This window comes from Vibrio sp. 99K-1 (assembly GCF_013114585.1).
GTDB classification, from domain to species: domain Bacteria; phylum Pseudomonadota; class Gammaproteobacteria; order Enterobacterales; family Vibrionaceae; genus Vibrio; species Vibrio chagasii_B.
Window position 1 is genome coordinate 1 of the sequence record NZ_VTXF01000016.1, and the last position, 115343, is coordinate 115343.

Here is a 115343-nt window from a genome sequence, read left to right on the forward strand (position 1 = left end):
ATATCTTAGGGCATTTTATAATTTATTTTAATGTGTAAAATATATCAGCTTGCTTTAAGCGTGGGAACGGTTCTGTTTCTGCGGGCTATTTATATAAAAATTATAGGTTTCCTATGTTAAAGAAACTCTCACTTAAGAATAAGCTGGCGATCTCTGCCAGCCTTGCCATCATCCTGGGGGGGATTTTGGTTGAAGTACTTTCATTTCGTGCTTCATTGCAGCGATTGGATACAGAGGTTGAACAGCGCTTAGAAGGTGCATCGGCTTCTTACAATCAATATGTATCGGATTGGATCTTATCCAAAGAGCGTGCGCTTACTTCTCTGTCTCAAGAGTCCCGAAAGGAAAGTTTGGTTACTCACCTGAAACAGGTTCGCGATTCTGGCTCTTTTGATAATGTCTTCCTAGCGTATCCTGATGGCTCACAAGAGAATGCCAACGGGATAGTGCTACCACCGGGGAATGATGATCCTCGTTTGTGGGGCTGGTATACCAATGCGGTTGCCAATCCAAGTAAGGTTTTCATGGACAACCCTACGGTTGCAGCGGCAACAGGAGCTAATGTAGTGTCACTGGGCACCGCAATGCAATTGCATGGCCAACAGGTGGTATTGGGGGCGGATGTTGAAATTACCGACATTCTGAACAGCCTTGAGCAAGTAATTCTTCCAGGTGAAGGTTACATGTTTATCGCGACCAACAAGGGCACGGTTTACACGCACGCAGACACTAAGCTACTGAACAAAGATATCAGATCACTTGGTTTGAACTTTTCAGATGTGCAAAAGGCGTTGGTAAGCGGTAAGGACATTTCCATTGAGTTGAACGGGACTGATTATGTGCTGTACGCACGCACGATTGATGGAACCAATCTAATTACGATTAGCGTGGTGAATCATGACTCTTTGGTCGCGCCACTCTTTGATGCTGTTATCGGTCAGGTGTTGGTGACATTGCTGGTGGTTGTGGTTTGTACTGTACTATTTAACTTACTTTGCACCATTCTATTCCGTCCACTGAATCATGTGTCTCAAGCTCTGGCGCAAATTGCTAACGGCAGTGGTGACTTAACTCAACGCATTAATGTTGATAATCAAGATGAAGTGGGCGAGCTTGCTCAGAACTTCAATACGTTTGTCGGCAGCTTGCAGCAGCTAATCGGCCATATCCGTAGTCAATCTGAGCAGTTGAACAGCCAATCTGAACAGAGCGCACAACGTGCAAACCTTTCGGTGAATGAGCTAAACCATCAACAGCAAGAAATCACGATGGTCGCTACGGCCGTGACTGAAATGGCGAGTGCAACGCAAGAGATCGCATCGCATGCAGAGCAAACGGCAAAAGCCGCGCAAGACTCAGCGACGAGCACCAACAGCGGTCACGCATTAGTTGTCGACACTAAAGGTTCCATCAATAACCTAGCGAATGAAGTGAACGAAGCGGGTAGTGTGATCAGCGATCTGAATAAACACGCTCAAGAAATCTCAACTGTATTAGCCACCATTCAAGGCATTGCGGAGCAAACGAACTTGCTTGCTTTGAATGCCGCTATTGAAGCCGCTCGTGCCGGTGAGCAAGGTCGTGGTTTTGCCGTAGTAGCCGATGAAGTTCGTGTGCTTTCTCAGCGCACTCACTCTTCAACGGAAGAGATTAAGGCAACGATCGAGCTTCTCTCGCGCTAGAAGAGATAAACACGTCGGTTGCCTTGATTAGCGACATGGCGACTCAAATTGCGACTGCAGCAGAAGAGCAAACCCATGTGACGGGTGAGATCACTCAGAACATTACGACCATTAAAGATGTAACTGACCACTTGGTAGTAGGTGCTCAGGACAGTTTAACTGAGTCGAATGAACTTAAGAGCCAAGCCGCTGGTTTAAGTGACAAAGTGGCGACTTTTAAGCTTGCTTAAGCATTTAATGGACTGATGCCTGATCAGCCTGTTTGCGTTAAGCAATAAGCCAAAGCGACGTACATTGCGTCGCTTTTTTTGTGCTTGCTAGTTGCAGTCTTCTGATTCTCGAATGTCTGTTAGACAGGTCGTTGGTTTAACCTAGTAGGTGATGACACATTAGCTCAACAAACTCCTTGGGTGTTTCGAACATCGGAGTATGAGATACACCTTTAAGCGCCACTAGTTCAAGCGAGCCAAATGTCTCTTTTAAAGGCAACCACGTATCCAAAGGTGCGATGCTGAAATCAAGCTCACCAATGGCGACTGTAACATCCAGTTGGTTAGCATGGGGTAGCGTAGCGAGGTTTATTTTGCCAAAGGCATCACCCCAGAGCGAATCCAGTAGCGCCGTATTGGTTGTAACTTGCTCCCAAAGGGGGAGCTCATTAAAGCTAGGATCTGCCCAACGCATCGGGCCTAGTCTATGACACAAGTGCGCAAACTTCCTATGTGGTTCTCTGTTTATATCGTGTTCAAGCTTTCCAAGGCTTTGCTCCAAAAGGCGCTTTCGCTCGTGTGAGGCATTGTTCTCCCAGTAAAGAAATTGCTTAGCTTTCATCGCCTCCGACAGGTTTGGCGGAGCACCTACTACCATTACTTTATTAATCTGAATATCGGTCAAACTCGCGAAATGGAGTGCCATGTACGCGTGTCCGGAATGCCCCAGAATACTGGTTTTACGAATATTGAAATGATCGCAGGTAGCTTCAATATCCTTGGAAATAATGTCTAGAGTGATGGTGTTGTTATGCTTGTCGTTTAAGGTTTGAGCAAAGCCTCGATGATCTAGGTACAGACAAGTAAAGTGATCGTGAAGCCTTGTTGGAATCACTCTTTTGTAATAATCAACACTGCCAATAATCAATAATTTCGGTCCTTTACCATGCTGCTCTACTTTGAGTTGGTATCCATCGCGCTCAAAAATTTTCGATTTGATTGCTGTCATAATTTGTTCTCCTTAGCGAATTTTCTGTACCTTATCGTGATAAATAATCCTGAAAAATAGGCTAATATTAGATTCAGTATTAGCAGTTTTGGGATAATGAATTGGAAAGGATCGATAACGCTTGGTTGAACTCATTTATTTGTGTCTTTGAACAGAGTAGTTTTGTAAAGGCATCACAACGCTTGCTAATTCCTAGCTCAACGGTAAGTAGACATGTTCAACAGCTTGAAGCTGAGCTTGGCAATAAATTGTTCTACCGGACAACCAGAAAGGTGACGCCAACTTCGGCCGGTGAAATGCTTTACAACGAAATCCGAGAGCCTCTTCGTCAATTGAGCCAAACATTGCAAAACGTCAGCATTTCAACGGAGTCAATGAAAGGCAGTATTCGCGTGAGCTCACCAGACATCCCTTTCATTGGTGATGTGCTCGCTGATTTTGCTCTTAGCTACCCCAATGTTTCTCTGTTTTGCGAACACAGTACGTCGATAGAAAGCGCGTTAAACAGCGATCCTGATATCGTTATTAGTTTTGAGCGAGGCTCGCTTGATGATCGCGACTGGGTTTCACGGCCATTGTGTCAATGGGAGAGTTCGGTTTTAGCTTCGCCATCTTGTCTGGCGGAATATGGCTCACCGACCACAGTTGAGGAGCTGTCCGCAATGCCTTGTATTTCAAGTTACAAAGCTTTTGCTGGTAACCCCTGGATATTTAGTGGGCCAGAAGGCTTGAAGAGTGTGGCTATCAAGTCAGACATCAATGTTGATGGCGGGTTTATCGCTAAAGCTATAGCTGTCAAAGGGTTAGGTTTTGTAGCGTTACCAAGAGAATTCTGTCGAGATGAGTTGGACGGGGGCTCGTTAGTCGAACAACGGTTAGACCTTGAATTAGCCCCACTAACGATTTACATCCATTATCGGTCAATGAGCTATCACACGCATCTCACCAAGCTCTTGGTCAGCTTTATCCGTGAACAAGCGAACTCATCTACTTAGAGCGCTTATGTTACTAGTTCGCTTCTGCTAGTTTGCTTCTGAGAATTCTCGAAGTGCGCTCATGGCTTGATCAGCTTTGTGCTTTTGGACGAAGATATGATCGTGATAATAGCCTGCAATCACATTGGCACTGATGCCGTACGAGCCAAGTTTAGTCGCAAAGGCGGCTGTTAACCCGACGGCTTCTAGGCTCGAGTGTACCGATAAAGTGATCATGCTAAATACACCGTCGAAACTTAACTGCGCTTGAGTCGCCACTTCTTCTGTCAGCACCAAAGTTAACCCTTCTTTTTCTCGAAAGGTCGCCATCGGATTGAGGTGGACATAGTCGGCTAGTCCTCCATCTACCGTACAAAAAACATAATCACCTTCAATGAGCTCAGGTGACATGGACTTTAACAGAATGTCTAAATCGGTAATGGCGGTCATCGTTTTCCCTGTGTAATCGCGTTGGTTTATGGTGTTGGGTAATGTAGCCAAGATAGAGATAAGCTGCCTGCGAGTACAATTAATAATATTTATTCACTATAAGCAGGACTAATCACCTTTAATTTTGATGCTGTATTTTTGAGTTTTTGCGGGATTTTTGGTGTGTAATATGTCAATAGTAAAGATGATCCCTCTCACATACACCATTTTTAACCAACCATTCGACTTTTGTTAAAATTAGAGCTTTTGATCAAATTATATAAAATGTGATTGCATAAGCTTTTCAAAATAGTTTGCCCCCACTCGAAGTTCCTAGTGAGATGAATATAAATTAATAAGCAATCTCATTCGTATTGTCTTAGGTTGAATTTGTAACACTGTTGCTTCACGTATTGAGCGTATAACGCTAGCTGTCTGCATTTTCGTGTTTGTCGTAGGTAACAACCAATAAACCTAAAATATCAAGGAACAAGCTATGTTAAAGAAAGTATTAAGTTGTTGTATTGCAGCCACATTTGGTATCTATTCTGCATCAAGTTTGGCTCAAGGTTCGGCTTTAAATTCAACTGAAAACTTACAACAACCTATTGCTCCACTGATGTTGGCTTCATCAGATGATGCGATCACTGATCGTTATATTGTTGTATTGAAACAACCACAGATGCTAATGAATGACGCGGCTGGATTACAGCAGTTCACTCAACAAACGGTAGGCCAGATGGCCAATTCGTTTTCAATCAAAACAGACGATGTTTTTGATAGCTCCATTATTGGCTTTGTGGCAAATCTAGACGCACTTCAATTAAAGCAACTCAGACGTGATTCTCGCGTTGAATATATAGAACAAGACCAAATACTCAGTATCGATCCTGTTGTTTCAAATGAAGCCGTTCAAAGTAACGCGATTTGGGGGCTAGACCGAATTGATCAAAGAAGTCTTCCTTTGGACCGAAACTATAATGCCAATTTTGATGGCTCTGGCGTAACAGCATACGTGATTGATACGGGCGTTAATAATAATCATGAGGAATTCGGCGGGCGCTCGGTTTCTGGCTATGATTTCGTGGATAATGATGCTGATTCGAGTGACTGTAATGGGCATGGTACCCACGTTGCAGGAACGATTGGCGGTAGCCAGTACGGTGTGGCTAAAAATGTCGATATTGTTGGGGTAAGAGTACTTAGTTGTTCGGGTTCAGGAACCACATCTGGCGTAATATCTGGTGTGGACTGGGTTGCTCAAAATGCATCAGGGCCTTCAGTCGCCAACATGAGCTTAGGTGGCGGTCGTTCAACCGCATTGGATAGCGCGGTACAAGGCGCAATTCAATCCGGCGTGAGCTTTATGTTGGCAGCGGGTAACTCAAATGCCGATGCGTGTAATACATCACCAGCTCGTGTACCAAGTGGTGTGACGGTGGGCTCCACAACCAGCTCTGATTCGCGTTCAAGCTTCTCGAACTGGGGCAGCTGTGTTGATCTATTCGCACCGGGATCTCAAATTAAGTCTGCTTGGTATGATGGCGGCTATAAAACGATTAGCGGAACTTCCATGGCGACGCCACATGTTGCGGGCGTTGCAGCCTTGTACTTACAGGAAAACAATGGCTTAACACCGCTTCAACTCGCAGGGTTACTGAACTCAAGAGCCTCGGAGAATAAGGTTTCTGACACAAGAGGAACCACCAATAAACTGCTGTATAGTTTGACTGATAGTGGCTGTGAACCGGATTGCGGTGGTCCAACACCTGGACCAGATCCAGATGGAAAACTAGTCTCTGGCGTGCCGGTTAATGGACTGAGTGGCAGCCGAGGGCAAAAGGATTACTTCTACATGGACTTAGAGCAGGGTCAACAGCTGACAGTGGTCACCATTGGTGGCACAGGCGATGCGGATCTGTATCTACGTTTCGGGGATAAACCAACGCTTAGTACGTGGGACTGCCGACCTTACCGATCGGGCAACAGCGAGACTTGTACGGTGAATGTCACCCAAAGCGGCAGATATCACGTGATGTTGAATGCATACTCGGCGTACAGTGGTTTGACGCTTCAAGCAAACTTTTAACTTTTGGTTTGAACAATGGTTTCAAAAAGTTACTCACTAGTTTAGTCAGTTCAGAAGACTGATAACCAAAGCTCACCCTGTTGTGGGCTTTGTTTTTGGTTTGTAGGAGGCAAAAAAAGGATATGGCGTTGCTTGCTTTGGTTGATAAGCAGGAATTGGCGGTACTTCGACGAACTTTCGGTTACGTCTCAGAAAAGCTCGAAGTTTGTATGCTAGATTTAATAGTGATACACAACTGGAGATATCGATGATCTGGCTTTCGGTGAAAGTACTACAGATTGGACTTGTCTACGGATACAGGAAGTATCAACAAACAAAAAGAGCTCCAGTGTAGGGGCTCTTTTCTTTTGTTTTTCGAATAAACGCGTTTTATGTTGCGTGGTAAGGAAAGAAAAATCGGTTCTGTCCGGTTTAATAACGAGTAGCTAAATGACTTCCCCTTAATATCTCTTAACCGATAAGCGAAAGTATGTTGAAAATTGAACCCATTACACCTCACATTGGCGCTCGTATTCATGGATTAAGTCTTTCGGATTGCAGTGAGAGTGAACTCGATGATGTGTACAAAGCACTTGTTACTTATCAAGTCATTTTCTTGGATGAACAAAGCCTCTCTCCAGAACAACACTTAGCACTTGCAAAACGGTTTGGAGATCTCGAACCCGCTCATCCTTTCTTTCCGCGTGTAGAACAAGTTCCGCAAGTCAGTGTGATAGAAACTACTCGAGGTAATGCGCCAATGGAGAGTTATTGGCATACCGACTTAACTTGGCGGGAGCTGCCATCTAAAGCCTCTCTATTACATGCTCAACATGTACCGGATGTCGGTGGCGACACGATTTGGTGTTCAATGACCGCAGTGTTTGATTCATTAGATGAAAGCATGAAAGACAAGCTAAGGGGCTTATCGGCAACGCATTCGTTAGTCGCATTTGAGGGTATTGAATCGGACCAAATCGAGCTAGATTGGCATAAGTCGCTGCTGAAAACTGCGCAAGAAAACCCGCCTGTGGTACATCCCTTAGTGCAAGTTCATCCAGAAACGGGCAAAGAGACGTTATATATCAACGAGCAATTTACCCGTTACATCAATGAGCTTGAGCTTGAGCGTGAAGAAAGTGATTCATTACTTAGCCAGCTGTTTGAAATTGCACGACGACCAGAATATCAAGTGCGTTTTAAATGGAACAAGGGCTCAATGGCGATATGGGACAACAGGGTCACTCAGCATTATGCCGTTATTGATTATGGTGATACTCCACGAAAAATGCACCGGGTAACAGTCACCTAACGTTGTAAATCAAGCCCAAGACGAAGCGACTAAATATTTTGACTCATCGATTAATGTGATTTACTTTTAGCGCTAATGTTCAACTCAAGACAAATATAAGGAGGATTTTTATGAAAGTGTGTGAATTTAACTTCGCGCATATTTTTTGGTACGACCAAAACTCAAGTTTTAACACTATCGTGCTGCGATAACCAAAACTTGAGCGAAGCATTTCAATATAACCTTCAATAGAGTTTCTTCACTCTAGTTTACTTGGTTGTTGTCAGCGAATGACGACAGCGCTTTGTTGCGCTTGAAACTTGAGTAAACAAATGACTACATTAATATCTACATCATCCATTTCTTACGATCTAACATCATGCCGCCTATTTGATGGGCTTTCCTTTACCATTAAAAAAGGTGACCGCATTGGCCTTATAGGCAGTAATGGCTGTGGCAAAAGTACTTTATTACGTCTGTTAAACAAAGATTTACCAGACTTTGTGGGGAATGTTTCCTTTGCTTCGAATGCCGTAGTTGCTTTGATTGAGCAACACCTACCCAAGCGACTGTTGAGTCTCTCAATGCTTGATGCTGTGACCGATAACCTTCCTTTAAACATGCAGCAAACAGAACAATGGCGTGCGCAAATTACTCTTTCTAATTTAGGGTTTGATGAAAGCTATTGGAACCAGCCAATAGGCACTTTAAGTGGCGGTCAATACGCGCGAGTGTTAGTCGCGAGAGCATTGATTCTTGAGCCAGATGTCCTGTTGCTAGATGAACCAAGTAACCACTTAGATCTACCGACGTTACTTTGGTTAGAGCAGTTCCTGAAAGGTTGGAGAGGGACGTTTGTCATGGTTTCGCATGATCAACGATTACTCGACCACGTCACTGATTCTACTTGGGTGTTACGTGACAAAAGGATACTTAGCTTTAGCCAAAGGTGCACCGAAGCTCGAAAAGCATTGGAAGATAAAGATCGAACGGATGCTGAAAGGCAACAAGCAGAAAAGAAAGAGATCGATCGCATCGAAAAGAGCGCTCATCGTTTAGCGATTTGGGGGCGCGACTTTGACAATGAAGGTCTGTCACGAAAAGCAAAAAGCATGGAAAAGCGAGCCGAAGGGTTACGCTCGACCATGACTCGTTTAGACTCCGTTGAACCATGGACACTAAGTTTGTCCGGTGAATCCATGAAGGCCAATCGACTACTTGAATTGTCGGAGGTGCCAATTACCGCCGCTGACGACCAAGCGCCACTGTTTGAAGTGCTGTTCCAACAGATAAAGAGCGGTGACCGTGTTGCTGTGTTAGGCAAAAATGGGTCGGGTAAGTCATCGCTTCTGAAAGTACTGTGGGCGAATTATCAGGCGTCTCAACTTGGAGATAATGATTATTTTCACCTCAATGCCGAAGTCGGGTATTACGATCAAAGCTTGCACCAATTACGTGATGACCATTCACTACTGGATTCACTTTACTCATTTTATCCTGTGTCTCAGGAAGCTAGGAAAATGGCTTTGATTAGCGCGGGTTTTACCTACGAAAGGCACGAGCAAAAGATCGCTGAGCTGAGTGGTGGAGAGCGTTCACGACTGCTGTTCGTTGGGCTATCGCTAGCGAAGTATCACTTCCTGTTGTTGGATGAGCCCACTAACCACCTTGATATTGAAGGTAAGGAAGAGCTTGCGAATTGCTTAACTCAATTCGACGGGGGGCTACTGTTGGTCAGCCATGATCGAGAGTTGATCGAAAAATCATGCAATAGATTCTGGTACATCAATGACGGTCAACTTATGGAAATGACTTACTTAGATGCGGTGTATGAGGCGATGTCTGTCAGCCATCAAGGTCATAACGTGGAACCTTGCTCTGCGACGATTCAGTCTAACTCTAAAGCCTGTGTCGATTCAGGTTCTGAGCTGCTTAAAACAGATGATAAGCAGTCGCAAAATGATGAAGAGGGCCTTTTAGAAAGGCTATTCGAGCTCGAAGAATTACTCAGTAAGGACCAAGCTCGTAAAGCAAAGCATCAGAAGCCTGATCTGCAAGTGAAATGGCAGCAAGAAATAGTTCGGATTAATGCGATGTTGGAACTGAACTAGCCCAGTTTGTAATGCAGTAGGCATCACAATGCTCAATATCTATTGTTGAGTAGGATTAGGCTCTTTAGTGCTGTATTGGCTAAAGAGCCTTTTGTTATCACTTAATATAGAATTAAACACAACAGTTAAGTCAGTCTCGCAATCTCAATCAGGCGAACTTAACGCCTCGTCGGTATTATCTCTTCGAATTCTTTATTGGGTAACAAAAATGAATGTAGCGAAACATCATGAACGACGAATACGAAATGTGTGTGACTTCATTGATAGACATTTGGATGAGTCATTAACTTTGGAACAGCTGAGCTCAGTGGCGGCGAGTTCAAAGTACCACTTTCACCGGATCTTTAAGTCGTTTATGGGGATTAGCACTATTCAGTATGTGTTGTTTGCTCGGTTAAAGCGCGCTTCTTTTCGTTTAGCTTTTGAGCCCGAGTACAGTGTCACCGATATTGCATTGGAGGCCCACTTTGAGAGTCTTGAAGCCTTCTCTCGAGCATTTTCGAGGCACTTTGAGCAGACACCTTCTCAATTTAGAAAACAACCCAACTGGCCATATTGGCGTTCAAAGTATGAGTTTAACTCACCAAAGAGTGGAGAAAAGATAATGGATGTGAAAGTCGTCGATTTTTACGAAACAGAGGTTGCACTGATTGAGCATAAAGGAAGCCCAAAGCTGGTTTACAATACTGCTGCTAAATTTATTGATTGGAGGAAGTCGACGGGTTTTTCTCCGGTAAAAACCAGTGACACATTTGGTGTGGCTTATTCTGACCCTTCAGATACCCCTGAAGATGACTATCGTTTCGATATTTGCGGAAGTCATAACGGGGATGTGCCAGAAAATATGTTTGGTGTTAAGAAGGGGACTATTCCGGGTGGTCGCTGTGCGGTTGCTGTTCATAAGGGCAACCATGATTTAATTGCTGACACGGTCAGCTACTTATATCGTGAGTGGTTACCTAAGAGTGGCGAATCTTTGAGGGATTTTCCGTGCTTTTTCCAGTACGTGAATCTAGTCCATGAGGTGGATGAATGTGATTTGCTCACTAACATCTACCTGCCGATACGCTAGCTTTATGCGTGACAGATAACACGTAATGAAATCAATATTAGGCCTCGTATCAACGAGGTCTTCGTGTATTTGGCAACTGGGCTGAAACAGATTAAATGCAAAAGCGCGTATATATTTGATTCAAACCTCACTGCTCGGAGGTGATGTGTAATATAATCGTTCGGTTATAATAAAAACAAAAACTCAATTATAAAATGAGTAAACGTCTGGGCTTAGAGAATAAAGAATTTCGTATGAACGCTATTCGTAAAGTTTATCAATATGCTGAACCGAATCTAACCCTCGTAGGTTGGATGGGCTTTGTCGGTTTCCCTGTTTACTTTGTTGTGTGGGAGTATCTGTTCCCGCAGCCTTATGAAAATCTGACTCTCCGCCTATTATGCTCGGTGTTGTTCTTCGGTATCATTTTCCGTAAACACGTTCCCTTCGAATGGCGAAAGTATCTACCTGCGTATTATCAAGTCGCGATTACGCTCTGTCTGCCGTGTTTCTTCTTCTACATGTTGCTAATGAACAATTGGTCCAATGTTTGGGTCATGTCTTTCATGTCGGCAATATTCCTTCATATTCTTTTGGTTCACGTCACAAGAGTGATGTTTGCACAAACCTTTGCCGGAATAGGGATTGCGACGTTGTGTGCTTGGGTGGCACAAGGCTTCTATCTTGAGATAAACATGAACTGGACGCATGTGCCGATTTTCTTGTTTATCTATCTATTCGGTAACCTGTTCTATTTCCGCAATCAGGTGGAACACGAGAATAAGGTATCCCTGGCAAAATCTTTTGGTGCTGGTATTGCACACGAAATGAGAAACCCTCTTAGTGGCTTGTTAACTTCTATTGATGTTATTCAATCGATACTGCCAAACCCAAAGAGTGGGGACATCAAAGAGCCATATTCGCTAAGCGTCGAAGAGTTAAAACAGCTGCGTGACGTCGGTGATGAGGCGATGGAAATCATCCATTCAGGCAACGAAACTATTGATCTGCTTTTAACGTCAATTGATGAGAATCGTGTATCTCGTTCTACCTTCAAAAAGCACTCCGCGCAATCAGTGATTGAGGACTCAATCGACAGCTTTAACTACAAGCGCGCTGCAGACAAATCAGCCATATCTTTGGATGTGCAAAACGACTTTGACTTCTTAGGGAGTGATACCTTACTGAAGTACGTGATGTACAACCTATTCAAAAATGCTTTCCATCATCGTAGCCCTGAAGATTTTCATATCCATGTCACCATGAGCAGTGATGACGTGACCAATCAAATTGTAGTGACGGATAACGGATCTGGGATTTCGAGTGATGCTATCCGTCGCATCTTCCAAGATTTCTATACGACAGGTAAATCAGGCAACTACGGGTTAGGCCTACCATTTTGTCAGAAGGTGATGCGCTCGTTTGGTGGTGAGATCAAATGCCAATCAGAGGTGGAACAGTGGACTCAGTTCACGATGACATTCCCATCCTTGACGTCAAATTCCGTCAATGAAATTAAGAGTGAATTGAGGAAATTGAAGTCGGTACTGATGGTGAGTGATCAAACCGTCCTGAATAAGAAAATGACGGAAATGTCTCGATTTATGGGATTTGACCTCACGACTTTGGATGTGGCATCAGCACTTAAAAACAAAGAGTATCAGTTCGAATTTGATTTAGTATTCGTCGACATGGAGAGTTTGGATTTGAGGGCAAGCAGCCTTGATAAGCTCGAGTCTTTGTTGTCGTTTACAGAAGCGCGAATTGTTTACTTGTATGAACATCATCCTATTCAACGGGTGAGGAATATTTCATTTGAACCGATTTGGGTCGAAACTCAAGTATGGCTGCTGAATACCAAAGCAACGATTGACCGTTTATTGTTTGACTCGAATTACGTGATGCCTTCGGTGGCCGCTAAGCCGATTGAAAATGCAAATAAGCGTACCATTATGGTCGTGGACGATAACGAGTCTCTACGTCGTTTTACGGCGATGTTGTTGGAAAAACAAGGCTTTGATGTGGTACAGAAAGAGGACGGTCAACAGGCATTAGATGCTCTAGATTCAGAGGCCATTGATTTAGTTTTGATGGATATTGAAATGCCCATTATGGACGGCGTCGAAGCTTCTCGACTCATTAGAAGCGCGAATAAGCCTTATTCTTCGGTGCCGATTATTGCGCATACGGGGGACAGCTCGCCAGTTACGCTAGAGAAAATGGAGTCATCAGGCATGTCGGACTTTATTGTGAAACCGGCAGACAAGAACCGATTATTCGACAAGATTGCCCATTGGATATAGTGGGCTTGTACGCGACTGTGTTTGAGGTTTGAAGTAGACCAAGTTAATTTGATGAAGAGCTCAGCAATAGGCTGGGCTCTTTTAGTTTTTCGACATGATAGCGTCCATTCCGTCCTGCCGTTTAGTTGGTGATTAAATTAATGTGCCCCGAGTTAAACGAACTCTAGTTCTGGATGATGATATGCCTGGTGACAAACCGTGAGCACATGTTCGACATCACTTGGTGTCATATCTGCATTCACAGAGAAGCGGATGATGTTTTTGTTCTTGCCAGTTGCAGGACGGCAGAAAACCGCACCGAACACATCCCGTTCCTCTAAGAAATCACGCACACGTTCAGTATTTCTCTCACTACCACACTCTAAAGCGATTATCTGAGATTCACTGCGGATGTTAAAGCCAATCTGTTTAAGGCCTGTAGTGAGCGATTTGGCGCGCTTGAATAGGGCTTCTCGCTTTTCATCGGACTCTTTTATTACCGCTAAGGTTGTTTCTAAGCGAGCGACCTCATGTGGTAATACGGTTGAACTAAAAATCGCAGGGTACGCGACAAAGGGAAGTGTTTCCGATAGCTGCTTTGGCCCAAGGATTGCGCCAGCACGGTAAGCAAAGGTTTTGGCCAAGCTGACAGTAATAAAATCGACTTGGTTAGTCAGCCCAAGTGCTTCAACGAGGCCAGCACCTTTGGTGCCATGAGTCCCCAGAGAATGCGATTCATCAACCACGAGTGCACAATCAAACTCTTGCGCCATTTCGTAGATGTCGCGGAGTGGGGTAATTGTGCCAATGGTGCTATAGACCGAATCCACAACTATGACGCCAGAGCCGTACCGCTCAAGCTGCATGCGCAGGTGGCTCATATTATTGTGCATAAATGGATGCGCACTCGCGCCTGCGGATCGAATACCTTCCCATAAAGACATGTGGGCAAAGAAATCAATATACACAGGAGTTTGTGGTGGGCAGATGGTTTGCAGTAAGCCGATGTTCGCCGCCCAGCCAGACTGAGACAGCAAGCAGCTTTCCATACCTACGTAGCTCGCGAGCTCATTTTCAAAGGCGGGTTTTGAATCCTCGTCTTGTAAGAAAATCGCCGACATGACGATGTTGTCATCATGTTCAGCAATCGCGTGCTGGTGGGCTTGTTGAATCTGTTTGTTGTGCGATAGCGCAAGGTAATCATTGCTTTGCATCACAACTGAATTGCGCCTAGGACGTTGACCCAGAACTAAGTGTGTTTGGCTTTCGTTCTGGGTAATGAGATCTTCAATGTAATGGTTTAAGCGTTCTTCAATAAAGGAAGGTAGTGGTTTATTTTTGGTTTTATCACTCATAATTATTCTCTTCATATACAGGATAACGCCAGCGCTGACGGGTGTATATTGACGACAAAAAATGAGGTGTCATTAGCTAAGTTGCATAAATGGGCACACCCTTGCAAACTCAATATTTATGGGTTTTAAGGTGAGTGGATTTCCTTACGGTAACGAGCTTTAGCCCCGTTCAAATCAGAATAATAAATGCCTTTTTTATAATAAATAACGATGAAAAAACTAAAGTTCAAAGCTTGGGTGGAGGCTATTTGCTGACACATTGTCGGATAAGTTTAATCAAGTCATCTAGCTGTTGTTTGGCCGCTCCCTCTAGCGAATAACCAATGTTGATGCGTAAGCAGTTGCTATAGAGATCAAGAGTACTGAATAGGTGTCCAAGTCGAATATCAATCCTTTTCTCGGTAACGGCTTGAGCAAAAATTGGTTGATTCAGATTTGGAATCTGTAGCCAAAGTACCATGCCACCTTGTGGGTTACTGATCTTTACATCTGGAGGCAGGTGTTGGGTTAAATAGTTGAGGTATTGCTGGCGCAACGATAGGATTTGAGAGCATCTTCTTCGAACGTGTTTTGCGTATTGACCAGATTCAATAAAGTCAGCGACAGCGAGTTGAGTGGGTAGAGCAACGCCGTAGCTTGCAGCAGAAAACTGTGCCTTGTACTCATTGATATACCTTCCCGGTAAGCACCATCCTAAGCGGTAACTCGGTGATAAGCTCTTCGAGACAGAACCACACCATAAAACATAACCACCTTTGTCATAGTATTTGGCAGGCAGTGGAGTGTGCGAAGAATAAGAGAGTTCCAGGTAGACATCATCTTCAATGATCGGCACTCGATATTCATTCGCCAATGCTGCCAATTTCTGCTTTTGACTGGCAGACATATTGATCCCTTGAGGGTTCATATGCGAGGTACAGAAGATAGCGGCATCGACCCGCTTGCTTTTCAGATGTGTTTCTAACTGTTGTAGGTCTACACCGTCATCTAAAGAAGGGATCTCAATGATCTTTCGCGACATCTTGCCAAGTAATTCCAGTATACCGTTGAAGCATGGTGAACTGATGGCAATGGTGTCACCCTCTTTGGTGCATGATTCAAGAGCGGCCTTAATCGCCGACATACAGCCAGCGGTAATGACCATCTCGTCGGGCGTAAAGTGCACATCAAGCTTGGCAAAGTGAGTGGACAATGCTTGTCGTAATATCGGCTCGCCTTGAGTATCAGGGTAATGGTTGAGTCTGTTCCCCATGCGTTTTATAGATCGGCGGAAACTGCGCTCTAGCTCAACGACCGATTGCTCATCATTGGTGGTGCTAGAGACACCTAAAGGACCATTGATTGAGTTGTGAGTCGATGAAGTTTGCTTAACTCTGGAAACCTTACTCTCAAACTGTGCCCACTCAGGCGTTGAGTGAGCAGGCTTATGAGGAGAAACAAAATACCCAGCTTGTGGGCGAGAGTGAATCCAACCCTGTGATTCTAACTCTTGGTAACAGCTCACTACAGTCGACATGCTGACGGCTTGTTGCTTAGCCAATTGACGAAGCGAAGGCATGCGCCCACCTTCAGGTCTTTTCCCACTTTCAATCTCATTAATAAACTGATTGGCAAGTTTTCTGTAAATGCTCATGACTGAAGTTAACTGTACTGGTTTTTGTTGCAAAAATTGTATCTGTACCGCTTTTGTTGTTCAAGGGATACTCTTTCAAAACAAAGGAGGGGGACAGTATGAAAAGAAATGATTTGTTGCTAGCGGTATTGGTGATGGCAATTTGGGGATTCAATTTCTCGATGATTAAAATGGGTGTAACTAATGTTCATCCGTTGCTGGCAACGGCCGCGCGTTTCTCGCTAGCGGTGATTCCAGTGATATTTTTTGTGGCGAGACCGAATGTCGCTTGGCGCTATTTAGTGGGTTACGGCTTCGTGTTTGGTGTGGGTATTTGGGGCATGGCATCATGGTCGATCACAGCAGGCCTCTCATCTGGGCTTTCCTCAGTATTGCTTTCAAGCAACGTGCTTATTGGAATGGCAGTTGGGGTATGGGTTTTCAAAGAAAGTGCGTCGGTTCGTAAGTTAATTGGTGCGATGTTAGCCCTGTCTGCACTTGCAGTTTTAGTTTCAGCGGCGAAAGGGAATGTCACCGTTAATGGCGTTATCTTGATTATGATTGCAGCGTGCAGTTGGACCTTAATGGGCGTCATTGTTAAGGCTTCCAAAACTAAGCAGGCGTTTGCTTTTAATGTGTGGGGAATGTTGTTTGCACCAGCGCCGTTGGTGTTGTTTGCTGTGATGTTACACGGGGATCAAATCATTTGGCAGGGGATTGAACAATGGGATTGGAACACAACGATTGCGGTGCTTTTTCAGGCTTATCCAACCACGCTATTTGGCTATTGGGTGTGGAACAAGTTGTTAATCCAATATCCACTAAGCACAACTGCACCGTTAACCTTGCTGGTGCCAGTCTTCGCGTTGATCAGCGGATACTTTATGTACGACGAAGTGTTGTCACTCGCTCAAGTAGTGGCATCGGTGTTGTTCTTAATCGGGATTGGTTTGATCGTTAAACCTGCAAAAGCGGTGAGTAGCGGTACATCCGGTGACAGAGAAGTGGAAAGAAAACTCGCTAAGCAATCATGATGTCGTTTTCATTAACGAAGAGGGGGTTGAAGTAACCTTTATAGCTGTATACCCCGATGACCATGATGTTGAACTATGAATTAAAGCCTCGCAAGCGCGGGGCTTTCTTATGATGGGATGAGTACATGAAGTATGATCATTATCTAGGGTTCTCGATTTTCCTTCTAGTTATCAGGTGTTTTCTTGTTCTCTCTTTTAGAGAATGATTTGTCTTATTGTTATGTTATATTGTAACAATAACGCAGGGTGACTTGCATCTTCGATACTTGGAAATCAATTACATGGAAAACATCAAGCAAGTCCTACTGGTCGCCGGAACTCACGGTAACGAGCTTTCTGGAATCTACCTAAACAAACTGATCAAAGAGCGCATGTATGCCGCCGATCGTTCGACATTCTCTACGAATTCAGTTATCGCAAACCCTAAAGCGGTAGAGCAGAACATACGATACCTTGATACGGACCTAAACCGTCAGTTTTCTAATGCTAACCGAGACGACACTGCTGCTTTAGCTGAGCACACAGTGGCGCGACAGTTTATAGATAGACACGCAAGCAAAGAGCAACAACTGATTGTGGATTTACATAACACGACCAGCAATATGGGGGCGACATTAATCTTGCTTTCCAATGATGCTTTCTATCAAAAAATGGGCGCGTATGTGAAACAGCGAATGCCAGAAGCTAATATTCTGTTCGAAGATAGAAAGCCTTGGGATGAGCAGCCATACCTTTGTACTGCCGGGAAGTGCGGTGTGATGATTGAAGTGGGCGCTCAGGCACATGGTTCGCTTAAATTCGACACGCTTAAACTGATGAAGCAGATGCTGACCATGGTTCTTGATTACGTTGAGAAGCACAACCTCAACCAAGTACAAGCGTTAGAAGACTACGATGCTTTCTTCTATGTTGAAGAGGTGAATGTTCCGCTTGGCCCAGACGGTATGCGTGTTGCTACTGTGCATCCAGCGATCTGTGGTCGAGATTTCGAGGTAGTGAAGCAAGGGGAGCCGATACTGGCGACTTTCTTTGGATATGATATTTATTGGGAACGTGAACAAGACATATACCCGCACTTTATCAACGAGAGTGCCTACGCTAAAGCTAACATTGCGATGGCATTAGCAGAGAAACGCTTGGTGTCGGTGAACTAGTGTGTTGAACCTATAACGGATTGGTTAAAAAGCCCTATGAATGCAGTAATTCATAGGGCTTTGATTTTAGGTTGGGGTAAGGGTTAACCAGGTCCGGCTAAATCTGACACGCCAACAATTGGTTTTCTAGATCGTTGTCGGTGCTATAACCAATGACTTCTATTCTGGTTTCATTGCACTCATCTAACTCACACTCTGTTAGACCATCTTCCGTTAGGTTGTAACCAAAGATGCCGCTTTGAGTGATGAACACCGCTTTCATTCGTTCGGCTTTGAGTCCAACTAATACCTTAAGCAATTGCTGACGGTCGAACAGTTTGTCAGCCGCGAATCGCCAACCAATACTTTCAAACCCTTCACCTTGGTTACTTGCCTTTATCATACCGCTCTCTGGCATCGGTAATTCTGAAGCGAGTGGCTTGTCTTGTTTATGATGATGGTGGTGATGGTGCCCATGAGTTTGGTGATGGTAAAAGTTGGTGTCTCCATCAAACTCACCGAAAGGGATCTTACCGTGATGAGCAAAGATCAGCTTAGTGTCAGGGTGACAAATCTGAGCAACGTACTCGGCAAGTTTTTCGGCATCCCCCTTGTTATAAAGGTCTACTTTATTGCCGACGATCGTATCCGCAATGGTAATTTGTTGGTTGAAAGTATCGTGGTCAGAATAACGAGTATCAGACAGCTTGCGAGCATCTACCAAGGTGATGTTCTTTTGCAGTGATAGCACTTTACGATAATGTTCAGAAGATAATACTTCTAACACTTCTTTCGGGTGGCCAAGGCCAGTAGGCTCAATCAGTAAGCGGTCTGGCTTCGCCTCAGAAAGCAACTGATTGAGTGCTATCTGCATGGGTAATCCCGCTGCACAACACATACAGCCACCAGGCACTTCACGGATAAACACATGTTGTTTGTTGTCGTTTCCTTGGATCAAACTGCCATCAACGCCAATTTCTCCAAATTCGTTCACCAAAATAGCCCAGTTTTCATCTGCGGGTTTGTTCTTCATTAGGTTGAGAATCGCGGTAGTTTTACCAACGCCGAGAAACCCCGTAATAATGTTGGTTGGAATACCCAAGAGAGGCTTTTTATCAGAGCTCATTGGCAATTCTCCTATAACCTTGAACAAGGGTATGGTTTGCCGAAACAACGGATTCTGAAAACGCAGAATACTCAGGTGGTACCTTTGAGATATTGTTTAAATCAAACTCTGAGCCGATGTTGGTCATCGGTGGTACATGGAAGTTCTCAGGTAAGTCGTGTCCGTCTACTACACAGTTATGGCGAATTACACAACCTTTGCCAATCACCGCATTAAAGACGACAGAGTTGAAGCCAATAAATACGTCGTCACAGACCTGACAAGGACCATGAATGATCGATCGGTGAGCAATGGATGAGCGTTCACCAATAGTGACGGCAGCACCAGCTTTTGAATGAATAACCACACCATCTTGAATATTGGTGTCTCGCTTAATCACGATGGCTTCCATATCGCCGTGTTCATTAACCTCATCGGCACGTATCACGGCATAAGGACCAATGAACACGTTATCTTCAATGATCACCTTGCCACAAATAATGGCTGTTGGATCAATGAAGGAGGTTTCCGATACGTTTGGCATATGGCCGTTAGGGTTTCTTCTTAACATATTGATTTCTTTTGATTGATGGTAATAACTGCTGAACTAGCGCTCGAATGACAGCCTCATTGCTGGAGTGACCATGTCACCCGGTATGTCTTTTGATACAATAGCGGTAGGCGTATTTTGGTTATCAGGGGATTCTGGATTGCTATACACCTTGGCACCATTGACCCAGGTGTGCTTGATCTGAGCAGAGAATTCGTGCCCTGCGAAAGGTGACCACCCACATTGATATAAGCTGTTGTCATTACTAACTAAGGTTGTTGCTAGTGGATCGACTAACACTAAATCGGCGAAGTAGCCCTCACGGATATAGCCGCGTTCCTGTATCCCATAACGAATGGATGGGTTATGTGCTGTTTTCTCTACGACTTGTTCTACGGTCATGGTTCCGGCATGTACGTGGTCAAACAGAGTTAAGAGGGCGTGTTGTACAAGAGGTAAACCGGCAGGCGCTTGCTCATAAGGAACTTGTTTTTCTTCCCATGTGTGAGGAGCATGGTCTGTGGCGATGATGTCTATTTGATTGGTGCTAAGGGCGGCAAGTAGTGCTTCTCTATCGCTTGGAAATTTGATGGCTGGGTTGCATTTGATTTGGTTCCCTAACCTTGGGTAATCTTCATTACTGAACCAAAGGTGATGAACACACGCTTCAGCGGTTATGCGCTTACCTTCGATTGGCCCTTTATCAAATAGTGCTAACTCTTTCTCTGTAGTGATATGCAATACATGAAGCTGGCTATTGTGCTTTTTAGCGAGCTCAACGGCATAAGAAGAAGAGGCATAGCAGGCTCTGTCATCTCTCAGGATAGGGTGGTCTTCAATCGTGAAATCTGCTTTCTCTTTTCTTAATTGCTCTTGGTTTTTAGCGATAACAGGCCCGCTTTCACAATGGGTGACAATCAGGACGGGAGAATCACGGAATATAGCATCGAGTGCTTGAGGATCTTCAACCAACAGGTTACCCGTTGAAGCACCCATAAATACCTTTACGCCACAGTGCTTGGTCGGATCGAGCTGTTTGATTTGCTCTAGGTTGTCTTCAGTTGCACCTAGGTAAAAAGAGTAGTTAGCCAGTGAACTCTGTGCTGCGATATCAAATTTTTTCTCTAAGGCTTCAATGGTCGTAGTGGCAGGGTTTACGTTTGGCATTTCCATGTAGCTAGTAATGCCACCTGCGACAGCGGCACGAGACTCTGTAGCGATTGAGCCTTTGTGGGTTAACCCAGGCTCGCGAAAATGGACTTGATCGTCAATCATCCCCGGGATGAGGTAGCAACCTTTTGCTTCAATGACTTCACAATTTGAATTGGGCTGTATATTGCTTGCAACCTTTTCAATTCGTTGGTCGACAATTAATACATCTGTCTCGGTAATGGTACCTTCATTGACCACGTAGGCATTTTTAATGAGCGTTGCAGGCATAGCGTTTCACTTTCTCCTTGTTAATTAAGCTAATACGGTTGGAATCTAGTTATTAGATGTAGGTATTCTTAGCAGGACGCATTCACTTCGGGCTTAGCACACTCATCACAAACACAGCTGATCTCTAACTGAGGGCTTGTGACGGTGAATCCTTGTTGTTTCGCGTGAGATTTAAGATCGCGAATAATAGAAGGGTTGATGGTTTGTTCACTTATCTTGTCGCACTTAGAACAAATCAAAAACTGTGGGATGCCATGTTCGTGCTCACAAAGGATGTGATCACAAAGTATGTATTTATTTGATACCTTGATCTTGTGTGCTAGGTGATGTTGTTCTAAAAAATCCAAGACTCGGTAGACCGACATCGCTTGAACATGTTGATCAAAATGCTCTTTGCAATAGTCAACTAACTCGTAGGCAGACAGCGCTTTATCGGCATGGGCTAACGCGCGCAGTATCAGCAGCCTTTTGGCGGTAAACTGTTTTCCATTGTCTCTACATCCTTGCTTGACGTGCTTAATGATCGCTTCAATATCTTTCATTTTAAGTACTAAAATCCACCCTGTTTGATATGTTATAACATATCAATTGCGAGCTGTGAAATGTACTTTGTTAAGTGGCACCATTGAATTATAGGGTTGAACGCCCTCGGACTAGGGGGGAATTGCAATAAGAGTCAGCACGCAATCAGAGATTACATTGACCAACTCGAATTAAATGCTGAAATGATACAAATCTCATATTTAATACTGCTTATTAAGTAATCTTTGTTGACCTTGATATCAAATCAAGTGGCTGATTTTATTGGGTATAGGAGAAAAGTCTCAGAAATTAATATTTAGATAACTAAAGTTTTAAATTCTAATTTATCAATAGTAGTTGGAATATAGTTCTATTTGGAAACTGTTAAGCAGATGTTTTTTAGCCATATATATGAAATTAAGAGCGTGTTATGTTTCTGATTTGAAAGAATAATCTTACAGTTCAAATAAAAAAGTTGGCGAAAATCAGAAGCTTGGCATACACTTTCCTTGTAAATGACCTTATCTCATTGATTGAATAGGGTAAATGCTTTGGCGCTACTGGCGATAGTAGCAATGATTAACATAGCTTTGAGGAAAGTTTTATGGCACTCACGAAGGCCGATTTGGCTGAGAACCTGTTTGAGACACTCGGATACAGCAAGCGGGATGCCAAGGAAACGGTTGAAGTGTTTTTCGAAGAAGTTCGTAAAGCGCTTGAAAATGGCGAACAGGTAAAACTGTCTGGTTTTGGTAATTTTGATCTTCGCGAGAAAAACGAGCGACCTGGTCGTAACCCGAAAACTGGTGAAGACATTCCAATTTCTGCTCGACGTGTTGTTACTTTTAGACCGGGACAAAAACTAAAGGCCCGTGTCGAAAATATTAAAATCGAGAAGTAGCCAAGCAATTGACCACGCCTAGCGTGGTCTTTTTGTTTTTGTCACCGTATTTATTCTTGCCTTCCGTTTTCATTCTTTTATCTTCTCGTATCTCGTATCTCGTATCTCGTATCTCGTATCTCGTATCTCGTATCTCGTATCTCGTATCTCGTATCTCGTATCTCGTATCTCGTACAATTTCTAATCAGCGTTCAGTTCTCCTTAACGGTAGTTAATTCTAATTGAATTTAAATACACCGCTCTATTTGCTGTAATGCGTCCACTTTATGACCGATCAAACTGATTTTTTGATCCAGATCTTAGGAGGGTGTGTGCGAAAAGCCGCTTTAGCTTGGGTATTGCTTTTATTTCCCGCGATAGGCCAAGCAGCCGATTACCAACAAATTGCCAATATGTGCGTCGCTTGCCATGGCAGTACTCAAGACACTTCTTTTCCTTCTATTCCGAACCTGAAATGGCAGAACAAGCCTTACGTGGTTGAACAGCTCACGGCTTTTAAGAGTGGAGAACGTTCCGATAAAACCATGTCTAAAGTCGCCCAGCTTTTGTCTGAGCAAGATATTGAGCAGCTTGCCACTTACTTTTACACATTGAATCACAAAGGATCGCAACAATGAGTTTAGATAGAAGACAGTTCCTGAAAGCTGCGTTAACTGCAACCGCGGCGTCTGCGTTGCCGGTCTCTTGGGTGTTTGCTGCTAATCGCCCGGAAGGTTTAGAGGCCCTGGATATCAATGCGTTAACGTGGGCAAAAGCAGAAGATTTGCCGGATTACTATACCGTTTTAAATACTAACCCTTTGAATGCTTATCCGCCAGAAAGCATGCTCGCACCCGCTGTTACGCCCGCTGATGTTCCATTTGTTCGATGGAATGGTTTAATGCCGGATTTCAATAAAATGGATCCGGATACTTGGACGTTTGAAGTGAAAGGGGAGTCTGTAAAACAGAGTAAAACTTACACAATAGCGGAACTCAAATCTAAGTTTAAACACCATACTCAAAGCCTAGTATTGGAGTGTGGCGGCAACAGCCGTAATAACTTTTACCCAAGCACTAAAGGCAATCAGTGGAACAATGCAGGCGTGTACTGCGCGCAGTGGACAGGTGTGTTGCTCAGTGATGTGCTAAAAGACTGTGCTATCAAAGATGACGCGGTTTATGTGGGCAACCATGGCTTTGATAAGCATTTAAGTGGTAAAGGTGAAGCGATCTCTCGCGGCGTACCGGTTGAAGCCGCAATGACTGACAATGCCTTGATTGCATGGGAAATGAATGGCGAACCTATTCCATATCTTCACGGTTTTCCATTGAGAACGGTATTTGGAGGTCGCCCAGCTTCTGTCTCTCAAAAGTGCACTACGGGCATCAGTATTCGAAATAAAGTTCATGATGGTCATAAAATGGCAGCACCCGCTTATCAAGTGCCTAAGCACCCAATCGCGCCCGGTGAAAAAGTAGAAAACAAGGATTTTAAAATCATTGAAGAGATGATTGTGAAGTCGCTAATTACCTCGCCAAAGAGTGGCACTGAGTTTGCGCTTGGTAAAAAGGTCAAAGTGAGCGGGCACGCGTGGGCTGGGCTGAGAACCGTCGAGAAGCTCCAAGTCAGTTATGACTACGGTACCACTTGGCACGATGCCAAGCTGAATAAACCGGTAAACAAGGGCGCGTGGCAGCAATGGGAGCTTGATCTTGAACTTCCTATGACAGGTTATTATGAGATCTGGGCGAAGGCGACTGATAGCGAAGGTGATAGCCAGCCTGTTGTTCAGCCACAATGGAATCCAAAAGGGTATCTGTTTAATGGTTGTCATAGAGTCGCGGTAAGAGTTTCGTGAGGAAAGTCATGTGTGATAATTCTAGTCAGAACAACAAGCGCTCTTATCGTAAAGGAATTATGAGAGCGGCGTTGGTCTGTAGTTTGTTAACCTCAATGCTTGTTCATGCCGATGAAGTACCGGATAACCCGAAGGCTTTCTATGGGGTAGATAAGAGTTCAGGTTTAATCATGGCTCCGGGATGGGAGTTAGTGAAAGGCCAATGTAATGCGTGCCACACGAGTCTTATTGTGGCGCAGAACAGTGGTACCCGAGAGCAATGGCGTGAAACCATTCAATGGATGGTAGATACTCAGGGACTATGGGACTTGTCTGATACATGGGACCCAGTACTGGACTATCTGAGTACCTACTATCAAGACAAAGGGATCGACATGAACAAGTATCGACGCAAACCTATTGATAGCGCTCTGATGCCGCCTATGCCGGGAGAGCAATAATGAATCTAACTAAGTTCACGCTGCTATTGGTAACGTCGACTGTTGCTATGATGTCACTCTCCGAATGCACTGACGAAAACACTGAAACGGTGGGAAAGGTTTCGCCAAAACTGACAATACAAGGTGACAAAACAGAACCGTACATACCAAGCTTGATGGCAGGTGAAAAGCTCGTTAACAACTTATGTAGCCAGTGCCACGGCGATAAAATCATCCCTTTCGTACAGTCTTATCCGAATATTAAGGGGCAGAAATCCAGCTACATCCTTAAACAATTGCGTGACTTTAAAAGTGATTCACGTCAGGACTTATACATGCAGTCAGTCGTGAAGTCTCTATCTGATAAGGATTTACAGGATGTCGCTGCTTTTTATAGCACCTTAAAGCCATTGGACTTGTATGAACGCTCCCGGGAGTATTACCACCAATAGCGTTCGCTTGTGATTCACAAGAGAAACACTGAAATTAAAAAAGGGCTGCGAGTGCAGCCCTTGTTCGTTTTTGTTTTGTAGTAGCGGTAAGGTTGGTGTTATGCCGCTTTAATATGAGTCGTAATGTATGGTTGCCATGCTTGTTGGTATAGCTCTAAAGATTGGCGTCTTAGGCTATTGATTTGCGCCGCTTCAATGTCGTTGATTGGGCGCTTTTCGGCAATGGCATGGCGCTCAATGCCTTGGATGATCTCGTATAGCTCATGTTCAGGGCCACTTTTCACATCCGCTATCGCTTTTAGGTGAAGTTGAACCTCAGCAATCATGTTGGTTTTTGGTAGGCGAACCAACAGGTTAAGGTCACGGTAGCCAGAATCTGCTGGTGACTTAAACTTGTTTTTCACTTTTACTACGTCCGCTTCACGGCTCAGTGCTTCGTACACTTCAACTAGGCTTTCTACATCATTAGCGATGATTGTTGCGCGAGCTAGATCGGTAATTCTTGTGTTATCACCATCCAGTTCCAATTCAATTTTCTCTTGAGCGCGAGCTTGAGATTTAACGCCAGCGAATAGGGCGTCTGAATTAGTGAGAAGAGCCGTACTTTTACAGATTGTCTCTAGCTCTGCTTGCGCTTGGTGAGCTTTGCTGTAAAGGATGTCGAAGTCGGTATAAGGCTGAGTTGGACGCGAGTCGAATGCCTTGATGCCATATAGGCCGCTTAGGCTGTGGCGGAATACGTTTGATGAAACTTGGTTTTGCGAAGACGCTGTGCGCGATTGATCAGTTGAACTCGTTGAAACAGGTGCTGCTGCGAATGCAGGCGCTCGGCTCAATACTAGAAGCATTAGGGCCGTCGTACGGAGAAATACACTCATTCAAACTCCAAAATACAAGGTTACAAAAACGGGTAGTTAAAAGGGGTAACCAGTAACGCATAAGAGTAAAAAAGCTTAACTAAACTCACTACGTATTAATGGGGCTAGCTAAGACAGAAACCAACTCTAACGTTTAATATTGCTTTAAAATGTGAACATATAGACAAATAATCCAAGCGTTTGTTCCGCAATTTTAAGAACTTTGAACCTAACCAGTTTCTGGTCTTATTCGAAACCAATTTGGCACTTTAAGCCAAGCTAAGGTTGCTCTTACTTCTCTATACTGTACCCTTGCATTATGACTGTTTAACATGAACGAAAGATGAATAATCCTGAATTTTGGCACAATAAATGGGCAGCCAACCAAATTGGTTTCCACCTTGAAGATGTAAACCCGCTTTTAGTTGAGTTTTGGAAAGCAACTGACCCTAGCTATGAGAAGAGTGTATTTGTTCCTTTGTGTGGCAAGAGTGAAGACCTGATTTGGCTAGCGTCTAAACATGAAGACGTTCAAGGTGTGGAATTGAGCCAGATTGCGGTTCGAGCTTTTTTCTCTGAGCATTTCTACACGCCAACCGTAACTCAAATTAACGGCCAACATGAGCTTTATCAGTTTGATGAGTTGAGTGTTTACACTGGGGATTACTTCACTGCGCCAATTCAGCCGGTCGATATTATTTATGATCGTGCTTCTTTAGTTGCTTTGCCTGCTGAGATGAGAGTGCAATATGTAGAACGCTTGAAGCAGTTATTGAAGCCTGGCGGCAAGATCCTGCTTGTAACGCTAGACTACGACCAAGATGAAATGGCAGGCCCTCCGTTTAGCGTACCTAAACTAGAAATCGCTCAGTTGTTTGCGGGTTACAAGGTTACGTTATTGAACCAAGACATTGCAGACCACGAGCACCCTAAGATTGCTAAGAAAGGTTTGTCTCGATTCAGTGAGGAAGTGTACTTGATTGAGTCGGAAGTCTAAGCTCAGTTTGCTTTCGAAAAGATAACACCAATGAAAAGACGGGCGCATGGCCCGTCTTTTTGATCGTTAAGACTTCATGTGTGAAAGCCTAATTAGTAAATCACTTTAACTTTAGATGCGCTGGTGATTGCATCTTCAATCGCGGTTTCTGTGCTCTTACGGCGTGTTAGTGCAACACCAAGGCGACGACGACCATCGATGTCTGGCTTACCAAACAGGCGAACTTGTGTTTGTGGTGCATCTAGCGCTTCCGCAAGGCCTTCAAAACGGATGTTCGTTGATGTGCCTTGTCCAAGGATTACTGCAGACGCACATGGGCCATACTGAGTAATTGATTTGATTGGCATACCTGTAAATGCACGTACGTGCAGCGCGAATTCTGATGAGTCTTGAGACATCAAAGTCACTAAGCCAGTATCGTGTGGGCGAGGGGATACTTCGTTGAAGATCACATGGTCACCTTTAACGAACAACTCTACGCCAAAGATACCATGACCGCCTAAAGCATTAACCACTTGCTCTGCTGTGTATTGTGCAGCTTTTAGAGCGTTGTCTGACATGATTTGTGGCTGCCATGATTCGCGGTAATCACCATCTTCTTGGCGGTGGCCGATAGGTGCACAGAAATGGACACCGTCGACGGCGCGAACGGTTAGAAGAGTGATCTCGTAATCAAAGTCGATGAAACCTTCAACGATTACACGCCCCGCACCAGTGCGTCCGCCTTCTTGTGCGTAATCCCAAGACTTCTGGATATCTTCTTCGGTTTTGATAACGCTCTGGCCTTTGCCTGAAGAACTCATTACTGGTTTCACAACGCAAGGCATACCGACAAATTCAACCGCGGCAGCGAAATCTTCAAAGGTGTCTGCAAAGCGGTAAGGCGACGTGCTTAGCTTGAGTTCTTCTGCTGCAAGACGACGAATACCTTCACGGTTCATCGTTAGCTTAGTGGCGTTAGCTGTTGGAACGACATTCAAGCCTTGAGCTTCAAGCTCGACCAACTTGCTGGTGGCGATAGCCTCAATTTCAGGCACCACGTAATCTGGTTTTTCTAGTTCAATGATGGCTTGAAGTGCATCGCCATCTAACATGTCTAATACATGGCTGCGATGCGCAACTTGCATAGCCGGCGCATCTGCATAACGGTCACAAGCAATAACTTCTAAACCTAAACGTTGGCACTCGATAGCCACTTCTTTGCCAAGTTCACCTGAACCTAATAGAAGTACACGAGTAGCATTTTCACGAGTAGCAGTACCAAACATAGAAATTCCTTCCGATCTTTTGAACGATTGATTGAAAACGGGGTGATCATACTTATTTAAACGACAAAAGCAAACGTTTGCGTAAGTTGTGGTGCTAATTACAAGCATAAAAAAAGCAGCCCTATAAAAATGGGCTGCTTATTTAAAAGGTTGTTAATTAGATGTACTTAGATTGCTAAGTAAGTCACTGGAATATCAGGATTAATCGCTTCTAATGTAGATTGCGTATCCGCTAGGTGACTGATACTACCCTCGGCGATTTCAACCAATGCTGCACTTTCAATTTGTTCAAAATCGAAGCCCGCAAGTTTTAGTTGAATCAGCGCAACTTGTAGCGGTGGAAGGCTAGGGTTGAATGCTGCGTTTTCAGCGTAAGCACCAGTAAAGATCTCACCAGTTGTGAGCTGTAGTGACACACCACTTAAATTTTTGGTGTATGGTGCATGGCTGCGGTTAAGGGCTGCTAATGCTTCAACTACGATAGGAGTGGTCTCTTCCGTCGTGTACTTATGATCAAGTTCAGACATCAAGCCTGTTGTTACACCAAGATCAGAAGGTCCAAATGAATCAGGCAGGTACTCTTGTAGTGACATTTCATCACGCTGCGGAAGCTGAACTTTAAGCTCTTTCGCTGTAGTCAACTCATTCATAAATTGACGACAGTGACCACAAGGGCTGAAGTTAATTGTGATGTCCGAGATGCCTCGCTCGCCTTTCATCCAGGCGTGGCTGATTGCAGATTGCTCTGCGTGTACGGTTTGGCCAAGTTGCGCACCCGCGATTTCAAGGTTTGCACCAAAGTACAAAGTACCAGACAAACCACGCACGATCGCGCCAACGTAAAAGTCAGATAGCGGAGCGTATGAATACGCTGCAGCAAAAGGAAGTAGTGCGATACGTAGTTCGTCATCCGCTAAGCCGCTTGCTTGACGCAGGCTAGAGAACTGTTCTGGAGACAATGTCGCGTCAAAGTTGTCTGCTAATACGATGTCACTTAAAAGCGCTTTCATTGATGATGGAGTACTTTCCAGCGCCAGGGTAATACGACTGTTCATGTTGAATCCTTAATTGACCTTAGGCTTTAAGTTTATGCAATGCTCAGGAATTTTCTGTGATGGCGATCACTATTGCATTGTTGTTGTTACATTGGTTTGCATAATTAGAGTGAGGTCACACTTGAAATCGATTGCAAGGACCATTTTTACAGCTGATATCGCACTTATTGTTCAAAATCGCCTGTTATTAGCTGAATAAATGGCAATAAAAAGCCCAAGCAAACACTGATATTGACAGGGTTAGGCTTGGGCTAAATCGGGCTTTGAGCGTCTAGGCTAGGAATAGAACCAGACCACCATGCCAAACACGCTAGGTGCGATGATTGAGGTGATAACGCCACAAAGTACTAAGGCCAGTGAACTGAAAGCCGCATCTTCTTGGTTCTTTTCAGCACAAGTCGCCGTACCTAACGCGTGAGAAACCGTGCCCATGGTTAAACCCCTGGCAATAGGGCTCTTAATGCCAATTAGATTGTAGATAGGGTAAGCAAAAATTGCCCCGAATAAACCGACGATAAGAACCAGTATTGCAGCAATAGCCGCTTCACCACCAAGATGGCTTGATACTTCCATTGCAATGGGGGTGGTGACTGATTTGCCCAATAGACTCGCAATCAAACTTAGGTCAGCTTTGAAAGCGACGGCTATCATTGCCGCTGTGGTCATCGACATCACACTACCCAATGTGCATGCAAAGGTTATGATTCGCCAGTTAGCTCGAATTTGAGGTAGCTGCTCATATAAAGGATAAGCTAGGGCGACAACCGCTGGCTGAAGCATGTACGTAATCCAAGTATTGTCTGCGTAGTAGGTCTCGAACGGGACTTTAAAGAACGTCAGAATTGGAATGATGATGCCAATGCTTATTAGAAGCGGGTTACATAGCGGGGAGTTCACTTTCTGACTTACCCAACGGGCAAACAGAAACACCACAATAGTTAATAGAATCCACATGGTTATTTACCTCTCGCTAGCAAGCGGTCTAAGAACCATGACAAAGATACTAATACGATGAGTGTGCCGCCCACCGCGCTTGCCATAATCGGCAGTGCGTTAGCGATAAGCATGTCAAAATGTTCCATAAGCCCGACACTGATCGGGACAAACAGCAAAATCATCAAACGAATAATTAGGCTGGCACCAGGTTGTACCCAGTGCGCAGGCACAATACCTATCACCATGGCAGTAAACAAAATCAACATGCCAAAAATACTGCCAGGGATTGAGGTGTCTAAGTATTGCTGTAACGCGTTGCCTGCAGTGAGAGCACCTATGATTAAGGTGAAGGAGATTAAGCAGTAAACGAGTTTGATCAATCTTTCTTTCAAGGTTTTACATCTCTCGATAATGGGTTAACTAGCTAGCTTTTCTACGTATTGATACACCGCTTTCAAGATAGCCATTTTCTTTTCGTCGCTTTCATGTTCATGTGCGAGGTTTTCTAGGTTGAGCATGTATTCTTCTAAGCGGCTTTCGTAAAACTCACGACAATGGTTTGCCCACTTAAGTTGTTCAGATTCGTCTAGTGTCCATGGGAAGTGGCGAGCGCGGTAACGGAACAGCAAAGGCTTAATACGTTCGTCACTGAAGGTGATATCCAACGCTGCTAAGTTATTTGGATCAGTCTCGCGGATGATGTTCATCGCGGTCTTATCTGCTGGAGAGAAGAAGCCATCGTAAAGTTGGGTATCTACATCGTCGCTCTTTTCGTATTCACGTTCCTGTGAATATAAGCCAATCAGTTTTTCGCGAATTTCTGGGTGTTCGCGTAGGATCGCTAGGTTCTTCAAACACTGCTGACGATCAATACCAATGGTTTCAGCATTTTCAGCGGTTAACGTTTTTGCTGGCGCTAAAATAGGGCACTTGTTGAGTTGAACGAGCTTAATAGGTACTGGCAGTTCATCTTCATTCAGGTCGCTGCGTTTGGTGTAAAGCCTTTCTCTAAGCTCATCAGTATCAAGTTCGAGTAGCGGGCTTGGGTCTTTTGCCAAGTCCACCACGATAACCGCGTTTTGATTGGTAGGGTGCCACGCCATAGGAACGATCCAGCTTGTGTAATTGCAGTCACGACCAAACATGCCTGACACATGCATCAAAGGTGTCATGTTTACGATGTCGACTAATTCGTTCAACTTACGTTTGTGACGCATGTTGTAGAGATAATCAAGCATCTTAGGTTGTGCGGCTTTCAGCTTTTTCGCGAGTTCAATTGTCGCAATAACATCGGCCATCGCATCATGCGCGTTTTCGTGTTCAATGCCATTTGCCACAGATAGGTGTTCCAGTTTGAAGCTCGGGAAACCTTCTTCATTCTCTGGCCAAACAATGCCTTCTGGGCGCAGGGCGTGTACGGCACGCATCACGTCTAATAGATCCCAACGAGAGTTACCGTTTTGCCAGCTCCAAGCATATGGGTCAATGAAGTTACGGTAACAGGTGTATCGCGTTACTTCGTCATCGAATCGAATACTGTTGTAACCAAGGCTTGTGGTGTTCGGTTTTGCAAGCTCAGCATGTATCTTGGCGATAAACTCAGGTTCCGGTAGGCCTTGAGACATGGCTTTTTGTGGAGTGATGCGAGTGATCAGTGCAGCTTCAGGTGCAGGTAGATAATCAGCAGGAGGTTGGCAGTAGATGACCAATGGCTCACCAATAATATTGAAATCTTGGTCGGTACGAACGCCGGCAAACTGACTTGGACGATCTTTTGCTGGGCTCACGCCCCATGTTTCGTAATCGAAAAAGAAGTAGGTTGGCTGATTATCTGAACTCATTGAATTTCCTGAACAGTCTACGGGCAATCGTGTACTGTGGCTGAAGGTTAGTTTTGTTCAGTATCTGATAGTATGCGGTACGCGTGCAACCCAGATCACAAATAAATTGCAGGAAAGTGCTGCATTCCTATTCAATCAGACTGCGATCGAGGACTTGGTATCTTAGATTGCTTATTTATTGGCAAGATCAACCAACAAAGTGGTGTGACAAAGCGCTCGGAGGGGACACCATTTTTTTTTGGGGGGGGAATCAGCTTTGGATAGCCAAAACATTCTGAGTCTATGAAGAGTGTGTTACTGCTTGTATCTGCCTTACATCAAGCTTTCAACGTCACGCGCTTTGTTGCACTAAACGCTCCTGAGAGATGAAACTGAATAGGTCATTAGAGTAAATCGTAGAACCAGTCATAGATATGAAATTATTATCCTAAATGATGTTATTTTATAGTTTTAATGACCACAATAAATAATCATGTTAGATAATTTGACATGTCTTAAATTTAATACATCATAAATTGTAAGGGTAAATAATTAACCTTTGATTTCTCAATATTTCAAATTTATTACAATGAGAGGATTAATCTAACTTGTTTCAATTTTGAGAATTTATTGCAACATGATGATCTATATATTTCGTTTTTTGGTGTGACTTCAAGTTTATCTAGGTCGGTATTTCTGGATATATTCCAATAATTAGGTTTTTACTTGATTAAATAAATGGTTAACTAACTAATTAGTATGTAAAACGAGTTTTATATATTATTGGATGGAATGCTCTAATACCATTATTTTTATTAGTGTTATTTATATCAATTTGCGTGATCTTATTCTCACTGCTCTCTATTTCTTTATAAATAAGTGTCAATATATATATTTTCTAAATAGGATTGTTGTTACTTAATTGTTAACTATGGTTGGCTGTTAGGTAACCCTAATAATAAAGTCGAATTTATATAAAGGATTAAAGAAATGAACAAAGTCTTTAAGGTTGTTGCTGTCTCTGCACTTTCTATCTCTTCAGCGAACGTTTTCGCTGTGAGTGACACTTTTGATGCAACATTAGAAGTAAAACAAGCAATTACAATGACAAAAACCAGTGATTTAGACTTCGGTATCATCACATCAGACAACACTACTGATGTTGTTGTCGCTCAAGGTGATGCAGGAGCTGCGGCGTTTACGCTTTCTGGAGAGTCTGGTGATACGGTAACAGTAAGTATTTCAGATACCAACTTGGTTAACGGCGTAAATACAATCGCGGCAGAATTTGATTTTAATAACGCGATAACTCTTACCGGGGGTACTGCGGATCTTAATATTGGTGGCACTGCACGTACTTCGAGCGCAACATTAGTCGCTGGTACTTATACTGCAAACGTTGCAGTAGATGTAACTTACCAGTAATTAAATGAAACTAGTCTAATATTGTGGCTGTTATATTGCAGCCGCTTTTACTATGAAGTCTCTATTTAGATGTGTAGTTAAGTACACGGCTTATATTGGTCTTATTTTTTATTCAAGCCCGTTCTATGCTCTGGAAATAATTCCTGAGAATATGGAAGTAAAATTTCCGGGCATGTATGTTTCTGGTTCTGGGCAGAATGCCGATGCTAATCCATCGAGTAGTCAGATTTATGTGGTGCGCTTTTATGTCGAAGGTGAGCCAGGGAAAAAGATCGTGGTTTCGCTCCCATCTAACCAATACCTTAACCATTCCCAAAAGTCTAAACGTCTTCGTATCAAAAAGTTCTATTTTGGCTGTGGCTTGTCGAAAAGGGGCAGAGCGAAAATAAAAGGGAATGGCAGAAGTAAACTGCTGTGTATTGGCGCAAGAGTAAAAATCGGCGCGAATCACCCAGCTGGCGTTTATACCAGTACCATTCCTTTTGAGGTTAATTATAAATGAAGTTATTTATCTCATGTATTGTCGGCTTACTTTTCACTGCACAAGCCTATGCTCAACTCCTTATTGCACCAACACGTTTCGTCTTAGATGCTGATACCTCTGTGACAGAAAAAATCGTGGTAGAAAACAATTCAGATGAACCGATTCGATTAGAGATAAAACCTATCTATCGACCAGTAAAGGCGATTGGGTTGGTGCGTACCGATGCCAATATTGCTGAGTCTGAAAACATCGCTGATTGGATTAAAGTGTCACCACCGATTATTCGTGAATTGAAGCCTAACCAAAGGCGCACCGTTCGCCTGCGTATGAACGCCTTACCTGCGGACATGCCTGATGGTGAATACCGTGCTTATCTATGGTTCTCTCCGATAGCGAAAGCGCCCGAAGCCTCACCGCCAGACCTGTCCAGAAAGGTGCGATCTAACAATGGTTCAGCGTTCCAGCTTAACTTCCACATCAATAGTTATGTGCCGGTTTACGTACAAAAAGGTGAACAGGTCCAAGATGTTAAGTTTGAATGTGATGAACAGAGCCTCAAGATCACCAATGACGGTAAGTTTCAGTTCAGCGCCAAACTGAATGTCGACGAACACAGCGAAAAGGTGGTGTTGCTGCGTAATGCTGAATTAACCAAATCGCTTCCAAAAGGCTCAAAGATTTCACTGGTTCAAAACGACGAGTCTTTGCACGAATGTGTTCTATAACTTGAGCTGTATGCTGTCAGTGCTTACGCGCTCGATTGAGTGACGATAAGATTCATGTTCCAGCACCTGTTATGTCGACTTGTCTTGCTTTGCTCTTTGCTTCCATTTGTCGCTTATTCGCAGTCAGAACAGGAAAGCGAGGCGAGTGAACTCTATCCTGCTCATATAGAGGTGCGAGTAGGACAAGTCGGTGATAGCTTTTACCGTGTCATGATGGATGATTACGAAGAGCCGTTCATATCGATATCCAATGCGGCTTTTTCGCTGTTAGAGATGAACGGGCAGTGCGATGACGTGGGTTATTGTGAAATCTACCTGCCGCAAGATGTGGGTAGAGAGTCTCCCCCCTATATTGTTGATACCCAGCAAGCGCTTTGTTATCGCGATGACAATAATATCCAATCAATTAAGTTTGAAGTGATTGAGTCTGAAACCTATATCCACTGGTACAGCCTACAAGCGTGTATCCCTGCCAAAGTCCGATGGGACATTGATGACTATCGGCTAACCGTGTCGCCAGAGTTCAGTTCGTTAACAGAGCTGGAAGCGGTGATCTCGAAGATCAAGAATGAATCCCGCAAGAAAGCCGAAGAATTAAAACGTGCCTCTAACGTACCTGCGGTCGACCCCCTTGCTGGGGTGGGATTAGCGACACGAGTAGCAACGTCTGTATATCACGACAGTGAAGAGGGCGGCGATGTTTACGTTATTTCCGATACCATTTTAAGCACCGAACATTCCTTATCCCGATTGTCTATTGATTCGAGAGAAGATCAGCCCATCGTTTATTACAACATTGCGGTTGAGACTAACGATGGTGAGGGCTCGCTTGAGTTAGGGCATGTATTGTTGGATGGCAGCGTTTTTACGGTTAACCAAACTCTTGAAGACGGGCTTTACTACACCAATCGAAACCGTCAGCCAGAGTTCGGCAACTTACAATTGGAACGTACAACTCAACCCAATATCAGCATTGATGTGTTGGTTAATGGTATCTATCAAACCACTTATCGTTCTGATGAGTTTGGACGTTTTGTCATTGAAGAAGACAACATTTCCCCAGGTGACACCATAAAGTTTCGTTACTACTTGTCTAAAGGGGTGTGGCAGGAGGAAGAGATCACCGTTGCTGGTTTAGAAGATGCCTTTTTACCACACAATGAATGGGGCGTTGAGGTGGTAGGTAATGAAGGCGCGGATCGAGCTGGCGCTGTCTCGTTAGAGTATGGCCTCGCTGACTATTTTACCGTGGGTAGTGCTTTCAGACGACAGCATGGTAAAGACTTAGTCGGTTTTCAGGGACGATATTTACCGACCCATTGGTTTGCTGGTCATATTGGTTGGTTGCCCGATTTTAATCGGTTCCCAATGGAGTTTGATATCTTGCTAGGTGCCGATCAGTCCGCATCGATTGAACTTAATAAGACCGATGAATTGGATTTAGAGTCGATGGAGTATGATGTCTTCAAGTACAACTTGTCACTTGCAAATCTCACTGCCTTTTTAACGGTAAGAAACGATGACGACGAGTTAAGTGTAGAGCCAAAAGTGAACGCCAAAGTGTCTAGTAACCTGTTCCTTTCTTATGCAGGAGATTATCAATACACGAAAGATACCCACCAAGATAGTTACTTGCATACCGTCGAGCTCGCCAAAAGCGGCTTCTCTGACACATCGTGGAATATATCTGGAACAGTGAATGGGTCTGGACATCATGAACGCACTGAGCTCTCCTTAAGAAATGCCTGTAAAGAGTGTGTGCTTGATCCTTTGAAGGTATTTCAAGAGCTGACCACTAATGTATCGGCACGCTACCAGAAACAAGAGGTCTCATTTACTGCCTCTTTGGAAGCACGCGTGAATCCATATCTGCTCTTTAAATTGGAAGGCACAGAAGACCGATATGGCGTCGAGATGACCACGGAATTTGGTGCGAAAACCTATTTTGACGAAGATATTGGCGAGTTTGTTGAATGGAATCGATACAACCACTCTAAACTGACCGGCATCGTGTATGACCATCACAAGCAACCTATAGCCGGAGTCAGCTTACAGGTCTTAGACCAACGTGCTGTTAGTAATTCAAAAGGAAGGTTTGAGTTTTCAAGTGTTCCTGCTAGAGAAAAGCTACCAATTTATATCGATGAAGGAGCGTTAGACCTCAACTTAACACCAATTCAGAATCCAGTGTTTGTAAATACTAAGCAGGTGGGACAAACCCATGCACCGATCGAGATGGTGATGTCATTTGGTGTGGATGGCACTGTGGAAGGGGATATAGAGAGCAATGCGTACCTGCATTTTAAACACATCCAGAAAGGCACCGAATATTCCAGTGAAATAGAGAGTGATGGCTTTTACATGGTCGAAGGGCTTATCGCGGGTAAATATATTGTGACCTTAGAGATGGGAGACAAACGATTCGTACAAGGTGCCGAGTTGGATGGGGATTTTTGGGTAAGCGACTTAACATTTCAGCTGATCGACTTTCATAAGGTCTATTAGTGCTCGTTAAGGCTGAGGAAAGATGTCCTCAGCTTTTATCATAATGCCTAATGTTTCCTACCTAACGGCAAAGTCACTAGTAGATACAGGCTTCTGCTACGGTGAGGTTTTCTCCTGAATGGAGATCTTTTATAGGGCGCGTGCCGACCTGTTCTGCTGATACCTCGCGATAGATCACTTGATTTCCCTCCGGCGTGGTATTGATTGCCGTGACCTCAAACAGAGAGTTTCTATTAACCAGCACCTCTAATTCATCATCGCGCACCGTGGGTATCACGATTCCATGTTGACCAAGGTTAAGCTCAAATCGAGAAAGTTGCCCATTATGAAAAGTATAAGAAGATGTTTTCGAGATAGACGTAGATAAGTATGAATTGGGACTGACGATATCTCCAACTTTTACAGTGTCTCCGTAAGCGGAGAGTAAGCTCTCCCCACGAAACACCGTCCCTTTGTATTTGATGCCATGTTCGAACGCTGAGTCTATTTCATTGATTAATGATTCTGTCTCCGAGTCCATTCTCCCTTGCGCTAACCCTCTTCTTATCGGCTGATAGGCATCATCTTGATACCTTTCTAGTGCATCAATCTCACTAGGGTTTAGGTGTTGGTTTTGCGCTCCTGCTTGTTGGTACAGCTGCGACCGGATCTTAGCGAAGTCTCCATAATTCGATTCGAATCCTGGGTCAGACATATCTTCAAGAATGGCTTCAATGTTATCAGCACTGTAATACTGAGCGTTATATTTGAGGGCGGCGAGTGAAGTAAATGGTAGTGCAGAGAGGCAAAGGGCAAGCAAATAGCGAATGTGTAATGTTTTCATTTTAGTAATAATAATCAATTTATAATAGCTTTTCATTATACATAATATGCCTATTGTTTAATATGGGTTGTTGCATATCTATCTGATTATTTATAGATAGTTCGCGTTCTAATTAGTTCAGAAGATAAATGGAGGTGTTATTCGAAAGCGAATCACAGTTTGATTTATTGGCACGATCGTGAAATTGATTTATCCCATAAAGCGAACCACTCTGCTTACTTTGTCCTGTTAATGGTAATTATTATCAATAACAACAGTAACTGAGAGAGTAGAAATTTTAATGAAAACGATCGTAACTTTATTGTCAGCGATACTCCCATATGCCGCAGTCGCTAGTGATTCACAAGTCACTGAATTCATGGAGGCGTTTCATGAATCTCCCCAGACGGTTATGGATGCTATTCCGGAAAAAACTGGTCAGGTTATCTTTTCCAAGAACTCCGAGTATATGAGTCGTCATCGAGACTTGATGAGAGACACCATCATGAGAAGGGGAGAGGCAAACTCAGAAATATCAGAGTTTTTATTATCACCGATTCGACAAAACGATAATCCAGCTCGTTTAGTTGATGCAGGGAACGGACTGATTCGCAACTTAAACCAATTGGCTCAAGTGGCACCTAATCAAACGCGACTTGATGCTCAACCTTGGTCAGATACCTATTGGCCTCTCTACTCTGGTGCACTTGCTTGGCGTTATGCCGATAAGGAACTGAGAGCGAACAATTGGCAAGACTATTTCAACTTCAGTCATTCACAAAAACCACTAGAGTATTATCAGGGCAAAGACCGTGATGACCTGTCGCCAGCAGAAAAATATGATCTTCTGGTTGGAGATGAGAATTTCACGCTGACCCAACGTTCATGGGAGTCGGGGAAGGGATATTATGAGTCTCGTGGCCATGTGGAGCGTTGGATGGGCCTTTGCCATGGCTGGGCACCTGCCGCCTATATGCTTCCTCGACCAAAGCAATCGTTGATTGTACCTGACGCGAATGGAGAGCCGCTTACTTTCTACCCGTCAGATATCAAAGCTCTCGGGACATTACTATGGTCTGAAGCGCCGTTTAGTTCTCGCTTTATTGGTGGGCGCTGTAACATAAAAGACCCGGAGAGAGATGAAAATGGGCGTGTTGTCGATCCGAATTGTGTAGATACCAACCCAGCCAGTTGGCACTTATCTATCATAAATCAATTGGGCATTTCCAAGCGTAGCTTAATCATGGACGCAACTTATGACTATCAAGTTTGGAATCAACCTGTTGTTGGTTATAAGGTGACCTATTTTAATCCACAAACGAACCAAACCGCTTCTCAACCAGCAGCGGTAACCATTGACCTGAGTGATTACCGTAAAGATAGATTTTCTAGTTACCGTTCTTCAAATGCCCAAAGCGTGGTCGGCGTTCAGATGGTGGTCAGTTATGTCGTTGAGACGTCCCCAACCCATAGAACCAGTGACTCACCGCGTTACGATGGTATTACTAACGTTACTTATTACTACGACTTGGAACTTGATCAAAATGGTAATGCGATTGGTGGGGAATGGTACCAGAACCGACATCCAGACTTTTTATGGACACCGACTCCTCAATCGATAGCTAAATCATACTATGATGGCCAAGGCCTGTGGGACATTACACAGCCTGTTCCTCAATCTTGGCAAGATAACGCTCGTAGATCATCACGCAGCACTCAACCATTGACATCAGTAGTGAAGGCTCTGTTCGAAGCATCGAGTGGTACGCAGACCGCTGGTGAATGGCGAAGTATTGTTACCGAGTCAGAGGATGGATTGAAATGTTTAGATGCCGAAGTCGATGGCTCTAAATCAGGTTTAGTCATTTATGGTTGGCGCTGTCACGATGGTGATAATCAAAAGTGGAAAATGAATGCGAATGGCAAGTTGATCAACAAAGCCGCACCAACTATGTGTCTTGACCAGAATGGAATAGATATTAGCTTAGAGTTGTGCCGTAATCATGAGACTCAACAATGGCGTTGGGATAATGGTCAGTTGAAGAATGGCTTAGCAAACTCACTGAAATGGAATGACCGCACTTGGCGGGTGGGGGCTGATATCAACGGTAGCCAGTGGCGTTGGAAATAAACTGAATTGGTGGCCCGCCTAATGTGGGCCATTTTCATCCATCAATTCGCAGGAGTTAATCAGAAGGCGGAGAGAGCATTAACTTAATTTTCCGCATCCTAGATAGCTGCGTATTCTTGAGGTCTGTCCATATTAGCCTCCACTCTTGGAAAGTAACCGTGATGGGGTTATAACTGTTCACTGGTTTAGTGACGCCGTAACGCACGGTTTCTACTTCCGGTTCAAAAGTACCAAAGAACTTATCCCAGATAATAAGCACACCAGCGTAATTTTTATCGATGTATTGCGGATTCCTGCCGTGGTGCACTCGGTGGTGCGATGGCGTATTAAAGAGGTACTCAAGAGGCCCTAAGCTTCGAACCCACTGTGTGTGAACAAAGAACTGCAAACCTAGGTTTAAAAGCACCACGAAGACCACCCACTTCGGGTCGAACCCTATGATGACGAGTGGCACCCAGAATAGCCACATCCCCGCGATTGGGTACATTAAGCTTTGACGAAAAGCGGTACTAAAGTTCATGCGTTCTGAACTGTGATGCGCGACATGAGCGGCCCACATCCAGCGAACACGATGACTTGCTCGATGGAACCAGTAGTAAAAAAAATCCTGTAAAATCATGAGCACAATGAAACTCAACACGCCCATCTCTATATCCATTAAACGCCAACCAAATAACCATAGGTAAAGCTGAACAATCAGTAGCCCGGTCAATAAGTCCGAGAGCTGATGCATACCTGCCAGTGTGAAATTACATACCACTTCAGATAGCTTATAGCTTGAGTTATCTGGTAATCGTCCTTGTTTCTGACCAATAAAATACTCCGCCAGCATGCAAATCATGAACAAAGGCGCCAGTACCAATAGTAGCCATTCTGGGTGATTGATTAATGCGTCGATATTCATCCTTTATCCTTGTGGGTCCACTCTGAGTGATGAGGTGATATGTTGAGTTAATCGCTATTCATTAATTCGCCTAGGTAGCAGGCTTTTCTACCAGCGAGCGAAGTGATCTTCGGTTAAACCAAGCACCTCATCGAGCTGGTGGGTTGTCCCTTCGTTGTCTTTAATTGAGCCAGAAAAGTGACCGATGAACTGGCGAAAGTTACTCTTTAACAGCCATAGGTTTAGCTTTTCGCTGCGGTGGTTGCAGGGAGTAAAAGTCAGGTTGATGCGTCCATCTGCAGACGTTATCTGCCAAGGCAAATGGGTATCTTGGCGGCTAAATGTAAACTGTGCATCACTAAGTAAGTGTCGGGTCCCATTAATCCACAGTACGTTTTCACAGCCACCTGTTTCATTAACTCCAGCCGCGAGGTTAAGCCCAATGTTCGTGTTATCCACTAGCGCATTGATGCTAGCCCAACGCCAACTGGTTTCACGTCTCATGTATCCAGCAGAAAAGTCATAGCCAGCACGTGCGTCGTTGAGAGAGACCGCTCGTTGGTTGATCTCAAGCGTTCCAGTTACTGTTAGTGCATTGTGCTTTTGGGTGTAGGTCCATCCTGAATAACCAGTTGGTGTGCACATCGCCATAGGCAAGCTTTGGGGCTCTGGTCGCAAGTTAAGTTGTGCTTTCACATGCTTGGTGTTGAGTGAGATGCTCCAATGTCCGTCTTTAATATCAAAGACAATACTATGACCTGCGATTTTTGTTGTGCCTTGAAAGGGGGAGTGAGTAACTTGCTTATCAACTGCTAAAGGTCGCAGCCAATTGGACTCATCTAGGTGATTACTCTCTATGTCGTATACGTAACAAAACGCCGAACTCAAGTAACGAATGTCAGCAATAGCAACGCCAATGATGTGAGTCTGTGTAACTAGGCTCACAAACTGAAATTGCTTGTAATGGAAGTGCTTACTCCAAGCGCTTGCTTTTGCGTCCATGGCGTTTCGATAGTCAAACTTATCGATGTTGAGATGTTTTGGGACACCATCGAAATGCCCAATGATTGGCTGACCATTAGAGTTAATCACGCAGTCTGGAGCTGGAAGTGTGTTTATCATTGCGATGGTTCACATTAATTTAACAATTAACCCCATTGTGCGGTGAGTTTAGTAGAATTTGGAGGTCATATTCGGACAGGAGCGGGTTTCTAATCACGATCTTACCTATTTAGGGGCGATCGTGAGCGGTTACGTTGACGGAGGTGATCTGATTTTAGGAGATTCGATTGAACATTATCGCAGAGTACATGCCAACCGAGCACCGCCATCACCTGGGCGCTTTAGATGTGGGATTATTGCTCAATGCCATAGAACAAAGAGGCGTGAATACTGAAGAACTACTCTTTGGTTTAGGACTTGAAAGTGCCGATTGGCGAGATCCCAATACGAAACTGACTTACGCGGATAAACTGTCTATTTTCAGTGCTGTGAACCAAAGCTTTCCACATGATGGTTTGGGTTTATGGCTTGGGGAAAACGCTAGCTTGAGCCACTTTGGTGTGTTGGGGTATGTGTTATCGACCAGTCAAAACGTAGAAGAGGCGATCAAGGCAGGTTTTAAATACCTACGCTTGAACGGGCCGATCTTCTCGGTAAAGTTGATTCGAGATGGTGAGAAAGCTGCGATACTGATCGACAACACATTAGAGGTTGGGGACCTGCTTCCTTTCTGCAGCGAGTACTTTCTTAGCTCGATCCTTTCTTTGTTTCAGGAACTGACTGGCTCTGTATTATCGATTGAAACGCTGTTGTTGCCTTATCCATGCCCCAATTACGCCGCATTGTATAATGAACGGTTTGCGTGTGATGTCGCCTTTGCTAAGGTCAGTTGTGAGATGCGATTTGATGCATCGGTGTTGTCCCAAACCCTACCAACTCATGACGCCGCCACTCTGAAACGTTACCTCACTTCTTGCCAATCGATTGTTGAGACCTTGGATTCAGAGCATCTATTAACCAACCAGATAAAAACGATCTTCTACCAAACGGTAGGTCACTTTCCCAGTATTGAGCGACTCGCAGAGCAGTTTGGTTGCAGCTCTCGCACACTCAGGCGCGAGCTGAACGCTCATGATTCCAGTTATCAGAAATTATTATCGGAAGCTCGTATTGAGTTAGCCAAAGAGCTTTTGCTTGCGACAACCATGAGCATTGAGGATATCGGTGAAAGGCTTGGCTACAGTGATCCTGCAAACTTCAGAAGGGCATTTAAAGGCTGGCTTCATAAAACACCAGCACAGTTTCGCAATGACCTCAGCTGATCCGATACCACGGTAGTTGGCTGGTGATTTGAAGCTAGATTGTCCAAAGAGGTTATTTAAAGAAGGTCTCCCGAAAGCCAGACACCTGTTGTTGATAGTATGTATCCCACTCTTGTGTGCTCCAGTCCCTATGGCTGGTAGACCGCAGTACATCTAAGGACGACTTTAGTTGAGCGAATTGTTCATGATAAGTTGCCACCGTTTGCTGTTGCTTCGCTACTTGTTGTTCACGAGCCACAATGTTGCTTGCTTGTGATTCATCCAAATATATCTCTTGCAGTTCTGCCTTAATGGAGGCTAGCTCGGTTGGGCTAAAGCTACTCGGAAGTAATGACATAGCGAGCTCGTATTGTTGTGCTTTAGTTTCTACGTTTAATGCTTCGGCTTTACTTTGCCACTGCGACAGTAATTTTTGATAGTGCAAAGTAAACTCGTTCGCTTCTATCGAATTAAGTGCCTTTGCACTAAGCGTAAAATCTAAATGCGCAAATTGATCGGAAAACAGCTGGTGGGCTAACTCACCCCATATCTGTTGCGCGGATTGCTTAAACAAGGCAACGCGCGCCTCTAAGTCATCTACTGAGTCGAGAGGGATGCTACTTTCCATCGTTTTCCAGTCTGAATAGAGAGCAGGATAGTTGCTCAGTAATTCAAACCATTCTTTTGATAACTCAGATTCTAGTTGCGATAGTTGTACCGTACAGTTGTTGGCCTGTTCGCATTGTGCCCAGAATTGGTCAAACTCATTGAACAAGCTTTTACCTTCAAGGCTAACCAGCTGGTCTGCATACGCTTTGCCATCAATCGCTACAGGCAGATTGGATTGGCGCAAAGCGTCTTGCTGTCTTTCGGTTTCGTGATTCTCAATGAGAGGGTAATCATCGCTTGATTGATCAACGACTTCCTGTTCAACTAAAGCCGTGGGTGTTTCTGGTGTTTCTGGTGTTTTCGATGACCATGAATAACTCATCATGCCCACCAATGCGGTGAGCATGATGATTAATATAACGCGCTGCATTTCTTATTCACCACGTTACTTGATGACTGCACTAACAGGGAAGTGGTCTGAAAGATTGTAATGCTTCCAAAGCTCATTACTGGTAGAGCGGGGAACGTCAACCCGGTTATTGTTATGCGCTTTCACTGCGTATTCGGAACTTACCACGACATAGTCTAGGTATTCGACGTTTTCCCCACCGGACATTGGCTCGCCAGCGAAGTTATTAATACGTGGGTCGAATGTCGACGCCGTATAGCCTGAATACTCGGGTTCAATCGCTTGAAGATTGGCAAACATCTCTTGGTAATCACTTGGAAACTTAAGCTTATTAACGTTGAAGTCACCGCTATAGATCACAGTTTCTGATGCTGGGATATCGAGCGATACGGCTAACTCGCGCATTTGTCTAAATTGACGTTGTCGGTAGTTACGTGCCGTTGTGGTGTCGAACGATGCGGTGTGAGTACCAAACACGTGATATGCCTGTCCATTTTTGATGATCTCTGCGTAGTTCACGCCCTTGTCAGCAAAACAGTCAGTACCAGTGCAGTCGGGAAACACATATTGAGCTTCGTTAACAATAGGATAGCGGCTGACAATGATGACGCCGCCGTCATAGATGTTGATGCCATCTTTATCGAGCATCTTGGTTTGGTAAGGGTATTCTTTGGCCAGCTCACGTAAGAATTCATCTCGACCGTTGGCAAATACCTCTTGAAGTGCGAGTACGTCGTAGCCTTTGACATACTGAGGGAGCAGGTCGTAGCGGTCACCAATATGGGAGGCGATCGCAGGAAGAGCCCAAATGTTATACGTCATGACTTTCAACGTATTCGCATCAGGGTTCGGTTGCTCGTCTACTTTTTCTGGAGTGATGGTGTAGTGAATGTCATCGTAACGTGCTGTGTTATCAGCTTTGAGTGCGAGCTCGGTATTCAGGTCAAAGGCATCGGTCGTACTGCGATGAATATTACGGTCATCGTAGAGTCTCAAATTAACATCAGCAGCACTTAAGCCATGTTGTAGAGTAGAGTTGTACCAGTGTCCCTTCATGGTTTGATTAAGAGTGATACTTTCACCCACAGTATTCGAAACCACAGTATTGAATTGATAAGTTTCCCCTGATTTGACACCCGTCCAACGATTAAAGCTGATCAGCTTTTTGGTTTCCCAAGGGCCAATTTGTTCAACGTGTTGTTGCCATTCGTCTCCATATTTAAGGAGGTCAGTACCACTGTGACTGGCTTGAATCGTCATTACTTGATTGGTGTTATTGGTCAGATACACGTCGGTATCGGCGATAGCCGGGGTAGATAAGAATGAAGCTGATGCGAGTAATGCACTTAAGCTAGTCCATTGATTTTTCATTGGTTACGTTATCCTTACTAATGGGTGTAATGAATAACGTAGTCAATAGATATTGCGCTTGAGTTATAACTCTATAAGCAATATTAAATTATGAGATATATGCCAAGGTTTTATAAATTTGACCGTCTATTGAAGGTGAAAATATTGTTCTGATGGAATGAGAAGTGTTACGCGCGCGCAATAAAGTTGGAAGGTGAATTGGGATCGGTTAAGAGAATGAACAATAAGTCGTTTTGAGAGGATGTGTTAATTTTGGAATTGTTGAGTAATTTACTCTTGTCTGGTAAACAGAAACTCGAAAAACAGGTATGATAGTGCCGTTTTTAATCCTGAACTGGGAAAGTCATGGCAAAGTTAACACTCCAAGAGCAGATGCTTAAAGCTGGCTTGGTAAATGAGAAAAAATTAAAGAAGGCGAAGAAAGGCTCTAAAAAGTCTCGCGTTCAAGCTCGTGAAGCAAAAGCAGCGGCAGAAGAAAACAAACTGGCGCAGCAAGCAAAAGACAAAGAATTAAACCAGCAGCTGAAAGAGAAACAGTTGAGCAAAGAGATCAAAGCTCAAGTGAAACAGTTGATTGATATGAATAAGATTGACCAGAAAAATGGTGAAATCAAATATAACTTCACCGACGGTACTTTGGTTAAATACCTATACGTAGAAGAGCTGACTCAAAAGCAATTGAGTAAAGGTATCTTGAGTATTGCGCGTCAGGGCGAAGGCTATGTGGTTATTCCAACAGCGGTAGCAAACAAAATCGCTATGCGTGATGAAGAATCAATCGTTGATACTCAAACGGCAAGCAGTGATGAAGTTGATGAAGATGACCCGTACAAAGACTTCGTTATCCCAGACGATCTAATGTGGTAATGGTTTGCTGATTACTTCTTGATTCGTCATATGTTTATGGCGTTGAAAAGATAATAAAAGGCCCTGATGGTAGTACCGTCAGGGCCTTTTAATTTTAGCCAGATACAAGTTGTTCTCGCACTTTGATAGCGAGATGAACTTAATTTGTTCACCAACTAAACGTTAATCAGTGATAACCTCTGCGAGCTCGAACGCCGAGTCATGTGGGTAATCTTTGAGCTTGTGATATTCAAGCTGAGATTGCTCATAACCGTCAAAATAGCAGTCACCAATTTCGTTACGTGGACAAATGTGTACTTCGTCTCGTGAGATGAGTTCTGTTGAGCAACATGGACAGTATTTCATAGATCCTCCTGTTAGGGATTTCTGTCTATAGCCGACCTCATTAACTCAAACTTTTGTGTCGTTGTGATTGCATTTTTAAGTCACATAACGAGTTTATTTGTCATAGACTGGCCATGCGATTACGGTTAGTTACTAACAAAGGCCAGTTGTATACGACGTTTAACTGATAGCAAGCTAGCTTTTTAAGCCCTGTTTATTGGATGCTACATATATTGAAGCGAGAGCGGCTGCCACCACCAAGCATTTTCACATTGTCTTTTTTACCTAGCGCTTTCCATGCCGTGCTTTCTTTTGCGCTAAGATTTGATGGTTGGTAATCCAAGTTAGCGTATCGCGATACAACCACTTGTTTTTGCATGTTTTCTGAAAGACTGTCGATCACATTTGTTGTCACTTTGCCGTCAGAGTAGGCCATCACTAATACTTCGTCATTGTCTACCAGTGCCGAGGTTAGGGCTGTTTGGTTGTCTTCGTTGTACTGAACGTCTCGGTAACCTTGTGTCTCGCCTGCTCTTTGACCGGAAATCGCTCGATACAGCAGATTCTTTTTTCGTTTCTTTAGCGAACTCAATGGCGTTTCGTTCGCGGCGCTGTATAGGTTGACTACTTTGATGTCGTTCTGAGCTGCGTATTTCAAAATGGAACTTTGGTTACTAAGGCCTCTTCGTGTAAGTGCTGGCGAGTTTTGCAGGCTTTGAGAAAGACGCTGTTCGGTAGCGTCAACGATAACAATCGCTGGCTTGTTCCCTTCACTTAATGACTTTTGGAGTGCTTGTTTAACTTCTATATGAGCTTGCTTTCCTTCTACGGTATCCCATTTAGGGGCATGCTGAGGTGTTGCAGATGGTCTAGTTTCAAGGGGGTAGGGTTGATAGTCGTAATGCTCTTTTGGCCAATAAGTATTGCGCTTCTCTTTTCCTAGATCATCAGCTAAATGAAACTCGCTCACCACTTTTTCATTTTTTAAATACGCCTTGGCCTTTTCTTGTCCGAGTGCTTTCCAATGGAAATACATCTCTTCGCGAAGGTTGATCATTGATTGTCTTGCACTACTGATTTCCGTTACAGGATCCCGCCCATTTTCAGCATTGTTGTAGTGTGTAATTCCTGTCGTTTGGTACTCATAATTCGGAATGACATATTCGGTGATTTGGTTGGTGTCGGGATGTCGATGAGACAGAGGTGTACTGCCTTGTGGAACAGCGCCAGAAGAAAAATCTCGAGCGTGGATGAGCTCATGTCCTAAAGCGACGGTTTGATCAAATGGTGTGTTCTTTCCTGGAATGTTAACCATCTCTGTGGTGGAGAAGAGAATCGTATTCGATACACCTTTGCCATTGAATTGTCGTTGCCATGCCAGTGAAGCCTTTTGCTGGTCTTCGAACAACGAAGGTACTGTCTCGAATAGTCGGCCTGGGCCTTCAGGTTCCCTGATCACCGTGACAACAGTGGCCTTTGATTGATCGACTCCGATCGTATGTTCTATTAGTGGTTCAACAGCATCATCGGGTGCATTTACTGGTTCGTAGGTCGCGATTTGTCGCAAAATCTCACGTCCTGTTGGCGATAGTTGCAGGTTGCGAATCAATACGCTCATGTCTGCAAGGTAGGCGTCACTCTTGGTTTGCACGTATAGATTTTTGGACATGCGATAAAGGTTTCCATAAGCCCCGGAATTGTATCCTTCGATGACTCTTACGCCGTCTGGATCATCATAAAAGAGTCCAAATTCAGGTCCTTTTCCAGCAAATGTATGGCTTGAATTGATGAGCAGCATCAAGGTCAAAAGGGTTAGTGTAATTTTATGTTTCATAGACTTATTCCTCTAATGCCAATTGAATTTCAATCCAATCTTCTAGCTCTCTAAGCAGCATATGGTTGATGTGTGGAAGCATGGTAAAGTCATCCTCTTTAACGATGGCTCCTAATTGTGTTACTGCCGTTTGAATATCCCCTTGGCTTAACGCGCTCTTGATATCAACTAGGTCCGACCAAAGCTGGTGGGTAGAGATTTCTCCAATTTGAAACGCAATGGTGTCTTGATGGTCTTGTGATAGGTAGCTCAGATGAAGAGGTGATAGCGTGCTGTTGAACAGTTGATGTTTACTGTTGGTTGATATATTTGATTCTGACTGTTGATGCTGTGCGATTTGAAGATAGAGAGAAAGATCGCCCAATAAATACTGAAGTTGGTTGGCACTTGTCGCTTTCATCGCCTTTTCCGTTATGCTGTCAATGGCGTTTTGAAAGTTTCGCTCAAAGTGAGCGCCAGGTTGCGACATCACGTTATCGAGTATGTCTGCCATTTGAGGGGCATAAAACCTAAGGTTTGCTGCAGAGTATACGCTTGGGTAGGGTACTGAGTAATTGAGAGAGCGTATGTAAGAAAGGGTAATAGTGATCTTGAATTGAGGCTGAATAAAGTGTTTAAAAATTTCATATTGTTTGATTAGATCTAATACCCCACCACTTGGTTGTTCTGTTAGCAGCAGCTCGTACCAACGGCTAACCTGATACCAACTGTTGCGATTATTGGGGTCTGAGCTGTCAACTCCTTTGCTCTCCAAGTAATCATTGAAAGACGTTTGGTAGGGGAGAGCTTCTATGTTTGCTAACTTGGACAGGAGATCTTCAAATAGTTTGTTCGACGACTGGCCAGATATATAGGCGTTAGCAGTACTGATTAATTGAGTTTTAAATAAGCCAACTGGCCAACCAGCAATAACTCTCGATGCAACATGCTCTTCGACATTAAGTTCAACCTTTTTTAGCAACACTTCTGATAACTCTGGGTCCTTTATAGGGTGGTAAGTATCGTATAATGCACCAGAATCTTTACATGCATCGACAGAGGCTTGAATGCCTCCGGGTACAATGGCAGGAACTCCCCAACACTCTCTGGCTGGGCGTATCAGTAAGGTAGCCGTTTTAAGTTGCTCTTCACTGAGATAATCAAGCCCCCAAACTTCGTTTGCATACTCTCTCAATCCACTTTGCCTGACTTGAAATTCCAATGTACTTCGGTTGATTTTACTGTGTGTTATGATCGATGCGACGTGAGGTTTTGCCCTTTCTATTAGCCTTTTAACTATGTTCATTCTGTGCGTGGATAGTCGGCGTAAAGCGATTTCAACGAGCTCTCTTTTCTTGCTATGTAATTTTAAAGCGAGCGCGTGGTAGTCATCTTTGCTTAGGTTATTAACTAAATTGTCAATGCGTGAGGCCCCTTCAGTGCGAATACAGCGTTCTAGTTCTGTTAAAGAAGACTGAACGTTGTGGCATAGCGGCTGGTGCAGATTTGATTCAGGCGATACATGCGCGATAGATTTCAACATTTCTAAATCAATGCGTGCCATTTGTTTAGAAAGTTGCCTATCGTATGCAGCGGTCAGTCGGCGATATTCTGTGTCAGCTTCAAGAAGTAAGTGGTCGACATACATTTCGGCACTCTGTAATACGTGATTGTCGTATTTGTTAAGTAGAGCAATTGCGTCCTTTTTTTTGTGATGGAAGCGATAAAAATCTGGCGAGTGGTCACTAAACACGTAATGTGATTGGTTTTCAAACTCTTCAATTTTTTCTTTCGCTGCGAAGTACTTAATATCATTCGACAATAGGTTTAACTCATCACCAACGAGAGGAACTATGGAAAAAACAGAAGCGGCTTCATCAAGACGAGTAGAGGATTCCTGAGAGAATGTACTTACCACGTTGTCTAGCCAAAAGCCCACGGCGACCGCATCTCCAACTGGCCCTAAAACTTCGAGCGTAGAAGAGCCCGCTTTACCGAGGCGGTTGAATAGACTTTGTTCGCTTAGTGTACTTTCAAAAGTTTGCGGGACGCTCGCCAGTGCTTGCTCTGTCTGTGGCCAAGCTGCCGAGAAAGAGTTTGTATGAGCATCGTGCTCAAGTTCGCCTAGTGCAATGCCAAACTGTGGCTCTGAATAAACTTCGTTTCGAGCCCAGGACGTAATACGATTCTGGGTAATCGCATCTAATGATTGAGTATCTTGGACGTCGTCACTAAGACAAAATGCGACGGATAAGGGGCTATAGACAATGGCTGCGAACCGCCATAAATGGATTTTCTTGGTCATATTTAGATAGTGCCTTTCTTTGGTGGTTGGGAGGAAAAGCACTTCTCAAACAGTGTTTACTGACGACAGAGGGAACCTGCCCAGAACAGTTGTTGAATAAGTGCTTTGGTTTACTTTTAGATACGGAGGTAACAAAAAGCTCACCACCGGAGTGATGAGCTTAGTGTTTGAGTACAGGCGTGTTTTTAGTGTTGTATTGGAGTAATCATTAGCTGAGCATCGTGATAACCGAGTCGATTTAGTGCTTCAGGATCGAAATCGGTCACAACAGTTATATCGCCCGCATAGTAGGTTTTGTTGTTGGTTAATATGTTCACGGCATCAAATGAATCGACAGAGTGCTCAGCACCGATATCGATCATCCCAGAATATTGTGACTCGGCATTAAACTGACCAGAAACATAAGAGTAGAAGGGGCGAACACTCGCGCCAGCGGCGTATTGCATGCTGCTCAGACCATATTCGTTGATTGCCCAACTCCAGTCCCACCATTCCATCTCACCGGGAATATAACGGTGGTCCCATTGGTAGCGGATATTCGCTTGCTCTTCGCTGTTGGTGCCCATGGTAAATGTGTGAGAGAGAGTAGGGCGGTTAGTCGGGTGTGAAACTAACGCATTACCACTGTAACGAAGAAAGCCTGTGAAGTTTACGTCGTAACTCATATTAGCTTTGATGCGATAAGGGTAAGAGATGGTAGAGCGCAAGAACTCAACTCTAAATGGTAATACTGAACGAGCAGGTACCGTTAAGATGGCTTGAAGGTCACTCGCCTTAGAGCGCTGCCCACTATTGGTATCAGCGAAATGCTGGCCTTTTTCTAACACTACTCGAACATCGGTTTTTCCAGCTTGAGGCCAGTTAAAGTCTTCGTTCATCAAGACAACATCTGCAAGGTCAAAACGATTGGTCTTATTCCACTGCGTTGATTGTAAGAAATGAAGATCGACGATGATCTGTTTAGGCTGCTCGGTCTTATTGATGGCGTAAGCTGAAAGGGTGTTAATTAGCTCTTGGTCTGTTTCTTCAACGGTACCGTATGAGAAGCCTTTCGTATCGAGCGTGTAAGCGAAGTTATCGACGGTGATTGTCGTTTTCTCATTACAACGGTCGCCTGTACAACTGCCATTACTATTTCCCTTGATCTCCCAGCCATCGTTAAGCTGATTTATCGCCATGTCTTGACCAACATAGAGTCCGTCATCGCCACCTACCCATGCATAACCAAGGTTGTGTGCGAGATATGCTAATGGCCTGATGAAGTATGCATTGTCATTGACCAAGCTTCTCTGAACCCCAAGGTTACTGCTTTCTTGGATTGCTTGAGCTGGGTAGTATGGTAAACCCGCTTCTGGTTTATTGGGGTAACACCAGGTTTTGTCACTTAACTCTCCATGCTTAATAAGCCCGTGGTAACCAGAGCCCATGATCACCCAATCATCTTTAAGACCAAAGATATCCCAAACGTTCATGCGAGAAACAAGCGCAGCTTTGTGTTCCTGCGCTTCAGTATGAGTCAGTGGGCGATAGTCGGAGCGACAAACATCCTCACCGAGGTTATCCAACACGACTTGGTCTGAATAGATTTTGGCATTAACAGAATAAGACGTTAATGATGTGGCAGCGATAAAGAGCACAGTTTTACTGACGTTGAACATTAATGAGTTCCTAATTGCCATTGTTTGGCTTTTTTATTAGATATTATTTATATGTGTTATTTGAAGCCGAGGGCTCCTAGCGGCGTGTACTCTGTCATATAAAACGATCGCAAAAATACTGAATTGAATTGAAAAGAAATTCTCTTTAATTTCAGGTGCTTTTAGTGATTGAAGTGTTATTTGATAAAGATTTTTCTCTTTATTCTCTTTATTCTCTGTCTTTTTTATTGAGCGGTGCGTACTCAGGTACGGGATACCTTTTGAGGTGTGTGTAAGGCTTTCGATGAAATGATGAAAGGTGGCGAGTTCAACAAACAGGTTGATACTGATTGTCTTGCATAGATGGTAAAGAACATAGACAAAACAGATACAAAAATGCAGCGATAACCCAAGGGTTGTCGCTGCATTTTCATTTATAGTGATTTGACTACCTTACTCAGAGCAGCCTTCGGTAATCGGCGAGTGTCTTATTACGCGTCGCCTGGTTTTTCGCGTTTGCTGTTCCAACCCATAAAGTTGTAGATGTTGTATCGCGCAAACCCGATTTGTTCATGCAGAGCAAAGTCTGTTACGGCAAAGTTATACCATAATGGCAGCCATGAAGTTTGAGCTGCCATGTAGTCAGCTCTCACTGGAATCACGTTCAATCCAAAGTGGTTGAAGTAGAGTTCACTACGGCGAATGTGCAGGCCAGATGAAACCAGCACAATGTTGTCGAATTGGTGATGTTTCATCAGATCGCTGGTCAGCTGCGCATTTTTCCAAGTGTTGACGCTGTTCGGCTCCTGGATAAGGTCGGCGATTGGAACACCCAGTCTAAGCAGTTGTTGCTCGTAAATTTCAGCCTCTGTGACACCGTTATTCTGAGCATCACCACCACTGATGATTACTTTGCATGAAGTTTGCGTTTTAGCACACTCTTTGTATTGGCTTGCCGTTTCACTAATTCGGCCATAAGAGAAAAAGGCGGGCTCGAACTCTTGTGTGCTTTTAATTAGCTGCGTGCCTGCACCAAGAAGAACAATCGCATTATTATCCGACCATTGGATCTCAGGCTTGCTTTCGTAATTCGCTTGCAGGTCGTCTAGTAAATAACGAGGAATTAAACCCGTACCAATCAGCACAAATGACGATATAAGAACAAGAGATAAAAAAGTGGAAGTTGCTCGCCATTGAAGTAAGCGAGTTATGAAAACCAATAGTAGAAGAAGTAAAAGTATAATAAAGCTCATGGTGATCCCGTTATCGAACTGGTGTCAATTTAATGCAGCATATTGAGGTGTTGAATCATATATCAATCACGGTGATACTTCATAGCTAACTCATTGTATTATTGAACAAATGCACGATTTCTTGTAATTAAATAAGATATCTAATAGGAGGACGAGTAAAAGTGATTTATTATTGTTCAATAACCCCGAACAAAATATAGGTATATAAACGAAGGGATCATTTAAACCCTATTTCGTGTTATTTAAACTCTGTTTCGTGTTATTTAAACCCTATTTCGTGTTATCTAAATCAGTTACTTTCGCTTGCCTTAAATCACTAGCCCATCATTTATCGACTCAAACTTTCAAAGTAATTCTGAACAAACTTAATAAACACTTGGTGCTTTTTAGCAGGGTAGATGACTTGCGGATAGAACAGGTAAATACTGTTCCCTTGTTGTAAGCACTCGCCGGGTAATACTCGCTCTAACTCGCCACGTTCAACTTCTTTGTCAACGTAATAACTCGCGATACGAATAATCCCGTTTCCTATCATGGCTTGTTGCTTGAGTAAGTGATTGTCATTGCTTGAAAGCCAACCTGACACATCGATATTTGCCGATTTTAAAGGCCACTCAGTTTGATGAAGCGTTGCTAAGCATTGGTGATTGCTTAAATCGCTCACGTTGGTGGGGCGACCAAATTGGTTAAGATAGCTGGGCGTTGCAACCAAATCGTGTTGATAGGTAATCAATTGTTTCGCGATCATGTTATCTGGTGGAGTATTGGTGGCACGAAAGGCGATATCGATATCATCGTGGTTGAGATTAAAGTTGGTGTAACTGCTGTTAATCTCAAAGCGAATCTCGGGGTATTGCTGTCTAAACTGCTGGCAGATATCGAACAGGAACACCTCTGTAAACATCTTTGGTGCCGTAAGGCGTAACGTGCCTTTTACGATGTCGTGTTGCTCGGAAATGCTGCGCTCGAGCTGCAACACTTGAGAGCGTATCGTTAAACCTTGTTGCAGTGCGCGTTCGCCTTCTTGGGTTAGTCGTACACTGCGCGTGGTTCTTACAAACAATGGACACTGTAAGTCCCTTTCTAGTCGTTTGATTTGCTCTGAAAGGTAGCTCTTGGATATACCAAGCTTTTCCGCTGCCTTGGTAAAGTTAAGTTGCTGAGCAAGTTCTACAAATAGGATCAGACGTTCTATTCTTTTGTGTTCGTTCATTCGCGTATTCCTTCAAAGCTACCCATCTTTATTGTTCGCTATACCAAACAATAATTTCGTTACTAGCATATTCTGTTATTTAAAAAGAACAATATGATAGAGGCATATTTATTGGCATCAAACCTTCTAAGCGAGATCAGGTATGACGAACAACATTGATTCAACGAACAAAAATGATAATCAAAAGAACATCCCACTATCAAACCATCTAGACGGTGTTGGGCAAATCGCCTACGGATGCATGGGGCTTGGAGGTGGCTGGAACGACAACCCGGTAACGACTGCTGATGTAGCTCAAACACGTAGCGTAATTGACACAGCACTAGAGTCGGGAATTAACCTGTTTGACCATGCTGATATTTATACTTTCAGTAAGGCAGAGCAAGCCTTTGGTCAAGCGTTACAACAAGCCCCTGAATTACGTGATCAGATGTTCATCCAATCCAAGTGTGGTATTCGATTTGAAGGTGAAGGCAACGTTGGTCGCTATGATTTTTCGGCTGATTGGGTAAGCCAATCAGTAGAAGGTATTTTGAAGCGATTGAATACTGAAAAGCTAGATGTGCTGCTTTTGCATCGCCCTGATCCGTTGATGGATTTGGATGAACTGGCAAGAACGCTGGAGAATCTGAAAGTACAGGGCAAGGTAGATTTCGTTGGTGTGTCTAACATGAACAGTCTCCAAATCCAGTACCTGCAATCTGCGCTCGGACAACCTATCGTCGCGAATCAAGTTGAGATGAGCTTAGCCAAATTGGATTGGTTGAATGATGGGGTGATGATTAACTCGCAAGGGCACCATCAATCAGACTTCGCTGCAGGTACTCTTGAACATTGCCAGATGAATAATATCCAACTGCAAGCTTGGGGCTGTTTGGCACAAGGTCGATTTGCTGAGCAAGGTTTATATTCAGAACACGAGAATGTGAAGAAGACCACGCACTATGTCGCTCAGTTAGCAAATCAATATGGCGTAGAAAGCGAAGCGATTGTGTTGGCGTTTTTACTTCGTCACCCTGCTGGTATTCAGCCTGTCATCGGTACCACCAATCTAGAGCGAATCAAGGCGTCTGCGGTTGCGACTCAGATTAATCTCACTCGTGAAGAGTGGTACAACTTATACGTGTACTCACGTGGTCAAGCATTGCCATAGGGGATGAACATGTTGAATCAAAAAATAGTACAGCAACTTGTGTACAGTGCACTCGACATTGCAGGGCACAACAACCAATCCATCGCTGTGAGTGTATGTGATACACATGGTGAACTGCTGGCGTTCTCCCGAATGGACAATGTTAGCGTGCAAGCAGGCTTGTTGGCTCAAAACAAAGCTTATACCTCGGCTAGAGATAGACAACCGAGTGGTAATTTAGGCGCTTGGGCGAGAGAAACTGGCAAAGATCTTAGCTATTGGACGGACTCAAAAATCACCGGATTCAAAGGTGGGGTTCCGATTAAGTATCAAGGGCAGGTGATTGGTGCTATTGGTATTAGCGGATTAAGTGAAGATGACGATGAAGCATTAGCTGAGAATGTGATTCGATTAGTGCTTTAAGTTCTAACGTTTACAACGCAGTTCTGACATAAGACAGATAATAAAAAACCGATGCATGGGCATCGGTTTTTTGTTGATCGAGCTGTTTGATTCAGAATTAAGCGTTCGCCTGTTCCAGATCTTGTTGCTTGTCTTTCTTACCTAATAGGCGACTTGTAATCGTACCGGCTGTCATCGCACCAGATACGTTAAGCGCTGTACGAGCCATATCGATAAGTGGCTCGATAGAGATAAGCAGTGCTGCAATCGTTACAGGAAGGCCCATAGCTGGAAGTACGATAAGTGCTGCGAACGTTGCACCGCCACCCACACCAGCGATACCGAAAGAGCTCACCGTGATGATTGCAATCAGAGACAGAATGAAGTTGATGTCCATTGGGTCAATACCAACTGTAGGTGCAACCATAACTGCAAGCATTGCAGGGTAGATACCCGCACAACCGTTCTGACCAATTGTTGCGCCGAAAGAGGCCGAAAGGTTAGCAATTGCTGGTGGCACGTTTAGCTTGGTGATCTGAGCTTCAACATTCAGTGGAATCGTTGCAGCAGAGCTACGCGAAGTAAAAGCGAACGTTAGAACAGGCCAGATTTTTTGGAAGTATTCTTTCGGGTTTACGCCAACAAAAGAAACCAACACACCGTGAACTACAAACATCAATAGAATTGCAACGTAAGACGCTACGATGAAACCTAGTAGGCTTAAGATGTCAGAAGCACTTGATGTTGCTACTACTTTCGCCATTAACGCTGCGATGCCGTATGGCGTTAATGCCATGATCATCTTAACTAAGCGCATCACGATAGATTGAGCTGCTTCAACGAACGTACGAATTGGTGATTCTAGCTCTTCTTTCTCTGCCATTACTTTACGAGCAGCAATACCCGTTAGCACACCAAAGATAACAACTGCGATGATAGATGTTGAGCGAGCGCCCGTTAGGTCTGCAAATGGGTTGGTTGGAATGAAGCTAACCAGCATTTGTGGAATTGTTAGGTCTGAAACGCTGCCAATGCGGCTTTCTAGCGTTGCGATACGTGCTGTTTCACGTGCACCTTCTGTCAAACCTTCAGCAGATAGACCAAATGCCTGAGTTACTACAATACCAACAATCGCAGAAATCGCTGTGGTGGCTAACAACACAGAGATCGTGATGCCAGAGATTTTGCCCAGTGAACCGCCTTTCTCAAGCTTAACTACCGCCGCAATCATCGAAACTAGTACTAATGGCATGATGACCATTTTCAGTAAGCCAACGTAACCACGACCAACAATGTTTACCCAGTCTAGCGTTTCGTTAATAACAAGGTTGCCTTCACCAAATAGCAGCTGAAGACCAAGGCCGAAAGCACTACCAAAAACTAAACCTAACAGAACTAAGCGCGATAACGTGTTTTCTTTTTTCTGCTGTCCGTAGAGAAAGAAGAGGATACCAGTGAATACCGCTAAGGCAGCGATAGCTGAAAGTGACATTTGTTTTCCTTATGAATTTCTTTAAATCGATAGGGCGCTTAGATATATGGGCGCAAATACTGTTAGCTACAGTAGCGACCTGTAACAAAACGTAAAATAAGGAAAAGTAATTAAATAGAACGATAGGTAATATCCACCGAATGGTATGAGTGGATATACAACATTATGGTGAATAGATGAGCTTTTTAGCGATATTTTGCCAATAAATTGAGCATGTCATTGGATGAGTAAATTTCGATATTTTGGAAATTATTTTCGAACAATCGGAACAACATGGCCTGAGCGACATCTTTTGATTGGATAGGGCGTAGGTTTTTGAATTTCCCAAACATAAAAGGCGACAGAAGAGGAAATACGCTTTGTAGCAGCTTTTCATCGGCTCTTGGTTCTTCTCGCTCGCCAACCAATGGCCCAGGGCGTGCAATGAACAGTTGCTTGAAGCCGATACGCTTTAAGTTCTGCTCCATTTGCCCTTTACACTTGAGGTAGTGCGAATAGGAATCAGCGGACGCGCCATAACTGGACACAACCGCAAGGCGTTGAACTCCAAGAAACTTCATCGACTGAGCTACGTGGCTGACCAACTCTACATCGACTTTACGCAATGCTTCTTTCGAACCTGCCTTTTTCTTGGTGGTGCCTAAGCAGATGATCCCAAGGTTGGGTGTGGTTTTGGTATCGTCCCAACTGGTGACTTGCAGATCACTATGAATCAGCGTGTGGAGTTTTTCTGAGTGGAACTGTGAATCGAGTGCCCTTCGGGACAAAGCGTAAATGTGCTGTATCGCAGGCTCGTTGATGAGCAGGTTCATCACATGATGACCAATCAGTCCGGTAGCACCAGCCACTATGATTGATGTCTTATCTCCAGAAATACTCATAACTATCCCTAACGTTTACGTAAGTCACTGTTTCAATTTAAACCTTCTTGTTCAATGACGAAAACTTGTTCGCTTTTAATGTGAAGGCACGTGCAAATTAAAGACGAGCCATCGGCATTAGCTACAAGAAAATAGTGTTGTGGAAACAAGAAAGCCCGCGTATACGGGCTTAAAGAGATCAGGCAACATAATGAACGTAATAGATTTTTAAGTTAAGAGGTTAACACCCATCATAGAATTTATTGATTGTTAGATCGCCAATATTGATGAGTTGAGTTTGATCTAATGTGTAAGATCGCGTGAATTGAACAAAACAGTTATAGCCCTTTAATTCTCTAAATTGCCTTTCTCTGCCCGTGTAGACTATAAGGGTTGGGTTGAATTTCGGTCCATAGCTGAGCAACTGATAGTCATCAGTTTGCATCGCGTTTTTAATATTGTCTGAATCTAATGCAATAGCGCCCCATCTAATCCATACATCTTGGTCTGGCAATTGAATGAGTTTTTCTTTCTCTAAGCCTTCGATGGCTGCTTTGCCCATGACTATTTCATTGGTTGCGTTAAAAGCGCCGATGAAGCCATCGAGCGTTGCTTTTGTTGCATCCGATTTGATGTTTAAAAATCGAGGTGCAGCCGTGACAGCGACAATACCTAAAATAGCGATAACCGAAACCAACTCAATTAACGTAAAGCCTTTGTTTTTCATAAATACCCTTAACTATTGATGGGGTAAGTCTATCAATAAGGGGGAGGGAGTAAATAAATGAAAGTTTGTTATAACTTTATGAAATGTAAGGGTAAGTTTACGAAGTTTAACAAGTGAACTAATGCTTGAAATCTAATTGGTTTATTGGTTTTAAAGTGTACGGATTGTCTAACTTATGAGATCTGATGATGGCGCGATGAAGTGATGCATTAATCTATTTTTAGCCTCAAAAATAACAAAGCCCGTTGGGCGACGGGCTTGTTACTTTCTTCGCAAAATTTAGGTGAAGGACAGTGGGATTTTCCTTACCTTTTTGCTTGCTTTCTTACCTGATTTATTTGGTTTTCTTTTGCTTGAGTTTGGAATCATCGCACCTCCTAAATCATTTTTCTGAGCTTTACTTTTTTCAACCGGTTGTGTTGCTTGGTGTTGCATTTTGTAGCTAACAGCGTGGGTGTTCACTGTATGGGTACTTATCAATGGAGAGATTAACAAGTACATTACATAAAGCATAAAGGGTGCCAAAACGTAAGTTATTGATTTTTCGTTGTGATGGCAAACGAAGCACAATCTGTTAGTCTTTTTGATTCTCAACTTGAGAAAAAGTGGTTTTGAATTGCTTAAATTAAGAACACTCTCTGCGGTTTCTGTTACTTAGGCATAGATACAGCTTTGCTTAACACGTAAACTGGGTCGTAATTCACATAGACCAAGGATGTGCTATGAACCTCAAGCTTGATACTCTCGCTCCTACTCAGATTTACCACCTGATGACGCAAACCGTTGTGCCTCGTCCTATCGCGTGGGCATTAACGGAATCTGCTGCCCAAGAATACAATTTAGCGCCTTTCTCTTATTTCACGCCTGTTTCAAGTAACCCGCCGCTACTGATGTTATCGGTCGGGAAGAAGCCATCGGGCGAAATCAAAGACACCACTCGTAATGCCCTTGAAACGGGTCAGTTGGTTATTCACATCGCGTCAGCCAGTTCTGCCGAGGTGATGACAGCGACAGCAGCCTCGCTCGATCATGGTGACTCTGAAGTCACCGCGAATAATATCGAGTTGGTTGAGTTTGAAGGTTTTTCTTTACCTAGAGTGAAGGAGTGCGCTGTGGCTTTTGGCTGCACCTTGTATGAAGTTAAAGAAGTCGGTGAAGTACCGCAAAGCCTTATCTTTGCGCAAATTGAGCAGGTGTATATAGCTGAAGAGGTGATCGATAAAGAGAGCGACCGCCTGAAGATAGATGCGCTCGCACTGGATCCTTTATCTCGACTAGGTGGAGGCGAATACGCCACGCTATCCAATGTGTTCTCGGTGGCTCGTCCTAAGTAAGCGTTAACTATTTAGCTTTAGCGAATAAGATCGTTAAACCCCGTTCCTCAATGTAAGTGCCACATAATTTTATGTTAGATACAAAATACTCGCAGTACATCCAACATCGCATTGACCAAAAAACTAAGCCGCTAGGCGCGCTTGGTTTACTGGAAAAAGTTGCTCATCAATTGGCTCTGATTCAAAGCCAAGGAAAAGAAGCTGCGGTTGAACATATTGAATTAAATAAACCGCGTATCATCATTTTTGCAGGTGATCATGGTGTTGCTGATGAAGGCGTGAGTATTGCCCCGAGTGCCGTCACACAGCAGATGGTATTGAACTTCTTAAACGGCGGCGCAGCGATTAACTGTTTTTGTGCGGTGAATAACATCGATATTACGGTGGTCGACACAGGAATATTGTTACCAATCGAATCTGATAACCCAATGCTGATCTCCCAGCGTTTGGGTACACGAACCAATAACTTTGCCAATGAAGCCGCGATGAGTTTAGAAACGGTAGAACGTGGGATTGAATTGGGCGCAGATCTTGTATCTAGAACCATTTCGAATGGCACCAATATCATCATGTTTGGTGAGATGGGTATCGGCAATACCAGCAGCGCGTCAGCGATTTTAAGCGCACTAGCAAAGCGAACTGCGGCAGAGTGTGTTGGTTTAGGTACAGGCATCAATAACGAACAACTAGCTCATAAAGTGGCTGTGGTTGAACAAGGTGTTGCACGCTGCAAAGGACTCGATCCTAAATCGATTCTAGCTCAAGTTGGTGGTTACGAAATAGTGCAAATGGTGGGTGCCTTCCTTGGTGCATACCACAACAGAACACCAGTATTGGTCGATGGTTTTATTGTGTCAGTTGCGGCGTATGTTGCGACCTTGATTGAGCCGAACTGTCGCGATTACATGATCTTTGCGCATCGCTCTGAAGAGTCAGGGCACAAAATCCTACTAGAACTTTTAGACGCGGAACCGTTGCTTGACCTTGGCTTGAGATTAGGCGAGGGCACGGGCGCAGCTTTGGCTATGCCAATCACCCGAGCGGCAGCGGAGTTCTATAACAGCATGGCGAGCTTCGAGAGCGCTGGAGTCACAGTTTAATGAGTGATACGCCACAAAGATCTTTGAAAGATCGCGCAGCTTATCAGTGGGAGCTGTTTTCGTTGGCAATGGGCTTTTTTTCTCGCTTGCCGATGCCGAAGAATACGCCTTATTCAGAAGAGCGTATGAACCGTTCTGGTCGCTACTTTTCAACAGTTGGTTTGTTGCTGGGTGTCTTGTGCGGCGGTTTGTTTCTGTTGCTTGATACTGTGTTACCAAGCTCGATTGCCATCTTTTTGATGATGAGTTTTAGCTTAATGCTCACTGGCGCTTTCCATGAGGATGGTTTGACCGACATGGCGGATGGCATCGGTGGTGGTATGACATTGGAACGTCGTTTGACCATCATGAAAGACAGCCGCATCGGTACATACGGTGCGTCTGCGCTGATCATGGCTTTGCTTGGTAAGTGGGTTCTGCTCAATGAACTCGTCAGCATGGCTGAATTGTTTATGGTCATCGTGACGAGCTACACCTTTAGCCGAGCGATTGCGGCCTCCCTTATTTATGACATGCCTTATGTTAGCGACTTGGATACGAGCAAGAGTAAGCCTTTAGCCAACAAACAAACCAAGGGGGAGCTTGTCTTCCTTATGTTGGTTGGCCTGTTGCCAAGCTTGTGGTTTGGGTTAGCGTTTACGTGTGTTTTAGCTGTGATTGCTTACCTGTTTAGAGTGGGCTTCAAAAAGTGGTTAACGGCTCGAATTGGCGGCTTTACTGGTGACTGTTTGGGCGCGGCTCAACAGTTGATGGAACTGCTGATTTACGTTGTGTTTACCGCTGCGTTTTATAACGGCTTTATGTAACTCATTCAGGATTTTAGAGGTAACACATGACAACCAATAATCAAGCGTATCAGAGTCATCGCCATCTTGTTTTAGGTGGCGCGCGCTCAGGTAAGTCGAGTTTTGCAGAACAACAAGCATTATGTGCAATTGAAGCATGTTCAAATGGGCGTCTACATTACATAGCGACTGCGACCTATTTAGACGATGAAATGCGTGAACGAATCGCGCACCATCAACAACGTCGTGGCGAGCAATGGATTGAGCATGAAGTACCCGTCGAATTAGCCGAAAAATTGCAGTCTTTTGAGAAAGAAGATGTGGTGCTGATTGACTGCCTAACATTGTGGTTGAACAACATCATCTTTGAACTGGGTGACGACGCAACCAATGAACAGGTTGAAGCCGTGGTTGAAGTATTGGTCAAAAGCGTCGAGCAAAGCCAAGCGCAAATTATCATGGTCTCTAACGAAGTGGGTTTAGGTGTTGTTCCTCTGGGTAAAGTGTCGCGCTTATTTGTAGACAATGCTGGGCGAATGAACCAAGCGCTCGCAAGCGTTGTCGAACGAGTCACGTTGATCGCCGCAGGATTACCGTTGAATTTAAAACCCTCAAATCATTCGTTTGATGCTCAAGGCTAGGTCTCATACATGGTCAATGGAACAACCAAAAATATCTATTTGCTAAGACACGCCAAGGTTGAAGGAAAAGCTGCACTAAACGGTGTATCTGACGTGCTGGTTAACCCTGAGCTTCAACAGCAAATATGTGAAGCCTTGGTGCAACACGGTGTGGCTCTTGATGGTGTTATTACCTCGCCATTAAGGCGCTGCAGCGACCTAGCAAATTTATATGCAGAGCGCATGTCGGTGCCTTTGTCGATTGCACCAGAATTTCAAGAAATGAACTTTGGTGAGGTGGACGGCATCGCGTTTGATGAGCTTGAAGATAAGTGGGCGATGCTAGACACCTTTTGGCAAGACCCGGCAAATCATCAACTGACTGGAGCGGAAAGTTTACAGAGCTTCCACGACAGAGTAACTCAAGCTTGGTCGCAACTTTTGAATAACTCAAGTGACAATCTATTGATGGTTACTCATGGGGGCGTAATTCGAATGCTATTGGCGCATTGCCTTGATATTGATTGGAAAAATCCGAGCTTGTACTCGAAGCTATCGATTGAAAATGCCTCGATAACCCATATTCAAGTCACTCAGTTTGCGCAGAGCTTTATCAGCGTCAAAGCGATAGGCCTGCCTGTTCTCTGAGTGTCCAAAAACACAGTTTAAGAATTAACAATCTTAGAAGTATTAAAAGTAATTAGAAGTATAAAGTGGCGTTAACAGTCGCTATACCAGATTGGTATTACTACCTACGTGAAAGGAATTTAGTCATGACAACACCGAGTTGGGATCTAAGCATTGCTTATCGCGATCTTGATGATGCAAAAATTGAACAGGATATTGAACTCATTCAACAGTGTATCGAACTCTTGTACCTGCATGTTGAAAAGCGTCACATCATTCTGGCAATGCAAAACGCAATCCAGACCTCAGAAGCAGCAGGCACGCTACTAAGCACAATTAACACCTTTGCTAACTGTCACGCTTCAGTGGATGCGACTCATACAGAAGCCAAAGCGCTGCTTGGCCGTGTAGCAAAGCTGAACTCTGAAATGTCACAAGCGTTTAGCCCTTATGAAGATACGCTGATTCACGCAGAACCAGAGTTTATTGATGCCGTTTTAGAACACGAGAGTGCAGATGTTGCAGGCCAACGCTTTGCGATTGAAAGCTCACGTAAGCTATCAAGCAGCCGTCTCAGTGTGGCTGAAGAACAGCTTTTAGCAGCCATGAAAGTCGATGGCCGTGATGCATGGGGTCGTTTATACGATAACCTTACCGGCTCTTTGAAACTGTCTTTGAAACTTGATGGTGAAGAAGAAGCACTTGGCTTCTCGCAAGCGGCGAGCTTGTTGTACGGTAGCGAATTCGACAAACAAGAGCCTGCATGGCGTGCGGTTCAAGGTGCAATGAAGACTCACCAAGAGTCATTTGCTTCGATCCTAAATGCGCTTGCAGGTTGGCGTCTGACTGAAAACAAAAAGCGCTCGAAAATCGCAGATGTGCATTTCTTAGATCCAAGCTTGCACGGCAGCCGAATTGTGCCTGAAACGCTAGACACAATGATGTCTGTGGCGAAAGCTAATCGCGCAGTAGGTCAGAAAGCGGGTCTGTTGATGGCAAGAGTTCACGGCTTAGATGAAATGAAGCCATGGAATCACTTAGCTGCAATGCCGCCACTTGGTGACGCTGAATCTAAGGTTTACCCATTTGATGAAGCGATCGAAGTGATCAAAACCGCTTTCGCAGAAGTAAATCCAGAGCTGGCTGATTTTGTCGCTTTGATGGTTGAGAATGGTTGGATTGATGCCGCACCAGCAGCCAACAAACGTTTAGGTGCTTACTGCACTAAATTTGCCGCGACACGCACACCGCTTGTGTTCATGACTTGGAGTGGCAGCCGCTCTGACTTAATGACATTGGCACACGAGCTAGGCCACGCGTTCCATAACTGGGTAATGAAAGACATGCCGTTGTGTAAGACTCGCTACCCAATGACGCTCGCAGAAACAGCTTCTATCTTTGCTGAAAACATCGTTCGTGACCACTTGTTAACGCAAGCCCAAACACGAAACGAGAAACTTGAAATGCTGTGGGAAGAGCTGTCTTCTTCATTGGCTTTAATGGTCAACATTCCAGTGCGCTTCGAATTCGAAAAAGCATTTTACGAGCAGCGTGAAAAAGGCGAGCTGACGGCGCAACAATTGTGTGACCTGATGGAAAGCACTTGGAAAGAGTGGTACGGCGATGCAATGACCGAAGCAGACCCTTACTTTTGGGCGAGCAAGTTACACTTCAGCATCTCTCAAGTGAGTTTCTACAACTATCCATACCTATTCGGTTATCTGTTCAGTAAAGGTGTTTACGCTCAGCGTGACGCGAAAGGTGAGCAGTTCTACGATGATTATGTCTCATTGCTTCGTGACACGGGTAGCATGATGGCGGAAGAAGTGGTTCAAAAACACTTAGGAATGGACCTGACTCAAGCTGATTTCTGGCAACAAAGCATCGACATGGTCAAAGTTCAGATCGATGAATTTGAAAGATTGCTCGATCAGGAAGATTAATTGATCTCAATCTGTTCATAGCAGGTAAGAGCTGTGTTAGCTTACGTGGCTCTTATCTTGCTGAAAGAACTTGATATAACCAAAAGTTGCTTTAAATAGAGAAAGTTATTTAGCACAGGACTCGGTTTGTTGATAAGCAGGAAATATAAAATTTATGGGTAGTATTTGTGAGTGATAACGGAGTTTCTGTTGATAAGTGCGATCCTAGCAACACAATTTCTATGTACAATTTATTAACATACGGCCGTGCAATTAAGGAGTAACGCATGACGAAGACCCTCTTTCGCCAATCATTTCTTTTTGACAGCCTAGATCTTGAGCAAGAAGTGTTTGCAGGACAGACCGTACTGAGTAACGGTGTTCAAATTAAGCTTCATCAACGTGGCGTGTTGGAAGTGATTCCCGCTGATTACAGTTCTGAAACCAAGAACATTATCTTTTCAAGCGGTGTACACGGCGACGAAACCTCACCAATGGAGCTGATTGATAAGCTCGTTGAGGATATTGAAACAGGCTTTCAGGCAGTGAACGCTAGATGCTTGTTTATCATAGCTCACCCAGAAGCAACCAACGCGCATACCCGTTTTCTTGATGTGAATATGAACCGTCTGTTTGATGAAAAGCAGTACGAGAGCAATCGAGAAGTGGATATCGCCCAGAACTTAAAGTATCTGGTGACAGAGTTTTATAAAGAAACCAAGCCAGAAACGCGCTGGCACTTAGATCTGCACTGTGCAATCCGTTTATCTAAGCATTATTCATTTGCTGTGAGCCCTAAGGTTCGCCACGAAGTACGTAGCAAAGAGTTATTCGACTTCATCAACAGTGCTCACGTTGAAGCCGTGTTGCTGTCGAATGCACCTACCAGCACGTTCAGCTGGTACAGCGCTGAAAACTTCGGAGCGCAGGCTCTGACAATGGAACTCGGGCAGGTCGCGAGAATTGGTGAGAACCAACTTGATAGACTAACGGCTTTTGATCTCGCCATGCGTAACTTAATCGCGGAAGCTGAGCCAGAGCATCTGCCTAAGCGAACCATTACTTATCGTGTGAGCCGCACCATTGTTCGTTTACATGATGATTTCGATTTCATGTTCTCAGATTCTGTAGAGAACTTTACTGCATTCAAGCACGGTGAAGTCTTTGGCCATGATGGTGATAAACCATTAATGGCGAAGAATGAAAACGAAGCAGTGGTGTTCCCAAACCGTAATGTTGCTATCGGTCAACGAGCAGCCTTAATGGTGTGTGAAGTGGAAACACGATTTGACCACGGGCAGTTGGTTTACGATTAATCTGTAGCAGCGACGACGGTTCGTTGAATAACCGCTCAACTGGTTGAAATATCAAGGTTCACATTACGGTGTGAACCTTGAGTTTATTTGGGTATACAGGTAAGGTTACGCGAACAATCTCAAAGTAGCTTGATATGGATTTCCAACAACTTCTTCACCAAAAACAGCGCAAATGGACGCGAGCCATTTATCTGATGGCATCACTGCTTATCGCGCTGAGTGCTATTTACCTAATGGTTGGCGATCTCTTCATTTCCCCTCTGGGCACCTTGTCCACATTAGAACAAAAACTACTGATTGATTTACGCTTACCTCGATTATTAGCAGCTATTGCCATCGGGGCAGGGCTAGCGGTTTCTGGCGCAAGCTTACAAGTGTTATTAGGCAACGTATTAGCAGAACCAGGTGTGCTCGGCATTTCTGGCGGTGCAAGCCTCGCCATGGTGATTGTGCTGTTCTTCTTGCCGTTTGCGCCGACTCCAGAACTCTTTATGATTGCCGCCGTATTAGGGTCACTCTGTTTCACCGTGATTCTGGTAAGCATGGTAAAAGCGATGCGACTGACCACATCCAAACTGCTGTTGGTGGGTGTTGCGTTAGGCATTCTTTCTGGCGCGATGGTGACATGGGCGTTCTATTTTAGTGACGACCTTAGCCTTCGCTTATTGATGTACTGGCTAATGGGCAGCCTAGGTGGTGTGACTTGGTATCAGCATTCGCTAACGTTAGTGATGATCCCTGTGATTATTTGGTTGTGTTTACAAGGCAGTAAGCTAGACAAAATGATGATAGGGGAGACACACGCTGCGCAACTGGGTGTGAATGTACCCAAGTTACGTTGGCGCTTAATCTTCGCTGTGTCTATTTTGGTCGGCTGTGCAGTGGCATTAGGCGGCGTAATCAGCTTTGTGGGCTTGGTTGTGCCACACTTACTTCGTTTAGCGATTGGTACTGACAACAAATACCTGCTTCCTTTGTCTGCTGTTGCGGGTGCTGCATTGTTGGTGTTTGCTGATATTTGCGCGCGTACCTTATTGGATTCTGCAGAATTACCTTTGGGTGTGATGACCACAAGTATCGGTGCGCCTATCTTCATTTGGATGTTAATTAAAAATCATGATTCAAATTAAGAGCCTGAGCGTCGGCGCTCGTTTATTACCGCTATCATTCGAGCTTAACCAAGGGCAGGTGACTCACGTTATCGGTCCCAATGGCAGCGGTAAAAGTACCTTACTTGAGGCCATTTCGGGTATCGGTGATGGTTACAAGGGCGATATCAAGCTCGATGAACAAGACTTATCAGATCTATCGCTTCAAGACTTGTCACTGCATCGCGCTTATTTGTGTCAAAGCGCAAGACCGGCTTTCAATTTAGAAGTGTTCCAATACCTTGCGTTGTCTCTGCCAAGCTCTTCACAAGGCCTTGATACTGAAATCAATGCAGCTTTGGAAGAAATCAGCCAGATGCTAGACATTGCAGACAAACTTCATCGCTCTATTCAAGCTTTGTCTGGTGGTGAGTGGCAACGCGTTCGCTTGGCGGGCATGTGTTTGCAAATTTGGCCGACACTTAACCCATACGCGAAGTTGTTGATTCTCGATGAGCCTGCTGCGCCATTGGATATTGCTCAAGAAGCCTTACTCTACAAGCTCATTGAACGAGTGGCAGAGAAGGGCATTGCGGTGATCATGGCAAACCACGATTTAAATCGTACCCTAAGACACGCTGACCAGGTGTTGTTGCTCGACAAAGGCGTTTTACAAGCTTCTGGTGCTGCGGCACACGTGCTGACTCCAGAGCAACTTGAGGCTGTATTCAACACTCAAGTGAAAAGTGTCTCCGTGGATGATCAAACTTACCTTATATTTGAGTAAGTGGATCTTGAGTCAACAAACCGTTCAGAAACATTAGGTGTTTTAACATAAGGAGTTGGTGTGCTTCGATACATTCAACGACGCAGAATTAAAAAAGTGATTAAGCTTCTTTCAGCCAAGATGGTAAAGAGCTATGGAAGTCGTGATTTCTTCTCTATCGGACAAGTTGAAACCAGTTCTAAAGAGCTGAGCAAGCGTCAACAACACATTGCATTGGCTTTGTTTGCTGATCCACAAGATCTTGATACTGAATTGCTGCCCACCATTCAATTGCTGAGAAATGATGTCTCTAACGATTTCTTTGGCGGCGAGGACTACAACGCACGCGATATTCTGAATCTTCTGGGAGGTAGTGGTTGGAAGGGCGGCCGCATGGATGATGACATGTCACATCGCATGGGTATGAATAGCCGCTATTAAGGTCTTTTGATATTTATCTCATCCGTTATCGTTCTCGTTAAAATCGTAATTTTGGCGAGAAACTCCTTTTCAAAACTTTCTATTCTTTAAACCTCACCGCCTAAACAAGCCTAAAACTCTTTAAACAACCAGTATTTGATCCAATCTTTTTCTGGGTATACCTCAATTTTTTCAGATATATAAGCGATCCTCTACCTCATGTCACCTTTATTGAGTATCAATTAGGCTTATTGACTAAATAATTCAATCTTCATCACCCATGCTCAAATTGAACGATATGCACTCACTTTATTAATGTTCGAGCCAAGTAACGATTACTGAAGTGTGGCTGTTGGTTCATGCAAGAAAGTCAAATCAGCTAGCAGGACAAGACAAGTAGCCTGCGGCTTGGCAAATAAAGTCTTTAATTTGGAATGGCTATGAGAATAAAAATCGAGAAAACGGCTTTAGCAATCGCTTTGTCTACAGTCTGTGGTGGTGCAATGGCGCACGGTTTTGTGTCACTAAATGACGACGGCAACATTATAAGCCGTGTTGCTTTGTGTCACTTGGAAGACTCAGAGGGACAGCCGAAGAACATGGATTGTGGCAACATACAGTATGAGCCTCAAAGTGTGGAAGGCTTTGATGGCTTCCCGGAAAATGGACCACGTGATGGTTACATCGCCAGTGCTGAAATCGCAATGGCGAGAAACTTAGATGAGCAAACTTCTGAGCGCTGGCAGAAACGCTCAATCGAAGCGGGCTCCCAAGAATTTGAGTGGACATTTAAGGCTAACCATGTAGCAGCTGGTTTTAAATACTACATCACGAAAGAAGGTTGGGACCAAAACTCACCATTGAAACGTGCTTCGTTTGACCTTACACCTTTCTGTGAAGTTGATGGTCATGGAGATATAACACAAGACACGGCTACTCACACTTGTAACGTACCGGTGCGAGAAGGCTATCACGTGATTTTGGCGGTTTGGGATGTTGGCGATACAGATAAGGCTTTCTATAACGCAATTGATGTTGTGTTTGATGGCGATAACTCTCAATTACCGGGTTGGGAAAAAGCAGGCCAGATAATTCCGACTATGAATTTGAAAGAGGGTGATGCGGTATATACACGTGTATTCGATGGATCAGGTGAAAACACATCATTGAGTACCCGAGTCGAGATTGCGAGTAGTGAGTCCGGACAACCAAAGAACTGGTCAAAAGCATTAGCGACCAAAGTTAACCAAGAGCATGACGATATTAAGTCTGGCGTATGGAGTGAAAACGGGTTCGATCCAATTTATGGCGTTAACCCTATATACGTCAATAAAGACAGTAGCATCCAGCGTGTCGAGATAGGCTACGATGTTGAAGTACCTGAACCAGATACATCACTGACTGTTGAAGGGCTAGAGCCTGAATACATCATTGGCGATGAAGCGATGGTTCTCGATCTTACATTGATTGCCGAAGGTGACGCTCAAGCTGAGCTTACTGTCTATAACCATGGGCGTGAGTCACTAGCGCATTGGAGTGGCTTGGTTGAAGATGAAACCTCTGAATCGGTCACGCTACCGCTATCCAAATCTGAGGCTGGTCACCATATGTTAGTGGTGAGTGTTAAAAACAGTGAAGGTAAGCTAGTCGGTCAGCAAACTCTCAATTTCCACTTGGTTGAAGCGAGCACTCCGCCGCCACAACATGATTATGTTTACCCTGAAGGGTTTGGTAGTTATATCGATGGGGATATCGTCCTATTCGAAGGGGAGGGTGTCTATCAATGTTACGGCCCTTGGGCGGCAGAATGTAACAATGAAGCTTACTTACCAGGTGTCGCTGCCGACCCAAATTGGGTGGAGCAGCAATGGGAAAAGTTGGACTAAGATCTCACTCATCTAGCTGATTTAATTCTCTTTTGACTATGATAACCTCAAAGTGGCTTACTCGCTAAGCCGCTTTTTTCTTCACTTTGAATATTGTTTCTACAATCAGGACAGGATACTGAGATCCAATAATTAGAAGCAACATCATCTATCTACAACGCTTTTGTTTGAGTTGTGTGATTCCGATTCCTATCGATATAAAACTCGCTGTTATTGATAAAATTGACGTATATATTTTTCGTTGTTCTTTAAACGAAAAATATAAATCCTTGAACTACAATCCTGATTGATTAGCAGTCATTGGCATTGTTTAGGATAAAATAATAGAGAGTGGGAAAGTGACAACAATAAATCATAATCTTCTTAAAGCTGCAGTAGGTATGGCTTTGCTATCGAGTGTGCCGTCAGTGGCAAATGCTCATGGTTGGTCTGAGTTTCCAAGTGCACGTCAGAACACGTGTTACGAGCAAGGTGGTATTTGGTCGGGTACACCACCAAATGCTGCGTGTGCTCAAGCAAAAGACATTTCTGGTTCATATCCGTTTGTTCAGCGTAACGAATATGCAAAAAATATTCAGGATTTCAACAACATCAATGCTGTAAAAGCAGCGATTCCGGACGGCACGTTATGTTACGCCAATGATTCGCAAAAGCGTGGTATGGGTGCGCCTCATACAGGCTGGACTCGTACCGAGCTAAGCACTGGTACCTTTGAATATGTATTCAACGCGACAGCACCACACAACCCTTCATTCTGGGAGTTCTACCTAACCAAACCAAATGCAGACCTAAGCAAAGGCCTAGCGTGGGGAGATTTAGAGCTTATCCAAGAAGAGGGCAATGTCCCTGTAAATGGCGGTAAATACCGTATCAATGTAAACATTCCTTCGGACCGCTCTGGCGATGCAATCCTGTTTGTGCGCTGGCAACGTAATGATTCAGCAGGTGAAGGCTTCTACAACTGTTCAGACATCACTATTACTGGTGGTACAACTCCTCCACCAGAGCCGGGTCCAGAGCCTGATCTAGTGCGTGGTGATCTGTTTGTTTCAGACCAATTTGGAACGCCAGAAGTTGGCGACACCGTTAAGTACGACATCATCAACAAGTATGGTGAAGTAGCGCGTAGTTTCGACATCGTGATTGATGCAAGCAACGTGAATGATTGGGCTCGCTTGCTTGCTTCAGAGATTAACGGTTGGCACGAAGAGTTTAAAGATGGCGCGGTCTTTATCGGCGACTGGCATGCTGAAATGCAGCACTATATGTACTTCCAAAATGATCCTTCACGTAACTTCTTCAACTCAAAAGATGGCCGTGCATCTGGTCAGTTAACGTTGATTGACGGTGGTGATGGCGGTGTTGAACCGTTGAAAGGCGACATCTACGAACTTGTGAAGAGTGACAATGTAGTGAATGCGGGCGACAAAGTAGTGATTGCAACAAGCGAAGCTGCAAACCTAACTCAGACTCAAGGTTCTGCAGTAAGCATCCAAAACAATGGTACGGCTTCAATTGTGGTTGATACTACAGCGATCACAGCGAACGAAACATTGTCTTTCATTGCTAGCTCTATTGAAAGTGAGAGCGTTGAAACCTTCACATTCGAAGTGATTGCTGATGATAATGGCGTAACACCAGACCCAGATCCAACGCCTGATCCAGATCCGACTCCGGACCCAGACAATGGCACATGGGACTCGTCTAAGGTTTACCTTGGTGGTGAAATCGTGACTTACTCGAACCAGTCATGGAAAGCACAATGGTGGGTTCAGGGCGGTACAAACCCTGAAGCGACCTACGAAAACGACAAGTGGGGCGTTTGGCGTCCAGCTAACTAAGGCCAGTTAACTGCCACCCTGATGAATCCATTAGGGTTGAGTTTATTGTCGTGTAAATGGCGCTACAGAGATGTAGCGCCATTTTTGTTGGAGGCGTTTATTATCTTTTGGCACAAAATGGTAAAACTCTTATTGAGTGAACGACTAAAGTGGTTTCTAACGAAACAAGCGAGCCAAGGCTGAACTCAGCACGCACTACCCAAAATTCGAGAGAGGACTAACTGATGTACGAACTGACACTTATTTTAAGCTTAATGATGGGCGGCAATACGAACACTGCTGAACTGGATGTTGAAACGCAATTTCAGTCTCTAGAGCAATGTAATCAACAAGGTGCTGAGTTGGCAGAACAATTCAAATCGAATGATGTTACCGTTCTTCTCGTTCAGTGTGAACGCGATTGATCAACAAAGCATATCACCTTGTTCAAAGATAAGACCCTCTCGCCTGTATATTTGCTGACTAAATTGTTAAATTTAAAGAATTTTATCTAACCTATTGTTAAATATTTACTATTTGATAGTGTGTCTAGGTGCACATAAAAAGTGTACTTTAGATTTAGTAAAAAATAATAACAGTAGGAGTTGCGATGAGTATTGTAGTGAGACGCTCTGAACCGTCAGATGCAAAGGGAATAAAAGAAGTTTACGAATGCACTAATGCTTATACCGGTACGCTGCAACTCCCAAATCCATCTCTGGAAACTTGGCAAAAACGAATCTCAAATGTTCCAGATAATGTGTACTCTTATGTCGCGTTATTGGATGGAGAAATTGTTGGCAACTTAGGCTTGGAAGTATGTGTAAATCCAAGAAGGCGTCATGTCGCCTCTTTTGGTATGGGTGTTAAAGACGATGTGTTAGGCAGAGGTGTAGGTAGCCAGTTACTCGCAACGGCGATCGACTTGTGTGATAACTGGATTAACATCAAACGACTGGAACTGACCGTTTATACCGATAACGAACGAGCGATCAGCCTGTATAAGAAGTTTGGCTTCGTGATTGAGGGGGAGTCTGCAGGGTTCGCTTTTAGAAATGGCGAATATGTGGCGGCTTATCACATGGCTCGACTAGTATAGCGCTCGGCTTCTAACCACGGCTACAGTTAAAACAGCCAGAGTTATCCAATAGATAATAAAACGCCACGTTACAATAACGTGGCGTTTTCTATTTCAGTCAACTGATGCTTTGAAGCGCTTCAGTTATAACTTTACTTAAGCTGTAAGAGGCTCAAGGTTCGCAGGACGGTAGTGTACCGATTTTAGTACTTTGCCTTGGCGAACCGTTTTACCTTCCGATACAAAATCTTCAGCGCATTTAGCAATGATGTATTCACCTTTTTGAACCGCCATTAGCTGAATGTTCTGCTCAGCATAGAATGCTTCTGTTTCTGCGTATTCTGTTTCATTACGGCATACTTTGCTCATGTTGCTTGAGTGTACTTCGTCCCAGCAAGGTAAGAAGTCAATTGAACGGTTTTTGGCAACGTTCAACAGTAAGTCGATTAAGTAGCTGATCGCTAGGTTGTCTTCTACTTTGGATTGGCCAAGGTGAACCAAACGTCCCATCAAAACATAAACGCTGTCTACAATAGCGTCCGCTTGTTCGATTTTTGAGTCCGCTTCTGCAAGTTCTGTTAGCTCTTCGATCGCTAGAGATGTATGTAGCGTATCGCCTTTTTCGTCCATTGTTTCAGGAGCAGCAACCGGCAGATCAAAAGTACTGCGGAACTCTTTAATGTCGCGGTAAAGGTGATCGTAGATTTCTTGGTTTAGTTGAGAAAGGTTCATATTCCTATCCATTCTGTTTCGTTAATGAACCATTTTAACAAAGGTAGGAATGGGGTGCTAACGCAAAGTGGAAGAACGCGACTTTTATTCATTGGACCAATGAGGTATTTTGCACACAAATCAATTGATTATTATGTTTTTCTACTCTTTACTCTTGTTTATATTAGAAATATTAATGTTGTCATTCACTTAGGCAGCAGTGGGATATCGTTATGCACCAAGCTAGTGAAAGCGAAATTGTTATACGCCGCTTGTATCATATTACCAATGAATATCGAAAAGGCTTCGATAGTCAGATCGCTCAGCTGCTCGCTATGGGGCTCGAACGTTTTGATTTGGATATTGGTATCTTGTCAAAAGTGGACGGTAATACTTACTTGGTCGAGCACTGTGTTACACCTGAAGGCGTTGACCTGAAAAGTGGAGATATGTTCGATTACCGTTCGACTTACTGCGAAATTACATGCAGATCAAACGGTCCGATTTGCATTGAACATTGTGGCGAACACAACACTTATGCGAGGCACCCTGCTTATCAATCCTTCGGCTTAGAGTCTTATATTGGTATTCCTATTTTCGTTGATGAAGAACTCTACGGCACGCTTAACTTTTCGAGTGGTAACCCTTACTACCGCGAGTTTAAAGAGTTTGATATCGATGTGATGAAGCTCATGGCCTCATGGATTGAAGTAGAGCTTGTTCGCAGGCAGCAAGAGAGAAAACTACAAGAGTTAAACGAAAAACTCGAGTATCAGGCGCTTTATGACCCACTGACGCATTTACCCAACAGACGCTTTTTATTTAAAACGTTAAACGCAGAAGTAAAGCAACTTAAGGGTTCTTTAGGCAAAGGAACGTTAGCGGTGGTTGATATTGATTTCTTTAAGTCAGTAAACGACGGCTATGGTCACCAAATGGGTGATGTTGTCCTGAAGAAAGTGGCCAATGTATTAAGTAGTAATGCTCAGCAAGGGGAGTTTGTCGCACGCTTTGGCGGTGAAGAGTTTGTGATTTGGTATCCCAATATTGCTTCAAACTGTGTCGAGGATAAACTCGCTACTTTGCTAGAAGAAGTCAAAAAAATCACTCTAGATCGAACGCCTATCACTATCTCTATTGGCGCTTGCCATTTCGAATTAAGTGCTGGTGAAACACGCAATGAACGAATGTCAGCGTTGGATTCACTGATTAAAGTAGCTGATGAGTGTTTGTATGTTGCCAAAGACAATGGACGAGATCAGTTTGTGTCTCGTCCATATCATCAGCAAAAAGGCACTTAGTTACTGCTGCAGGGGAATACTAAGTGATTAACTAAACAAGTACGGGAACAATTTACGACGCTCTTCTGGTGTTAACGATTCAACTCGAGCGATGTTGGTATCTGGAATGGCTTCAGGATTCGGGTAATGCTTCAACACCTTTTCCATGCTCGCTTCACGAATCAAATGGTAAACCGGGTATGGAGAACGGTTCGTTAAGTTTTCATCGTCTTCTGGATCCGCTCCACCAAAGCAGTAATCTGGGTGGAAGGTCGCCACTTGATAAACCCCTTCCCAATCTTGCTGTTTGATCAAAGCTTCAATCCAATCAATGAACATGTTGTAGTCGAAGAAGTCCTGCAGCATGTTAGGGACAACCACCAGAGTCGTCTCTAATTCAGCGACTGGCGTGTTATCGAGTTCAACAAAATGCGTCATGATGTCTTCCAGCAACGCTTCTTCGGTTTCCGCTTCACTCACAAAGATCTTAATCTGCTTATTACGTTGTGGCTTTGCTGCAAATGGGCACAGGTTTAGACCAATAACAACATCGTCTAACCACTGTTTTACTTGGTCATGGATGGTTTGAAGATCAGTGTTTTGAGTGTTCGACATAACAGGTTCCGAAATGAAATTTTGCGTAGGATATCAGAACGGTTGTTAATCAAAAGCACTAATTGTCTCGAAAATGCTGTTGTTTCTATGCCTCTGCGAGTTTAGATGTCGCTACTTGACGTTGTTTCAGCTGGTAGACCCAAGCAAATATCGCGACATAGAAGACAGAACCTCCCGCAATCACGCCATTCCAACCAAATAACTGCCAGCAGTATAAGAGTAAAAACCCGCCCAAGCTGCCACCAATATAATAGTGTACGAGGTAGAGCGCGGTTGCTGTTGCTTTGGCGCTTGGCGCTTTTTGACTGACCCAAGAGTAGGCTAGGGTGTGCGAGAAGAAAGCTCCGCCACTTATCAGCAATAACCCTGCAAGCATGAACGGAATGTCATCAATTGCGGAGACCAGCATTCCTAGCAAGCTGATACATACACCTAATAGAATTCCGTTTAACGGGTCGAAACGTAGCGTCCATTTGTTAGACAGCTTAGAGCTGACGGTACCTGCCAGGTAGCAGAGAAAGATCAGTGATGCTAAGCCAACAGGGACGGAGTGAGGCTCGGATACCAATCTAAAGCCCATTACTGAATACAGGTTCACAAACAGAGCGAAGTTGGCTCCACCAATCAACATTGCAAGCCACAAGGTACGGTTGCGTAAATGCATCACAACTGAGCGATTATGATGAAAGAACAGCCCTTTTTGCGGCTTGAAGTTTTGCTGGTCTGGTAGTCGATAGGCAATAAATAAAGCGCCTAATAGCGAGCCCACAACAAAGATCAGCACGGTAGCGTGCCAATCGAAATAATCTGTCAGCAAGCCGCCTAACACACGGCCAAAGATACCCCCTAATGAGTTGGCAGCAATATAGCCACCAATCGCGACTGCAAAGGCTTTGGGTGTTAACTCTTCGACCATATAGGCGACAGCGACACCAGCAAAAGCGGCGACCGCAATTCCCATCAATGCTCTAGCAATAACGAGTTGTAACAGCGTCGTGGTGAATGCCATGCCTAAACCAATTACTGGAATCGCAAAAAGGCTAAATAGAATGATAGGCTTTCGACCAAATGACTCTGAAGCGATAGCCCATGGTACTAAGCTAATTGATAACCCAAGTGTGGTTGCAGCAAATAGCCAGTTGATTTGGGTTTCAGACACTTGGAAGTGCTGAGCCATGTGCGGCAAGATAGGTTGAAACACATAAAGATTACAGAAAATGATAAATGAACCAATCGCTAATGATTGAGTGATCCGTTTGTATTGAGTACTGCCTTTATCGAACATTTATCTTGTGCCTATGCGGAATAATTAAGCTGTTTGTGAACAAGTTATCAGCACAAGTTGGATTAAAGAAATATATTAAAAATATCACCTCTATATATTTAATATATCGATATGCTTGAATCAAAACCGCTTCGCCATTTTCTCGCCGTTGCACAGTTTGGGAATTTTACCCAAGCGGCCAAAGCCTTACATATCGCTCAACCTGCCTTGAGCATATCCATTAAAAAACTCGAGCAAACACTTGATTTGATTTTGTTCCGACGCGGAGATAAATCGGTCACTTTGACGGAGGAAGGAAAGGTACTGTTTGAGCATGCCAAGCGAATCGCCCAACAGTTTGATGATGCAGAGCTGGCGATGAACGAATTGAAAGGTTTAGAAAAAGGCGAAGTGCGTTTGGGAGCCCCAAGCATGATGGGGAGCTACTTCTTTCCACAAGTCGTGATGGCGTTCAAAAGCCAGTACCCTAACCTGAAGTTGACGTTGATTGATGCGGGCACTGCATCGATTCGTGAAATGCTATTGAACGGTGAACTCGACATTGGTGTTATCAATCATGAAAATGTACCGGATGACCTAGAAACTGACCACTTGCTTAGCTCTGAAATGTTAGCCGTTGTCGGCAAAGAACATCCGTTAGCATTACAGCCATCTATTACCTTTGAAGAGTTTTTTGAACAAGAGTTGATCATGTTCAAATCAGGGTATTTCCATCGTGACTTTATTGATGCGACTTGTAAAAAATACGATTTAGATATGACCATCGCCTTCGAGACTAACTTACTACCCATGATTCTATCCATAGTAAAAAGGGAGTTCGCCATTACCGCACTGCTTAGCTTGGTGACAGAGTATGAAGAAGACGTTGTTGGTGTGTCATTTAAAGACCCAGTAAAACTTAATCTATCTTTGGCGTGGCGAAAAGAGGGCTATCTGTCTAAGGCTGACAGAACCTTTATCGACTTCGTTAAACAATATGTGTGATTAGTAACATATTAACCCCCACAAATACTTGGGACTAACATCACATTTTTCATGGCATTATGCGACGCAAATCACCATGTGTGACGCGGATATTAACAGTTTCTAATTTACTTGGTATGCATGCCCGTTAAATAATACTAGTACTTTTTGAGTAGGTAGTGAGGGACTATGAAATGTGGGTGTAAGGAGCAAACGTTAATACGAATTCGTAGAACGTTTCTCGACCGAGTGTTAGGAATCAAGGGTCGATATAAATGCAGCAAGTGCGATACTGTCTTTAAAATAAAGGGCTAGGTATTGAGATAAGAGTAATGAGCCCGTTTGAAAATTAAATCGTCGATTATATTATTCTGTGAAAAATGTGTGCCCTACAATATGGTTAACAAGTGGTGACTGGGAGATATTATCTGCCTTTAAATTAATCAATTAGGCAACCCTAGCTCCATGAAATGTAAGTGTAAAGAACGAAGGCTCATTAGAGTTCGCAGAACATCAGTCGACAAAGTTCTCGGTATAAAAGAGAAATACAGATGCGCGTCTTGTAGTGGCGTTCTGAAGGTAAAAGGATAGTGGCGAAAAGGGAAAGGTAGACCTTGGTTTCCGATACTGATAACACAAAGCCCGAATATCTTAGGTGAGATATTCGGGCTTTGTTGTAAAGAGGTATAGCAACTTAAATAGTGTTAAGTGTTTTTTGAGTTATACATCTTATCGAAGTTCTTTTGGTTCCATCCGACCATAATTTGGTCACCGATTTTAAGCACTGGGATAGAGCGAGCGCCCATCGCTTGTAATTCTTTACGGCCGCGTTGCATCTTCGCATTCGTTAAGCGGTAAACAATCTTCTTAGAGTCCAAATATCTTTGGGCATCTTTACAGTGCGGGCATTTGTCTGCCACGTACAATACAACACGTTTCATCTTTACAGTCTCTTTTTGAGTCTAGCTCTTGGTGAATCTCGTTAAAGTGTAACGAATCCTAGGTGATTAGAAAAGTGTGATCAGTTACACTATGCGGCTCAATTTTCGACGTCACAACGTTTTGATGTGACGCAACTTGTACGGTCTTTCAGCATGCATCCTTCATTACGCTACATTCAAGGCTATCCTAAACACATTATCGATCCTGTTACTCAGCTTGTTGAGTCAGGTAAATTGGTGCCGTGGTTTGAAGCTCGTTACCCAAAGAATCATGAAATAAAAAGCGAGAAAGCCCTGTTTGATTATGCGATTGAGATTAAAAATCGCTATATGAAGAAAACACCACCCATTAGTAAAGTGATTTATGATGGCAAGATTCACCTAATCAACAATGCATTAGGTTTGCACTCTTATGTCGCCAAGAACCACGGTGGCAAGATCAAATCGAAGAATGAGATTCGTATCGCCAGTATATTTCGTAATGCCCCTGAGCCTTTGTTGAGAATGCTGGTGGTACATGAACTGGCGCACATCAAAGAGAAAGACCACGACAAAGCCTTTTACCAACTATGCTGTCACATGGAACCGGAATATCATCAATTAGAGTTGGATGCCCGTTTGTTCATGATTTATTTAGATTTAAAGAAGTAGCCCAATGAGCCAATCACAAAAAAGAACCACGCTAAGCCTATCAAAAAACAGTGCTTCTGATAAAAACCGTAACAGTGCGGATTCAAAAGCGACTGGACAGAACAAAGCTAAGCGAGCTTCTGCGAAACCAAGCAACAATAAAGGCGGGAAGGGCAAAGCTCCTTTTAAAAAAGGCACTTCTAATAAGAACGCACCCAAAAGATCGAGCGGCTCTCAAAAGCCAGCTGGATCGAAGCGCACTGGTGGTGCATCACGCAATAAGAATACCGTAAAGCCAGCTGCGGGTTTACACCCAAGAAACCAACATTCAGGACGTTACGACTTTGATTTATTGGTCGCTGCTTTACCAGAGCTAAAATCACACTTAGTTAAGAATCCAGTAGGCGAAGACACGATCAATTTCTCTGATCCACTAGCGGTTAAACTACTCAATAAGGCGCTACTGGCGCATCACTATGGTGTTAAGCACTGGGATATTCCTGCTGGTTATTTATGTCCGCCAATTCCTGGTCGAGCAGATTACATCCACAGAGTGGCAGACATCCTTAATAGCGATGGTCAAGGTGAAGCTTACAACCATCAGTCAGTGAAAGCGCTAGACATCGGTGTTGGTGCTAACTGCATCTACCCAATTATCGGTACCACGGAATACAAATGGCGTTTCACGGGTAGCGATGTTGACCCTGTGTCAGTGAAAGCTGCGAATTTCATTGCTGAAAGTAACGTTAATTTAAAAGGTAAGATCAAAGCACGTTTGCAAGCGGACTCTGAATCTATCTTTAAGGGTGTGATCAAGGATAATGAGCGTTACGATGTCACTATTTGTAACCCTCCATTCCATAGCTCTCTAGAAGAAGCTGAAAAGGGATCACAGCGTAAATTAGACAACCTAGCGGCAAATCGAGCTAAGAAAGCAGGCCAAACGTTCAAACCTGAATCGAAAAAAGCTAAGCAAAATAAGCCAACCTTAAATTTTGGTGGCCAAAAAGCAGAGTTATGGTGTCCAGGTGGTGAAGCGGCATTCATCATGAAAATGGCAAGAGAGAGCCAATTGTTTGCAACGCAAGTGCTGTGGTTCACAACGCTGATTTCGAAGAAAGACAACGTCGATATGATTCGTTCTGAGCTAGGCAAGCTGAGAGCGAAACAAGTGAAAGTGGTTGAGATGTCTCAAGGCCAGAAAGTGAGCCGCTTTGTAGCATGGACCTTTATGGACGACGCGCAAAGACAAGAGTGGATCGCGCTTAAATAACGGTTCACACTTCAAAGTTAGAGAGTCACGTTAACTTTCTTAAATAAAAACGGGCTTGTTGTTCATTCAACAAGCCCGTTTTATATTTTTGAGTGCCTAAGCAGAGAGCAATTCATCCAATTTACTTTGGTACTTCTTCTCAAGCGCGTGGTTTCCTGCTTTCTGCTCGAGGTCGATTAATATTTGAAGCGATGGAACTTGATAGCCATATCGTTGGTGGAACTTGAACAGGCGAAGCCTAGCGTCGTTGTAATCGGCTTCACTCACTTCGATCTTGGATAGCTGCAACATCGACTTTACCCGGTTCGGGTCATGGTCAATGGCGCGGGTAAAGTAGTACTTGGCTTGTTCTGTATTACCTGCCTTAAAAGCACAAAACCCCGCATTCTCATAGCTGGCAGATACTAGATAATAATAGGGCTGATCGATGGCACGGTTAAAGTACTTATCTGCCTGCTCATACTCGCCTTGTTTACACAAAAACGTACCGTAGTTATTCAATACATTCCCGTTTCTCGAATCGAGGCTCAGCGCTTTTCGGTAGGTTGATCTTGCTTCGTCTACTTCGCCCACTTGTTCATAATAATGTGCCATAGAGAGTCGAGCGCGGTAGTAGCTTGGCGCGTGTTTGATAGCAAGCTCTAGGTTTTCACGAGCCCTGACCATATTGCCTTGACCCATGTAACCCAAACCTAATTCAATGCGAGATTCCGACATCGCAATCGGGTCGCTTTCTATTTTCGGTGGTCCCTCTGTTACAGAGACACAGCCAACCAATGAGAGAGATGCAATCAGAGCTGAGAATAGGGGATTTGAAAACAATGACTTGGCAGACATGTGAAGCTCCTTATGAACACCAGACAATCATATGAAATTGATAAGCATAAGGTGGTAAATCTATGGTGGAATGCGACCCACTCTCCATAAAAAAACTGCGTACAACTGGCTTGTTTTCATCGTTAAACGAATCAACAGTTTATTGTACGCAGCTTTCTTTTACTGACTAAATAGCGAATAGTTAATCGTCTTTGGTGAAGTTCTCTTCGCTGAAGTGATCCAAATCGTAAGGCGTTTGTTGGTAAACGCAGTAGTTTAGCCAGTTTGAGAACAGTAAGTGACCGTGGCTGCGCCAGCTCGCGACCGGTTTGTTGTCTGGGTTATTGTTCGGGTAGTAGTTGATAGGGATGACTGGCTCCATGCCTTCACCTAAATCACGGATGTATTCATTGTGAAGTGTATGTGCATCGTATTCAGGGTGACCAGTCACAAATACGTTTCGCTTGTCTTTGGTTGATGCTAGATACACACCAGCGACATCTGAAGTTGCAAGCACATCAAGGTCGGTATGCTCTGCTAGATACTCTGGCGAGAAATCCGCATAACGAGAGTGTGGCGCTAAGAAGGTGTCATCAAAACCACGAAGAATAGGGTGGTAAGGGTTGTGAATCTCGTGGTTGTAAACGCCAGACAGCTTCTCTTTACGAGTACGCTTCGGTAAGTCATACAGCAGTTTCAGGCCCGCTTGAGCAGCCCAGCACACATAGAGAGTCGAGGTAACGTGCTTGTTAGCCCACTCCATGATGGATTTTAGGTGGTCCCAGTAGATAACATCTTCAAACTGAACCAAGCCCAGTGGCGCACCAGTGATGATCAGTCCATCAAAGTTACGGTTTTTGACCATCTCAAATTGACGGTAAAAGTTATCCAAGTGCTCGGTCGGTGTATTTTTACTTGGACGATCATCGATTCGAAGCAGCTCAACATCCACTTGCAACGGGCTATTGGATAGTAGGCGTAAGAATTGAGTCTCGGTTTCAATCTTCTTCGGCATTAGGTTGAGGATCAAGACTCGAAGTGGACGGATTTCCTGTGTCGATGCTCTTGATAGCGGCATAACAAAGATGTTTTCTTCACGAAGAACATCGCTCGCTGGCAATTGGTCTGGAATGCGAATAGGCACAGCTTTCTCCCTAAGCTAGATATGTAGACGTCTATACTTCTAAATCTATAATAGTTTGATGCGCTTGTCGATATACAAAATGGATAGTTGTAAATTATTTGTGTTTTTATCAAGAGAGCACTTAGTCGCCTTATGGTTATTGCCTCTGTTTAACAATGCATAGACAATGTACAAGTGTGATTGATTGCTGATATCGGCAGTAATAAGAGCAACACTCTACTATTTACGATAAACTCATGTTTTTGATTTAAGCCGAAAAACATCAATGAAGTTAATACTCATTCGAGGGCTGCCAGGTTCGGGTAAGTCAACAAAAGCAAAAACTTATGACGCCTTGCATGTCGAAGCTGATATGTATTTTGTTAATGAGCAAGGTGAGTACTGTTTTGACCCCAAACAGCTACAACAGGCCCATGAGTGGTGCCAAAACACCGCTGAAAATGGCCTTAAGAAAGGGAAAGATGTCGTTGTATCGAATACCTTCATCAAGCACTGGGAAATGAAGGCTTATCGCCAACTCGCGCTTAAATACAAGGCGGATTTAGTGATTGAAGTTTGCCGAGAGAACTACGGCACTATTCACGACATTGAACCATCAGTGCTCAAGCGCATGGCGAGAGATTGGCAAGAGTAGCTCTACTCTGATGTCACTCTATAGACTGGGTAACCCCTCGTATTAAACTAACAAAACAATTCCAAGGTAACGATTGAAATGGCAAAACGCTCTGTCGTCGTAGAGATGACTTCTTACGGTATTTACACCACGTGGGATTCTAAGTCTAAAGACCTACCTAAAATACAAGAGTTTACCACCACCGTTGACGCTGAAATCGACGTCGAGTTTGGCTATATCTTGAATATCAAAAAAGCCAAAGGCGAAAAAATCCGTTACTGCATTTATCACCCGGATATCACAACTGACAAAGGCGAAGTGCTTGAGCCGTTCGATGGTGAAGAGTACGTCGGCAATAACGATTGGGATTTCTACCTAGGCGACACCATTTGGGCGCCAGTCTCAAACAAGATTGGTAAATGGCGCATGACGGTCGAACTCAAAGGCAACATCATCGCAGACAAGACATTCGACCTAGTAGCAAAAGACGAAGGCCAGTTCTGGAAGCGCAGGGGGTTCTAGCCTCGAACTTCTAGACAAATTTGAACTACAAAAAAGCCGAGTCTTATAGAACTCGGCTTTTTGACATTAGCTAGGTGACATTCTTTATCTAGCTTAGAAGTAAGATTATTGTGTTACGTAAGCCACAACAAACTCAGTGATAGCAACCATGTCTTTCACTGCGATGTACTCTTCAGTAGTGTGAACCTTCGCCATGCCAGTAGATAGGTTAACCGTAGTTAAACCTTTCGCATTGAAGTTGTTTGCATCGCTACCGCCGCCAGTGCGTTTGGTGTTTGCGGTTACGCCAAGTTTCTCGAATGCCGATTTGATAGAAAGAATGTGCGGATGATCGTCTGCAATAACGAATGCATCGTAAGCACGAGTTGATTCGATTTCTACCTCAGCACCGAATTGCTTTGCGCTTTCTTCGAATGTCGAGATCATGTGTTCAACTTGTGCAGTTAGCTTTTCGCCGTTAAGAGAGCGCGCTTCAGCAACCACTTTTAGTTCTGGCATAACGATGTTAGTCGCTTGACCACCTTCAACAATACCCACGTTCGCAGTTGTTTCTTCATCGATGCGAAGTAGGTTCATCTTAGTGATAGCGTCTGCTGCTACTTGAATTGCACTGATGCCTTCTTCTGGTGCTAGACCAGCGTGAGCAGGGCGACCTTTGATCGTAGCAACGATTTTTTGTTGGCCTGGTGCTGCGTTTACGATAGTGCCGATTGGGCCGCCTGTATCAAGAACGATAGCGTGCTCAGATTGAATGTAAGACATATCGAAGTTCAAAGAACCGAATAAACCGCCTTCTTCGAACACTGTGAATGCAATTTCAATTGTTTTGTGTGCCTGACCTTCAGCTTGAATGCAGCGAACGGCTTCCATGATAGCCGCAATGCCAGACTTGTCGTCGCCGCCAAGGATCGTGTTGCCCTTTGAACGGATGATGCCATCTTCGATGATTGGCTCAATGCCGATACCCGGTGTTACTGTGTCCATGTGACAGCTGAATACCGTGCTACCCGGTAGGGTGCCGTCTAAACGCGCGTAAATGTTGAAGCCATTGGATACTTCTTCAGGAACTGCCAGTTTGTGAACGTCAAACCCTAGTTCGCCTAACTGCTCAGCGAGTGCTTCTGCAATTGCCTTTTCGTTGCGTGATTCACTATCGATTTTCACAAGATCACAGAAATGGTCGACTAGACGTTGTTCATTAATTTGGGTCATTGTTAATTCTCATTATGTTTCCGCTCTTTCCTTAGAAGTCACGGCTATAGGAACAGGAAAATCACTATAACGCCTTTTTGTAGGATGATTGCCTGAGTTAAATCAAGAAAACCGCCTGATTATTTCAGATTATGAGAAAAACAAGATCCAGTTCTATAAGTTGACAACATTTTAATCTGTATATTGCTCGGGTATACTGCGAACCGGAATTAACTATGCAGAAACTAAGAAAACTGCGCAAATAGTAAGAGAACTATGCGACTGATAATGGCACTTATAAATGAATAAAAACAATGTATTAGGGTCATTCCTGCTTGTTGTTACAATGAGTGCTGTTCTAGGCTTCTTTCTGCTGTATCCAATCAACGATGTGGATTTGACTAACACTCAAGTCAACGAACCCGCTGTTTACACCCCAGAAAAAGAACTTTCTAAAACAGAATATGGAAAAAAGCTAATTCATATTCTCGATTTGTCTCGAAGCGATCCCCTATTCGCTGATAAAGCGCTGGCTCAACTACCTCGGCTGCATCCAACAAGAGACTTGGCCATCTACAAAGCGTACCGTCTTATGATATTGACGAACGTGGCGCAACATCAGCAAGACACTAAAGCGGTGATGGGATATTTAGACGAGATCAACAACCTTGCTGAACAAGAAGGTATGTTGTGGTTGAAATCGCAGTCATTGGTTGAATCTGCAATTGAATATCTTAAAGAGGGCGACCTTGCAGCATCTGAAATTCAGATTCGTTCCGCTATCGGGATTGCAGAGTCGATTCGTTACGATGAGCTATTGGTCAAAGCTTACAACACGGCGGGTGCAATTAATAATGTGCGTAATGACCTTCAAGATGCGCAGTATTTCTTCCATAAAGGGTTACAACTAGGGAAGAAGTACCCTAAGCATATTTATAACAGCAAGCTCATGTCGAACATGGCTTTGCTTTACATCTACTTAGAAGATTGGCCGAAAGCACTAGGCATTCTAGAAAAAGCCAAAAAGCTCTATTTTGACAGTGGTCTATTTGAAGATGAAGCTATTGGCATCCTTTATATCAACGAATCGTTCAGTTACTTAAGTAGTGGTGATTTAATCAACGGTCGTATTGCTTATGAAAAGGCAGAAGCGCTCAACAGCGATAAAGTGAGCAATCGATATAAAATACTCGTACTAAGAGCGTACAGTGAAGTGCTGCTTGCGGAAGGAAACTTAAACGCAGCACTTACTGTTGCCAACCAGTGCCTTGCTTCAACCGGTATTGAAAAATACACGCTACAGAACGGTCAGTGTTATCTGAATCGCGCCTTGGCAAAAATAGGCCTCAACCAAGACGAAGCGATATTGGATGACCTAAAGCGAGCTTTTGCCATGTTTGAGTTAGTCGGCAGTCGTAGTTGGAAAGTTCTAGCACTTAAAACGCTTGGAGAATACTACGAATCTAAGGGCGATCTAGAAACGGCATTGGATTATTTCAAACAGTATTACCACGGTAACAAAGCGCTGCTCTTTGACAAGCGACAGAGTGACATTTTCCTTTTAGAACAAGATTATGCAACCACGGCGCTTGCTCAAGAGAATGAATTACTCAATACTGAGAAAGACCTCAACGAGCTATTGCTCGAAAAACAGCAACTAAGAAATCGTATTGTGGTGGCGTTAGGTATCATGGTGGGTATCAGTGCGGTTTTATTAATGGTGAGACTGAGAGCAATTCAAAGAACGAACGATGCACTGCTAGCTCAATCTACCACGTGTGAACTCACAGGTTTGTACAACAGACGCTATTTAGAAAAGCTGCTGACGAGCTCTACGCCATTTAACGGTAACTCATTTGGCACCAGCTTAGCTATCTTGGACTTAGACTATTTTAAGCAAGTGAACGACACTCATGGACATGATGTCGGTGACCAAGTGCTGGTGGAAGTGGCGAGACGCATCCAACAACACCTATTCTCAAATGATGTGGTTGCTCGTTGGGGAGGAGAAGAGTTTGTGTTGTTGCTTTCTGGCTCTCTGGCCCCACAGCAGCAGTTAGACATCATCCGCTTGGCGATTGCACAAACCCCGATCGATACGCCGTCGGGGCCTTTAGACATCACGACTTCAATTGGCGCTTCGGTGAGTATTGCGAATGATCAGCTCAATCGCGATACCTATAAAAAGCACCTTAAAGTCGCCGATGATGCGCTGTACCAAGCAAAAGAATCTGGTCGAAACAGAGTGGTTTGTGTAGCAAGTGCGAAGTAATGGGCTTTTCTCTATGTCCTATCGTGTATGGCAATATGTACAAGGCTAACGCCCAATAAACGCTCGACTTGCTTGTTCGCTTGTGTTCCTACGTGAGAAGTAACCACCTTAACGAGGTTATCCATCAAGCGTTGAGAGAAAGAGCAATGTTCAGAACGGATAACCGAGTGGTGAAATACCAATTTGAGAATCGCGGTAAACTCACTGTTCAGAAGTGCTCTCTGCCATGAACGTTCCAATGCTTCGCTTCCTTCATTTATCACTAAACGATCAATCAAGAGTTTTAAGAATCGTCCTTCCAGGGCGATCAGAAAGTCAGTCTTCTTGGGGAAGTGGTGGCTAATCCCTGTTCTGGATATCTGCGTCGCTTGGCTGAGCGTGGTATAAGACATATTTTGATATCCGACTGTGAGTAATTGGTGACAGCTGGTATCGAGGATGAGTTGGATAGTTCGACAGGTGTCGACCTTACTGCGCTTAGCCATTCTATGAGAGCCTTTAACTGGAAATCAGAGTAAAGCATACCTCTATATGAAATATCATTCTATATATTGAACTGCTCAATAGTGGAAAACTTAGATTTAAATTTTGCACTTATCTCGTAATTTTACATTTATAGCCTTCAGGGCGATTAAGTTTGGTATAACCTGTTGGCTTTTACAAAATGGCCGGGTAGTCAGTAAACGCAAGATAAACAAAAGCCACTCTGATCTTGATTAGATAGAATGGCTTTAAGTGTTGCTATCGCTGATACAAAAATGTGAAAGAGAGGTGTGGGGCGATTAGCGTCTTTAGCTATGTAACTGGGTGGGTGGATTACTTCGCTATACCTTGTAGCATCTCAACCAGCTCGCCTTCAGTGCTTGGCTCTTTAGCAAGTTCGATTACTGCTGAAGATCCACCTTTGAGCATATAGGCTTGAGTCCCACAGTGATCATAGTGGAACCATTTACCATCTACACATACGTCGGTATAACATCTTGGGTCTTGTTTGAGTTCCATATCAATTTCCTTATTAACATTTGGCTAACGTTTTTTAGGCTAATTGATCACAAAATGCTGGGAATTGATCTAGATCAATTCAGGGCTTGAATCGTAGAAGAATATTCAAATTGTTGAGCTGTGTCGAGGCACTAAAATTTACAAACAAGCACTTAGCTAGCTGAGATCATTAAAAGCACGTGATTACCATTAACAACTGATTCTGTTTTTCTTGCCTGTTTGTTGTTTTCTACTTACGCTACAAACTCTCTATATCTCCGTATTCTCTTAACTGTACTTAGAAATGACCAATATATTTATCGTTGTAGTAGTGCTTGTTGTCTTCTTTTACTTCATCCAGAAGTACGTATTTAAACATGACGACACCAAAGACCACGCGTATCAAAAGAGAGGGGCGTTGCTCAACATGCAACAAGCCGCGTTTTATAATGCGCTGACCACGGCGGTTGGCACTCACGGTGTCGTGTTTGCCAAAGTGAACATGTCGAATGTTTTGGCGCCTGCGAAAACGAACACCAAGAAGAATTGGTTTATCGCGAATAACAAGATCTCTCGTAGCTATTTTGATTTTGTGGTCTGTGACCCACGAACGTTGGAACCGCGCGTGATCATCGAGCTTGATAATGGTAAAGAGCTAAATAAAGGCAAAGTGGAACGAGAGAAGCTGCTTATCCATGTGTGTAAGTCTGCTGGTTTGCCGCTTATTGGCGCTTCAGTAAAACACAGTTACCAAGTGAGCCGTTTGAAGAGACTGCTCGCGACACATATCGATCTGATCGAGCCTGCCAAGGAGGTTCGATTCTGTAAGAAGTGTGGCAGCCCGATGATCATAAAGCTGGCTAGCCAAGGTGACTACAAAGGACGACGTTTCTTCACTTGTAGCCGTCAACCGAACTGTACTTATACCGAAAACTACAATGTTGTGTTCGATGTCGAAGAGGAATAACAAAGAGTAGGGCACAGGCTCAGTGTGACCTAACTCAAGTTTATTTCTGTTTCACGTCTAAAAAATCAACGTATTGATGCGAATAAGAGCAAACGGTTGATTCAAGTGCAATTTCCACTTGCGCCACAATACATCAGTCGTTAATATCTTCCTCGTTCTTAAGGAATGGGTCCGTAGCTCAGTTGGTTAGAGTACTACCTTGACATGGTAGGGGTCGGCGATTCGAGTTCGCCCGGACCCACCATTCCTTCTGTTACTTTTTGTCAAAGTAGCGGCTTTTGATTTAGTCACAATCGTCATAAAGAAGATTAAGAACATTGTGCGTCCGTAGCTCAGTTGGTTAGAGTACCGCCTTGACATGGCGGGGGTCGGTGATTCGAGTTCACTCGGACGCACCATTATTCGTTCTTAGGAACAAGCAAAAAAGCCCACCTAGTGTGTAATGCCAGTCAGTTAAGCTGACTGGCATTTTTTCTGTTCGTTGCATATTTCTTGGGTTTCAGTTTCACCCAACGAGGGTAACTTCTATCTTCTCTTCGAGGTGGCAGGGTAAACATGGATATTTGCTTGAGTAATACTTCATAATGTTTGGGAAGTTTTCCAGGACTCGTTAAAGGTAAAGCCGCGAAGTATTGAGTCACAGCCATAGCACTACTCGTAAAGCTTAATTGATTTGGCCAAACGCTATCTAATTGACTCGCAGCCTTTGTCATAACTTGTCTTATAAGGTTATAGGCGAGCAAAATCCCCCAGAGCTCCTGCTTGACCATATCTGGGCGCTTACTTCGTAATGTATACTCACTATCAAGCAAGGTTTGCTTCATTTCCCGATAGCCTAATTCGATTTCCCAACGATAGCGATAAAGCTCTACGATGTCTTCACCAGGAAAGCGCAACCCATCGCGCATTGATGTAAGTACCTGATATGTCTTTCCTTTGATAATTTTCGACACTAACCTTGCTTCTATTGTCTCAGGGAGATCACTGAACTTCTTTCTTGCCTGAGGTGTCGTTTTTATATCAACGATAGCGTCACTCTGACTGTATTTATGAACGACTTCATACTGGAAGTCTTTTCTCACAGGAAGCATCCAATGCCTTTCTTTGCCTACCTTATTCCAGCGATTAAGTAGCCCTAGAGAGTAGTATCCTTTGTCAAAAATAGTCAGCGAATGATCGGGGGTTTGTTCAATGAGCTCTTCTGCAAGGCGCATTTCGCTGGTGCGATAGTCAGAGAATGTACTATCGATTAGTTGATGACTTGTAAGTTCCATCAAGCAAACCATACGTACCTTAGGGTAAATATTCTCAGATGATTGATTGCTCTGTGCTTTAAACTCTTGATGATTTTCAGGTGTATCTGTCGTTCTCCAAACGACACCATCGACGGATAGAAGGTTTAGTCCACACCAAGTTTCGAAGTTAGACGATTGATAGCTATGCGCAGCCATCTTCTTAAAGACTTGCTTAACACCTTCTTCGCCTAATCTCTGTCTCGCTTGAACAACAGCACTTGGGACAACAAAGCGTTGTTTGTCTGGAAGGACAATATCGAGTTGGTTGGCGATATCCCAAACAGATTGTTGACGAAAGAGACTCATTCCAACAACGGACCAAAGTACGGCCTCCAAAGGTAACCGTCTTCTTCTAACGGTTGCGACGCCAGCTTGCTCAAAACCTTGCTGGATAAGCTCTGGACTAAGAATTTCAGAGTATTTTTCAAAGTGATGGAAGGTATTACACGACTGAAAAGTATTGGCAAGTTGGCTTTCTAAAGACATAAAAAAATCCGATATTAGTTTCCTAATATCGGATTCTGAAGCCTTTTGAGGATCGGTCAAATGATCTCACAAATTTCTTAACTGATCGGCATTACACCTAGTGTGGGCTTTTTTGTGTCTGAAATTCGCCAATTTACCCAGGCCTAGTTCTACTTAACGCTCGTCTTACCTACATAAACAGTTCTTAGATTTGCTTTAATGCCACATCTGTTGCTTCAAGTCTGCAAGTCACACCCTCAAGTGCCAGCGGGCGTCAACGTGGCGAGAACGCTTCTCTGTGGTTTAGCATCGCTAAGCGCCTCAACTTAGTTTTAACCTGCTAACTTCTCGCATAAATAAGCCATAGTGAGCTCATTACCTACGTGTTGAATACGTGTTATCTAACGCTATCCACGTTTTAATACCCCAAAAATTACTTATAAACATTGGAGATTATTAAATGTGATTAAGCTGTTTATATCGATCAAGCCGAAGCAATGAAAGGTAATAAACAAAGTTAGTTTATACGTAATGAGCTATACAATAAAAAAATGTGGGATTTCAATTTATATTTATTTTCTATGGTTTATTTCGGTTCTATATCAAGAACTATGCGAATGTTAAGTAATTCGCCAAGGGCGCTCTACTCACCAGATATGACTATCAGTATTTAAGACAGCGTTATTGAGCTAAATCCGCAATAAATGTTTGTTGGTAGTGAGTGCTGGACTTGAGCTCTTTTTTGATCCATTGGTTAAACAAGCTAAAGTCAGAATGTATTTGCCAGAAAAGGGAAGCAATAACTCGTTTACCAAAAAAATCAGGGTGGTCGGTAATAACCTTAAGTTTGTCATCTTTTACATGACTATCGATTAAAAAACTGGGTAAAAAAGCAATGCCTTTTTGAGCCTTACATAAATCGATGATGGTATCTAAATCATCCAGCCGCCAAAGGTTATATGCTGCAATAGTCGATAAGTTAAGCAGTTCTTCACACCCATCCATTAATAGCACTCGCTGAGATGGAGCGTGAGACTTTATAGGGCCCAAATCTTTATGAGCCACCCACCAGCAGTTAACGTGAAATAACTCCTCTACGTTGAAGTCATAACTTGTCTTGTGGTAGGGGTTACCTAGCGCTAAATCTATCTTACCTTCATTGATATAGTTACCTAAAACGAAACTGGGTTTGGTGACGACCAATAAGTCCACGTTTGGGAATGCTTCTGAAAATGCCAGTAATGTCCTCTTTACATTTTTATCAAACACCAATGGATCGATACCTACTCGGTAAACGATTTGGTCTGAAATATTCATTTGTTGAGCAACGGTCACCAAGTCCCGATATTTCGACACCACAGGTAAAGATAATTGGAAGAGGCGTTCTCCTTTTTCTGTTAACCAAACTTTAGAGTGTTCTCTATTAAATACATTGAAACCTAAATCTGACTCTAGATTTTGTACAGCTGTACTAACTGTCGATTGTGATTTTCCAAGTTTGCGAGCAGCAGAGCTAAATGAACCTTCTTCAACTACTGCTATGAACGAAACAATATTTTCGAAATGTAGTTTCATGATTCCACTAACCTTTTGACACAAAGAAATTATAATTTTTATGGTTTTCTGATTCGAAGAACAATAGCGTGATGATCTTCGTATTTCAACAATTTTTATAATGAATAATAATGCCTGATAAATTATTAAGTTGTTTATATCTAAAGGTTATATAAGACCGATATAACTAAAAATATTGAGCTGAGTCTTACTTTTTCAAGTTTATAAAATAAATTAAATATTGATCTTTGGAACTGATTCCATATGTAACTTGTTGTTACATATGGATTTGTTTTCATAGTTGGTGTAGTAGAGTATTTTATTTTGATCATTTTTTGTTCTTCTTATTGGTAAAGTCGATAGGGGTTATTTTCCTTACCTTTGACCTGCTAATTATAATGGCGACGAATTTTCAACAGCCCTTATAGGAATAAATAATGATTACTAAGCTATACGTGAAAACAACCATGTTTTTATCTCAATTCAAGAACGATGAGCGCGGCGTAACTGCGATTGAATATGGTCTAATTGCTGTGGCAATGGCTGTATTAGTAACGACAGCAGTGGGTGCAGACGGTTTCATTGGCAAGCTTGAAGGTGCATTCGAGCAAGTTGCTACCGCTATTGATACTGCGAGCAGCTAACATTAAGCCTTATTGGCTAGTGTAGATGATATCGAAAGATATTTGTGCCAGACCTATGTTTTGCATCGGTCTGGCTTAGTTAATTTATGATGTTAAATAAGATTAATTCTCACCAAGTTTAGGCGGTATTCCCTATTTTTAGTCATGAATTGTATTTAGTGACTTTGGCAGTATTGAGTTTATACGTGTCGGCCACTGATTTTCTCTATCGTAAGATACAAAATTACGCCTTGTGCCTATTACTCTTCTTGCAGTGTTTTTTATCTCCGCTAGATATTCAAATTATGAGTTTTTTACTGATGTTAGGTATCGGACTTATTCTTTATAAACTGATTTGGATTGGGGCGGGTGATATTAAATACGTCGTTATTTTGTCGCTTACCATCCCTGTTAATGACTTATTATTGGTGTTTATTCTGACGGCTTTTTCTGGTGGTATTTTAGCTATCTCTTATCTAGTGAGTAAAAAATTAATAAGAAATAAAGTTGGTTTTCAAGAGGGTATTCCATATGGGATCGCTATTAGCATCGGCTTTTACTTAGCAATTTTAACTCAATCTACGCCATATATATAATCCTCAAAATATGAGCACATTATGAGATCACGACTGGTATTACTTGTCGCCATTGCTGCCTTAATCATCGGCGCACTAGGCGTTATCGATCTGTTCAAAAGTGAACCTAAACCAACAACAACTGATGAAGTGGTCGCTGAAAAAAGCGAAAAGCATGTTGGGGTTTGGATTAGCACCGAAAGCTTTGAAAAAGGGCATGCAATCAATGCACAAGGTGTCGTTAAACAGCAATTGCCTCTCAGTGAAGCATTGACGCTTGGTGTTAGAGAAGATGCTCAGATCAGCTTTTCACCTTCCATTCTATTAAATCGAAATCTTAAAGCAGGCGATGTTGTATTGCCTGAATATCAAGTGAGCCCGGGCAAGCCTGGCTACATTGACCTTCTAGTTACAGAAGGTATGACGTTATACCCACTCAAGGTCAGCGATAAAAATCTGATTAATGATTACATCCGACCGGGTTCGTTTATCGATGTACTTACGGTGAGCTCACCTAACGCCAATTTGGCTGGCAACATCGATAAGCCAAAGCGTTTTAGGGGAGTAAAGGCGTCGATGTTTTTGAAACACGTCAAGGTACTCAATATCGGAAATGATGACACGGGTGACAGTTCTATTACCGCTCGCTCTCCGAGTAAAGAAGATGGACTGACAACCGTTGTTATTGAAGTGAGCCCGGATGAACTACCAAAACTCGCGCTTGCGCAACGAACCATGCATATCGAAATCTATCGCAGTCAACACTATTTGCAGCCGGAGTTCGCCGAGGTACGCAATATCATCGATAACTATACAGGCATTGTTGAGTTACGTGGTAACGAGAACAACCCAAGAGAGGCTTTGTGATGATAATTACCTATCGAGTTAAACGAGCACTGTTTGGTTCTATTCTAGTAACGCTTGTTGGCTTACTTTCTACAACAAACACTTTTGCTGCTGATCGTTCTATCACGCTCAATGATGGTCAGCACATCCAATTTAAAAGCCCAATCGGTCAAGTGTTCATTAACAACCCAAGTATCGTTGACTACAAGATAATCAATGACAATACCCTTGTAGTATTTGCCAATAGCGTGGGTCAATCGCGTTTGATTGTCTACGGCGTTGATGACGATGTACTGCTATCAGACCGTATTATTGTTGACCTGAACTTAACGGACATCAGGCGACAACTCAAATTCCATTTCCCTGATGCCAAGGTCAAGGTGCAGTCAGTGGGAGAGCAAGTCGCAGTGAGTGGCGTTGTTGACTCAGAAGCAACGCGTGACGACATCTACCGCTTGGTCGCGACGCTGCTAGGTCGAGAAAAAACGGAGAAATGGGACAAAACGCAAAAGCTAGAGTTTAAATCTGATAGTTCAGACTATGAAGAACCGGAAAGCATGGTGTTTGCCCGCAATATGACGTGGGAAGGGATCATTGAACGGATTGAAGTCGCGACGACTCAGCAGGTGAATGTCAAGATATCGGTCGCTCAAGTAACCGAATCGTTTGGGCAAACCGTTGGTGTTGATTGGAGTACCGTTGGCTCAAGCGTGGGTGAGTTTGTTTTCGACCAATTTGATGCGGCTAACCTCAGTACCTTAATCACGGCGTTAGGTAATGACCAAATCGCAGAGGTTCTCGCAGAGCCAAACTTGACGGTCTTGTCTGGCGAGTCTGCAAGCTTTCTCGTTGGCGGTGAAGTACCAGTTATCGTCTCTACAAGCAGTAACGTAAACATTTCATTTAAAGAGTTCGGTATCAAGCTGGACCTGACGGCCAAAGTGTTGAGCCAAGACAAAATCCGTATGCAACTAGCACCGGAAGTGAGTGAGGTTGAGGGTTACGTAGAAGCCGCCGGTATAAAAGTACCGCAATTGGCCTCTCGACGTGCCATGACAACCGTGGAGCTGGCCGATGGAGATAGCTTTGTTCTCGGTGGTTTGATGAGCAGTGCTGACTTGGAAAAAATGCAGAAGATCCCTTTTGTGGGCGATATTCCAGTTCTTGGTGCCGCATTTAGAAAAGCAACCACTGAAAGAAAACGCACCGAATTGATCATCGTAGCCACCGTAAACCTCGTGGAGCCAATGAAGCCGAAAGATATTCAACTGCCATATATCAAGAAAACATCGACATTGGCACGTTGGCTGAACATCAAATGGGATGGTAAAGAGGTGACGTCTTCTGATGCAACGATTCGTCTGCTGTCGCAAGGAGGATTTATCCAATGAAGAAACTAGTATTGATGGCGTTGTTTGCGATTTCACTATTCGGCTGTGCTTCTGAACAATATTTTGTCGGTCATGGTTCTGAAGCCCTTGTATACAAAGAGCATCACAGCTTTAAGTTCGAGATTAAAAGCCGTGCAGAAACCACCAAGCAACTCGACGTTTTAATACATAAGATTGAGTCGATGGATAAAGAAGCGACCTACTTGGTGGATTATAAGTCGGCCGTTAACAAGAAGATGTTGCAGGGGATCTTTGAACAGTACCCATCGCACATCATCGCCCCACAGAGAGTGGTTTATCGACATGCCCAGTTATTACCAACCGATCTAAATATCCAAGTGACGTTAACGGGATTGAAGAGCCAAGAATGTACACCAGCACAGATTCATGTTCGTGCAAGGCAGTCCGATTGTTTTGTTGAATCGATGAGATTGAAGCAAGTCGCGTACAAGTCGAGATTGGTAGGAGAACAATAATGTTTGATCTAACGAAAGCATTAACAACGAAGGCCAAGCCCGTTCAGGCAACCTCGACAGGTGTCGCTGGGTGTACGTTGTTTTACCAATCACAAGAGTGTTTAAACCTGGTTCAGGAAGTGTTTCGCTTTGAAGGTTGGAATGATCCTGCGTGTGTGAAAGCGACAGCGGGCATCACCAAAATCACCGAGCAACAAAGTAGTCATATCGTGGTTCTAGAACTTAATGAGTCGAGTAATGTGGTGGAAGATGCGAAAGCTTTTGCCAGCAAACTGCCGACTCATAAAGGCGTGGTCGTGATTGGCAAAGAAGATGCCATTTCAACGCTTCGTTCTCTCAAAGACATGGGGTTCTATTATGTGTTCTGGCCTGTGAATAAGCAGGAGTTCGCAGACTTCTTAACGCACGTAAGTAAGAACCTAAAAACCTTCTCTGGTGTCAGTCAGAAACGTAAAGCAAAGCGTGTTGCAATCGTTGGCGCAAAAGGCGGCGTGGGCACGTCGTTTATCTCTACTGAGCTCGGGTCACTGTTGTCGACACAAGGCTCAGACACCATTCTTGTCGATCATCAATATGCTGACACCAACATTGATGTGTTGCTGGGTTTAAAAGACTTTAAGCCACGAACCATTGATGAGTTTACCGCGCCACTGCATGAAATGGATGAAGAGGGGGCATTGAGTTACCTCACTAACGCTCGTAAGAACCTGCGTTTGCTCGCCATTGACGGTGATATGAGCCAAAACGACGTGCTTAATTACAACCAAACCTTGTGTGAGTTGTTGGCAAGAAACACTAACTTCATCATCGAAGACTTTTCTGGCGCGGTGGACTTCAAAGTTGAACCACAACTCTTGGTAGAAAACTTTGATGTGGTCGTGTTGGTGTTCGATGCGTCGGTGTCATCAGTGAGAAGTGCGAAGCGACTGTTTGAAAAGATAGCGAGCTTACAGCTCACGTTATCATCGCGTACGCGCGTCATTATGGTTGCCAACTACCATCGCCCGCAAGGCGCTTATGTGTTGCAGAAACCCGATCTAGCGAAGTATCTCGGAGCAAATGTTGATCTAGAGGTCGACTATTGTAAGTCGTTGGCGCACATCATTATCGATGGAAAGCGAGCCCATAAACACGACCGTCATGTGAGTCGTTCTATGGAACAGTTGGTCAAGCTGATTAATGGACAGCCGATTGACCAAAAAGCGATGAATTCTTGGTTAAAGAAGGTGCGTGTTAAATGAGTTCAAACAAAGACTTATATCTCGCTTTTCGTGGTCAAATCTTTGAGGCATTAGATGCAGAAGCGGTTCAGAAAATGAGCCGCAAAGACCTAGAATCACAGATCCAAGCCGCGGTTGATTTGCTGGCAAACAGTTACCAAAGACCCATCACATCGATGATGAAGTCTGGTTTGGTGAAAAGTTTAATCGATGAGCTGTTTGGTCTTGGTCCACTTCAGCCTTTGGTCGAAGATCAGTCTATCTCCGATATTATGGTGAACGGGCCAAATAACATCTTTTTCGAACGACATGGCAAGGTCAAAAAATCTGAAGTCTCGTTTGTGAATGAAGAGCAACTATTGGCGATTGCTAAGCGTATTGCCTCGCGTGTTGGACGACGTGTCGATGAGCTCTCTCCTACGGTCGATGCAAGGCTAGAAGATGGCAGCCGTGTGAACATTGTGATCCCACCGATTGCATTAGACGGTACCTCAATCTCCATTCGTAAGTTCAGAGAGCAGAACATCGGATTTGAAGACCTGATCGGCTTCGGTTCGATGTCTCCAGATATGGCGAGAGTACTGATGATTGCTTCTCGCTGTCGTATCAATGTTTTGATCTCTGGCGGTACGGGTTCAGGTAAAACGACGCTACTCAACGCGCTTTCTCAATACATTGCGGAAGACGAACGTATCGTCACGATTGAAGATGCCGCTGAATTACGTCTACAACAACCCAACTTGGTTCGACTTGAAACGCGAACCTCCAGTGTTGAACAAACCGGAGCGGTCACCCAGCGAGACTTGGTGATTAACGCACTGCGTATGCGTCCTGATCGAATCATCCTTGGTGAGTGTCGTGGCTCTGAAGCATTTGAAATGTTGCAAGCAATGAACACTGGGCACGATGGCTCTATGTCTACGCTCCACGCGAACACCCCAAGAGATGCGATTGCCCGTGTTGAGTCTATGGTGATGATGGCGAATTTGAATCAGCCTCTAGATGCGATTCGTAGAACGATCGTCAGTGCCGTGCAGATGATTGTTCAAGTTAATAGGCTGCGTGATGGGTCCCGTAAAATTACCAGCATCTCAGAAATCGTCGGGCTTGAGGGCGATAGCGTGGTGATGGAAGAGATCTATCGCTTCCGTTACGACGATGCTCATTTCGGTGAAAACGTGAAAGGGGATTTTGTCACTAACGGCATTATGCAGCGATCTGAGCTTGTGAAAAAAGCGCAATTCTTTGGGCTCTATGAAGAGCTTATCGCATCCTTTAAGGGGGCATAACATGTTGTGGATTTCGTTGATCCTATTCGCTTTTGTGCTGCTTTTGATTCGGGACTCAAAGGTAAAAAAGGTCAATCAATTCTTCAATATTGAAGAAGCGGAAGCTGAAAACTTTAACGCTATTAACGTGAAATCATTGGTTCGTAAACAGAGCTGGCACACGTTCAAAGAGTCCATTTCACCAACCTTGATGGTGTTGGGGCCGCGTTCTACCTTGTACATCGCGTTATACATTACGGGGAGTTTAATTGCCTCGTGGTACATCGTGATTGACTTGCTTTCGATGACAAACTCCTGGTGGGTACCTGTGTTGGCTTCGATTTTTTCCTTTTTCGGTTACCGCTTCTTGGTGACCAGAAGGCGTCGAGATTTCGAGAATACATTCCCAGATGCGTTGAACATTCTGATGAGTGCCGTGACGGCGGGTGACAGTTTGATGCAAGCCATTAGTTATGTTGGTGAAGTGATGGACAACCCTATCGGGCGTGAATTCAAGCTGATGGGCGACCGATTGAAATTAGGTGAATCGCCAGAAGTGGTGCTTAAGCGATCGTGCAAAAACTACCCGTATCCAGAGTTTTTGTTCTTCACCGTGACGCTTAGAGCCAATATTGCGCGCGGCGGGCAGCTCAAAGGTGTGTTAGCTCGATTGATTCGTGTACTAGTGGATTCCAGAACGTTAGAAAAAAAGAAGATGGCGATGACTTCGGAAGCGAGGATCTCCGCCAAGATTGTTGCCGCTATACCTTTGGTTTTTATGATCATTCTGAATTATGTAAACCCCGACAATGTCAATTATGTCCTGTATGACGAATCAGGTCGTGTGGTGTTGTTTTACGTACTTGGCAGTGAGCTTTTCGGCTTATTCATCGTTTGGCTATTAGTAAGAGGTGTGCGGGCATGATGATATTGGCTGCACTTATTGTGCTGTTTTTTTCGCTGCTCTTTTTGATTGTCGAATCGGTGCGTGCCGACCAAAGACAAAAGAAAGTCGCTATGTATATTGGTGGCGACGCCATTAAACCACCTTCTCGTGTGAATCGATTTTTTGTTCGATTTGGCAAGGAGCATCGCCATGAACTTGAACAGAAATTAATAGAAGCGGGTTACTACAACACTGAATGGGCGAAGTTCTATTTTCCCGCCAAGGTACTGGTGCTCGGCCTCATTTCAGGGCTCGTCTTGCTGGGAGATATGACATCGACCAACAAATTACTGGTGGTGATTGTCTCTCTAATTGTGGTGATAGTGGTGCCAGATACCTTGCTGCAAATGAGACGCAAGATGTTGATCAGCAAAACCTCAGCACAGCTCCCTTATTTACTCGACATGATGTCGGTATGTGTACAAACCGGCATGACCATAGAGGCATCTTTAGTGTACTTGGGTAAAGAGCTGGCCGAGTTTGATTCCGACCTTTGTTACCAAATTAAGCGTACCTCTGACTCTGCCAAGATACATGGTGTAGAGAAGGCATTGAACGATTTGACTGAGCGTATTCCAACTCCGGCCGTTCGAAGCTTTGTTCTGACGATTATTCAGAACTTGCAATACGGTACTTCTGTCGCTCAAACACTCAGTGACCTTGCTGAAGATATGCGTAAAGTTCAAATCCTCACTGTTGAAGAAAAGGTAGGTAAGCTCTCCGCAAAGATGAGTGTGCCGTTGATCCTTTTCATCATGTTTCCAATCGTAATATTGATTCTCGCACCGAGCATCATGCAAATGACATTGAGTATCTAGGAGCGTGAAGCATGAATAAAAAAACGATGTATCTGATACTGCTAACGCTAAGCCTGTTAGCCGGGTGCCAATCGACACCTTCCGATCAAGACCACCAGCTTGCCGAGGTGACCAGTATGGAGAAGGTCAAAAACTACGACGGTCTCATTAACCATTACAAATCTCAGCTTGAGCAAGGCTCCCAAGATCCAGTGGTGAAACAGAAACTAGCATGGGCGTACTTCTATAAAGGCGACATCGAATCCGCAGATTTTTACGCTCAACACCTGAAAAAAGAGGGCATCGAAAACCCAGACCTTTATCAGTTAGAAGGGCAAGTATTCGATGCCAAAAATGACACGGATAGTGCGATAGCTGCTTATATCGCATCTGTCGAGGCTGGTAACAGAGCTGGTCAAATTCACGTATTACTCGGCGTGTCATACACAAAAATTGGGCAATATGAGAAAGCATATCAAGAGCTGAATCTGGCACGCTTACGTGGTTATAACGATGTAGTGGTTAAGAACAACATCGCGATGATCCAGATGGCTAACGGTGAGTACCAGCGGGCGATTGAAACATTAGCGCCAGTGTTGAAAGAAGAACCAACCAATCAGATTGTAAAAGCGAACTTGGCGATAGCATTGATGAAAACTCAGCAGATTGATTCGGCCCAAAAGCTACTTAAAGGCGACTTTTCGGCGCAAGAAATTCAAGTGATTGCTGCTGAATTGACTCAACTGGGAGTGAGTGATGAAGCGTCTTAATAAGCAGAAAGGGGTGACAGCGATTGAGTTTGTTTTAGGGGCTCTGGTGCTGTTCTTCGCAACCTTTGCGATCTTTGAGTCGAGCTACCAAATCTACGTTGTAAACATGACCGAATACTCGCTTAGAGAAACCATCAGAAATACCAAGATCTATGAAGGTAAAGGGATCAATGAGCAATACGAGAACAAGTTCCGAAGCTTGATTGAAGCTGACGACAATCTATGGAGCTTTTTAATTGATGGCTCACGCTTCTCGATAAAGGGTCAGTATTTCAAAACCTACGACGATTTTGTTGAGAACAGAGGGCATTCGGACCAAGGTTTGAACTTCAATTACGATCTGGCCGAAATTACCGTGACTTATCGCTACACACCAATCATTAAATTGGCTGGTGCAGCAGATAGAGATATTTCACGCACCATGGTTTTGAACTTAGAGCACGAGGGGTGGAACGATGATGCGCCGTAACCCAGGAGCGTTTTATGGAAATCGCCAACAAGGTTCTTTTACCGTTGAGTTGCTGTTCATCCTTGTCGCGTTGTGGGGCGTTTATCTTTTTGGCGCCGATTTAAGCCATCAGCTGCTCGCACGCGCAAAGCTCGATAGGTCCAGCTTTGCTTTGGTGAACGTGATTAAAGAACGCACGCGTTATTTTGAAGCAGATGTATTGGCGGGGCAGAACATGTCTGTGACTAACTCAGAATTACAAGACATGACGAAGGTAGCAAGTCGAATGCTCAATACACCCGTAGACAATGTGGCAATCAAGATCGAGTCGTTAACGAACAACAGTAATGTCGCTGAGTTTAGTAGCAGTAAGTTCAGAAGCTTAAATTGCCAGACGGATTCAATTATTGACCATGCGGATCTAGCGCCGGTAGATAAGGGCGTTGTTTACCCTTTGTATCGCGTTAGCCTTTGCGAAGAGGAAAGCTCTTGGTTCAAGCCGTTCTTTAATGATGGCACGAGTACCACGGTTAAGATTGCCTCTTCTTCTATCATGCCTGGGAGATAATGAAATGAAAATTCAGCATGAACGTCATATCAATCGTCAGTATCTCAGTCTACAAAGACAGCAAGGTGTCGCCGCAGTATGGATGGGCTTATTGCTTGTTCCTATCATGGGAATGACCTTTTGGGCAGTCGAAGGTACACGCTACGTGCAAGAGACCAGTCGACTTAGAGATTCCGCAGAGGCTGCGGCAATAGCGGTGACTATTGAAGATCAGCCTGATCTTGCGCGTGGATTAGCAACTCAATATGTCGAGAATTACGTGAGGGACATTAAGTCTACCAATCTTTCTGCACAGAGATTTCATCAAGCGGAAGATGAGGGGGCAGGGATTCTTGAATATATCCAATACACGGTTAATGCAAAGACCACTCATGACTCTTGGTTTGCGAGCAGTTTTATCCCTTCGTTTGATGAGCAGCAAGATCTTGCTGGGCGCTCATTAGCGCGAAAGTACCCCGTTTACCTTGGTGATAACAACATCGACATTGTGTTCGTATCAGACTTTTCCGGCTCGATGGATGATAGGTGGGGGTCAAGTCGTCATAAAAAAATTGATGATTTGAAAACGGCCATCGATCAGATATCTAGCAAGATCCTGTGCACATCGACTGACTTAGAGTACGTCGATGGTGAGTGGAAAGAGGTGTGTGATGAACCTGGGGAAGACACCACCGGAGATAAGCTACTTAACCGAGTGGGCTTTGTGCCTTTTAACGTGAGAACGAGGGAAATCGTCTCAGGTGGTCGAGCGAACGCGACCAGTCAGTTGAGTTATAAACCCAATTATAAACCCAACGTGTCCCCTTATTCTTACAATGATGTTAATTGGGATTATTGGCGTGCGTATTCGCAGAATGAGGTACTTAATTGCGCGAATTGGCAGTCCTACTGCCCAAGCCCAAAATCGGACAATCAAAAGTACGCTAAGCGCATCAAGGATGTGATCTATTTAGATAACTATCACGTTGCTGACGTATACAACTATGTTGATTTATCGACGTCTGTAGCCACGATGTTTACGGACAAGTCGGGGTTGAGACCCAACTTCTATGGTGTGAATGGAACGGATCTTTTTAACGCTCATGGTTCTTCAAGTTCAACGCAGTTTAAAAACCTTCGATTATCGAACAAATTGTCCGATTTAAACCCGATTAGTTCTATGTGGGCAGATGGTGGTACCGCCGCTTTTCAAGGGATTTTAAGAGGCTCTCAAATTCTTAAGGATGGCGATCCAAATAGCTCGGATGACGAAGAACAGCAAGCATACAACAAGAAAATCAAGATGTTGCTTATTTTGAGTGATGGTCAGGAAAGCCCTAATAACGGCATTCTTAAAGGGCTTGTTGATAGAGGCATGTGTGACAAAGCAAGAGAGGAGATACCTGGCTTATATATTGGTGTCATCGGTATCGACTTCCGTGCTTCTCAGCAAAGCGGTTTTCAAGACTGTGTTATCGACCCAAATGAAGACATCATCGACGTATCTAACCTTGATGAATTGATTGAAAAGATAGAAGAACTCATCCGTAAAGGCTCAAAAACAAGCGGCATCACTAAGTTGTATTAGAGGAAAATATGAAAAAGTTAATGATCGGTTCCATTCTCCTGTCGACATTGCAATTTTGCCTTCACGCCAATGCGGAGGACGGCATAAACGTTTATTGCGACACGGCATTCAGTGAATATCAACACAGTGTGAGAGTTGATGATGTTGTTGGTGTCGCGCAGCACAGGTTGGGGGCGCTACAAATAGAACAGCAATCCGATAGCAACGAGTTAAAACAGGCATTAGCTCGTCAATCGAGTCTAGGTATCAATAAAACCGGATGTAAGACTTGGATCAGCAGCCAAGAGCGCCACGGATTGTTGGCTCGAATCCACTTTGGTTTTGACCAACACAGTCTAACACCAATGGGAAGCAAAGCACTGAGCCAGCTCGCTAGTGAATTACAAACCAGTGGCAGTTCGGTCACGGTCGATGGACACACAGACAGCACTGGTGATGAAGGCTACAACCAAGCTCTTGGTATGCAAAGGGCGTTGACGACTTCGGATGCGCTCATCGTAGATGGTTTAGACAAGCATCGTTTGGTCATTCGTTCATTCGGAGAAAGCAAGCCTATCGCCTCTAATGAAACCGTAGAGGGAAGAGCAAACAACAGACGTGCGGAAATATGGGCCTCAAAGGACGCTGTTGAATTAACAAACTAGGAGTATTAATGCCTCTTAGCTTTTTAACTAGCGCGATATAGAGAGTCAAGCAGGGGATTAGCGGCCGGGTGTCGCTAATTACTGTCGTCCTTGGTCATGGTAAGCCTGCTCAAATTCAGAGCCCTTAGAATTTTTGTTATAACGGACGCTAATGAATATTCAACAACATTTAATCGTTTGAAACTAAAGAAATATTAATGCTTTTTGATAAGTTCTCTCCCGAAGGGATGGAAAACAATATCGATGTAGATACTTGGATATCTATATTGGACAACATATGCGACATCATGGACGCATCGAATGCGGGGATCATCACGGTCTCCGATTTTACTTGTTTGGGTTTTGAGAGCGTTTTGTGCTCTTCAACCAAGTTATGCGAGTTACATAAGAGTCGAATTAGTTGCTTTTGTGAATATGTATATAAAGAGAATCGCACGGTTTATTTGAGTGGTTGTGCTTGTGGCGAATCAAACTCTGAGAGGGAAACTGACAACTACAAGTCCTTTTTTGGCATCCCCGTAAGTGGCATAGACGGCGAAGTGTTTGCTATTTTATTTGTGTTCGACTTAAGCTCGACCCAGTACACGGAAAGCCAAGTAAGCCTGATTGAGAACATTTCAACCTTGCTACGGTCTGAAATCCTCTTGAAAGAAGAAAGCCGGATTTTATATAAAAACAGCCATTTCGACATCATGACGATGTTGCTCAATCGAAGAGGGTTCTTTCATGAGTTCAACAAAGCAAACATTGATGATGGAGAGATCGTTTGTCTCTATTTTGACTTGGATAATTTAAAGTACATCAATGATACTTATGGGCATTTTAAAGGTGACGACTATATCTCTGGCTTTGCTTCGTGCATAAGAAACCACATCAAATACAACACGATACCGGCGAGAGTGGGTGGTGATGAGTTCATTGTTGTTATTCACTCAGAAGATCCCGGATACGCTTGTGAATTGGTTCGAAAAATTCGTACAGATTTTCATGAGTTCATTGAAGGGTTTCGCGGTGATGATGATGTGCCATTAGGGTTTTCCTACGGGTGTGGAACTTCTGATTCTCAAAGTTTGAACATCATTAACTTGATCAAGTCATCAGACGAGAACATGTATCGCAATAAGAAAAATAAGCTGTAGATCTTATCGCTTCTAGGTGCAAATCGCAGATACTAAAAAGCCCACTAATGTGGGCTTTTGCTTGTTTAACTTATCTAAAACTAAGCTCTAATGATCATCTGATCGCGCTCAGGACCAACCGATACCATTACAACTGGTACACCCATCAACTCTTCGATACGAGTTACGTAATCTTGCGCAGCTTGAGGGAGGCTTTCAAAGGTGCGGCAACCCGTGATGTCTTCGTCCCAACCCGCCATGTCTTCATAAACTGGCTTTAGCTCAGCCGTTTGTGGCCAAATTGGGTTTTCGCTGTGCTCACCTGCGTATGCAGTACAGATCTTTAACTCGGCCAAACCAGACAGGCAATCAATCTTAGTTAGAGCGATTTCTGTCGCTGCTTGCAGTTCAACACCGTTGCGCGTTGCTACAGCATCGAAGTAACCCATATCACGTGGACGACCGGTTGTAGCACCGTATTCATTTGAGCTTTCGCGGAAGCTGTCTTGTTCTTCCATCGCCGTAACTAGAGTACCTGTACCTACAGAAGAACTGAATGCTTTAGCAACCGCAATAATACGTTCAGGGCGAAGGGCTGGTAAGCCACTACCGATACCTGCGTATGCTGCAGTTACATTTGATGAGGTTGTCCAAGGGTATTCACCGTAAACCAAATCACGACCCGCACCGAGCTGAGCTTCAAACAGTAGGTTTGCGTGTTGTGCTTGAAGTGCCTTAAGAGGCTCAGTCACGTTACAAATGAACGGGCGCCAAGCTTTCGTAACTTCAAGTAGCCATTCAGTCATTTCTGAAGCGGTCTGAGTAAAGTCACATTTAGGGTAAAGCGCCTTGAGTTGAGGCATTTTCCAATCAAGCATGAATTGAATGCGCTGCTCTAGAACCTCTGGTTGATTTAGCCAACCCACAAGGATGCCTTTCTTCATCACGCGATCGCCGTATGCTGGCGCAATGCCTTGACGAGTCGAACCGTAAGCAGCATCACCTAAGCGTTCTTCTTCAAGCGTATCTTCTAGTGCATGTAATGGTAGGCAGAGTGTTGCGCGATCAGAGATAGCAAGTTTCACGTCAATGTTTGCCGCTTTAACTTCTTCAATCTCTTGGCTCAGTGCCGCAGGGCTAATCACCATACCTGGGCCTAGAACTGCGGTACAGTCAGGGTTAAAAATACCACTAGGAAGTTGGTGCAGTTTGAATGTACCGAAGTCGTTAACCACGGTATGACCAGCATTGTTTCCGCCTTGGAAACGGATGCTCGCAGATGCTTCAGCTGCTAAAAAATCGACGATGCGGCCTTTGCCTTCGTCACCCCAGTTTGCACCCACAACAACGATAGATGGCATAAGTTTATCTCCTGACTGATTGAGAAATCATGTTAGTGCTGCGACGTGGATAAGAGAAATTAATTATCTTTATTATCTTGATAAGGATTCCATATAGCTCTAAAGTCTTAACCACAAGCGAGATTCCCTATCACGTTCAATGGTATGGACTCCCCACCTCAACTGACAGCGTCAGCTAAAGTTACAGGTGCGAACCAAAACAGGAGCCCATACCATGAATAAATTTAACACAATCTCGATTGATTTAGCCAAATCCGTCTTTCAAGTCGCGGTATTTAACCGCCATGGCAAGCGTAAGTTGAACCAAGCTATGTCTAAAAAGAAAATGCTAACGGTCATCAGCCAACACCCTGGCGCGACCATTTGCATAGAGGCCTGTTCGGCATCTCATTATTGGGGACGAACGTTTCAAAGCCGTGGTCATACCGTCAAAATGATACCTCCCCAAAAAGTGAAGCCGTATCGCAGTGGTAATAAGAACGATGCTAATGATGCTATCGCGATTTACGAAGCTTCCTTACGCTCCGATATTCATGCTGTACCTGTAAAAACACCGGAGCAGCAAGATATCGCTATGCTGCTGAGTTTAAGACAAAGTTATATAAAGCAACGTACGGCAGCAAGTCTACGGATCCGTGGCTATGCAGCGGAATGTGGCATTTCCTTCCCACAAGGAGCCAATAAACTGCGAGAACTGCTCCCTTTCGTTATCGAAGATGCAGAGAATGAATTAACACCGACAACTCGATTCGTTCTCCGAGAATTACATGCTCAGCTACTAAATCTTGATGAGCCTATCGCGAGAGTTGAATCGCAACTTATAGACTTTGCAAAGCAAATACCCGCTTGTCAGTTATTAATCACTTTACGAGGTGTACGTTGGGTGATTGCAAGTGCCATTTTTTCCCGTCTAGGTGACGCTTCGGCCTATAGAAATGGTCGAGGGGCTAGTGCGAGCTTAGGTTTAGTTCCGGCTCATACTGGCAGTGGTGGTAAGAACAAAAACCACGGAATAAGTAAATCAGGTGATAAAACCTTACGCTCTCTTGTCGTTCATGGAGCAAGAGCGGTGGTAGCGAATATCCGAGATAAAGAAGATCGCTTAAGTTGCTGGATACGAAACTTGTTAGAAAGAAAGTCGTTTAACCAAGTGGTTGTCGCCCTTGCTAACAAAACGATCAGAATGGCTTGTGCCATGCTGAAGAGCAATCAATCTTATAATGAGACGTTAATCGCTTAACCGTTGATTTATAGGGTTAAGGGAGACATCAATCCCCACATGTAAGCAAGTAAATTATGGTAAAGAGTAAGCATAGCAAGCAAAAGAAACTCTGAGAGGGACGAAGGTGATAATACACCACACGCTCGATAAGAACTTTTGCTGAGTGGATTAAGCCATAGAGGTTCGGGGTAGCTCCCCATAAAGAAACCGAATATACGTGCACTTGCGTACCTTTACTCGTTTCCTTGCAATACTAGGGGAGTCCATATACGTTCCTCACTGTAGGGAATGGCGGAACTGGTGGATTGTGAATATAGAGAGTGACGCGTTTTTGGTTCTTTGCTTTGGAAGTGATGAACCGAACGTTCACTCGATTTGTTAGCGTCATTCCAGAACCGAGGAACGAGGTATCAGGAATCTCAAACCATAAGCGAGATCCCTTATTATGTTCGTTCCTTACCGTAGGGAGTGACGGAGCAGAGGGACTGTGAAATAGAGAGTGGCGCGTTTGTAGTTCTTTGCTTTGGAAGTGATGAACCGAACGTTCACTCGATTTGTTAGCGTCATTCCAGAACCGAGGAACGAGGTATCAGGAATCTCAAACCACAAGCGTGATCCCTTATTACGTTCGTTCCTTACCGTAGGGAATAACGGAGCCGCGGGACTGTGAAATAGAGAGTGACGCGTTTTAGTGCCGAACAATTGGAAGTAACACAAGAGAGAAGATGATGCTTGATATCAATTTGTTGAACACGTTTGTGACGTTAGCCGAACACAAACATTTCGGTAAGGCGGCCAACGCTCTACATATGACACAGCCAAACGTAAGCTTGCATTTAAAACAACTTGAACAGCTAACACGTATCAAGCTGATAGAAAGAAGCCCATTTCAGCTAACTCAAGCGGGCGAAAGGCTCTTAGAGACCAGCCAAAGAACCTTGCTTGAGTTGCAGGTATGTCAGGCTGATCTCAATGCGATTAATGACCTCAAAATTGGCACGTTAACCATTGCGGTTAGTGACATTATCTCTCGATTTTTATTGATTCGTCCTTTCCAGAAATTTAAAGCGCAATACCCGGGAATCGACCTCACATTGCTCAATACCACTTCATCTCAAGCATCGAGTTTGGTGAAGAACGCTAAGGCTGACCTTGGCTTTGTGATTGCGAAAGAGCAGCATAACGAGTCGCTCTATTTTACCAAGCTCCAAGAGTTATCATGGTGTGCACTAGGAGATGGTTTGGATCCTCAAAATTCTGACAATTCAAAGGATAATGATACTCAGAATGATGAAGTCGATTCTGAACTGACCTTGATCCTACTAGGTCATGATACGAGAACGCGTGACTTCATCGATGAAGGTTTACCCAGTTTGAATCTACCCAATCACAGAGTCATGGAAGTAGGGAGCGTCGACGCTCAAATTGACTGGGCGGAGGCGGGGTTTGGTGTCGCTATCATTCCTGAGTTTGCGATCTCAACTAAGCAACACCTTAAGTCCAAGGTTACGCCATTAATCAACTTTTCTAGCACCAGCCTTGGTTATATCGTAAGGCAGAACCAAGTCTTATCGAAAGCCACAAAGCAACTTTTGGGATGGGTGAATGATGAGATTACATTGCTACAAACAAACGTTGATTAGCTTATCAAGATAGCTCGCATACCTTTCTATAGAAGAATCCAAGCCCACTCCATGTGGGCTTTTTTGTCGCTGCCGTTTACGTCACAGGAAATACCGCATTGACAATGTTTGATTGTCAAACTAAATTTAGCGATATTGATTTGATAGTCAAACTACTTGTTCGTCAAAGTAGTTTGACTGTTCAGTGACATCAACTTTGAGCATAAGACTAAGGACACCATTTTGAGCTTTACAACCCATCACCACCACAACTTCTCTTCACATAACAGCCAAGGTGAAAAGCGCACTTTTTATGTCCTGCTACTGACAGTCACGACTATGTTTATCGAAATCGTTGCAGGTACGGTTTATGGTTCGATGGCATTGCTTGCAGATGGTTGGCACATGGGCACACACGCAGCAGCGTTTGGCATCACTTTGTTTGCTTATCGTTACGCAAGAAAACATGCCGATAGTGCTCGTTTCTCTTTTGGTACAGGTAAAGTGAGTGTATTAGGGGGCTACACCAGTGCGATTGCTTTGGGTATTGTGGCTCTTTTGATGCTGGTGGAATCGATACATCGCTTGTTCAACCCTCAAACCATTCAATTTAATGAAGCGATTATTGTGGCTTGTATTGGTCTTGTGGTGAATGTTGTCAGCATGTTTTTGCTGGGGGACCACCATCACGACCATGATCATGGGCACGCTCACGGGCATTCACATGGTCACTCACATAACCAGGAAGATACGCATCATCATAGTCACACCGGCCACCATTATGATCACAATCTACGCGCTGCATACATGCACGTTTTGGCGGATACGTTAACGTCGTTACTAGCGATTGTCGCGCTGCTGTTTGGTAAGTTTTATGGTTGGAACTGGTTAGATGCAGTGATGGGGATGGTCGGCGCGCTGGTTATTGCTAAGTGGACTATGAACCTTATGAAACAGACGAGCCCAATCTTACTCGATGAAAATATCCACCAGGAATACCGTGATTCGGTGATCGAAACGTTATCGCCTTATGCTTCCGTGACAGATTTTCACATGTGGAAGGTGAGCGGGCATCACTATTCAGCGGCGATTACTCTTGAATCAATCAGTGACAAATCCGTTTCTGATTATAAACAAATGCTCGCCAAGTTTGATAAGATAAATCATCTTACTCTTGAAGTGCACTCAAACGGCCATGCAAAACATAGAACAGCTTAACCAAATATTGACTGAGTTCTACGACAAAATGTCTTCGTGGGAGCAATCCGTTGTTAAAGAAACGGGTTACTCGCTCGCACAGGTCCATACGATTGAAGTGTTGGGCATGCATGGCGCGTTGCGAATGAAAGAGCTTGCTGAAAAGCTTGGTATCACAACAGGCACACTCACTGTTCAAATTGAGAAGCTGGTAAAAGCAGAGTTGATTGAACGTCATGAGCACCCAACTGATCGACGAGCAATTGTGGTTGCTTTGACTGGTGAAGGGCAAAAGATCCACGTTCACCATAACCAACTTCACCTAAACCTCGTCAATGAGCTAACCCAAGGCATAGAAGAACAAGATAAAGCTGTGCTATTGAAGTGCTTAACTCAAATGGTGAAAGCTTTTTAACACGTTGCAGGTTATTCGCTCGCATCCAAGGGCGTGCGAATTTGTGTGTCACAAGATGAACTTACAAAGCCGACAGTGATGTCGGCTTATTGCTTTTTGGCGAGCGGTTACGACGCTCATTGATTAGTGACTTATTTATTTAAATGAAGCACTTATCACTTGGAAGTGATCTAAACAAAAGGGGCGGTGAGAAAATCTCCAAATCCCTTTATTTAAAAGGTGTCAGAGATGTTTTTAACGTTTGTATCAAACATGAGAAACCTTTGTATCCCAATTTTATAATCTTGCTAATGTACATCGTACTAATTTGTGTTATTGATAATTTTAACTTTAATGGGTTTTCCTATTTGCATTTTCAATGAATGTGCAATGGCGAAATATAGGGGCAAAACAGCCCCTGTAAAGCGCCCATTATTGGTAAAAAGATAAAAATAACGAAATAGCATGGGCGAGATAAAACAGTCAGACGCCCAGCCTTAGATACCTAAATTTAGTAAAGACGAGTCACATCTATGGATATAAAGAAAAAGCTCTATTCATTGGGAATGTTTTCCATTTTCGGCATGGTTTCATTGCTGTTCACCACTTCACAATTCGCAGATACGACTGCTCAAATGAGCGAAGCTAAACAAATCACCAAAGAACTCGAAGTTCGCCTGCTTAACCTGCGCCGTAACGAGAAAGACTTCTTGTTGCGAAATGATATGAAATACCTAGATAAGTTCGACGTGAACTACAACAAGTTTTTGGCTTCAGAGTCACAGCTCAATGTGGTTCTGAATGATCTAGGTTTGGTAAACAGCACACACTTACGTGAAGACATCGAGACGTACCATACGAGTTTCGTTGAACTGGTAAAAGCAACGGAAGTCTATGGACTCACGAGAGACAAAGGTCTTTTGGGACAGTTTCATGAAGTGCTAGATAGCATGAGTGCAACAGCGAGCGCTGAGCAAAAAGTAGAGCTTTACCTTTTTAATGAACTGATTGAAAAGGGTACCTTTGATCCGAGCATGCTTTCTTTAAGCTCGAGTGCCTTGTTAGAGACAGCAAAGCAAGTGGTTGAACAGAAGAAAGTTATTGGACTTAAGCACAATGAGGGCCTTCTTGGGGAAGCACGCTCTGGTTCACATGTGATTGAGACTCAGTTTAAAGAGTTTTCAGCAGTGCTCGACCAAGAAACTCAAAAGGAGATGGACAAACTATCGCTGATCAACAACATCCTTTGCGTCACATTGCTTGTGTCGATCATTTTGTTCAGCTGGTTAATCGTTCGCTCTATTATTGGTAAAATTGAGTCATTGCTTTCGGTGATCCGCAATATTGTCGATTCCAACGATGTGTCAATACGTTCACACCTTGATGGTAAAGATGAGTTGAGCACCTTAGGTCAATACTTCAACCAATTGCTTGATCAGCTTGAAGGCTTGATTTCTGCCTCTCAATCTAAGTCTCTACAACTTACTCAAAGTACCTCTAATATGCATGATGAGCTTGAGTCAGTAATCAAACAGTTTGAAGTTCAAGCCAACCACACCTCAACCATGACAACATCCGTTCAAGAGATGGTATTAACGATTGGTGAAATTTCAGAAAGTACTTCAGTTGCTGCAGAAGGCGTGCATCAAGCGAAAGTGAACGCAGACAAGGGGCGTGAAGTGGTGGTCGATACCATCAACAACATTACTCAGTTGTCTGAACGTCTATCAAGCAGCCAAGATTCAATCAGCTCACTGAACCATCATGTTGATCAAATCGGTGATGCAGTCAACATTATCCAAGGCATTGCTGAACAAACTAACCTACTAGCGTTGAACGCTGCAATTGAAGCAGCACGTGCCGGTGAGCAAGGGCGTGGCTTCGCAGTGGTAGCAGATGAAGTACGCGCACTAGCAAGCAGAACACATCAGTCGAC

106 protein-coding genes, 2 tRNA genes and 1 pseudogene (1 of these 109 running past the window's edge) are annotated in these 115343 nt (G+C 43.8%); 68 read left to right on the forward strand and 41 right to left on the reverse strand.

Annotated features, from left to right (window positions below; all coding sequences use genetic code 11):
• Positions 1-113 precede the first annotated feature (113 nt).
• Positions 114-1912 (forward strand): annotated as a pseudogene (locus tag F0228_RS13615) (methyl-accepting chemotaxis protein).
• A gap of 136 nt (positions 1913-2048) precedes the next feature.
• Here F0228_RS13615 and F0228_RS13620 read toward each other — a convergent pair.
• The gene (locus tag F0228_RS13620) at positions 2049-2900 is read right to left on the reverse strand and encodes an alpha/beta fold hydrolase (protein ID WP_116870420.1); all 852 of its coding nucleotides are present in this window, start codon (positions 2898-2900) and stop codon (positions 2049-2051) included.
• A gap of 101 nt (positions 2901-3001) precedes the next feature.
• Between F0228_RS13620 and F0228_RS13625 the strand changes: the two genes are divergently transcribed.
• Entirely contained in the window at positions 3002-3895 is an 894-nt protein-coding gene (locus tag F0228_RS13625; protein ID WP_171762312.1) for a LysR family transcriptional regulator, read from the forward strand.
• Positions 3896-3922: 27 nt separating this feature from the next.
• On the opposite strand, the gene F0228_RS13630 is transcribed toward F0228_RS13625, so the two are convergent.
• The gene (locus F0228_RS13630) at positions 3923-4324 is read right to left on the reverse strand and encodes an ACT domain-containing protein (RefSeq protein ID WP_061031528.1); all 402 of its coding nucleotides are present in this window, start codon (positions 4322-4324) and stop codon (positions 3923-3925) included.
• A gap of 475 nt (positions 4325-4799) precedes the next feature.
• Between F0228_RS13630 and F0228_RS13635 the strand changes: the two genes are divergently transcribed.
• The 5 genes from F0228_RS13635 to F0228_RS13655 all read left to right on the forward strand — a co-directional run bounded on the left by F0228_RS13635 (position 4800) and on the right by F0228_RS13655 (position 13127).
• Positions 4800-6392, forward strand: a complete 1593-nt coding sequence (locus F0228_RS13635) for a S8 family peptidase (protein WP_061031527.1) — start codon at positions 4800-4802, stop codon at positions 6390-6392.
• 469 nt (positions 6393-6861) lie between these two features.
• Positions 6862-7683, forward strand: a complete 822-nt coding sequence (locus F0228_RS13640; RefSeq protein ID WP_061031526.1) for a TauD/TfdA family dioxygenase — start codon at positions 6862-6864, stop codon at positions 7681-7683.
• A 311-nt stretch (positions 7684-7994) separates the two neighbouring features.
• Positions 7995-9773, forward strand: coding sequence for an ABC-F family ATP-binding cassette domain-containing protein (locus tag F0228_RS13645; RefSeq protein WP_171762313.1), 1779 nt, complete (start codon positions 7995-7997; stop codon positions 9771-9773).
• 208 nt (positions 9774-9981) lie between these two features.
• Positions 9982-10845, forward strand: coding sequence for an AraC family transcriptional regulator (locus F0228_RS13650; RefSeq protein WP_061031524.1), 864 nt, complete (start codon positions 9982-9984; stop codon positions 10843-10845).
• 233 nt (positions 10846-11078) lie between these two features.
• On the forward strand, positions 11079-13127 hold the full coding sequence (locus F0228_RS13655) for a hybrid sensor histidine kinase/response regulator (protein ID WP_171762314.1): 2049 nt from the start codon (positions 11079-11081) through the stop codon (positions 13125-13127).
• 152 nt (positions 13128-13279) lie between these two features.
• Here the strand turns inward: F0228_RS13655 and cqsA are convergent, their stop codons facing one another.
• Positions 13280-14461, reverse strand: coding sequence for an alpha-hydroxyketone-type quorum-sensing autoinducer synthase (gene cqsA / locus F0228_RS13660; RefSeq protein WP_171762315.1), 1182 nt, complete (start codon positions 14459-14461; stop codon positions 13280-13282).
• Between the two features lie 244 nt (positions 14462-14705).
• Positions 14706-16094, reverse strand: a complete 1389-nt coding sequence (locus F0228_RS13665; protein ID WP_105056991.1) for a PLP-dependent aminotransferase family protein — start codon at positions 16092-16094, stop codon at positions 14706-14708.
• A 98-nt stretch (positions 16095-16192) separates the two neighbouring features.
• On the opposite strand from F0228_RS13665, the gene F0228_RS13670 reads away from it, so the two are divergent.
• Positions 16193-17107, forward strand: coding sequence for an EamA family transporter (locus tag F0228_RS13670; protein ID WP_102423641.1), 915 nt, complete (start codon positions 16193-16195; stop codon positions 17105-17107).
• Between the two features lie 281 nt (positions 17108-17388).
• Positions 17389-18261 carry an aspartoacylase gene (locus F0228_RS13675; RefSeq protein ID WP_171762316.1) on the forward strand — a complete coding sequence of 291 codons (873 nt, stop codon included), beginning with the start codon at positions 17389-17391 and terminating at the stop codon, positions 18259-18261.
• Positions 18262-18358: 97 nt separating this feature from the next.
• On the opposite strand, the gene F0228_RS13680 is transcribed toward F0228_RS13675, so the two are convergent.
• From F0228_RS13680 to F0228_RS13695, 4 genes are all read right to left on the reverse strand, one after another.
• Positions 18359-19366, reverse strand: coding sequence for a GTP-binding protein (locus tag F0228_RS13680; RefSeq protein WP_171762317.1), 1008 nt, complete (start codon positions 19364-19366; stop codon positions 18359-18361).
• Positions 19356-19916 (reverse strand): carbonate dehydratase, encoded by a 561-nt coding sequence (locus F0228_RS13685; protein ID WP_171762318.1) that lies wholly within the window; start codon positions 19914-19916, stop codon positions 19356-19358. The genes F0228_RS13680 and F0228_RS13685 overlap by 11 nt, the downstream gene beginning before the upstream one ends.
• A gap of 36 nt (positions 19917-19952) precedes the next feature.
• Complete coding sequence (locus F0228_RS13690) at positions 19953-21335, reverse strand: dihydroorotase (RefSeq protein WP_171762319.1); 1383 nt, start codon at positions 21333-21335, stop codon at positions 19953-19955.
• Between the two features lie 68 nt (positions 21336-21403).
• Positions 21404-21877, reverse strand: coding sequence for a transcriptional repressor (locus F0228_RS13695; protein WP_008217450.1), 474 nt, complete (start codon positions 21875-21877; stop codon positions 21404-21406).
• A gap of 584 nt (positions 21878-22461) precedes the next feature.
• Between F0228_RS13695 and ihfA the strand changes: the two genes are divergently transcribed.
• The 5 genes from ihfA to F0228_RS13720 all read left to right on the forward strand — a co-directional run bounded on the left by ihfA (position 22462) and on the right by F0228_RS13720 (position 25469).
• Positions 22462-22758 (forward strand): integration host factor subunit alpha, encoded by a 297-nt coding sequence (gene ihfA / locus F0228_RS13700; protein ID WP_004734853.1) that lies wholly within the window; start codon positions 22462-22464, stop codon positions 22756-22758.
• 311 nt (positions 22759-23069) lie between these two features.
• On the forward strand, positions 23070-23375 hold the full coding sequence (locus tag F0228_RS13705; RefSeq protein ID WP_105057835.1) for a c-type cytochrome: 306 nt from the start codon (positions 23070-23072) through the stop codon (positions 23373-23375).
• Positions 23372-24598, forward strand: coding sequence for a sulfite oxidase (locus tag F0228_RS13710; protein ID WP_171762320.1), 1227 nt, complete (start codon positions 23372-23374; stop codon positions 24596-24598). Before F0228_RS13705 ends, F0228_RS13710 begins: the two co-directional genes overlap by 4 nt.
• Before the next feature lie 8 nt (positions 24599-24606).
• Complete coding sequence (locus F0228_RS13715) at positions 24607-25038, forward strand: cytochrome C (protein WP_171762321.1); 432 nt, start codon at positions 24607-24609, stop codon at positions 25036-25038.
• A complete protein-coding gene (locus F0228_RS13720) occupies positions 25038-25469 on the forward strand; it encodes a c-type cytochrome (RefSeq protein ID WP_171762322.1) in 432 nt (143 codons plus the stop codon). The genes F0228_RS13715 and F0228_RS13720 overlap by 1 nt, the downstream gene beginning before the upstream one ends.
• Before the next feature lie 98 nt (positions 25470-25567).
• Here the strand turns inward: F0228_RS13720 and F0228_RS13725 are convergent, their stop codons facing one another.
• The gene (locus F0228_RS13725; RefSeq protein WP_116870434.1) at positions 25568-26347 is read right to left on the reverse strand and encodes a RelA/SpoT domain-containing protein; all 780 of its coding nucleotides are present in this window, start codon (positions 26345-26347) and stop codon (positions 25568-25570) included.
• A gap of 322 nt (positions 26348-26669) precedes the next feature.
• On the opposite strand from F0228_RS13725, the gene F0228_RS13730 reads away from it, so the two are divergent.
• Positions 26670-27323 carry a thiopurine S-methyltransferase gene (locus tag F0228_RS13730; protein WP_171730607.1) on the forward strand — a complete coding sequence of 218 codons (654 nt, stop codon included), beginning with the start codon at positions 26670-26672 and terminating at the stop codon, positions 27321-27323.
• Between the two features lie 92 nt (positions 27324-27415).
• Here the strand turns inward: F0228_RS13730 and purT are convergent, their stop codons facing one another.
• The 5 genes from purT to sbcB all read right to left on the reverse strand — a co-directional run bounded on the left by purT (position 27416) and on the right by sbcB (position 32423).
• Complete coding sequence (purT, locus tag F0228_RS13735; protein WP_171730608.1) at positions 27416-28591, reverse strand: formate-dependent phosphoribosylglycinamide formyltransferase; 1176 nt, start codon at positions 28589-28591, stop codon at positions 27416-27418.
• A gap of 167 nt (positions 28592-28758) precedes the next feature.
• Positions 28759-29646: a cytidine deaminase gene (gene cdd / locus F0228_RS13740; protein ID WP_171762323.1), complete on the reverse strand. Its 888-nt coding sequence runs from the start codon at positions 29644-29646 to the stop codon at positions 28759-28761.
• A 276-nt stretch (positions 29647-29922) separates the two neighbouring features.
• Positions 29923-30600, reverse strand: a complete 678-nt coding sequence (locus F0228_RS13745) for an LrgB family protein (RefSeq protein ID WP_008217479.1) — start codon at positions 30598-30600, stop codon at positions 29923-29925.
• A gap of 2 nt (positions 30601-30602) precedes the next feature.
• Positions 30603-30974 (reverse strand): CidA/LrgA family protein, encoded by a 372-nt coding sequence (locus F0228_RS13750; protein WP_008217481.1) that lies wholly within the window; start codon positions 30972-30974, stop codon positions 30603-30605.
• 24 nt (positions 30975-30998) lie between these two features.
• On the reverse strand, positions 30999-32423 hold the full coding sequence (gene sbcB / locus F0228_RS13755) for an exodeoxyribonuclease I (RefSeq protein WP_116870435.1): 1425 nt from the start codon (positions 32421-32423) through the stop codon (positions 30999-31001).
• Positions 32424-33392: 969 nt separating this feature from the next.
• On the opposite strand from sbcB, the gene F0228_RS13760 reads away from it, so the two are divergent.
• Genes F0228_RS13760 through F0228_RS13775 form a run of 4 tightly spaced genes read left to right on the forward strand, consistent with a single transcriptional unit; the run spans position 33393 to position 37541 of the window.
• Positions 33393-33827 (forward strand): DUF4402 domain-containing protein, encoded by a 435-nt coding sequence (locus tag F0228_RS13760; protein ID WP_008217484.1) that lies wholly within the window; start codon positions 33393-33395, stop codon positions 33825-33827.
• A gap of 52 nt (positions 33828-33879) precedes the next feature.
• Positions 33880-34329, forward strand: coding sequence for a DUF4402 domain-containing protein (locus F0228_RS13765; RefSeq protein WP_061031507.1), 450 nt, complete (start codon positions 33880-33882; stop codon positions 34327-34329).
• Complete coding sequence (locus tag F0228_RS13770) at positions 34326-35036, forward strand: molecular chaperone (protein WP_171762324.1); 711 nt, start codon at positions 34326-34328, stop codon at positions 35034-35036. The genes F0228_RS13765 and F0228_RS13770 overlap by 4 nt, the downstream gene beginning before the upstream one ends.
• A gap of 54 nt (positions 35037-35090) precedes the next feature.
• On the forward strand, positions 35091-37541 hold the full coding sequence (locus F0228_RS13775; protein WP_171762325.1) for a carboxypeptidase-like regulatory domain-containing protein: 2451 nt from the start codon (positions 35091-35093) through the stop codon (positions 37539-37541).
• A 76-nt stretch (positions 37542-37617) separates the two neighbouring features.
• Here F0228_RS13775 and F0228_RS13780 read toward each other — a convergent pair whose 3' ends face one another.
• Entirely contained in the window at positions 37618-38364 is a 747-nt protein-coding gene (locus F0228_RS13780) for an ADP-ribosyltransferase (protein WP_061031896.1), read from the reverse strand.
• Between the two features lie 280 nt (positions 38365-38644).
• On the opposite strand from F0228_RS13780, the gene F0228_RS13785 reads away from it, so the two are divergent.
• A complete protein-coding gene (locus F0228_RS13785; RefSeq protein ID WP_171762326.1) occupies positions 38645-40474 on the forward strand; it encodes a ricin-type beta-trefoil lectin domain protein in 1830 nt (609 codons plus the stop codon).
• A 55-nt stretch (positions 40475-40529) separates the two neighbouring features.
• On the opposite strand, the gene F0228_RS13790 is transcribed toward F0228_RS13785, so the two are convergent.
• Together F0228_RS13790 and F0228_RS13795 are read right to left on the reverse strand one after the other, a co-directional pair.
• Positions 40530-41378: a sterol desaturase family protein gene (locus F0228_RS13790; protein WP_061031503.1), complete on the reverse strand. Its 849-nt coding sequence runs from the start codon at positions 41376-41378 to the stop codon at positions 40530-40532.
• 87 nt (positions 41379-41465) lie between these two features.
• On the reverse strand, positions 41466-42479 hold the full coding sequence (locus F0228_RS13795) for a DUF2804 domain-containing protein (RefSeq protein ID WP_061031502.1): 1014 nt from the start codon (positions 42477-42479) through the stop codon (positions 41466-41468).
• A 167-nt stretch (positions 42480-42646) separates the two neighbouring features.
• On the opposite strand from F0228_RS13795, the gene F0228_RS13800 reads away from it, so the two are divergent.
• Entirely contained in the window at positions 42647-43681 is a 1035-nt protein-coding gene (locus F0228_RS13800) for an AraC family transcriptional regulator (RefSeq protein ID WP_171762327.1), read from the forward strand.
• 52 nt (positions 43682-43733) lie between these two features.
• On the opposite strand, the gene F0228_RS13805 is transcribed toward F0228_RS13800, so the two are convergent.
• Positions 43734-44699: a chromosome partitioning protein ParA gene (locus tag F0228_RS13805; protein WP_171762328.1), complete on the reverse strand. Its 966-nt coding sequence runs from the start codon at positions 44697-44699 to the stop codon at positions 43734-43736.
• A gap of 15 nt (positions 44700-44714) precedes the next feature.
• Entirely contained in the window at positions 44715-46049 is a 1335-nt protein-coding gene (locus tag F0228_RS13810; protein WP_171762329.1) for a sphingomyelin phosphodiesterase, read from the reverse strand.
• Between the two features lie 345 nt (positions 46050-46394).
• Here F0228_RS13810 and F0228_RS13815 point away from each other — a divergent pair, with 345 nt between their 5' ends.
• Complete coding sequence (locus F0228_RS13815) at positions 46395-46916, forward strand: DUF2058 domain-containing protein (protein WP_171762330.1); 522 nt, start codon at positions 46395-46397, stop codon at positions 46914-46916.
• A gap of 162 nt (positions 46917-47078) precedes the next feature.
• Here F0228_RS13815 and F0228_RS13820 read toward each other — a convergent pair whose 3' ends face one another.
• The 6 genes from F0228_RS13820 to F0228_RS13845 all read right to left on the reverse strand — a co-directional run bounded on the left by F0228_RS13820 (position 47079) and on the right by F0228_RS13845 (position 55461).
• On the reverse strand, positions 47079-47261 hold the full coding sequence (locus tag F0228_RS13820; protein WP_171762331.1) for a hypothetical protein: 183 nt from the start codon (positions 47259-47261) through the stop codon (positions 47079-47081).
• A gap of 193 nt (positions 47262-47454) precedes the next feature.
• Entirely contained in the window at positions 47455-49074 is a 1620-nt protein-coding gene (locus F0228_RS13825; RefSeq protein WP_171762332.1) for a M91 family zinc metallopeptidase, read from the reverse strand.
• A 4-nt stretch (positions 49075-49078) separates the two neighbouring features.
• Positions 49079-51358, reverse strand: a complete 2280-nt coding sequence (locus F0228_RS13830) for a hypothetical protein (protein WP_171762333.1) — start codon at positions 51356-51358, stop codon at positions 49079-49081.
• A 185-nt stretch (positions 51359-51543) separates the two neighbouring features.
• Positions 51544-53016, reverse strand: a complete 1473-nt coding sequence (locus F0228_RS13835) for an aerolysin family beta-barrel pore-forming toxin (RefSeq protein WP_171762334.1) — start codon at positions 53014-53016, stop codon at positions 51544-51546.
• A 470-nt stretch (positions 53017-53486) separates the two neighbouring features.
• Positions 53487-54248, reverse strand: coding sequence for a YdcF family protein (locus F0228_RS13840; RefSeq protein ID WP_061031495.1), 762 nt, complete (start codon positions 54246-54248; stop codon positions 53487-53489).
• 328 nt (positions 54249-54576) lie between these two features.
• Complete coding sequence (locus F0228_RS13845) at positions 54577-55461, reverse strand: LysR family transcriptional regulator (RefSeq protein ID WP_171762335.1); 885 nt, start codon at positions 55459-55461, stop codon at positions 54577-54579.
• Positions 55462-55603: 142 nt separating this feature from the next.
• On the opposite strand from F0228_RS13845, the gene F0228_RS13850 reads away from it, so the two are divergent.
• Positions 55604-56614, forward strand: coding sequence for an aldo/keto reductase (locus tag F0228_RS13850; protein WP_105057010.1), 1011 nt, complete (start codon positions 55604-55606; stop codon positions 56612-56614).
• Positions 56615-56623: 9 nt separating this feature from the next.
• Complete coding sequence (locus F0228_RS13855) at positions 56624-57016, forward strand: heme-binding protein (RefSeq protein ID WP_061031492.1); 393 nt, start codon at positions 56624-56626, stop codon at positions 57014-57016.
• 97 nt (positions 57017-57113) lie between these two features.
• Here the strand turns inward: F0228_RS13855 and F0228_RS13860 are convergent, their stop codons facing one another.
• The 4 genes from F0228_RS13860 to F0228_RS13875 form a co-directional block, all read right to left on the reverse strand.
• Positions 57114-58487, reverse strand: coding sequence for an L-cystine transporter (locus F0228_RS13860; RefSeq protein WP_061031491.1), 1374 nt, complete (start codon positions 58485-58487; stop codon positions 57114-57116).
• 185 nt (positions 58488-58672) lie between these two features.
• A complete protein-coding gene (locus F0228_RS13865) occupies positions 58673-59368 on the reverse strand; it encodes an NAD-dependent epimerase/dehydratase family protein (protein ID WP_061031490.1) in 696 nt (231 codons plus the stop codon).
• Positions 59369-59588: 220 nt separating this feature from the next.
• Positions 59589-60074, reverse strand: a complete 486-nt coding sequence (locus F0228_RS13870; protein WP_061031489.1) for a type II secretion system protein — start codon at positions 60072-60074, stop codon at positions 59589-59591.
• A gap of 279 nt (positions 60075-60353) precedes the next feature.
• Positions 60354-60509, reverse strand: a complete 156-nt coding sequence (locus tag F0228_RS13875; RefSeq protein WP_155647289.1) for a hypothetical protein — start codon at positions 60507-60509, stop codon at positions 60354-60356.
• A gap of 287 nt (positions 60510-60796) precedes the next feature.
• Between F0228_RS13875 and F0228_RS13880 the strand changes: the two genes are divergently transcribed.
• From F0228_RS13880 to F0228_RS13945, 14 genes are all read left to right on the forward strand, one after another.
• Positions 60797-61408, forward strand: coding sequence for a flavin reductase family protein (locus tag F0228_RS13880; RefSeq protein ID WP_105057011.1), 612 nt, complete (start codon positions 60797-60799; stop codon positions 61406-61408).
• 71 nt (positions 61409-61479) lie between these two features.
• A complete protein-coding gene (cobT, locus tag F0228_RS13885) occupies positions 61480-62508 on the forward strand; it encodes a nicotinate-nucleotide--dimethylbenzimidazole phosphoribosyltransferase (protein WP_171730619.1) in 1029 nt (342 codons plus the stop codon).
• Positions 62508-63314 (forward strand): adenosylcobinamide-GDP ribazoletransferase, encoded by an 807-nt coding sequence (locus F0228_RS13890; protein ID WP_171762336.1) that lies wholly within the window; start codon positions 62508-62510, stop codon positions 63312-63314. Before cobT ends, F0228_RS13890 begins: the two co-directional genes overlap by 1 nt.
• Before the next feature lie 26 nt (positions 63315-63340).
• Positions 63341-63934, forward strand: coding sequence for a bifunctional adenosylcobinamide kinase/adenosylcobinamide-phosphate guanylyltransferase (gene cobU, locus F0228_RS13895; protein WP_171762337.1), 594 nt, complete (start codon positions 63341-63343; stop codon positions 63932-63934).
• Between the two features lie 9 nt (positions 63935-63943).
• Positions 63944-64561 carry an alpha-ribazole phosphatase family protein gene (gene cobC, locus F0228_RS13900; protein WP_171762338.1) on the forward strand — a complete coding sequence of 206 codons (618 nt, stop codon included), beginning with the start codon at positions 63944-63946 and terminating at the stop codon, positions 64559-64561.
• Between the two features lie 125 nt (positions 64562-64686).
• A complete protein-coding gene (locus tag F0228_RS13905; protein WP_171762339.1) occupies positions 64687-66483 on the forward strand; it encodes a M3 family oligoendopeptidase in 1797 nt (598 codons plus the stop codon).
• 266 nt (positions 66484-66749) lie between these two features.
• Positions 66750-67778 (forward strand): succinylglutamate desuccinylase, encoded by a 1029-nt coding sequence (locus F0228_RS13910; RefSeq protein ID WP_061031481.1) that lies wholly within the window; start codon positions 66750-66752, stop codon positions 67776-67778.
• A gap of 134 nt (positions 67779-67912) precedes the next feature.
• The gene (btuC, locus tag F0228_RS13915; RefSeq protein WP_171762340.1) at positions 67913-68908 is read left to right on the forward strand and encodes a vitamin B12 ABC transporter permease BtuC; all 996 of its coding nucleotides are present in this window, start codon (positions 67913-67915) and stop codon (positions 68906-68908) included.
• Positions 68895-69653: a vitamin B12 ABC transporter ATP-binding protein BtuD gene (gene btuD, locus F0228_RS13920; RefSeq protein ID WP_171762341.1), complete on the forward strand. Its 759-nt coding sequence runs from the start codon at positions 68895-68897 to the stop codon at positions 69651-69653. The genes btuC and btuD overlap by 14 nt, the downstream gene beginning before the upstream one ends.
• Before the next feature lie 60 nt (positions 69654-69713).
• On the forward strand, positions 69714-70073 hold the full coding sequence (locus F0228_RS13925) for a DUF6559 family protein (protein WP_105057019.1): 360 nt from the start codon (positions 69714-69716) through the stop codon (positions 70071-70073).
• Between the two features lie 419 nt (positions 70074-70492).
• Positions 70493-71938 carry an N-acetylglucosamine-binding protein GbpA gene (gene gbpA / locus F0228_RS13930; protein ID WP_171762342.1) on the forward strand — a complete coding sequence of 482 codons (1446 nt, stop codon included), beginning with the start codon at positions 70493-70495 and terminating at the stop codon, positions 71936-71938.
• A gap of 380 nt (positions 71939-72318) precedes the next feature.
• On the forward strand, positions 72319-73779 hold the full coding sequence (locus tag F0228_RS13935; RefSeq protein WP_171762367.1) for a lytic polysaccharide monooxygenase: 1461 nt from the start codon (positions 72319-72321) through the stop codon (positions 73777-73779).
• A gap of 224 nt (positions 73780-74003) precedes the next feature.
• Entirely contained in the window at positions 74004-74183 is a 180-nt protein-coding gene (locus tag F0228_RS13940) for a hypothetical protein (RefSeq protein ID WP_105057021.1), read from the forward strand.
• Positions 74184-74368: 185 nt separating this feature from the next.
• Complete coding sequence (locus F0228_RS13945; protein WP_008217559.1) at positions 74369-74857, forward strand: GNAT family N-acetyltransferase; 489 nt, start codon at positions 74369-74371, stop codon at positions 74855-74857.
• A 135-nt stretch (positions 74858-74992) separates the two neighbouring features.
• Here the strand turns inward: F0228_RS13945 and F0228_RS13950 are convergent, their stop codons facing one another.
• Entirely contained in the window at positions 74993-75568 is a 576-nt protein-coding gene (locus F0228_RS13950) for a nucleoside triphosphate pyrophosphohydrolase family protein (RefSeq protein WP_171762343.1), read from the reverse strand.
• A 212-nt stretch (positions 75569-75780) separates the two neighbouring features.
• Here F0228_RS13950 and F0228_RS13955 point away from each other — a divergent pair, with 212 nt between their 5' ends.
• Positions 75781-76848, forward strand: coding sequence for a sensor domain-containing diguanylate cyclase (locus tag F0228_RS13955; RefSeq protein WP_171762344.1), 1068 nt, complete (start codon positions 75781-75783; stop codon positions 76846-76848).
• A gap of 27 nt (positions 76849-76875) precedes the next feature.
• Here the strand turns inward: F0228_RS13955 and F0228_RS13960 are convergent, their stop codons facing one another.
• Together F0228_RS13960 and F0228_RS13965 are read right to left on the reverse strand one after the other, a co-directional pair.
• On the reverse strand, positions 76876-77442 hold the full coding sequence (locus F0228_RS13960) for a DUF1415 domain-containing protein (RefSeq protein ID WP_061031463.1): 567 nt from the start codon (positions 77440-77442) through the stop codon (positions 76876-76878).
• An 85-nt stretch (positions 77443-77527) separates the two neighbouring features.
• Positions 77528-78727: an MFS transporter gene (locus F0228_RS13965; protein WP_061031462.1), complete on the reverse strand. Its 1200-nt coding sequence runs from the start codon at positions 78725-78727 to the stop codon at positions 77528-77530.
• A gap of 111 nt (positions 78728-78838) precedes the next feature.
• Between F0228_RS13965 and F0228_RS13970 the strand changes: the two genes are divergently transcribed.
• Positions 78839-79711 (forward strand): LysR substrate-binding domain-containing protein, encoded by an 873-nt coding sequence (locus F0228_RS13970; protein ID WP_171762345.1) that lies wholly within the window; start codon positions 78839-78841, stop codon positions 79709-79711.
• A gap of 683 nt (positions 79712-80394) precedes the next feature.
• On the opposite strand, the gene F0228_RS13975 is transcribed toward F0228_RS13970, so the two are convergent.
• The gene (locus tag F0228_RS13975) at positions 80395-80631 is read right to left on the reverse strand and encodes a glutaredoxin family protein (RefSeq protein ID WP_004741645.1); all 237 of its coding nucleotides are present in this window, start codon (positions 80629-80631) and stop codon (positions 80395-80397) included.
• Between the two features lie 153 nt (positions 80632-80784).
• Here F0228_RS13975 and F0228_RS13980 point away from each other — a divergent pair, with 153 nt between their 5' ends.
• Positions 80785-81282 (forward strand): M48 family metallopeptidase, encoded by a 498-nt coding sequence (locus F0228_RS13980; RefSeq protein WP_105057025.1) that lies wholly within the window; start codon positions 80785-80787, stop codon positions 81280-81282.
• A gap of 4 nt (positions 81283-81286) precedes the next feature.
• Positions 81287-82534, forward strand: coding sequence for a 23S rRNA (adenine(1618)-N(6))-methyltransferase RlmF (gene rlmF / locus F0228_RS13985; protein WP_171762346.1), 1248 nt, complete (start codon positions 81287-81289; stop codon positions 82532-82534).
• Positions 82535-82630: 96 nt separating this feature from the next.
• On the opposite strand, the gene pilW is transcribed toward rlmF, so the two are convergent.
• Both pilW and metA read right to left on the reverse strand, forming a co-directional pair.
• Complete coding sequence (gene pilW / locus F0228_RS13990) at positions 82631-83371, reverse strand: type IV pilus biogenesis/stability protein PilW (protein WP_171762347.1); 741 nt, start codon at positions 83369-83371, stop codon at positions 82631-82633.
• A 181-nt stretch (positions 83372-83552) separates the two neighbouring features.
• On the reverse strand, positions 83553-84494 hold the full coding sequence (metA, locus tag F0228_RS13995) for a homoserine O-succinyltransferase (protein WP_171762348.1): 942 nt from the start codon (positions 84492-84494) through the stop codon (positions 83553-83555).
• 265 nt (positions 84495-84759) lie between these two features.
• Between metA and F0228_RS14000 the strand changes: the two genes are divergently transcribed.
• Both F0228_RS14000 and F0228_RS14005 read left to right on the forward strand, forming a co-directional pair.
• A complete protein-coding gene (locus F0228_RS14000; RefSeq protein ID WP_008217580.1) occupies positions 84760-85128 on the forward strand; it encodes an ATP-binding protein in 369 nt (122 codons plus the stop codon).
• A 78-nt stretch (positions 85129-85206) separates the two neighbouring features.
• Complete coding sequence (locus tag F0228_RS14005) at positions 85207-85629, forward strand: DUF3859 domain-containing protein (protein ID WP_105057028.1); 423 nt, start codon at positions 85207-85209, stop codon at positions 85627-85629.
• A gap of 105 nt (positions 85630-85734) precedes the next feature.
• Here F0228_RS14005 and F0228_RS14010 read toward each other — a convergent pair whose 3' ends face one another.
• Positions 85735-86841: a M20/M25/M40 family metallo-hydrolase gene (locus tag F0228_RS14010; protein WP_116870455.1), complete on the reverse strand. Its 1107-nt coding sequence runs from the start codon at positions 86839-86841 to the stop codon at positions 85735-85737.
• A 280-nt stretch (positions 86842-87121) separates the two neighbouring features.
• On the opposite strand from F0228_RS14010, the gene F0228_RS14015 reads away from it, so the two are divergent.
• Positions 87122-89092 carry a GGDEF domain-containing protein gene (locus F0228_RS14015; protein WP_171762349.1) on the forward strand — a complete coding sequence of 657 codons (1971 nt, stop codon included), beginning with the start codon at positions 87122-87124 and terminating at the stop codon, positions 89090-89092.
• An 11-nt stretch (positions 89093-89103) separates the two neighbouring features.
• On the opposite strand, the gene F0228_RS14020 is transcribed toward F0228_RS14015, so the two are convergent.
• Complete coding sequence (locus F0228_RS14020; protein WP_116870457.1) at positions 89104-89577, reverse strand: TetR family transcriptional regulator; 474 nt, start codon at positions 89575-89577, stop codon at positions 89104-89106.
• A gap of 331 nt (positions 89578-89908) precedes the next feature.
• Positions 89909-90094 (reverse strand): hypothetical protein, encoded by a 186-nt coding sequence (locus F0228_RS14025; RefSeq protein WP_171730631.1) that lies wholly within the window; start codon positions 90092-90094, stop codon positions 89909-89911.
• A gap of 283 nt (positions 90095-90377) precedes the next feature.
• Between F0228_RS14025 and F0228_RS14030 the strand changes: the two genes are divergently transcribed.
• From F0228_RS14030 to F0228_RS14040, 3 genes are all read left to right on the forward strand, one after another.
• Positions 90378-91040: a DUF2726 domain-containing protein gene (locus F0228_RS14030; RefSeq protein WP_171762350.1), complete on the forward strand. Its 663-nt coding sequence runs from the start codon at positions 90378-90380 to the stop codon at positions 91038-91040.
• 167 nt (positions 91041-91207) lie between these two features.
• Positions 91208-91284, forward strand: a tRNA-Val gene (locus F0228_RS14035).
• 77 nt (positions 91285-91361) lie between these two features.
• Positions 91362-91438: transfer RNA gene (locus F0228_RS14040), tRNA-Val, on the forward strand.
• 51 nt (positions 91439-91489) lie between these two features.
• Here the strand turns inward: F0228_RS14040 and F0228_RS14045 are convergent.
• Positions 91490-92821, reverse strand: coding sequence for an IS4 family transposase (locus F0228_RS14045; RefSeq protein WP_171762351.1), 1332 nt, complete (start codon positions 92819-92821; stop codon positions 91490-91492).
• 660 nt (positions 92822-93481) lie between these two features.
• The gene (locus tag F0228_RS14050; RefSeq protein ID WP_116870458.1) at positions 93482-94375 is read right to left on the reverse strand and encodes a LysR family transcriptional regulator; all 894 of its coding nucleotides are present in this window, start codon (positions 94373-94375) and stop codon (positions 93482-93484) included.
• 416 nt (positions 94376-94791) lie between these two features.
• Between F0228_RS14050 and F0228_RS14055 the strand changes: the two genes are divergently transcribed.
• From F0228_RS14055 to F0228_RS14125, 15 genes are all read left to right on the forward strand, one after another.
• Positions 94792-94998: a Flp family type IVb pilin gene (locus F0228_RS14055; protein ID WP_061031451.1), complete on the forward strand. Its 207-nt coding sequence runs from the start codon at positions 94792-94794 to the stop codon at positions 94996-94998.
• Positions 94999-95147: 149 nt separating this feature from the next.
• On the forward strand, positions 95148-95573 hold the full coding sequence (locus tag F0228_RS14060; protein ID WP_171762352.1) for a prepilin peptidase: 426 nt from the start codon (positions 95148-95150) through the stop codon (positions 95571-95573).
• A 21-nt stretch (positions 95574-95594) separates the two neighbouring features.
• Positions 95595-96419, forward strand: a complete 825-nt coding sequence (locus tag F0228_RS14065; RefSeq protein ID WP_008217605.1) for an RcpC/CpaB family pilus assembly protein — start codon at positions 95595-95597, stop codon at positions 96417-96419.
• Entirely contained in the window at positions 96419-97789 is a 1371-nt protein-coding gene (locus F0228_RS14070; RefSeq protein ID WP_171762368.1) for a pilus assembly protein N-terminal domain-containing protein, read from the forward strand. Before F0228_RS14065 ends, F0228_RS14070 begins: the two co-directional genes overlap by 1 nt.
• Positions 97786-98265, forward strand: a complete 480-nt coding sequence (locus tag F0228_RS14075) for a hypothetical protein (protein ID WP_137407758.1) — start codon at positions 97786-97788, stop codon at positions 98263-98265. Before F0228_RS14070 ends, F0228_RS14075 begins: the two co-directional genes overlap by 4 nt.
• Complete coding sequence (locus F0228_RS14080) at positions 98265-99506, forward strand: chromosome partitioning protein ParA (RefSeq protein WP_116870461.1); 1242 nt, start codon at positions 98265-98267, stop codon at positions 99504-99506. The genes F0228_RS14075 and F0228_RS14080 overlap by 1 nt, the downstream gene beginning before the upstream one ends.
• Entirely contained in the window at positions 99503-100774 is a 1272-nt protein-coding gene (locus F0228_RS14085) for a CpaF family protein (protein WP_061031447.1), read from the forward strand. Before F0228_RS14080 ends, F0228_RS14085 begins: the two co-directional genes overlap by 4 nt.
• 1 nt (position 100775) lies before the next feature.
• Entirely contained in the window at positions 100776-101678 is a 903-nt protein-coding gene (locus F0228_RS14090) for a type II secretion system F family protein (RefSeq protein WP_105057037.1), read from the forward strand.
• Entirely contained in the window at positions 101675-102517 is an 843-nt protein-coding gene (locus F0228_RS14095; RefSeq protein ID WP_171762353.1) for a type II secretion system F family protein, read from the forward strand. The genes F0228_RS14090 and F0228_RS14095 overlap by 4 nt, the downstream gene beginning before the upstream one ends.
• Positions 102518-102528: 11 nt before the next feature.
• Positions 102529-103266 carry a tetratricopeptide repeat protein gene (locus F0228_RS14100; RefSeq protein ID WP_171762354.1) on the forward strand — a complete coding sequence of 246 codons (738 nt, stop codon included), beginning with the start codon at positions 102529-102531 and terminating at the stop codon, positions 103264-103266.
• Positions 103253-103735: a TadE family protein gene (locus tag F0228_RS14105; protein WP_171762355.1), complete on the forward strand. Its 483-nt coding sequence runs from the start codon at positions 103253-103255 to the stop codon at positions 103733-103735. The genes F0228_RS14100 and F0228_RS14105 overlap by 14 nt, the downstream gene beginning before the upstream one ends.
• Positions 103725-104282, forward strand: coding sequence for a tight adherence pilus pseudopilin TadF (tadF, locus tag F0228_RS14110; RefSeq protein WP_171762369.1), 558 nt, complete (start codon positions 103725-103727; stop codon positions 104280-104282). Before F0228_RS14105 ends, tadF begins: the two co-directional genes overlap by 11 nt.
• 4 nt (positions 104283-104286) lie before the next feature.
• Positions 104287-105849, forward strand: coding sequence for a TadE/TadG family type IV pilus assembly protein (locus F0228_RS14115; protein WP_171730636.1), 1563 nt, complete (start codon positions 104287-104289; stop codon positions 105847-105849).
• Positions 105850-105857: 8 nt separating this feature from the next.
• Entirely contained in the window at positions 105858-106493 is a 636-nt protein-coding gene (locus F0228_RS14120) for an OmpA family protein (RefSeq protein ID WP_171762356.1), read from the forward strand.
• Between the two features lie 197 nt (positions 106494-106690).
• Complete coding sequence (locus tag F0228_RS14125; RefSeq protein WP_171762357.1) at positions 106691-107632, forward strand: sensor domain-containing diguanylate cyclase; 942 nt, start codon at positions 106691-106693, stop codon at positions 107630-107632.
• Positions 107633-107712: 80 nt separating this feature from the next.
• On the opposite strand, the gene F0228_RS14130 is transcribed toward F0228_RS14125, so the two are convergent.
• A complete protein-coding gene (locus tag F0228_RS14130) occupies positions 107713-108972 on the reverse strand; it encodes an adenylosuccinate synthase (protein ID WP_171762358.1) in 1260 nt (419 codons plus the stop codon).
• 214 nt (positions 108973-109186) lie between these two features.
• Here F0228_RS14130 and F0228_RS14135 point away from each other — a divergent pair, with 214 nt between their 5' ends.
• The 5 genes from F0228_RS14135 to F0228_RS14155 form a co-directional block, all read left to right on the forward strand.
• The gene (locus F0228_RS14135; RefSeq protein WP_171762359.1) at positions 109187-110212 is read left to right on the forward strand and encodes an IS110 family transposase; all 1026 of its coding nucleotides are present in this window, start codon (positions 109187-109189) and stop codon (positions 110210-110212) included.
• Positions 110213-110919: 707 nt separating this feature from the next.
• Positions 110920-111837 (forward strand): LysR family transcriptional regulator, encoded by a 918-nt coding sequence (locus F0228_RS14140; RefSeq protein WP_105057047.1) that lies wholly within the window; start codon positions 110920-110922, stop codon positions 111835-111837.
• A 222-nt stretch (positions 111838-112059) separates the two neighbouring features.
• Positions 112060-113034, forward strand: a complete 975-nt coding sequence (gene dmeF, locus F0228_RS14145; protein WP_171762360.1) for a CDF family Co(II)/Ni(II) efflux transporter DmeF — start codon at positions 112060-112062, stop codon at positions 113032-113034.
• On the forward strand, positions 113012-113428 hold the full coding sequence (locus F0228_RS14150; protein WP_061031436.1) for a MarR family transcriptional regulator: 417 nt from the start codon (positions 113012-113014) through the stop codon (positions 113426-113428). Before dmeF ends, F0228_RS14150 begins: the two co-directional genes overlap by 23 nt.
• Positions 113429-113991: 563 nt before the next feature.
• Positions 113992-115343: the 5' portion of a methyl-accepting chemotaxis protein gene (locus tag F0228_RS14155; protein WP_171762370.1), read on the forward strand. Its footprint extends 358 nt past the window's final position; 1352 of the gene's 1710 nt are visible here — the first part of the coding sequence; it begins with the start codon at positions 113992-113994; the stop codon falls past the right edge of the window.

Coding starts and splice junctions, on each gene's coding strand:
- F0228_RS13620 (WP_116870420.1), bottom strand. CDS start 2,900: ATGACAGCAATCAAATCGAAAATTTTTGAGCGCGATGGATACCAACTC.
- F0228_RS13630 (WP_061031528.1), bottom strand. CDS start 4,324: ATGACCGCCATTACCGATTTAGACATTCTGTTAAAGTCCATGTCACCT.
- F0228_RS13635 (WP_061031527.1), top strand. CDS start 4,800: ATGTTAAAGAAAGTATTAAGTTGTTGTATTGCAGCCACATTTGGTATC.
- F0228_RS13640 (WP_061031526.1), top strand. CDS start 6,862: ATGTTGAAAATTGAACCCATTACACCTCACATTGGCGCTCGTATTCAT.
- F0228_RS13645 (WP_171762313.1), top strand. CDS start 7,995: ATGACTACATTAATATCTACATCATCCATTTCTTACGATCTAACATCA.
- F0228_RS13650 (WP_061031524.1), top strand. CDS start 9,982: ATGAATGTAGCGAAACATCATGAACGACGAATACGAAATGTGTGTGAC.
- F0228_RS13655 (WP_171762314.1), top strand. CDS start 11,079: ATGAACGCTATTCGTAAAGTTTATCAATATGCTGAACCGAATCTAACC.
- cqsA (WP_171762315.1), bottom strand. CDS start 14,461: ATGAGTGATAAAACCAAAAATAAACCACTACCTTCCTTTATTGAAGAA.
- F0228_RS13665 (WP_105056991.1), bottom strand. CDS start 16,094: ATGAGCATTTACAGAAAACTTGCCAATCAGTTTATTAATGAGATTGAA.
- F0228_RS13670 (WP_102423641.1), top strand. CDS start 16,193: ATGAAAAGAAATGATTTGTTGCTAGCGGTATTGGTGATGGCAATTTGG.
- F0228_RS13675 (WP_171762316.1), top strand. CDS start 17,389: ATGGAAAACATCAAGCAAGTCCTACTGGTCGCCGGAACTCACGGTAAC.
- F0228_RS13680 (WP_171762317.1), bottom strand. CDS start 19,366: ATGAGCTCTGATAAAAAGCCTCTCTTGGGTATTCCAACCAACATTATT.
- F0228_RS13685 (WP_171762318.1), bottom strand. CDS start 19,916: ATGTTAAGAAGAAACCCTAACGGCCATATGCCAAACGTATCGGAAACC.
- F0228_RS13690 (WP_171762319.1), bottom strand. CDS start 21,335: ATGCCTGCAACGCTCATTAAAAATGCCTACGTGGTCAATGAAGGTACC.
- F0228_RS13695 (WP_008217450.1), bottom strand. CDS start 21,877: ATGAAAGATATTGAAGCGATCATTAAGCACGTCAAGCAAGGATGTAGA.
- ihfA (WP_004734853.1), top strand. CDS start 22,462: ATGGCACTCACGAAGGCCGATTTGGCTGAGAACCTGTTTGAGACACTC.
- F0228_RS13710 (WP_171762320.1), top strand. CDS start 23,372: ATGAGTTTAGATAGAAGACAGTTCCTGAAAGCTGCGTTAACTGCAACC.
- F0228_RS13715 (WP_171762321.1), top strand. CDS start 24,607: ATGTGTGATAATTCTAGTCAGAACAACAAGCGCTCTTATCGTAAAGGA.
- F0228_RS13720 (WP_171762322.1), top strand. CDS start 25,038: ATGAATCTAACTAAGTTCACGCTGCTATTGGTAACGTCGACTGTTGCT.
- F0228_RS13725 (WP_116870434.1), bottom strand. CDS start 26,347: ATGAGTGTATTTCTCCGTACGACGGCCCTAATGCTTCTAGTATTGAGC.
- F0228_RS13730 (WP_171730607.1), top strand. CDS start 26,670: ATGAATAATCCTGAATTTTGGCACAATAAATGGGCAGCCAACCAAATT.
- purT (WP_171730608.1), bottom strand. CDS start 28,591: ATGTTTGGTACTGCTACTCGTGAAAATGCTACTCGTGTACTTCTATTA.
- cdd (WP_171762323.1), bottom strand. CDS start 29,646: ATGAACAGTCGTATTACCCTGGCGCTGGAAAGTACTCCATCATCAATG.
- F0228_RS13745 (WP_008217479.1), bottom strand. CDS start 30,600: ATGTGGATTCTATTAACTATTGTGGTGTTTCTGTTTGCCCGTTGGGTA.
- sbcB (WP_116870435.1), bottom strand. CDS start 32,423: ATGAGTTCAGATAATCAGCCAACCTACTTCTTTTTCGATTACGAAACA.
- F0228_RS13760 (WP_008217484.1), top strand. CDS start 33,393: ATGAACAAAGTCTTTAAGGTTGTTGCTGTCTCTGCACTTTCTATCTCT.
- F0228_RS13765 (WP_061031507.1), top strand. CDS start 33,880: ATGAAGTCTCTATTTAGATGTGTAGTTAAGTACACGGCTTATATTGGT.
- F0228_RS13770 (WP_171762324.1), top strand. CDS start 34,326: ATGAAGTTATTTATCTCATGTATTGTCGGCTTACTTTTCACTGCACAA.
- F0228_RS13775 (WP_171762325.1), top strand. CDS start 35,091: ATGTTCCAGCACCTGTTATGTCGACTTGTCTTGCTTTGCTCTTTGCTT.
- F0228_RS13780 (WP_061031896.1), bottom strand. CDS start 38,364: ATGAAAACATTACACATTCGCTATTTGCTTGCCCTTTGCCTCTCTGCA.
- F0228_RS13785 (WP_171762326.1), top strand. CDS start 38,645: ATGAAAACGATCGTAACTTTATTGTCAGCGATACTCCCATATGCCGCA.
- F0228_RS13790 (WP_061031503.1), bottom strand. CDS start 41,378: ATGAATATCGACGCATTAATCAATCACCCAGAATGGCTACTATTGGTA.
- F0228_RS13795 (WP_061031502.1), bottom strand. CDS start 42,479: ATGATAAACACACTTCCAGCTCCAGACTGCGTGATTAACTCTAATGGT.
- F0228_RS13805 (WP_171762328.1), bottom strand. CDS start 44,699: ATGCAGCGCGTTATATTAATCATCATGCTCACCGCATTGGTGGGCATG.
- F0228_RS13810 (WP_171762329.1), bottom strand. CDS start 46,049: ATGAAAAATCAATGGACTAGCTTAAGTGCATTACTCGCATCAGCTTCA.
- F0228_RS13815 (WP_171762330.1), top strand. CDS start 46,395: ATGGCAAAGTTAACACTCCAAGAGCAGATGCTTAAAGCTGGCTTGGTA.
- F0228_RS13820 (WP_171762331.1), bottom strand. CDS start 47,261: ATGAAATACTGTCCATGTTGCTCAACAGAACTCATCTCACGAGACGAA.
- F0228_RS13825 (WP_171762332.1), bottom strand. CDS start 49,074: ATGAAACATAAAATTACACTAACCCTTTTGACCTTGATGCTGCTCATC.
- F0228_RS13830 (WP_171762333.1), bottom strand. CDS start 51,358: ATGACCAAGAAAATCCATTTATGGCGGTTCGCAGCCATTGTCTATAGC.
- F0228_RS13835 (WP_171762334.1), bottom strand. CDS start 53,016: ATGTTCAACGTCAGTAAAACTGTGCTCTTTATCGCTGCCACATCATTA.
- F0228_RS13840 (WP_061031495.1), bottom strand. CDS start 54,248: ATGAGCTTTATTATACTTTTACTTCTTCTACTATTGGTTTTCATAACT.
- F0228_RS13845 (WP_171762335.1), bottom strand. CDS start 55,461: ATGAACGAACACAAAAGAATAGAACGTCTGATCCTATTTGTAGAACTT.
- F0228_RS13850 (WP_105057010.1), top strand. CDS start 55,604: ATGACGAACAACATTGATTCAACGAACAAAAATGATAATCAAAAGAAC.
- F0228_RS13855 (WP_061031492.1), top strand. CDS start 56,624: ATGTTGAATCAAAAAATAGTACAGCAACTTGTGTACAGTGCACTCGAC.
- F0228_RS13860 (WP_061031491.1), bottom strand. CDS start 58,487: ATGTCACTTTCAGCTATCGCTGCCTTAGCGGTATTCACTGGTATCCTC.
- F0228_RS13865 (WP_061031490.1), bottom strand. CDS start 59,368: ATGAGTATTTCTGGAGATAAGACATCAATCATAGTGGCTGGTGCTACC.
- F0228_RS13870 (WP_061031489.1), bottom strand. CDS start 60,074: ATGAAAAACAAAGGCTTTACGTTAATTGAGTTGGTTTCGGTTATCGCT.
- F0228_RS13875 (WP_155647289.1), bottom strand. CDS start 60,509: ATGCAACACCAAGCAACACAACCGGTTGAAAAAAGTAAAGCTCAGAAA.
- F0228_RS13880 (WP_105057011.1), top strand. CDS start 60,797: ATGAACCTCAAGCTTGATACTCTCGCTCCTACTCAGATTTACCACCTG.
- cobT (WP_171730619.1), top strand. CDS start 61,480: ATGTTAGATACAAAATACTCGCAGTACATCCAACATCGCATTGACCAA.
- F0228_RS13890 (WP_171762336.1), top strand. CDS start 62,508: ATGAGTGATACGCCACAAAGATCTTTGAAAGATCGCGCAGCTTATCAG.
- cobU (WP_171762337.1), top strand. CDS start 63,341: ATGACAACCAATAATCAAGCGTATCAGAGTCATCGCCATCTTGTTTTA.
- cobC (WP_171762338.1), top strand. CDS start 63,944: ATGGTCAATGGAACAACCAAAAATATCTATTTGCTAAGACACGCCAAG.
- F0228_RS13905 (WP_171762339.1), top strand. CDS start 64,687: ATGACAACACCGAGTTGGGATCTAAGCATTGCTTATCGCGATCTTGAT.
- F0228_RS13910 (WP_061031481.1), top strand. CDS start 66,750: ATGACGAAGACCCTCTTTCGCCAATCATTTCTTTTTGACAGCCTAGAT.
- btuC (WP_171762340.1), top strand. CDS start 67,913: ATGGATTTCCAACAACTTCTTCACCAAAAACAGCGCAAATGGACGCGA.
- btuD (WP_171762341.1), top strand. CDS start 68,895: ATGATTCAAATTAAGAGCCTGAGCGTCGGCGCTCGTTTATTACCGCTA.
- gbpA (WP_171762342.1), top strand. CDS start 70,493: ATGAGAATAAAAATCGAGAAAACGGCTTTAGCAATCGCTTTGTCTACA.
- F0228_RS13935 (WP_171762367.1), top strand. CDS start 72,319: ATGGCTTTGCTATCGAGTGTGCCGTCAGTGGCAAATGCTCATGGTTGG.
- F0228_RS13940 (WP_105057021.1), top strand. CDS start 74,004: ATGTACGAACTGACACTTATTTTAAGCTTAATGATGGGCGGCAATACG.
- F0228_RS13945 (WP_008217559.1), top strand. CDS start 74,369: ATGAGTATTGTAGTGAGACGCTCTGAACCGTCAGATGCAAAGGGAATA.
- F0228_RS13950 (WP_171762343.1), bottom strand. CDS start 75,568: ATGAACCTTTCTCAACTAAACCAAGAAATCTACGATCACCTTTACCGC.
- F0228_RS13955 (WP_171762344.1), top strand. CDS start 75,781: ATGCACCAAGCTAGTGAAAGCGAAATTGTTATACGCCGCTTGTATCAT.
- F0228_RS13960 (WP_061031463.1), bottom strand. CDS start 77,442: ATGTCGAACACTCAAAACACTGATCTTCAAACCATCCATGACCAAGTA.
- F0228_RS13965 (WP_061031462.1), bottom strand. CDS start 78,727: ATGTTCGATAAAGGCAGTACTCAATACAAACGGATCACTCAATCATTA.
- F0228_RS13970 (WP_171762345.1), top strand. CDS start 78,839: ATGCTTGAATCAAAACCGCTTCGCCATTTTCTCGCCGTTGCACAGTTT.
- F0228_RS13975 (WP_004741645.1), bottom strand. CDS start 80,631: ATGAAACGTGTTGTATTGTACGTGGCAGACAAATGCCCGCACTGTAAA.
- F0228_RS13980 (WP_105057025.1), top strand. CDS start 80,785: ATGCATCCTTCATTACGCTACATTCAAGGCTATCCTAAACACATTATC.
- rlmF (WP_171762346.1), top strand. CDS start 81,287: ATGAGCCAATCACAAAAAAGAACCACGCTAAGCCTATCAAAAAACAGT.
- pilW (WP_171762347.1), bottom strand. CDS start 83,371: ATGTCTGCCAAGTCATTGTTTTCAAATCCCCTATTCTCAGCTCTGATT.
- F0228_RS14000 (WP_008217580.1), top strand. CDS start 84,760: ATGAAGTTAATACTCATTCGAGGGCTGCCAGGTTCGGGTAAGTCAACA.
- F0228_RS14005 (WP_105057028.1), top strand. CDS start 85,207: ATGGCAAAACGCTCTGTCGTCGTAGAGATGACTTCTTACGGTATTTAC.
- F0228_RS14010 (WP_116870455.1), bottom strand. CDS start 86,841: ATGACCCAAATTAATGAACAACGTCTAGTCGACCATTTCTGTGATCTT.
- F0228_RS14015 (WP_171762349.1), top strand. CDS start 87,122: ATGAATAAAAACAATGTATTAGGGTCATTCCTGCTTGTTGTTACAATG.
- F0228_RS14020 (WP_116870457.1), bottom strand. CDS start 89,577: ATGGCTAAGCGCAGTAAGGTCGACACCTGTCGAACTATCCAACTCATC.
- F0228_RS14025 (WP_171730631.1), bottom strand. CDS start 90,094: ATGGAACTCAAACAAGACCCAAGATGTTATACCGACGTATGTGTAGAT.
- F0228_RS14030 (WP_171762350.1), top strand. CDS start 90,378: ATGACCAATATATTTATCGTTGTAGTAGTGCTTGTTGTCTTCTTTTAC.
- F0228_RS14045 (WP_171762351.1), bottom strand. CDS start 92,821: ATGTCTTTAGAAAGCCAACTTGCCAATACTTTTCAGTCGTGTAATACC.
- F0228_RS14050 (WP_116870458.1), bottom strand. CDS start 94,375: ATGAAACTACATTTCGAAAATATTGTTTCGTTCATAGCAGTAGTTGAA.
- F0228_RS14055 (WP_061031451.1), top strand. CDS start 94,792: ATGATTACTAAGCTATACGTGAAAACAACCATGTTTTTATCTCAATTC.
- F0228_RS14065 (WP_008217605.1), top strand. CDS start 95,595: ATGAGATCACGACTGGTATTACTTGTCGCCATTGCTGCCTTAATCATC.
- F0228_RS14070 (WP_171762368.1), top strand. CDS start 96,419: ATGATAATTACCTATCGAGTTAAACGAGCACTGTTTGGTTCTATTCTA.
- F0228_RS14075 (WP_137407758.1), top strand. CDS start 97,786: ATGAAGAAACTAGTATTGATGGCGTTGTTTGCGATTTCACTATTCGGC.
- F0228_RS14080 (WP_116870461.1), top strand. CDS start 98,265: ATGTTTGATCTAACGAAAGCATTAACAACGAAGGCCAAGCCCGTTCAG.
- F0228_RS14085 (WP_061031447.1), top strand. CDS start 99,503: ATGAGTTCAAACAAAGACTTATATCTCGCTTTTCGTGGTCAAATCTTT.
- F0228_RS14090 (WP_105057037.1), top strand. CDS start 100,776: ATGTTGTGGATTTCGTTGATCCTATTCGCTTTTGTGCTGCTTTTGATT.
- F0228_RS14095 (WP_171762353.1), top strand. CDS start 101,675: ATGATGATATTGGCTGCACTTATTGTGCTGTTTTTTTCGCTGCTCTTT.
- F0228_RS14100 (WP_171762354.1), top strand. CDS start 102,529: ATGAATAAAAAAACGATGTATCTGATACTGCTAACGCTAAGCCTGTTA.
- F0228_RS14105 (WP_171762355.1), top strand. CDS start 103,253: ATGAAGCGTCTTAATAAGCAGAAAGGGGTGACAGCGATTGAGTTTGTT.
- tadF (WP_171762369.1), top strand. CDS start 103,725: ATGCGCCGTAACCCAGGAGCGTTTTATGGAAATCGCCAACAAGGTTCT.
- F0228_RS14115 (WP_171730636.1), top strand. CDS start 104,287: ATGAAAATTCAGCATGAACGTCATATCAATCGTCAGTATCTCAGTCTA.
- F0228_RS14120 (WP_171762356.1), top strand. CDS start 105,858: ATGAAAAAGTTAATGATCGGTTCCATTCTCCTGTCGACATTGCAATTT.
- F0228_RS14125 (WP_171762357.1), top strand. CDS start 106,691: ATGCTTTTTGATAAGTTCTCTCCCGAAGGGATGGAAAACAATATCGAT.
- F0228_RS14130 (WP_171762358.1), bottom strand. CDS start 108,972: ATGCCATCTATCGTTGTTGTGGGTGCAAACTGGGGTGACGAAGGCAAA.
- F0228_RS14135 (WP_171762359.1), top strand. CDS start 109,187: ATGAATAAATTTAACACAATCTCGATTGATTTAGCCAAATCCGTCTTT.
- F0228_RS14140 (WP_105057047.1), top strand. CDS start 110,920: ATGATGCTTGATATCAATTTGTTGAACACGTTTGTGACGTTAGCCGAA.
- F0228_RS14150 (WP_061031436.1), top strand. CDS start 113,012: ATGCAAAACATAGAACAGCTTAACCAAATATTGACTGAGTTCTACGAC.